The sequence below is a fragment of the Brachybacterium sp. genome (assembly GCF_036379615.1).
Taxonomy (GTDB): Bacteria; Actinomycetota; Actinomycetes; order Actinomycetales; family Dermabacteraceae; genus Brachybacterium.
Genome location: NZ_DASVGJ010000009.1, coordinates 1 through 111,631, shown reverse-complemented (window position 1 = coordinate 111,631; position 111,631 = coordinate 1). Strand labels below are relative to the sequence as shown.

Below are 111,631 nucleotides of genomic sequence, written 5' to 3'. Positions count from 1 at the left end.
AGCACCTCGAGCGTCCGGGCATCCGACGGTCCGAGGGGACGCACGGAGTCGTAGCCGGCGCGCAGCGCCGCGCGGGCCGGGGGCGGGGTGGGTCCCCAGTCGCGGAAAAGGGTGGCGAGGTAGGTGCCGGCCTGGGCGAGGTCCGCCATCGGGTGGTCGCGGCGGACCTCGTCGAAATCCAGGATCGCGGCGATCGACCCGTCTCGGACCAGCAGGTTCGCGGCCCGGTAGTCGCCGTGGATCAGTTGCGCGGGGCGAGTGGTCGGAGGCAGGTCCGCGACCAGCGCGGCCAGCCGCGCGGAGGCTGCGGGCACCCGGCCCGCATCGCGGTGGTCGAGCCACTGCCGCAGGCGGTCCTCCAGCGGTGCCGGTGGGTCCGGTGCGAGGTCTCTGACTCCGGGGCCGCCAGGTCGATCGAGCTCACCGAGTGCGTCATGGAGCTCGGCGAGACGGGCTCCCGCAGCATGGACGGCAGCCAGATCCGTGACATCGAGCCAGTTCCCCATGATCTCGGGGAGCACGGCGAGGGAGAGGGGACCGGCGGGACCGGTCGTCTCCACGCGGAGCTCCCCGTCATGTGACGGCAGCGGTGCGGCGACGGGAAGGCCGCGCTGGGCGAGATGCCCGAGCAGCCGTGTCGAGGCGGCGAGACGGGGGAACAGCGGCGCGGCGCGGGACCACTTCGCGATCAGGGGGCCGGTGGAGGTGGTGACCCAGGCGATGGCGTTGTGGTCGCTGAGCGTCACGCGGGGCACCGCGAGAACGGTGAGGTCCCAGCGGCTCTCGAGCACGCCGGTGAGCCATCGCGCGACCCCGTCGATCCCGGTGAGGCCGAAACGCTCGCGCAGGGCCTGGCCGGCCTCGGCCGATTCCCACAGCATGGACAGTCCGGGGCTCAGCACGGCATCAGACCTCTCCCTGACGCAGTTGGTGCAGCCACTCCGCGCTTAGGCGCTCCCCGTCCGGCAGGGTGTCCTCTCGATCCCAGCGCCAGGTGGTCGCGAGCGCGAGGGAGAGGGCCCGGCAGTCCGCGAGGAGCGCGGTGTCGACCCCCGGGTAGTGGTTCGCCACCTGCGCCGGGGCGTGGGCGAGATCGAATTCGACCGGGCCGCTCACCACGGTCTCCAGGTCGATGAACAGCGGCCCGCCCGGGGTGTCCAGGAGGTTGCCGGGGTGGGGTTCGCCGTGCAGGGGCTGCGGGGCGCCGCGCCGGCTGATCGACGCGCCGAGATCGTGCAGGCTCGAGCGCAGGAGCTCACGGTCGGGGCCGCTGAGGCGCGGCGTGCGGGCGGGATCCTCGACGAGGGCGAGCGCGGAGCCGACGCGATCGGAGAGGGGCGGGGCCTGGAGATGTGCCGAGCGCATCACCGCGTGAAGGCGCATGAGCGCCTCCGCGTACTCAGCCGGGGGCAGCTCGGGCCGCGGCATGGGCGGGCAGTAGGTCCACAGGGTGATCTCCATGTCCTCCCGCACGTGCACCTGCGGCGGGATGCGGGGATCGAGCGGGCCGACGGGAGCTCCGGCCTCCAGGAGTCGCAGCGCCCGGTCGACCTCGGCCTGCGCGCCGCCCAGCTCGATCGGACCGATGCGGGCCACCAGGTCACAGGGCAGGAGGCGCACGGTGAGCCGGTTGGAGTCGTGGAGATCGAGGACCTCGTGGGCCTCGAGCCCGAGGGACCGCGCCACGTCGAGGGCGGCGAGTCGGGCGCGGGCGGCGAGATCGGGGTGCACGGCTCGACAGTAGGGCCGGCCGGGATGACGGGCAACCGAGTTGCCCGGAAGCGATCCTGGGCCGACGGCGGCACCGCCACCGGGTGCGGGCCGGAGCCTGCACAACGGATTCCTCGCCGTCGGATCGAACTCCCCGCCGGATACGATGCCTCATCGAGGTGGCGAACAGCGGAGGCGCGATGACGACCTGGTGGCCCTACCTGAGGTTGCTCGCGGCGGCGCTCGCGCTCGTCGCGATCCTCCGTCAGCTCACTCTCGCGATCGGCTCTGCCCGTGCCGCCGAGACCCCCTGGGGCTCCCACGTGCCGACCGTGATCGCGAACTTCTTCAGCTACTTCACGATCCTGTCGAACCTGAGCTGCGTCGTCGCGCTCGTGCTGGGCGGCATCTGGCTGCTGCGCGCCCGCCGGGACGACTCGGTCGAGCCGGTCTGGCTCGCGACCCTCTTCGCCTGTGCGAGCACGTACATCATCGTCACCGGGATCGTCTACAACGTGCTGCTGCGATCGATTCCGATCGCCGGCATCTCCGATGTGTGGACGAACGAGACGCTCCACGTGGTCATCCCCCTGGTGCTGCTGGCGGATGTGTTCCTCGCCCCGCGGCGCCGGTTCCCGCCGTGGCGCACGATCGGCGTGGTGGTCATGTTCCCGATCCTCTGGGCGGTGTACACGATGTTCCGCGCGAACCTCGTCACCGGACCGGCGACGGGTGACCCCTGGTGGTATCCGTATCCGTTCCTGGATCCGCACCTCGTGGCCGGTGGCTATGCGGGCGTGGCCGGGTACATCGTCGCCATCGCGCTCGTGATCACTGCGGTCGCGGCGGGCGTGGTGTGGATCGGCAGACGCCGCTCCCGTGACGACTCGCAGCGCCGGTCATCCTGGCAGGCAGGATGAGCCTCGCTGGTCAGCCGCTCGCGGAGGCATTCAGGTGAAATTCCTGACGGCCCGAGGCGACCCCGTTGATCTGGAGGGAGATCGCATGCGGTCCGTCGTGGTATCGGCGGGTGGTGAGCGGGCGGAAGGAGTGGGACTTCCGCACGGCGAGCTCCTGCCCGGGCTCGAGGGAGGCGGTGGTGAGCTTGAACGTCTTCGTGCTCTGCGTGCCCTTCGCGGTGGCGTGGTGGACGACGTAGTCGATCATCAGCCGCACCGGCTCCGCACCGGTGTTGCGCACGCTCGCGCGCAGCTCGATCGACTCGCCCACCTCGAGCCGTGCGCGGTCCAGGTGCGGGCCGTCCACCTCCAGGGCATCGGCGGGATCCGGGAACCCGAGCAGGGCGAGAGCGGCGGGGTCGCCGCGCTTCAGGAGCGTGCGCAGCCCGTGGCGGACGAGCTTCTGCGTCGACTGCACCGTCAGGGCAGTCTGTGCTGTCCGTGCCTCAGAGTCGCCCGACGCCTCGAGCCAGCGAGCGGCGGTGGTGACCACCAGCGCCGGATCGTCACGGCTGAGGTCGTTGAGATGGTTCGCAACGGATCGGCGCACGTACTCCGACGGGTCGCGGTGCAGCGCCTCGAGGATCGGGATCGTCAGGCCGGGAGCTGCGGTCAGCTGCGGGACGCGCACCGCCCACGGCAGGTACGGCCGGGTGCCCTCGGAGGCGAGGCGCCGCACGTGCTCGTCCGGCGAGCCCGTCCACTCCAGAGCCTGGTCGAGGGCCTGCTCGAGGTCGTGACGCAGCAGAGTCCGCACCGCGAACTCCGAGGTGAGCAGGCCGGTGAGCTCCGCGAGCAGTGCGAGGGCGTCCGCTGTCGCTTCCCGGCTGCCGTCGGCCGCCGCCGCCTCCGCCACCGCGGTCGAGACCGGCCAGATCATCCAGCCGCGGAATCCGGGCACCTCGCGGATCGCGCGCCGGACCACCTGGGCGAGATCGGGGTAGGTGCCGCCGAAGTCCTGGAGCATCGCCGCGCGCAGGGCGTCGACGCGCTCACGAAGACCCAGCTCGGACAGCGACTCTGCGGCCTTGCGCAGAGCGGCGGTCGAGGCGCCGGGGGCGACTGTCCCCAGCGCGTCGGCGAGGTCGAGTGCGGTGCCCCGATCGATCATCTCGTCAGCGAACGGCACGGGGTGCTCCTCGGGTGTCGTCGAGCTGGGTGCCGACCAGTTCCAGGAGTGCGGCGAGCTGCGTCAGCTGCTCTTCGGAGAGGGTGCCGAGGAGGTGATCCCGGGCGAGCTCGATGTGCGGGGGAGTGGCGCGCAGCCAGGTGAGGCGGCCCTCCCGCGTGACCCGGACGTCGACCGCACGGCCGTCACCGGCACCGGCGACCTTCTCGACGAGGCCGCGCGTCTGCATCCGCGTCACGGCCTTGGAGACCCGCGGCGTGGAGGCGAGCGCCGCCTCTGCGAGGCGGCCTATGCGCAGGGTGTGCTCCGGCGCAGACATCAGCGCCTGCAGGATCGCGTACTCGACGTTGATGATCCCGGCGTCCGCGGTGAGCTGCTCGTCGAGCCGGGCGGGAAGCTTCTGGCCGATCGTGACGAGAGCCCGCCAGGCCCGCGCCTGGGCGGGGTCCATGCGGGGGACGACGGGTTCCATGGCGCCCACCTTAGCGGGTTGTTGCCCGAGCAAGTACGTGCTGCTGTCGTCCCGGAACGGGCAACTGCATGTGGCCCGCCGACCTCTCACCACGGAGCAGAGCCATGAGCACCACCGTCACCGTCATCGGGTCCGGCAACGTCGGATCGGGCGTCGACGGTCAGGCCGCGCCGAGGGACTGCACGCGCACCAGCACCTGCGGACGTCCGGCCGCGGTCTCGCCCACGGCGTGCTGGACCGCGCGCTGCACCTCCTCGACCACCGCGCGCACGGGGAGCGGGCCGCCCACGCTGATCTCGACGGTCACGGCGCCCGTCCCGGGGTCGATCACGAGCCCGTAGCGGGCGGCCGACGGGTCCGAGCGGCGCAGCCGCGCATCGAGCGTGCGCAGCGTGGTCGCGATCCCGGGCTCGAGGCCGAGCACGCCCGGGACAGCCGTGACCACGTCGATCAGGGCGCGGGCTCCCGTCGCGGGGGTCGGGGCGGGCTCAGTGCTCATGGTGCTCTGGGGCGTCATGGAGGTCCTCGATGTGGAGGTCGACGGTGAGGTCGGTCAGGCCCAGCTCCGTCTCGCAGGCGAGGAGCACCGCGGCGCGGACCTCGTCGGCCAGGGTGGGGAGATCCGGGGCGCCGAGGCGTGCCGAGATGCGGCACGAGGCTCGCGTCGGGAGCCCGCGCGAGCGCACGGAGGACCCGTCGCTTCCGTACTCGAAGCTGGTGCGCAGCGCCCGGGCGTCGGGGACTGCGTCGATCGTGCGGCGCACCAGGGTGCGCAGCGTCAGCTCGGACACGCTGAACGGTCCGGCGGGGGTGGGCGGCATCTGCACGTGCGCCCCGTGGCGGGCATCGGCGCGCACCGACTCCTTGATGGTCGACAGCGCTCCGGCGGAGAGCTGCACCGAGCGGTCGCCGGCGCTCTCCAGCTCGTCCCATTCGTCGTGCACTGCGCGGATCAGGGCGAGGTAGCGCGCGGTGGCGGCCTGCTCGGGCTCGTCGGGCTCAGGAGCCCTCTGGTCGGGATCGGGCATGGGGTTCACCTCCATTCCTCCATCTCTCGGACGATCTGGGTGCGGGCGCGGGCGATCCGCCCGCGCACCGTGGGCTCCGGCGCGTCGACGACGCGGCAGATCTCCCGGTAGGACATCCCGTCGATCTCCCGCAGCACCCAGCAGGTGCGCAGGGCGGGGTCGAGTGCGCCGAGGATTCCGGCGAGGGCACTCATCTGTGCGTTGACCAGGGCGCTCTCCGCCGGGTCGGCGGCGGTCGCGCGACTGGGCGAGACCGAGGAGGCGTTCGCAGGTGCTTCGGCGCCCGCCTCGAGGTCCTCGTCGGCCGCGGCGGAGGTGCCGCGCCGGGCGAGCCGCCGCACCACGTCGGTCGCCCGGCGGGTGCAGATCTGGGCGACCCAGCCGCGGAAGGCGGCCGGGTCCTCGAGCAGGTCCAGTCGCCGCCAGGCGAGGACCAGGGACTCCTGGACCACGTCCTCGGCGTCCTGTCGATCGCCGACCACCATGAACGCGATCCTGAACAGCCGCCCCTGGTGGAGGTCGACGAGCTGCTCGAAGGCGGCGGACTCGCCGTCCTGCGCCCGCAGGACGAGGGCCCGCTCCTCCGGCGTGGTCTCCGGGGTCATGCGGTGGCCGCCCCGCGATCACGGGACCCGACGACGGCCTTCGACGGCGCGGCGGAGGAGCGCAGGCGGATCAGCAGATCCACCTGCCGGGCCGGGGTGCCCAGCACGGTGCGGACGTCCTCGGCGAGCAGCTCGCGGACGGACTGCGCCGCCCAGCCGGTCTCGGCGTCCTCGGCGATCGTCACCGAGGCCTGCACCCAGGGGGAGGTGGTCGATCCGCTGAGCTGCACCGAGGCGTCGAGCACGCCGGAGATCTCCTCGACGTGCTCGGACAGGGCGCGCTGGAGCACGGCCGGCTCGAGGGTGCCGAGGGCGGCGCGGGACTCCTCGTCGGAGAACCGCAGGGGAGCGGTCGCGGGGCGGGAGGGGATCTGGGCCAGGAGCAGCCAGAGGCCGGCCACCACGGCGAGCACGGTCAGCACCACGGCGACCGGGAGCACCCACGAGCCGTGGGCCGTCAGCAGGGTGGCGGGGGTCGAGTCCCCGTGGGGGAGCACGGCCTCGGCGCCGGGCCAGCGGTCCGCCAGGCCGAACGGGGCGGCGGCGAGCCAGAAGGCCGCCGCGAGCGCGACGAGGGCGGACAGTACGAGGATCAGGCGATTGCGGGATCCGGAGACGGTGCGCATGATCTCTCCTCTCAGGTCATCCGCCGGATCCGCACACGGGTGCGGAACTCTGCGGCGGGGCGGAGCTCGGCGACGGACTCCTCGACGGCGGTGCGGGCGGCCCGCAGCACGGTCTCGGGGTCGTCGACGACGGTGCGGACGAGCACGTCGAGGCGGCGTCCGGAGATGTCAGCCCGGGCGCTGTGCACGCCGTCGACCCGCTCCGTGCGCAGCGCCACCCGGCGGGCCAGGTCGCGATGGGAGACCGCGGTCTGCCCGGGGATCTCGTCGACCAGCACCCGGCTGCGCGAGGCGCGGCCCGGCAGCAGAGCGGCCAGGAGCAGGGCCAGGCCCAGCGCGGCGAGCACGCCGGCCGTGACGAGCACCGGGGTGGAATCCAGGCGCAGGTCGCCGATCGTCTGCAGGCGGGGCTGCGCCCAGGCGGGCCAAGCACCGTCGATCAGGAGGGAGCCGAGCAGCCAGGCCGCGAGCAGACCGGCCGCCAGGACGACCAGGCCCAGCAGCCCGACGGGCACGCTCCGGGTGGGGCGCCGATCCAGTCGGCGCGGGGTGGTGGTGCTCATCGCAGGGTCCTCCTCGCCTGGGTCGCCGGGTTCAGCCAGGAGATCGTGACGTCGAGACGCCCCACCTCCAGGCCGGTCAGGTGCTCGACCCTCTCGCGCACGTGCTCACGCAGCGCGCTGAGAGCGGGCGCGAGCGGCGAGGGGAAGTCGACGCCGACGTCGAGCGTGAGGACGGCGGTGCGGCCGTAGAGGTCACAGCGGGCCGATGGGCGGGAGGCGAAGTCGCGCCTCGCGCCGACACCGAGCACGCCGCCCGCAGCGGACCCGATGTGCGGGACCTCCGAGGCGACCTGCTCCGCGATTCGGGCGATGACCTGCGCCGGGACGGTGGTGGTGCCGCGGTCCTCCAGCGGGGTGGCCGGGGCCGTGGTGCCGTGGACGGCGGGCATGGTCACCGCCTCCAGCGATCGGTCAGGCCCCGGATCTCGATGCGGCCGTCGATCGTCATGCCGACGGCGAGGCCGATCGCGGCGAAGATCAGGACCAGGAAGAACTGACCGAACGTGCCGAACGCCAGAACGGCGCCCAGCAGCAGCCCCACCAGCAGGGCGAATTGCGATGTTTTCATGGCGACTCCTCGAGCGGGGGGCGGGGCGGGTCACTTCAGGTCGGCGTTGCGCTGCTCGGTGGCCGGATCGGCCTCCTCGCCGGGCAGGTGCACGTCGACGACGTTCACGTTGACCTCGATGACCTCGAGGCCCGTGGTGCCCTCGACCTGGTCGATGACGTTGCGGCGGATGGCGTTGCCGACCTCGACGATCGAGGCGCCGTACTCCACGACCACGGTGACGTCCACCGCGGCCTGGGTCTCGCCCTTCTCGACGCCGATGCCGCCGGTGACGTTGGTCTGCCCGTTGGGGATGCGATCGGTGACGGCGGAGAACGCGCGACGCACCGCATTGCCCATGTCGTACACGCCGGGGACCTCGCGGGCGGCCATGCCGGCGATCTTCGCGACCACCGTCTCGTCCAGCGTGGTCACGCCGCGGTCGGTCTGCAGGGGGCCGCGCGGGGTCCGCTCCTGCGCGGCCGTCTGCTGCTGCTCGCGCTGCTTCTTCTGCTCGGCCTCGCGCTGCGCCGCCTCGCGCTCCTGCTGCTGACCGGTCTGGGGGATGGATGCGTTGGACATGTGTGCTCCTTCGGGACGCCCCGTTCGGACGGGGTCGACGGATGCGGACACCAGGAAGACGCCATGGGGAGCGGAATCCTCACGCCCCAGTATCTGTGACCTCGGTCACCGGGTGTGGGCGTTCGTGCCCGCAGGATCGCTGCGCTCCGCCTCCAGCAGGCGCGAGAGAGTGGAACGGCCGAGCGCCGCCATCGTCCGATTCGAACGGTCGTAGTACCAGACCAGACCGATGGCCTGCGCGAACGCCCAGGCGGCACCGCGCTCCCACTCGAGCGACGAACATCCCATCCGCGCCCGCAGCCGTGTGCGGCGTGAGGCGTCGAGCAGGTGCCAGGCGGCCACGAGATCCAGCGCGGGATCGGCCGGGCCGGAGCCGCCGGCATCCAGCACCCCGGTGAGCCGCCCGCCCGCGACGAGCAGGTTCGCGGGGATGAGGTCGCGATGGCTCATCACGTCCGCGCCGGCGCGCTCCAGATCCCGTCGGCGCGACCAGAGCTCACCGAGCTCCCGCACGGGCAGTAGGTCGCGGCTGCGTCGGAGGCACTCCTGGACCCAGTCGTCGTGGGTCGCGAGGTCGCCCCCGCGCCCGGTGCCGGAGAAGCTGCGGCCCTGCGTCCGGGCGCTGCGCAGCGCGGTCAGGAGAGCGGCGAGGTCCTCGGCGAAGGCGTCCGAGGCCGCGACGGTGACCGGCCCGGCGACGGTGCCGGGGATCCAGGTCTGCAGCGAGAAGGGCATCGGGAACTCGGGGGAGGGATCTCCGATCGCGAGCGGCTCGGGCGTGGGGAACGGGCTGATCCGGGCGAACTCCGCCATTGCCCGGTGCTCGGCCTCGAGCGCCGCCCGGGCCGTCGTGGGGTCGGAGGCCACGATCGGGAACCGCGCCGCGAGATCCGGGCCGACGCGGAGGACGTGGCTCGTGGTCGCCGCGCTCTGGACCCGTCGGACGTCCGCAGGGACGAGGTCGGGCAGGAGCGGGGAGAGCAGGCGCACGGCGACCTCGAGGGGGAGGTCGAGCTGGTCCTCGTGCATCGCCATCGGGCGAGCCTATGACGGGCCCGGGCGCGCGACACGGGCTTTTCGCGAGGTCCCCGCCGCCGCCGATGACGAGCGCCGTGTCTGTATCGTCTGCCCACGATCAAGGGACGAGCGGGAGGCGGCATGATGACGGACGAGATCCCGGGGACCTCCGTGAACCTCGGCCAGCTGGAGGCGATGGTCGCGGTGATCGACCACGGCTCCTTCACCGCGGCCGCCGACGTCCTGCAGATCTCCCAGCCCTCCCTCTCCCGCCGCATCCACACGCTCGAGGCGACGCTCGGGATCCGCCTGTTCCTCCCCGTCGGCCGGGGGCGGGAGCTCACCGCGGAGGGCCGCGGGGTGGTCGCGGCCGCGCGCCGCACCCTGGTGGAGCTGGCCGCGGTCGAGGCGATGTCCCGTTCGGCGCGGGCGCTGACCACCGGGATGCTGCGCGTGACCGGGCTCCCCTCGCTCGTCGCGACCGAGCTGCCGGCGCACCTGGGCCGCTTCCACCGCGCACATCCCGGGGTCCGGGTGGAGGTGACCACGGTCGATGACGCCGAGGAGCTGCTGGAGGCGCTCCGGGTGGGACGGGCGGATGCCGCCATCGGAGTGATCGACCGGGCGCCCGACGACCTCGCCGTGATCCCGCTGCCGGCCCAGGGGTTCGCCGCCGTGCTTCCCGCGAGCGCTCGCGAGGTCGGGGACGAGGAGCCGCTGACCGCCGGCGACCTGGCCGGGCGGACCCTGGTCACGGTGCCGCGCGGCACCTCGATCCGCCAGCTCACCGAGGAGGTCCTGCGCGGCCTCGAGGCGGATCCGCCGCGCAGGATCACCACCACGCAGCGCGACAGCCTGGTGCCGCTCGCCGTCGCGACCGATGGGGTGACCGTCGTGCCCGAGGTGCTGGCCCTGACCGCGCCCGCCTTCGGCGGCCGCTCCGTGCCGCTGCGCACCCCGGTGCGGCGCAGCCTCGGCATCCTCCATCGGCCCGACGAGCTCCCGAACCCGGCGCTGCACGGATTCCTCGACCTCGTCCGCGGCTCGGCGCTCGAGTGACCTGCCTGGATGCTCATCCATAGATCCACTGCATGGATCCGGCCCTGTGCGCTATTGGAGTTCGGGGCGCGGCCCGTGCTCCCCTGGACGGCGGACCAGTGCCGAGGACCAGGGGAGGACTCACGCAGATGGAGCACGCTCCGAGCAGTCGCCGTCCCGCGCGCCGAGCACCCACCCATGCCCGCCCGCGCACCCGTCGGCCGCTGGCGTACCGGTGGGGCCGGATCACCGCCGTGCTCGCCGTCGTGGGCGCGCTCGCGCTCGCCGTCGGGCTCGCCGGGACCATGACCCATCTGCGAGGCAACCTCACCACCGCCCCGCTGCGCGCCGGGGCGGACCATGCGCCGCGCGAGGAGCACGGCGCGGTGAACATCCTGCTGCTGGGCTCGGACAGTCGTGACCTCGTCGAGCAGTCCTACGGCGAGGGCGACGGCTCCCGCCGCAGCGACGCGATGGTGCTCGCGCATCTCTCCGCCGGCGACGACCGGATCGACGCGGTGCAGCTGCCCCGCGACACGCTCATGGACCTGCCGACCTGCGACGATACCGGCCGGGGTACCTTCTCCGGCGGGCCAGGGATGCTGAACTCCGCGCTGAACTTCGGCCCCGCCTGCTCGGTCGCGGCGGTCGAGGAGCTGACAGGGGTCCGGGTGGACCACTTCGTGGAGCTGGACTTCGAGGGCTTCATCGCGATCATCGATGCGCTGGACGGCGTGAGCGTCTGCCTGCCCGAGGCCCTCGAGGACCCGTACGCGGAACTGGACCTGCCGGCCGGCGAGCAGGTCGTCGACGGCAGGGACGCCCTCGCCCTGGCCCGCACCCGGCACGCGGTCGGCGACGGCAGCGACATCGCCCGGCTCGGGCATCAGCAGATGGTGATGTCCGCGCTGGTGCAGGAGGCGACCAGCTCACGTACCATGTCCCGCCCGGATCGGCTCTACTCCTTCCTGGACGCCACCACCTCCTCGCTCACCGTCGATCCGGACCTGAGCCGGATCTCGGACCTGGCGGCTCTCGGGCAGCGGGTCTCCGCCGTCGGGCCGGAGCGCGTCACCTTCATGACGATGCCGTGGGAGCCGGCTCCCGGGGATCCCAATCGGGTCGTGCCGTCCGCGGAGGCGACAGGGGTGTTCGAGAACATCGCCGCTGACGCACCGATCGCGGCCGAGGAGGACCCGGCCGAGGAGGGCCCGGCCGACGAGACGCCGTCCACCGCGGTGCCCTCTGCTGCGGAGCCGTCCTCGGCCGCGAGCAGCTCCTCAGCACCGGCGGAGCCGTCGGCGTCGGCGTCGGCGAAGGCGACGGTGCGGACGGCGGATACGGACCTCTGCGCCGGCTGAACCGGTGGAGGTGCCCCAGGCCGCGGTCGTCCTCGAGGAGGGCTTCTGCTCGAGGGCCCCGCGCGGCATACTTCAGCGCGAAGACGTCGCCGATGGCGCCCGATGAGAGGAACCCTCATGTCCTTCCAGGCTTATCTGGACACGATCGAGGACCGGACCGGGCTCACGCCCCGCGCGCTGCTCGACCTCGCGAAGGAGCGCGGCTACGACGATCCCTCGGTCAAGGCCGGGGTGATCCTCGAGTGGCTGAAGACCGACTACGGCCTGGGGCGCGGCCACGGCATGGCCCTCGTGCACGTGATCAAGAAGGGGCCGACGATCGACGCGAAGCATGTCGGCACCGACGGCTCCCACCGCGACGAGAGCGACACCCTCTGGCTCGACGGGAAGGCGACGAAGCCCGCCTGAGCGGACTCAGCGCTTTTCCGCCCGGGGGCGGATGACCGCAACGTAGAGCAGGGACATCACGGCGAGGAAGCCGAGACCCACCAGCAGTGCCGTGTGGTACGCGGGCTGCCAGACCATGATGCCGAAGGTGAAGGCGATGAACGCGATCGCGAAGAACTGCCCGTAGGGCCACAGCGGCACCGGGAACTCGAGCGCCGCGCGCTCCTCGCGGCCCATGCCGCGACGCGAGGCGACCTGCGCGAGCAGGATCATCAGCCACACGAAGATCGTCGCGAAGGTCGCGAGCGACGCGACGATCGTGAACACCGCCTCGGGCAGCGCGGCGTTCAGCACCACGCCGACGATGAGGACCCCCAGCATCGCCACGGTGGTGACGACGGGGACGCCCTTGATCGTGCGGGAGAAGGCGTGCGGGGCCAGGCGCTGTCGCGCCATCCCCGAGACCACCCGGCCGGCCCCGAACAGGTCCGCGTTGATCGCGGAGAGCGCCGCGGTGATCACCACGATGTTCAACAGCGCCGCCGCCCAGTTCACGCCGAGGGTGTCGAAGATCTGCACGAAGGGCGACTGCTCGCCGGTGATCTCCCGCCAGGGGTTGATCAGCAGGATCACGCCGATCGCGAGCACGTAGAACAGCAGGATCCGCACCGGGACCGTGTTCACCGCCTTCGGGATCGCGGTGCTCGGATCCTCCGCCTCGGTGCCGGCCACGCCGATGATCTCGGTGCCACCGAAGGCGAACAGCACCAGGATGAAGGCGCTGATCATGCCGCCCGCGCCGTGCGGGAAGAAGCCGCCGTCGGCCGTGAGGTTCGCCAGCGGGTTCCCGCCGCCGGCCTCGCCGAGGCCGAACACCAGGATCGCCGAGCCGCCGAGGATCATCGCGATCACCGCGGCGACCTTCACGATCGTGAAGACGAACTCCAGCTCGCCGAACCACCGCACGCTGGCGAGGTTCGCGGCGCCCACGATCAGCAGGGTGAGCGCCACCCAGATCCACTGCGAGGTGTCCGGGAACCAGAAGCGCATGTAGATCGCGATCGCGGTGAGGTCCGCGAGGCACACGATCAGCATCTCGAAGGCGAACATCCAGCCGGTGATGTACCCGGCCCAGGGGCCCAGGAAGCGGCGCGTGTACTCGGCGAAGGAGCCGGAGATCGGCATCCGCACCGCCATCTCGCCGAGCGCGCGGAGCATGAAGTACACGACCGCGCCGCCGAGCAGGTACACCAGCAGCACCGACGGTCCCGCGGCTTGGATCGCGCCGGCGGAGCCATAGAACAGGCCCGTTCCGATCGCGGAGCCCAGGGCGATGAAATGGAGGTGTCGCGCCTTCAGGCCGGGCCGGCGACGCGTGGTCGCGGTGTCGGTCGAGGGCTGCGTGGTCGTGCTCATCGTGGGGAATGCTCCGGAACGCTGTGACGGCGGCACTTCTTGTGCCTCTGACACGGTACGGCCGGCGAGCCCGGAGTGGCGACGTGTGAACCGCCACGTCGGGGCGGAGAGGGTCAGGAGGTGCTGCCCGCCATGCTCGAGCGAGGCAGCGGCACCATTCTCTGCACGACCGGCGGGACCTCCCGGGATCCGCTCTCCGGCCCGCCGAGTTCACCACGACCACCATCGGCAGCGGCGCGCTGCGCGGCTACGCGCTCACGCTGCACCAGGGGGCCGCGGGCGCCGGCGTGCACGTCGCACACATCCCGCTGTTCGCCGGGATCGGGAATGGAGGGCCCGCTGCCGAGCCCGACGCCATCGCCCAGCGCCTCTGGCTCGAGCACACCGAGCGCGACGGGGCCGAGCGCGTCGACGACGCCCTGTGATCGGGCATCAGGGCTGCGGCCTCGGGGAGCTGGTCGGTCGCTGACACCTTCTGAGACTCTCCGTCGTGGGTGGGAGCCTCCGGCGCGGGTCAGGTGGTGGCGCCGTCATCCTCGGAGGCGGCGGCCGCCCAGAAGACGTCGTAGCGGTAGACGGGCTCCCCGGCCTCGGTCTCCTCCTCGCCGCGCTCCGCCCGCCCGGCACCGGCCTCCTCGAGGCGCCCGATCATCGCGCTGATCTCGGAATACAGCGCTTTCGACTCGGTGCGGGTCATCCTCACCCGGCGGTGGCCGAAGTTCGCGGGCCACGGTCGAGGATCGCCTTCGGGCGGTGCGGGGATCGCGAGGGCGCGGCTGATGTCTGCTGCGAAGTTCTGCATCATCGTCCCGCCCAGCGCGGCGTCCGGCTGACCGGTCATCTGCAGCCCGTCGGTGCTGGCGCGCCACGGGCGCTGACGGCCATCGGCCGATGGAGCCTGCTCCACCAGGCCCAGAGCCGCGAGGCGACGCAGGTGGTAGCTCATCGCCGACGGGGTCAGGCCCACCAGTGCGGCGGCGTCCGTGCTGGTCAGGGTGTTCCCGTTCCAGAGCTCCTGCAGCACTCGCCAGCGGGCCGGATGGCTGACCGCGCGCATGCGGTCGTGGTCGTCCAGCAGAGGTGGGGGATCGAGGGGCATGCGGGCCATCGTAGGCCGAGGGCGGAACTTGTCGCCGAGGATCTGAAGCATTACCTTCACAACTGTGAAAGGAATACTTCAGAGATCGAGGTGGGCATGGGCCCGATGACTCCGCCGCTGCGGCGCAATGCCCGCTTCCAGTTCCTGTGGGCCGGCGCCGCCTGCACCACGCTCGGCACCGAGATCAACCGTGTCGCGCTGCCGCTGACGCTTCTCGCGCTGACCGGCAGTGCCGCGCGCGCCGGGCTGGTCGCCGCGACCCTCACCGCCGCGATGCTGCTCGCGCAGATGCCCGCGGGGATCTGGGTGGACCGCCACGACCGTCGGCGCATTCTCCTGATCGCCCAGGCCGTCCAGGTGCTCAACGCCCTGGTGCTGCTCGCAGGACTGCTCGCCGGCTGCGCGGGCCTGGCCGGATTCCTGGTGTTCGCCGCCGTCGACGGGCTCTGCCAGGCCTTCCTCGGACCGGCCCGACAGGTCTCGATCCGCGCCGTGGTCCCGACCTCCCAGCTGCGCGGCGCCTTCGCCCAGGAGGAGGCCCGCTCCCACGCCGGGCGCGTGGCGGGTCCCGCGATCGGAGGCGTGCTCTCCGGGGTGGGGCTGCTCGCGCCCTATCTCGTGATGGCCGTGAGCGTGGCGGCGGCGTGGGTGTTCGCGGTGCTCGCCAAGGTGCCGAGGCGTCCGGAAGAGGGCGAGGGAGCAGATGGTGAGGGCACTCCCGCCGCCTCGAAGGAGCCGGAGACCTCCGAGGCAGATGAGGTCAGCTCGCCCCGCCCCGGCATGCTCGCCGAGGCCCGGGACGCCCTGCAGTGGCTGCTGGCCCGACGTGGGCTGCGGGAGATGACGCTGGTGCTCATGGCGATGAATCTCTGCGGTGGCGCCGTCACGCTGTCGCTGATCGTGCACATCCGCGCGCTGGGAGGGACAGCGACGCTCACCGGCTTCGTGCTCACCGGGATCGGTATCGGTGGCCTCCTCGGCGCTCTGGCCTCGGGATGGCTGACGGGGAAGGTGGCGGTCGGGCGCCTGGCCGTCGGGGTGCCGGCCGTGCTCGGCCTCTGCCTGATCCTCGCCGCTCTGCCGTGGGAGCCCTGGTGGCCGTTCTTCCCGATCCTGGCCTTCAGCCTGGTCACCCCGGCCCTGAACGTCGCCGCCGGGGCGGTGATCTCGGAGCTGGTGCCCGCCGGAATGCTCGGTCGCATCGGCGCGCTCCTGGGGGTGGCGAGCATGGCCTTGTCCCCGCTCGGGCCGCTGATCGGGGGCCTGCTCGCGGGGCGCTTCGGCGGCGGGTGGGCGCTGGTCGTGGCGGGCGCCGGATTCCTGCTGACCGCTCTCGCCGGCGCGCTGAGCCCCATCCTGCGCCGGTTCACGGCGTCGCCGTGACCTGGCGACCGGCGCCGTCGTCCCAGCCTGCCTCTAGGATTCCTCTCGCCGCACAGGGCTGCTGATCGGAGGAGCAGATCGTGACCAGGACCGATCGTCTGCAGCTGGACCCGCCGAGCGCGGTGGACCTCGCCGACCTCCACCGCCTCTACTCCGATCCCCGCACCTGGACGCATCTGCCCAGCGGGCGCTTCGCCGACCTCGGCACGACCCGCGACGCGCTCGAGAACTGGCTCGACGACTGGCGCGAGCAGGGCCTCGGCGCCTGGATGGTGCGCGAGGACGGGGAGGTCGTCGGGCACGGCGGCTGCGCGGTACGGCAGGACGCCTTCTGGAACCTCGGCTACCGCTTCGCGCCCGAGGCGCAGGGGCGGGGGCTCGCGACCGAGGTCGCCCGGGCGGCGGTGGCCGCGGCGCGGGAGGCGCGGCCGGAGCTGCCGGTGGTCGCCTACCTGCTCGAGCACAACCGGGCCTCCGCCGCCGTGGCCGAGAGGGTGGGGCTCTCACTGCGCCACCGGGGCCCGGACGCCGGGAACCCCGACCCGTCGGCCGTGCGCCTCGTGCTCGCGGACCGGGCGCTCGGCGACCAGGAGCTCGCCGCGACGATGCGGTGAGCGGCGGGCCGTCAGGACGCCGCGACGGCGGCGATCTCCGGCTCGACGAGCTCCTCCTCGGGCGCCTCGTCGGGTGCGGCCTCCGCCGGCCGGGGGAGCGGGCGGCGCAGCCCCCAGGCGACCACCGTCAGGCACAGCACGCACACCGCCGCGACGGCCGCGAGCCCGCCCGGGTACGGCAGCACCGGCGTGAGCGCGGCCAGCAGCGTCGGCAGCAGGAAGCCGAGATAGGCGAGGGAGTAGTAGACGCCCGTGATCCCCGCGAGCTCGCGCGGTGAGGCGAGGGACTGCGCGATGACCAGGCCCGCCACCACGCACACCCCGTAGGACGCGCCGAGCAGCGCGGCGACTCCCACCACGAGGACGGGGTGACGGAGGTCGGCGGCGACCGCCGCGAGGATCATCCCGGCGCTCATTCCGGCCATGCCCACGACGAGCGCGCGACCACGGGTGAGTCGGTCGATGAGGCCCACCGTCCCCTGCGCGAGCGCGCCGATGCCGAGGGTGAGCACGGTCAGACCGGTCGCGTAGATCGTCGCGGCCTCGCCGATCTGCGCCTCGACGGTCTTGGGCAGGATCGCGTAGGCGACCCCGGCGGCGGCGAACACCCACGGCCCGGCCGGCAGCACGAGCCTCACGAAGAGGGGATGCCCGACCGACGGGACCCGCAGGTCCTCCCGCAGCGCCCCGCGGGCCCGCAGCTCCCGCGGCAGGCTCTCCGGCGCTCGGAGCAGCGCGATCCCGGCGAGCAGGCACAGCCCGAGATGGACGAGGAAGGGCAGCCGGCCGGGCAGCGGCGCCCACTGGGCGAGGCTGCCGGTCACGCCCGCGCCGATCGCGAAGCCGAGGGTGAGGGTCATCGAGGAGCGGCGCGCCCCGGCCGTCGGCGCCGCGCGCGGGTCGTGCGGGGCGGAGGAGAGCTCCTTGATCCAGGTCGAGCCGACCGACATGCCCACCCCCACCCCGATGCCCGCGAGCACGCGACCGGCGCAGAGCAGCACGAAGCTCGTCATGCTCGCCGCGAGCAGCATGCTGCCGAGCGCCGCGGCGAGGAGGCCGACGATCGCGAGCGGGCGGCGGCCGTGGCGGTCCGAGAGCCCCGCGGCCAGCAGCATCCCGGGTATCAGGCCCACCACGTACATCCCCAGCAGCAGGTTCGCTTGCCACGGGGCATAGCCCCCGACGGTCTCGTACACGTGCAGCAGCGGCGTGAAGTGGTTGCCGCCCCAGGCGAGGACGAAGCCGGTTGGAGCGACGGCCAGCCAGGCGGGGATGCGGGAGCGGCTCGCTGCGTCCCTCACTCCGCCACCACCGCGTAGCTGTCGTGCCCGGTGCGCAGGTGGCGGTCGATCATCTCGCGGAAGCCGGCGACGTCGCCGCTCGCGACGGCGCCCGTGAGCTCGACGTGCTCACGGTGCAGGGCGGGCAGATCCGCGGCGGGGGAGAGGACCGCGAGGTGCGTGAGACGGAACAGGCGCGGCCCGAGGGAGCGCAGCACCTCCTCGACCACGCGGTTGTCGTCGTGGGATGCGAGGGTGAGGTGGAAGGTGTAGTCGTGGACCGCGAACTCTGCAGGGCTGTCTGCGGTGGCCTGCTGGGCCGCGAGCACCGGGGCGAGGGCCGCGAGCAGTCCCTGCCGCCGGGCCGGGTCCGGGGCGATGCGGGAGACGGCGTGCCCCTCGAGCATCGCGCGGACGGACAGCAGCTCGTCCCGCTCGCGCGCCGTGGGCGTGGTGACCAGGGCGCCCTTCTTCGGGATCAGCCGCACCAGCCCCCAGGCCTCCAGCTGCAGCATCGCCTCGCGGGCCGGAGTGCGGCTCGCGCCGTGCTCGGCGGCGAGGTCGACCTCGCGCAGCAGCTCGCCCGGCTCGATCGCACCCTCGGTGATGCGCCGGGCCGTCGCGGCAGCGATCTGCACCGCGAGCGGCCGGTTCTCGCGGGTCTCGAGCCAGGGGAGGGTCGGGGTGCGCATGGCGGAGACTCTAATGCATGCATCAATGGATGCAAGTCGGCGTCCGGTAGGTGGTGCGTCCGGCCGCGCGGTGCGACCGGCGCCGGCTCGCGGTCGTTCCACCGCGCTCCTGCCCGAGGTGCGGTTCACTGGAGGCATGAGGGACTGGACCGCCACCGCCGAGGCCTACGACCGCTCCTTCGCGACCCTCTGCGACGGCACCGCCGCACGGATCCTCGCCGATCTGCCGGACGGGGACCTGGTCGACATCGGCTGCGGCACCGGTCTCCTCGCGGCGCAGGCGGAGCGGGAGGGGCGCTCGGTGACGGCGCTGGACGCCGACGCCTCCATGGTCGAGGCCGCTCGCGGACGCCTGCACGGACGGGTGCGGCGAGCGGCGCTGCCCGAGCTGCCGCTCGAGGACGCGGGTGCCGACGCGATCGCGGCGAACTTCGTGATCAACCACGTCGGCCGCCCCCGTGCCGCGCTCGCCGAGCTGCACCGCGTGCTGCGCCCCGGCGGACGTCTCGCGATGACTATCTGGCCTGCCGGCGGCGCGAGCTGGAGCATGCTGCTCGGCGAGATCTTCGACGACTCCGATGCAGTGCTCCCTCCTCCCGAGAGGCTGCCGGCCGACGAGGACTTCCTCCGCTCCGCCGACGGGCTCGCCGCTCTCACCCGAGAGGGCGGGCTCGACATCGAGCAGGCCTGCGACCTGACCTGGGAGTGGCGGATCCGCCCCGAGGATCTCTGGGCCGGGCTCGCCGCAGGGATCGCGACCCCGGGAGCGGTCCTCCGCGCACAGACGCCGCAGATCCGCGCGCGGATCCGCGAGGTCTTCACCGCGCGCACCGAGGAGCTCACGGACGCCGACGGCGTTCTGCTCTTCGCCGTGCGCGCCGCCTACGTGCTCGCCGTACGACCCCCGGGCGAGGAGGTCTGAGTGATGGCCGCGGCGTTCATGCGGGATCCTCCATCCGGTCGCGCAGCACGTCGAACTCGCAGCCCGGCGCGTCGGGGTCGAAGCCGTGCTCTAGCAGCCAGCGCGCGGCCGTGAGGCTCCGCAGCGACCACCACGCGCGGAGTATCCCGCGGTCCACGTCCCCGCCGTAGCCGGCCAGCAGATCCTCCAGCCGCTCCTCGTGCCCGAGGGTGAGGATCGCGAGGTCGAACAGTGCGTCCCCGGGCGCCCCCTCGGACCAGTCGATGATCCCGGTGACCTCGTCCCCCTCGACGAAGACGTGCGTGATCTGCAGATCGCCGTGGATGAACACCGGATCCCAGGGCCGCAGCGCGGCACGGGCGATGTCACGGTTGCGGTGGATGACCTCGGCGGGCAGGGGTGAATGGGCGAGCAGCCAGGCGCACTCGCGCTCGAGCTCCTCACCGACCTCGGCGACCGTCCGGCCGCGCGCGGGCGGGGGAGGGGCGTCGTGGAGTCTGCGCAGCGCCCGGCCGGTCGCGGCCCAGGCGGCGGGCGTCGCCTCCGAGGGCGCGCCCAGCACGCCGAGCGCCGTCCCGGGAACGGCGGCGAGGGCGAGCACCGGCCCCTGATGCCACAGGACCTCCGGTGTGGGGACCGGGGCCAGCGCCATCGCCGCCTGCTCAGCCCTCGCGTGGGTGGGATCGCCATCGACCTTCAGGAACACCTCGCCCACGCGCAGCGTGGCGCGCTGGCTGTGCGCGACGACCACCTCGACCTCGTCCATGGCGACCATCCTCCCTGTTCGGGGAGCGGGCGTCATCGGAATTTCCTCCGGGAGGCCGGCGGTCGGGATCCGGTGCGGGACTGACGGCGAGCCCCATGCCCCGGGCCGTTGTGCCGTGCACGCTGATCCAGGGGGCCGACGGACCGACGTCGGCCCCCTCGAATCGCTCGCGGGCCCGGCGCTCAGCCGGGACGCCGGGGCAGCTCAGAGTGCGTAGGCGTACTGCTCGAGGAACCGCGGGGCGGCGCCGAGAGCGCGGGAGGCGTGATTGGCCCAGGAGGGGTCGCGCAGCATCTCGCGACCCACGAGCACGGCGTCCGCCTCACCGGAGGTGAGCAGCTCCTCCGCCCGCCGGGCATCCTTCACGCGGCCGACGGCGCCGACGGCGACCGAGGTGTCCCGGCGCAGTCGCGCCGCGTACCTGGTCTGATAGTCCTCGTCGTGGGGGATCGGCACCACGTCGTTCCCGCCGGAGGAGGCGTCGACCAGGTCCACGCCGTGCTCTCCCGCCCAGGCGACCAGCTGGGCGGACTGCTCGTAGGTCCAGCTCTCGCGGGAATCCTCGGGGTTCTCCTGGACCCAATCGGTGGTCGAGATGCGCATCAGCACCGGCAGCTCCTGCGGCCACACCGCACGGACCGCGTCGATCACCTCGAGCACCAGGCGGGCGCGGCCGGCGAGGTCGCCGCCGTACTCATCGGTGCGGTGGTTGGTCAGCGGGGAGAGGAAGGAGTGCAGGAGGTAGCCGTGCGCGGCGTGGATCTCCGCGACCTGGAAGCCGGCCTCGAGCGCGCGGAGGGCGGCGTCGGCGAAGGCGCGGACGACCGCGGCGATGTCCTCACGGGTCAGCTCGTGCGGAACCGGACCGCCGGGGAAGGCGACGGGGCTCGCGCCGTAGGGCATCCAGCCGTGCTCGTCGGTGCCCAGCCAGTCGCCGCCCTCCCAGGGGCGGCCGGTGGAGGCCTTCCGGCCGGCGTGGGCGAGCTGGATGCCCGCGACAGCCCCCTGGGCGCGGATCGCGGAGGCGATCCGGGAGAAGTCCGGGATCTGCGCGTCCTCCCACAGCCCGAGGTCGAAGGGCGAGATCCGGCCCTCGGGTGCCACGCCCGTCGCCTCGAGGACCACCATGCCCGCCCCGCCGGCCGCCCGGGCCGAGTAGTGGGCGAGGTGGAAATCGGTGGGCCGACCGGCCGTCGCGGGCTCTGCCGCTGCGCTGTAGGTGCACATGGGCGACATCCACGCGCGGTTCGGGATCTCGAGGCCGCGGAGCTGGAGCGGGGTGAACAGGGTCGTCACGGGAGGTGCCTCCGGAGGGATCGACGGTAAGTACGAAGGGTGCCGTACTACGCTGACGATAGTACTCTCGAGGTCACCCCAGGGAACGTCATCGCGTGGAACCAGGAGGAGACGGTGCGCACACTGCCCCACCCCGATGCCCAGGAGATCGCCCTGGACCAGGTGCTCTCCGCGCTCGCGGACCCGATCCGTCGGCGGATCGTCACCCAGCTCGCCGGCGGGCACGACGATCAGGCCTGCATCGCCTTCGACCTCCCGGTCACCAAGTCGACCTCCACTCACCACTTCCGGGTGCTGCGTGAGGCGGGGGTCATCACGCAGCGCTATCGCGGCACCGCCATCCTCAACTGCCTGCGCGACGAGGACCTCGATGCCCGCTTCCCCGGCCTGCTGGGGGCGGTGCTCGCCGCTGAGACGGAGCCTTCCGGAGCACCTGCGGGCGATTCCTGAGGCACCACGCGCCGCGCGCCGGTGAGGGACGGACGCGGTGCGCGGATCCGGGCGAGGGCGCCCAGCAGCAGGACGAGAGCGGCCAGGCCGCTGAGCGGTGACGCGCCCGCCAGGAGCAGCACTCCAAGACCGGCCAGCCCCAGCCCGATCGCCTGCGCGGTGCGGCGGGTCTCTCGCGTCGGCCGCACCGGGCGCTGGCTCTCGAGCGGGCCGAAGAGCCAGGCCGCGGTCGCGGTGAGCGCGATCGAGGCGATCAGCCACTGCGGCCGGTCCAGCCACCACTCGACGCTCGAGAGCTCCGGCAGGTCGAGCACGCCCCAGTGCGCCATCAGCAGCGCCCCGCCCGCCAGCAGCAGCAGCGCGGAGAGGTTCCATAGGTAGAACGTCATCGTGCGGGCGGTGACGAAGCCGGTCACGGCCGCGATGCGCGGGCGCTCGGCGAGGGCGCGGAGCTGGGGCCTGACCAGAGTGAGTGCGAGGGTCTGGGCAGTGCCGAGCACCAGCAGGGCGGTGGTGGGCGGATTGAGGTGCGCGATGAGGTCGGGATTCCACAGCCCGCTCGCGAAGGCGGTGAGCAGGGCGGCGGCTGCCGCGATGGCGCCCAGCAGTCGGGTGCGGCGGGAGAGGGCCTCGAGATGCCCGTCGGCCAGCAGGAAGCCCGCCTGCTGCAGCGCCAGCCAGACGAAGGCGAGGTTCGCGTGGCCGATCGCGTCGATCCCGGTCTGCGCGCGCAGCACGTCCACCACCACCGCGCCGCCGACGAGAGCGAGCAGGGAGGTCCATGGTGCCCGCGCATGGGCGCGCAGCAGCAGGGGAAGCAGCGCCTGCGCGCCAAGGAACACCGCCAGGAACCACAGCGGTTCGCGCCAGCGCAGCCCGATCTCGGCCAGCAGCTCCCCCGGGGCGCCTGCGGCGCCCACCGCGGCCAGCGCCACCACGACCGCGGCGACCGGCGCGAGCACCGGCACCAACAGGCGATGCACGCGGGCCGTGACGAAGTCCGTCGCGGAGCCGCCGCGCTCCCGCAGCCGGCGGTGCGCGATCGCGCCCGCGAAGCCGCTGACCACGAAGAACAGCGGCATCACCTGCAGCAGCCAGGTCAGCGGCGGATACCAGGCCGCGCCGCGCGTGGCGTACTCGAGCAGCGGGCCGGCGACGTCGAGGGTGACCGCGACCTGGAGTCCGTGGACGAGCATCACCGCCAGCACGCATAGCGCGCGGACCAGGTCGATGCCACGATCGCGGTGCGAACGCGCAGGTGACGCAGGGGTGGGGGACGGTCTCTGGGGTGCGAGAGCGATGACGGCCATGGGGCTCCTCCTCGGGTGATGCCGAGGAGGTTATGGACGAGGTGCCTCAGGTCGCGTCGCGCGCAGGTGCCGTTCCGCAGTAGCTCCCGGGAGCCAGGCGAGTGGTCCCTTCGGGTGATCCGAGCTGCTGTCCTGAGGTGCTGGTCCGAGCTGCTGTGCCGAGCTGCGGGTCCAGGCCGCGGGTCCGGGCGGTCAGCCCAGCGGCGAGACCAGGCCGTTGTCGTACGCGAAGATCACCAGCTGCACCCGGTCGCGCGCGCCGAGCTTCGTGAGCAGGCGACCCACATGGGTCTTCACGGTGTGGTCCGAGATGAACAGCTCCGCCCCCACCTCCCGGTTCGAGCGACCCTGCGCGACCAGCATCAGCACCTCCCGCTCGCGGTCGGTGAGCTGGGCGAGCACCCCGGCGTCACGCTGAGGGCGCGGCCTGCGCGCCGCGAACTGCTCGATCATCCGCCGCGTGATCCCGGGGGAGAGCAGCGCGTCGCCGGCGGCGATCACGCGCACCGCATGGACCAGCTCCTCGGGCGAGGCGTCCTTGAGCAGGAAGCCGCTGGCGCCGGCCTGCAGGGCGTCGTGGACGTAGTCGTCGATGTCGAAGGTGGTGAGCATCAGGATCCGTGGCCGGGGCGAGGCCGGGTAGCTCGGTGCCCCGATGCGGCGCGTCGCCTCGATCCCGTCCATCTCCGGCATGCGCACATCCATCAGGATCACGTCCGGGCGCAGCCGCGCCGCCTGGGCGACGGCCTCCGTGCCGGTCGTGGCCTGGCCGATCACGCGCACATCCTCCTGTGCGTCGAGCAGGGCCGCGAACCCGGCGCGCACCATGGCGGCGTCGTCGGCGAGGAGAACGGTGATCGTCATGAGGGCTCCTGGGGGTGGTCGGTGAGCGGGAGGACCGCGGTGACGGTCCAGCCCCCGTCCGGCTCGGGCCCATGCCGGAGGGTCCCTGCCAGCTGCGAGACGCGCTCCTGCATTCCGCGCAGACCGTTGCCGGAGCCCGGCGTCGCGGGCGCCGTCGAGGCGGTCACCCTCTCATTGTGCACGCGCAGCATCACGGCGCCCGGCTCGAAGACCACCTGCACGTCGATCGGGGCCCCCGGGGCGTGTCGCACCGCGTTGCTCAGCGCCTCCTGCGTCACGCGATACGCGGCCAGATCCACGGAGGCGCGCACGTGCCCGGGCGCCTCGTCCACGTGCAGCTCCAGCTCCGCGCCCGCGCGGCGGAAGCCCTCGACCAGCTCGGGGATCTCCGCGATGCCCTGCTGTGGTGCGAGCGGAGGGGCGTGGTCCTCGGTGCGCAGCACCCCCAGCAGGCGGCGCATCTCCTCGAGGGAGCCGCGGGCGCTGCGCGCGATGTCGTCGAACTCCGCCGCGGCCTCGGGGGAGAGATCGGGGATCCGGTAGCGGGCGGTGGAGGCCTGCACCTGGGTGAGGGCCGTGCTGTGCGCGACCACGTCATGCAGCTCGCGGGCGATCCGGGTGCGCTCCTCGACCAGCAGGCGGCGCGAGTGCTCCGCGGCGGAGACCTCCCGCTCGCGGTGCAGCTCCTCGCCCACGCGCAACCGGCTGCCCAGCAGCACTGCCACCAGGTACGCTCCCGCGCTGAGGGAGGCGGCGACGATCAGATCCGTGCCGGCCACCTCCCCCCGCCCCAGCAGCGGCGCGCTCAGCAGCGGGCCCAGGTGCCCGATCACGAGCGGTGCCGCCCCCGCCTTCCAGCCGTGCAGCGTGGTGATGACCAGCACGAACAGCGTGAACGCGATCATCGCGGGCACCGACCACGGCCACGGCCAGGACGAAGGCCCCTCGCCGAGCGACACCAGCGGCAGGATCCAGACGGCGAGGCAGGCGAGGACGCTCGCGATGCGCGGGCGGGGGATGGCCAGCAGGGGCGCGGCGACCAGCGCCGCACCGAGCGGCAGGGCGAGCACGACGGGCGTGCCGTACCCGTTGGCGTGGATCGGCACCAGCACGCAGAACAGCGCCAGCGCGGCGATCCCCAGCGCGACCTGCACGGCGGTGGATCGCCGGCGGAGGCCGCCGGACGTCGGGTCGCCGGAGGCCCCGCCGACGGGGGCCGGGCCGACGGGGGCCGGGTCGACGGGGATGGGGCCGACAGGGTCGATCCCGGCGGGGCCGGTGCTGTCGGCGACCGCGGGCGGAGCTGTCGTTGAGCGTTTCACGGCTCGATGCTAGGACGGCGGTGCGCCGGGCACATCGCTCGGAAGTACCGTTTCCCGGGGTGCGGCCGCGACCTTCGGACGGAGCCGGAGAGGGGCGGGGGCGAGGCCGACGGCGTGCCCGCCACCAGTGGCCCGGTGCGTGCCCCGAGGCGGGGCGTGCCCCGTGGAGCCCGCGTCAGCCCTCCGTCGAGCGGGATGCCGAGGCGAGCAGGTGCGGGGAGAGGTTCGCGGTGAGCGCGGCCCGCCGACCGTCCGGATCCAGCGCCCGCATGCGCGCGAGCATCGCCTCGCCGAGGGCGAGCAGCTCGTCGTCAGCCGGATAGAGCTCCCAGGCGACCGACGGCAGCTCGATGCCGGTCACCTGCGCCTGCGGGAAGCCGGCCTCCGTGAGTTCCTCGCGCAGCTCCTGCGCGGTGTGGAAATGGCCGCCGGGGAAGCCCTCGCCCGGGTTCGTCCAGTCGCCGCCGCGCAGCACCGCGATCTCCTCCTCCGAGAGGCCCGCGCCGCCGTGCTGCAGAGAGCTGTCCTGGAAGCTGGACAGCCGGGAGATCGCCGAGGCCAGCAGCAGGCCGCCGGGGCGCAGCACGCGGCGCGCCTCGGCGAGGGCGGTGACGCGCTCCGAGCGGGTGGCGAGATGGTAGAGAGGTCCGCACATCAGGACCAGGTCGAACGAGGCATCCGTCTGCGTGAGCGCGCGGGCGTCGCCCAGCTCGGCGGCGAACGTCCCTTCGCGCGCAGCGATCTCGACCTGCTCCGGGACCGGATCCAGCATGGTCACGTCGTGGCCCTGTGCGGCCAGCCAGGAGGCGTGGATGCCGGTGCCGCCGCCCACGTCGAGGATGCGCGAGCCGGCGGGCAGGGAGGCGAGCTCTCTGCGCAGGCGTGCGGCCTCGATCTGGCCGCCGGCGGAACGGGTGGTCAGGCGTGCCGCCTCGTCGCCTCCGGCGTAGTAGCTCTGGATCTTGGCGTCGAGGGAGTCTGCGATGGGCACGGCGCGGTCGGTCATCGGCCCACTGTAGAGGCGCCCGGGGCGTCCTCATCATCGAGTATTCGGCGGCGCCCCGCCTGACGCGGCGGTCGTCCGCGGGGCGAGGGCGTCAGGGTGTCGCGAGGTCGAGCAGCGAGATCTCCAGCTGCTCACGATCGCGGTCGTCGAGGATCGCGCCCCACAGCGGGGCGCGCATGCTCCCGTCGGATGCCGCGATCACCAGGCGCACCACGGCCGGATCGAGCCCGTCGGCGTGGAGCTCCTCGCGCCACTGGGTCGCATCCTGCTGGGCGAGCTCGGCGAGTCCCGGCTCGAACATGAGGTGGGAGGCCAGGGCGATGGAGTCCCGCAGGCGGTGGAAATCGCCGGCGTCGGTGAAGCTCACGCGGACATAGGCACGGGTGAGCCGGCCGGGGGAGGGGGGCTCCGCCGCCGCGCTCGCGTGGACCTGGTCCCGGAACTGGGCCATGAGGTCGCTCGCCAGGGCGTGGAGGAGCACCTCCTTGCTGGGGAAGTGGTAGAGCAGGCCGCCCTTGGAGATACCCGCCTCGGTGGCGATCTCGGAGACCGGCACCGCCGTGCCTTTCCGGCCCACCAGGCGGATGGCGGTGTCGAGGATCAGACGCCGGGTGTCCTCTGCGCTGCGCCCTGCTGTGCGTGACATGGCCCCAGTCTCCCTGATCCTCGCCGCGCTCAGCGGGCAGAGGGCTCGGCAGCCCGGGTGTCGGGAGCGGGCGGTGTGGCCCGGGGGTCGGCGGCGGGTGCGGCGGTCCGGGTGTCGGGGATGAGGGTGAAGGCGATGACCGCCGCGATCACCATGACCCCGGCGGCGATCAGCGTGGTCACCTGCATCGCGGAGACGAAGGCGTGCTCGGCGGCGGCGAGAGCGTCGGCGTGGTCGGCGAGGACGGCCGACGCGGAGGAGAGCGAGTCCTGCGCGCGCGCCGCCACGGCGCCCGTGACATCCGCCGGGAGGGAGAGCCCGGAGCGGTAGAGCACGGTCATGACGGATCCCAGCACCGCGATGCCGAGGGCCACGCCCAGCTCGTAGGCCGTCTCTGCCACCGAGGCGGCGGCGCCCGCCTTGGCCGGTCGTACCGCGGAGACGACGGCGTCCACGCTGAGCGTCTCGGCGATGCCGATGCCCAGCCCGAGCGGGACGAGCGCGAGCAGCACCCAGCCGAGCTGTTCGCTGCTCTCGAGAGCCGCGAGCAGTCCGAGCCCCGCCGCCCCGATCAGCAGCGCGAGGGCGATCGCGCGTCCGCGTCCCAGCCGTGCGAGCAGGAACCCGACCAGCAGCACGGCCGCCATGGACGCGAGCGCGACGGGCAGCTGCGCGATGCCGGCCTGGAGCGGGCTGAGGTGGCGCGCCAGCTGCAGGTACTGCGAGAAGAAGAACAGCACGCCGCTGAGCGCGAAGACGGACGTGAAGTTGACCAGCACCGCGCCGCTGAAGGCGGGGTTGCGGAACAGGTCCACCTCGATCATGGGCGACTCCACGCGGCGCTGCCGGCGCACGAAGAGCACGCCTCCGAGGATCCCTGCGGCGATCGCGAGGACGGTGCCGAGGCCGGCGCTCCCGCCGGCGATCTGCTTGACGGTGAGGACGAAGGGGACCAGTGCGAGCATCGACAACGCGCTGGAGAGGAGGTCGAAGCGACCCGGAGCAGGGTTGCGGGATTCCGGCAGCAGCCACGCCCCGCCGATCAGCACCACCGCGATGACGGGGAGGTTGATGAGGAACACCGAGCCCCACCAGAAGCTCTCCAGCAGCGCTCCGCCCACCACGGGGCCGAGCGCGATCCCGCTGGCCGCCGCGGCGGACCACAGCGCGATCGCCCGGGTCCGCTCGGCGGGGTCGGTGAAGATGCTGCGGATCAGCGACAGCGTCGAGGGCATGATCGTGGCCCCGGCGATCCCCAGCAGCAGCCGCGCCACGATGAGCACCTCGGCCGACGGGGCGAACGCCGCGAGGGCAGAGGCCGCCCCGAAAGCGGTCGCGCCGAGCAGCAGCAGCCGCTTGCGCCCGATGCGGTCCGCGAGGTTGCCCATGGTGACCAGCAGCCCTGCCAGGGCGAGGGAGTAGATGTCCCCGATCCACAGCACCTGGGTGGCCGTGGGGGAGAGATCCGCCGTCAGCGCGGGCACGGCGAGATAGAGCACCGTGGCGTCGATGGCGAGCAGCAGCACCGCTCCCACCAGCACGGCCAGGGCTGCCCAGCGGCGCAGGGTGCTCATCGTGCTGCTCGTCGTGGTGCTCATCGTGCCGGTCATCGGAACTCCTCAGAACTAAACCGTCGTGCCGGTACAGTTTCGAAGTCATCGTGCCGAGGGTCAAGTCAGTGCGGCCGGTGCCACACTCGGTCCTGCCGTGGCGCGGACGAGGAGCGTCCGTCCGAGGAGCGCGCCTCACCCCCGTCGGGCCACTACTCCGTGAGCGGTCCTGTGCGGACCGACTCTGTGAGTGATCGCCAGCCTCTCGGCAGCGGTGTGGGTCCTAGGTCGCGCGGAGGAACCCAGCGACCCCAGTCCTCGTCGGCAGCCTCCCCGCCGCGCGCCAGGGAGTCCACGAGAGCCAGCCCGACCTCACGGATGCCCTCGGCCTCCTCGGCCGAGTAGACCCCCTGATCGGTGAACCATTCCAGTTCGTCCTCGTCCTTGAGGCCGACTGTCCAGCCCGCCGTTCCCGGCAGTCCCTCTGCGACGACATCGAGCGTCCAGTCCTGCGTGTCGTAGCCGATCGCGGTGCGTGTCCACGGCGCCTCGAGGTTGCCGTACCAGGACAGATTCCACTCGTGACCATCATGGAAGCGCCATATCGACCAGCACTGGCCTCGTCTGTGGACTCTCACCACCGTCTCCCCGTCCCAGACTCCGAGGTCGTACGAGCCATCCCACTCGGAATCAAGGACGTTGCGCCCTCGGGGGCCTCCTCGCGCTCCGGTGCGGGCGGCCTTTCCCGATCCTGATATCGATGCGACCACGATGGCTTCGTCATCGTCCCGGAGGACCACGCCCGACACGGCGAATCCCACCCTCGGGCCGTGGCCTTCCACGGGACGAATGCTCCGGAGCACCACTGAGCTGCCCACGCGGTGCGGCAGGGCCTCGGGTCCACGGTGGAGTGCGCGTACTGCGTCGGGCAGGGGGGTCTGATCGACGTCGTTGTGGGTCATCCGGCAAAGCTACGCGATCGGTCTGGGCCGTGCACGGATCCCGACTGCCGACCTCTGGACACGCGCGGGCTCCTCCCACGGCACAGGGGTCACGGTCCCCGTCTCCCAGTCGCGGCGGAGGATCGCGTAGGCGACCGAGACGAGCGGGGCCCCGCCCGCGATGGGCCAGGACTCGCGGTAGTGCGCCTCCTTCACCCAGCCGCAGCGCAGGAAGGTGCGGCGCATCGCGAGGTTGTCCTCGCGGGTCTGGCCCTCGAAGCGGGTCACCTCGGTGAAGTACTCGAAGACGTGGCGCGTGGCTGCGCCGAGGGCCTCGGAGCCCAGGCCCCGGCCGCGGAACTCCTCGGCCAGGCGCAGGTCGAGCATCGGGGTGGGGTCCTCGAGGTCCTCGAGCCGCAGCAGGCCGATGCGCCCCAGCTCCGCGTGCTCGAGCCAGAAGGTCTGCGTCTCGTCATTCTCGTAGGCGCCGTCGTCGATCGCTGCGGCCACCTCCTCGCGGCTGCGCCGCACCATGACGTGGAACGGGAAGGAGTGCGAGGCGAGGAAGGCGAGCAGCTCCTCGCGATCCGCACCGCGAGGAGCGAGCCTGCGCAGGGAGACTGCCGGGGCGGCGAAGGCGGAGGACATCGGGCCACCCTAGGGTGACCCGATCGCCCGCGCCCCTGAATAGTCGTGCCTCAGCTCGACGGCGACGGCCGGGGGTGGGGCACCTCCTCCGGCGCCGGTCGTTCCACGGCGAACTGGAAACAGCCGTGCTCGAGAGCGCGGATGTGCACGAGCGCGACGGCGGGGTCGGCGAAGGCCTCATCGATCGCACTGTCGAACCCGGCGGTGGCGTCTGCCGGGATCTCCAGCAGGGCGCCGCCGAGGAGTTGGCCTCGATCGTCGTAGCGACGCAGGGTGCGCAGCGCACCAGTCCGGGCGTGGGGATACTCCGCCATTGCTCCGGACAGCTCGGGGCCGGGGCACGGTTCCGCATGGACGAACACCGGTCCGACCTCGTCGTAGGCGCCCGGATCGACCTTGTGGGCCGCCGCCCAGCGCCGAAGCGGCGCGTAGCTGACCAGGGCGATGCGCTCGCCGGCCCGGGCGGAGCGGAGGCAGCAGCGCAGCGGGCTCCCCTCCGCATCGAGCGGAGCTGAGGGGTCGGCGACCACGAAGGGACGCAGGGCATTACCTGCATCGTCGCGGTCTCGGAGCTCCGAGAGGGCTGCAGGCGGGATCGCTCGAGGAAGGTACCTGGGCGGGGTCGGGCGAGGGGACGGCGTGGCGGCAGGGGCGGGGTCGGTGCGATCTCCGGTGTGCATCATGGGTCGAGCCTGGCGGTCATGGCCCGCGGCTGCCAGAAGAAATCGGACGACGTGGTCCCTCACGCCCTCCGTGGGGGTGCTCGAGCGGAGACCCGACGTCCCGGCTCCGCTGGCAACAGCCGGGTCGTCCTTGTCCTGGTCAGGCCCGACGGCGCATAGTGGTGCGATGAGCCAGACGCAGACGCAGAGTTCGGGCCCGACGATCGCTCCGATCCCCGAGGGACTGGCCGAACGCGCCGCCCTCCTCGGCGGCCCCGAGGGCGTGCTCACCGACGAGCAGATCACCGGCTTCGTCACCGCGCAGCTCGCCGACCGGGATCTCGACGGCAAGAAAGTGTGCCTGATCATCCCCGACGGCACCCGCTCCGTCCCGCTGCCCAAGGTGCTGCCCGCGATCCACGACGCGCTCGCCGGCCGGGCCGCCTCGGTCACGGTGCTGATCGCGCTCGGCACTCATGCCGCGATGGGCGAGAGTGCCATCGATGCGCTGCTGGGCGCGACCGAGCGCGGTGCGCAGGCCACCTATCCCGAATGGACCGTCGTCAACCACGCCTGGGACGACCCGGAGCAGATCGCGGACCTCGGTGAGATCTCCGCCGAGCAGATCGCCGAGCTCACCGGCGGGCTCCTCACCGACGTGCCCATGCGCGTGCAGATCAACCGCCTGTGCGTCGAGTCGGACGTCAACCTCATCGTCGGCCCCGTCTTCCCCCACGAGGTGGTCGGCTTCTCCGGCGGCAACAAGTACTTCTTCCCCGGCTGCTCGGTGCACGACGTCATCGACATCTCCCACTGGGTGGGCGCGCTCATCACCGCCAGCCGCATCATCGGCACCCTCGGCATCACCCCGGTGCGCCAGCTGGTCGACGCCGCCAGCGACCTCATCGGCGCGGAGAAGCTCGCCTTCACCATGGACGTGATCTCCGGCGGCCAGGACCTCAACGCCATCGCCTTCGGTGACCCGCAGGCCGCCTGGGCCGCGATGGCGAGGATCTCCGCCCAGACCCACATCACCTACGTCGACAAGCCCTACCAGCGGATCGTCGCGCTGGTGCCGGAGATGTACGACGACATGTGGACCGGCGCCAAGGGCTTCTACAAGTCCGAGCCCGTCTGCGCCGACGGCGGCGACGTGATCATCTACGCCCCGCACATCACCGAGGTCGCCGCGATGCACCCCGGCCTGCGCGAGATCGGCTATCACAACATCGAGTACTTCACGAAGCAGTGGGACCGCTTCAAGGACCACCCCTGGGGCGAGCTCGCCCACTCCACGCACGTGACGGGCCTGGGCACGTACGACCCGGAGACCGGGGAGGAGGAGCAGCGGGTGAACCGCTACTTCGCCACCTCCATCTCGCAGGAGGAGTGCGAGGCGTACAACGTCCACTACATGGACCCCGCCTCCCTCGATCTCGAGGCCCTGCGGAACGATCCCGACACCCTGGTCATCGACCACGCCGGCGAGGTGCTCTTCCGCCTGGCCTCCGAGCGTGCAGGAGCGGCGGGGGAGGGCGAGTGACCGCCACCCGGACCGCCCCGTCGGCCCCCGCCTCGCTGTTCTCGCCCGGCCATCCGGGCTTCGAGGTCACCGCGATGACGCCCGAGGCGCTGACCGGCGAGACCCTCGAGCTCGCCGATGCCGTCTCCGCCGAGCTCGCCGGGGTGCGACGCCTCGGCGTCGCCTACTCCGGGGGAGTGGATTCCGCGACCCTGCTGGCGCTCGCCGTACGGGCTCTGGGCGCCGAGAACGTCGTCGCCCTGCTCGGGGTCTCCCCGTCCCTCGCCCGCCGTGAGCGGCGGCTCGCGCACCAGGTCGCGCGCGTGATCGGGGCGGAGGTGGTCGAGGTCCACACCCACGAGGGCGAGAACCCCGACTACCAGAAGAACGACGGCACCCGGTGCTTCCACTGCAAGAACGAGCTGTTCACCCGCATCGGTGACGACGTGGTCGGCGCGCAGCGGCTGGACGCGGTCGCCTACGGCGAGAACGCGGATGACGCCACTCGCCACGACCGGCCCGGTGCCGGTGCCGCCACCCGCCACCAGGTGCTGCGGCCGCTCTCCGTCGTCGGACTGACCAAGCAGCAGGTCAGGGAGGTCGCCGGCGCGATGTCCCTGCCCGTCGCGGACAAGCCCGCCGCACCCTGCCTCGCCTCCCGCATCCCCTTCGGGGAGAGCGTCACCCCCGAGAAGCTGCGCCAGATCGACGACCTCGAGGACGCCGTCTACGAGCAGGGCTTCAGCGACTGCCGGGTGCGACACCACGGCGCCGTCGGCCGGATCGAGCTGCCCACGGGGGAGCTCGCCCGCGCCATGGAGCCCGAGATCCGTGCGGCGCTCGTCGCCGCCGGCAAGGAGACCGGGTTCCAGCACGTCACGATCGATCTGGACGGCATCCGCTCAGGGCTCTTCTCGCTGCAGATCGTGGGCAAGGGCGCCGGGTCGCATGGCTGAGGCCGCTGAGGGCTCGAGCGACCTCGCGCCGGGTGATCTCGCGCCGGACGATCGCGCACCGGCCGACGGGAGGATCGACGGCTTCCTCGACCTGGACCTCGACCGCGCCCGTCGCCGCGGAGCCCCCGAGGCGGTGCTCTGCGACGCCAAGAGCGTGGAGCAGGTCGGGGCGATCGCGGCGGAGTACGCCCGGCTGCACTCCGAGGGCCGGGATGGCCTCGGCCCGGTGCTGTTCACCCGCGCCGATGCCGCCCGCGCCGAGGCGGTGCTCGCCGCCCTGCCGGACGCCCTGCACGATCCCGAGGCACGCCTGCTCGCCTGGCCCGCAACGCCCCCGGAACCGGCCGGAGGCCTGGTCATCGTCGCCTGTGCCGGCACCAGCGACCTGCCCGCGGCCCGCGAGGCCGAGCTCACCGCCCGCTACCTCGGCCGCCCCACGACGCTCATCGCGGATATCGGGATCGCCGGGCTGCACCGGCTCCAGTCGCGCCTGCCCGAGCTGCGCCAGGCGGCCTGCGTGGTGGTCGCCGCCGGCATGGACGGAGCGCTGCCCACCGTGGTCGCCGGCCAGATCGCCGCCCCGGTGGTCGCCCTGCCCACCTCCGTCGGCTACGGCGTGGCCGAAGGGGGCCGCACCGCGATGCTCACGATGCTCTCCGCCTGCGCGCCCGGGATCGGCGTGGTCAACATCGACAACGGCTACGGCGCCGGCCACCTCGCCGCCCAGATCGCGCGGTGGGCGCCAGCGGGCGAGGACTCCGCAGTGCAGCAGTGCTCCGCTGTGCGGTAGTGCAGTGCAGCGGCACCACGACGCAATGCCGAGGTGTCGCCCGCGAGCCGGGGCCGGCTCGTGTTCCCTCGACCGTCGCAGGCCGTTCACTCCCGCCACGCTGAGACGTTCGAGCCGTCTCGTAGCGTTCCGTGCGCACATGTCGCACAGACCGCTCTCCGAGAGGCACCCTCCTGATGCATCGTGATCCCGCCGTCCCGTCGGCCCCGACGCCCCCCGAACCCTCCACGGATGCCACCGAGCTGCCCGCGCGGCGCGGCTTCCTGCGCGGAGCGGGACTGGCCGGTGCCGGCGCCCTCGGGGCCGCGGCCCTCGGCGCAACCTCCGCCGTGCACGCGGACTCGGGAAACGGCAGGAGGCCGGGGAAGGAGTCCGGCAGGAGGCCCGGCAAGGACGGCTACGTCTGGCTCTCCGGCGACCACCACCTGCACAGCCAGTACAGCAACGATGCGATGTTCCGGATCGAGGACCAGGCCAGGCGCGCCGTGGCCGGTGGTCTGGACTGGATCGTCATCACCGATCACGGCAACGAGCCGTTCTCCGCGCACAGCATCGCGCCCCAGCGCGAGGACATGCTCGCCGCTCGCGATCGCTTCGGCGACGAGCTGCTGATCTTCAACGGCCTCGAATGGAACATCCCCGCCGGCGAGCACACCACGCTGATGATGGCGCCCGGCGAGCAGGAGGCGGAGGTGCTGCAGGAGTTCGTGGACCGCTTCGACGCCAACGTGGTCGATGCCCGTCCCGGCACTCCCGAGAACGAGGCTCTCGCCCTCGAGGCGCTCGACTTCCTCGATCGGACCCGCACCAAGGGCCGCCTCGAGGACGTCCTGGTGCTGCCCAACCATCCCGCCCGCAAGGGCATCGACTCCCCGGCCGAGCTGCGTGCCTGGCAGGACGCCGCTCCCGACGTGGTGATCGGCTTCGAAGGAGCCCCCGGGCATCAGGCCGCCTCTCTGCCCGCAGGCATGGCCCGCGGTCGCGGCCTCTACGACGGCGGCGCGAGCGAGCACTCCTTCCCGGGCTATCCCGAGGAGAGCTACCGGACCTGGGGCGGCTTCGACTGGATGACCGCGACCGTCGGCGGCATGTGGGACAGCCTGCTCGCGGAGGGCCGGCGCTGGTGGATCACCACCACCTCCGACGGCCATCAGGGCTGCGGCGACTGGGTGAAGAACCCCGTGGACGCACTGCAGCAGACCGGCTACGCCGACATTCCCTACAACGAGGCCGGCGACACCTTCGAGACCACCGGCGTGTTCCCGCCCCCGGTCAACGCCGGGCGTCCGGTGGTGGAGTACAGCTCCTTCGCCCCCGGGGCCTACAACAGGACCTGGGTCGCCGCCGAGGACCGCAGCCACCGCGCGGTCATGGAGGCGATGCGGGCCGGGCGCATGTGGGTGTGCTTCGGCGATCTGATCGCCTCTCTCGAGATGAGCCTGCAGGTGAAGGGCAAGGAGGGGAAGCGCCACCGCGCCGGTCTCGGCGAGACCCTCAAGGTCGCGGAGCCCACGGAGGTCGAGCTGACCCTCAGCATCGAGACCGCCTCCCAGGTCAACTACGCGGGCCTGCTCCCGCAGCTGGCCCGGGTGGATCTCATCCTCGGCGCGGTCACCGGGCCCGCCGCGGACAGCAGCACGACGGTCGCGCCCGACACCCGGGTCGTGCACTCCTGGGACACCACCGATCAGGACGGCATCCTCGAGCTCCGGTACGCCTTCACGCTCGAGCAGGACAGCTACCTCCGCGTGCGCGGCACGGACGGCAAGCGCAGCCAGCCCGGCTTCCTCGGGGCGGGCATCGACCCCCAGGGCCCTGCCATCGATGTGCCCGGCGAGGTCGACGCCTGGGAGGACCTCTGGTTCTACACGAACCCGATCTTCGCCCGCCGGCTCCGGAAGAAGCGGTGAACCCGACGGGCCTCTGGTCCCCGACAGGAGGCCTTCTCGAGGGCAGCTGAGCTTCGCCGTGTGCCGGACGTGACACCCGCGGGCGTGCTTACTTGACCAACTGACAGGTAAAGTAACTCTGGACGATCTGTCCGGATCCCGTCCGGACGTCCGGATCCGCTCAGGAGGAGTGCCATGGCCCTGCAGTCGCCCCGCCCCGCGCACCGCCCCTCGGCTCGCGAGGCGATGCTCGAGGCCGCCGAGGCTCATCTCGGGGCCGATGGCACGCTGAGCCTGGACTCCGCCGCGCGCGCGGCCGGGGTCACCAAGCCCGGGCTGATGTACCACTTCTCCACCAAGGAGGAGCTCCTCATCGCCGTCCTCGAGCGCCTCACCAGCCGCTACGAGCGGGAGATGGCGGAGTCCGTGGCGCGGCTGGTCGCGGCGGAAGCAGGCGCATCCCTCGACGGTCCCGCCGTCGGCGTCGCCACTGGCCTCGCCGCCGCCGCCCCTGGCCTCGTCGATGCCACCGCTCCTGACCTCGCCGACGCCACCGCTTCCCAGCGCGCCCTGGCCTACCTCGACTGGGCCTGCCGCGCTCCGCTCAGCCCTGCCGATCTGGTGATCTTCGCGGACCCGAAGCTCCGCGTCGCACTCACCGAGCGCTGGCGCGAGCAGGTGGACCGCTGGCTCGCCGTCCCTGCGGGAGAGTCTGTCGACCGTCGCCGACGGCTGCTCGGCGTGCGCCTGATGGCCGACGGTCTCTGGTTCGACCGGGCGAGCGGCCTGCTCGAGACGACCACCGAGGACGCCCAGTCGCTCCGCGCCCTCGCCCTGGACCTGCTGGAGGAGGAGGACTCGTGACCGTCTGGCTGCTGCTGTTCGGGGCGATCCTCAGCGAGGTCACCGCGACCCTCTCCCTGCGCGGCGCCCTCGACCGCCCTGCGCTGTACGGCGTGGTCGTGGTCGGGTACGCCCTCTCCTTCGCCTTCCTCGCGCTGGTGCTGCGACGAGGGATGGGCCTGGGGGTCGCCTACGGGATCTGGGCCGCCAGCGGCGTGGTACTCACCGCCCTGCTCTCGGCCCTGCTGTTCGGCGAGGCGTTCACGCTGATGAAGGCCAGCGGGATCGTGCTGATCGCCGCCGGGGTCGCGGTCGTCGAGCTCGGCTCCCACCGGGCTGGCCGGGCCACCGAGGCGGGGGCGGAGGTGCGGGCATGAGCTGGCTGCTGCTGGGAGGCGCCGTGGTGAGCGAGGTCGCCTCGACGCTCGCGCTGCGGGTCGCCGCGGGCGGCCGACGCTCCTGGTACGCCCTGGTGGTCCTCGGATACGTCATCGCCTTCGGGCTGCTGTCCGGAGCGCTGCAGGCGGGCATGCCGCTCGGGGTGGCCTACGGCGTCTGGGCCGCAGGCGGCATCGTGCTGACCGCGCTGTTCTCCCGGCTGCTGTTCCGGGAGGCCCTGACCCCGGTGATGATGGCCGGGATGGGCTTGATCGTGGCCGGGGTGCTGCTGATCGAGCTCGGCGGGGCGCACTGAGCTCGGATCCTGACTCCGGGACCACGGCGGAGGCGATCTGCCGAACCCTGGACGGTTGCCGCCGGTTGCCTCGAAGCGCGGTAGGGTGTCGCCACGAAGAACGGGTGCTCCCGGCCGTCCACGGCCGGGCGGCGGCCCCTGAGGCAGCGCCGGGATCGGCGAGGACGGAGCCGCATGATGGCGGAGAAGCGTGTGACGATCTACGACGTCGCCAAGGTCGCCGAAGTCGCGCCCTCCACCGTATCTCGTGCCTTCTCCCGTCCCGGCAGGGTCAGTGCCGCGACGCACGCCAAGGTGATGGATGCCGCCAAGCAGCTGGACTATCGCACCGAGTCCCCTGCCTCGCAGGAGCGCGGGGAGCGTCACCACCGCCTCGGCATCGAGGTCCCCGATCTCACCAACCCCTACTTCGCCGAGCTCGTCTCCGGGATGCAGGAGGCCGCCCACGAGCAGGACTTCCTGCTGCTCCTGCTGGACACCGTCGAGGACGAGATCCGCGAGCGCTCGAGCCTGGAGAGCGCGATCAACGTGGTCGACGGGATCGTGCTGGCCGGCACCCGCCTCTCGGACGCGACCCTGAACCACCTCACCAAGCGCATCCCGGTGGTGGTCCTGAACCGTCGCGTCGCCGGTCTCGACTCGGTCACCCCTGACTTCGAGCACGGGATGGGGCAGGCGCTCGCCCATCTCGCCGAGAACGGGATCCGCACCGTCACCTACGTCGCCGGCCCGGTCAACTCCTGGTCCGACGGGGAGCGCTGGCGCGCGGCCCGCGTCTCCGCCCGCCAGTACGGGCTGCAGATCCAGCGCCACGGACCCTTCGCCCCCACCACGACGGGCGGCGAGCAGGCCTTCGAGGAGCTGCGCGACTCCCTCCCGCACGCCGTGGTCTGCTACAACGACCTGGTCGCCTTCGGCTTCCTGATCTCCGCGCTGCGCGCCGGGATCCGGGTGCCCGGCGAGCTGTCCGTGATGGGGCACGACGACATCCAGCTCTCGCGGTTGGTCGGCGGCGGGCTCACCACCGTGGTCAGCCCCAAGCGGGCCCAGGGCCGGGCGGCCGTGGAGCGCCTGGTGCGACGGATCGAGAACCCCTCCGCCCATCGCAGCCCGGTCGAGGGCACGCTGCCGGTGCGGCTGGTCCCGCGCGGCACCACCGGGCCCCGCGAGCCCGGCCTCTGAGGCACCGCTCGCCGGTCGAGGCGCCGCTCGCCGGTCGGGACCCGGCAACCCGTGACAACGTCCAGCGCGTCCGGCGAGGCCTTGCGAGGATGGCGACATGAGCAACGACGCCTTCGTGCCGCACCCCGACCGTCTCCTTCCCGCGGACCCGGCCGTCCGCGAGATCGCCCGCAGCCTGTACGAGCTGGAGAAGGACCAGCCGATCGTCTCGCCCCACGGGCACGTCGACCCCCGTCTGCTGCTCGACGACGAGCCGTTCCGCGACCCGACCTCGCTGTTCATCACGCCCGACCACTACGTCAACCGCCTCATGCACTCCCGCGGCGTGGACCTCGCCGATCTCGGCGTGGGCCAGGGCCCGCTGGACGAGGCGGCCTCCCGCAAGGCCTGGGCGCTGCTGGCCGAGCACTGGCACGCCTACGCCGGCACCCCGTCCCGCTACTGGATGGAGCACGAGTTCTACGAGGTCTTCGGCCTCGAGACGGTGCTGAACCCGCGCACGGCCGATGCGATGTACGACGCGCTCGCCGAGAAGCTCGCACGTCCCGAGTTCCGCCCCCGCGCGCTGTTCGACCAGTTCAAGATCGAGGTCATGGCCACGACCGACGATCCGGTCGACGATCTCGCCCCGCACGATGCGCTCGCCGCCGACGACTCCTTCACCGGTCGGGTCATCCCGACCTTCCGCCCGGACAAGTACCTCGAGGCCGGCCGCCCCGACTTCTCGATGCTCACCGACGCCCTCGGCGAGGCCGCCGGCGTCGACGTCGGCACCTACGAGGGCTACCACGAGGCAATGCGCGTCCGTCGCCAGTACTTCCGCGACCACGGCGCCGTCTCCTCCGACCACGCCCACATCGATCCGGGCACCGAGCGGCTGAGCGACGAGGACGCGCGCCGTCTCTACTCCGCCGCCCGCGACGGCGCGATCGGCGCCGACGAGGCCGTGGCCCTGCGTCGCCACCTGCTCGCCGACCAGGCCCGCCTGGCGACCGAGGACGGTCTGGTCATGACCCTCCACCCGGCCGTCTCCCGCAACCACTCCGATGCGATGTTCACGAAGTTCGGTGCGGACGTCGGCTTCGACATCCCCGTCGCCGTGGACTACGTCCACCACATCCGCCCGATGCTCAACGACGTGGGCCACCACCCGAGCTTCCGCACCGTGCTGTTCACGATCGACGAGACCGTGTTCTCCCGCGAGATCGCCCCGCTGGCCGGCGTGTACCCCTCGGTGTTCGCCGGGGCGCCCTGGTGGTTCATCGACGCTCCCGACGCGATCCTGCGCTACCGCCGCGCCGTCTCCGAGACCATCGGCTACAGCCGTACCAGCGGCTTCATCGACGACACCCGCGCCTTCTGCTCGATCCCGGCGCGGCACGACATGTCCCGCCGACTCGACGCGACCCACCTCGCAGGCCTGGTCGCCGAGCACCGGATGCGTCTCGAGGACGCCCAGGAGCTCGTGGCCACCCTGCCCGACCAGCAGCCGCGCGAGGTCTTCCGCCTCGGTGCGGCAGGACAGAAGAACTGATGAGCACCCCCAGCCCCTCGGACGTCGGCCGCCTGATCCACCTCGGCATCGGCAACTTCGCCCGCGCGCACACCCTGCACAGCACCGACGTCGCCGGCGGCTGGTCCGTCGTGGCCTTCACCGGCCGCTCCGCCGCGATGGCGGACGCGCTGAACGCCCAGGGCGGCAGGTACGGCCTGATCGTCCGCGGCGCCGAGGGTGACGAGGTCAGCCTCGTCGACGTGATCGACGAGGTGTTCCCCGCCTCCGACGTCGACGCCCTGGTGCGCCTGCTCGCCGATCCCTTCACCGCGGTGGTCACCCTGACCATCACCGAGAAGGGCTACGCCGCAGGCAGCGACCCGGCGACCTCCGCCCCCGCCCGCATCGCGCTGGGCCTGAAGGCCCGCCGCGAGGCCGGGGTCACCGAGCCGATCGCCCTGATCTCCTGCGACAACCTCACCGGCAACGGCGAGATGCTGGCCGAGGCGGTCCTCGCCGAGCTCGATGAGGAGACCAGGGCCTGGTTCCCCGATCACGTCGACGTCATCTCCTCGATGGTCGACCGCATCACCCCCGCGGCCGACGAGAAGGCCGGGGACGCGGTGCTCGCACAGACCGGTCTCGCCGACACCGTCCCCGTGGTCACCGAGCCCTTCTCCGAGTGGGTGATCGAGGACCGCTTCCGCGGCCGTCGCCCCGAGTGGGAGAAGGACGGCGTGCAGTTCACGGACGACATCGAGGTGCATGAGCGGCGCAAGCTGCGCCTGCTCAACGGCGCCCACACCCTCATGGCCTACGCCGGTCAGGTCGCCGGCGTCGAGCGGGTCGACGAGGCCATCGCGCACCGAGAGGTGCGGGCCCTGGTCGAGCAGCTGTGGGCCGAGGCCCGCGCCACCCTGTCCCTGCCCGCCGCGGAGCTCGACGCGTACACCGCCGCCCTCGAGGAGCGGTTCCGCAACCCGCGCCTCGCGGACCAGCTGGTGCGCATCGCCGCCGACGGCTCCGTGAAGCTGCCCGTGCGCGCCCTGCCCGTGATCGCCGAGCTCGGCGGGCCGGACAAGGCACCCGGCGAGGTCGCGGCCGTCGCCGCCTGGACCGCCTGGGTCACCGATCGAGTGCGCGCAGGGGGCGAGGTCAAGGACCCGAAGGCCGAGCAGATCGCTGCGGCCACCGCCCTCCAGGACGACACCGAGCGCGTGAGCTCCCTGCTCGCCCTGCTCGACGTCCCCGCGATCGATCCGCTGGTGGACGCGGTCCTCGCCGAGGAGCGGCGCCTGCCCCGCCCCTGACCGGCACCGGACCCACCGACGACGCCCTCGCGAGCAGCAGCTCGCGGGGGCGTCGTCCCGCTCCGCGCTCGCGTCTCCGGGCCCGCCCGCTCCGTGCGGCCCGTCGGGCATGCTCGCGTGTCAGGGCCCGTCCGGGACCTGCACGATGCGGTTCTGGTACGCCCACACCACGGCCTGCAGGCGCGAGCGCACCCCGAGCTTCGGCAGCATGCGGGCGAGATGCGACTTCACGGTCGCGATCTCCACGACCAGCTCCCGGGCGATCTCCTCGTTGGACATGCCCCGGGCGAGCAGGCCGAGGATCTCGAGCTCGCGCGCGGTGAGCAGCCCGTCGGCGGCCCGCGCGGTGACCGGTGCGAGGGCGCGACGCTGCACGAACTCGGCGAGGATCCGCCGGGTGAGGGATTGGTCCAGGGTGCCCTGCCCGGCGGCGACCTGCCGCACCGCCGCGACGATCTCCTCGGGTTCGGCATCCTTGAGCAGGAACCCGGCCGCGCCGGCCTCGAGGGCGCCGAACACGTAGTCGTCGAGGTCGAAGGTGGTGAGGATCAGCACCGGCACCGCAGGCTCCAGAGAGGTCAGCGCCCGCGTGGCCTCGATCCCGTCGAGCACGGGCATGCGGATGTCGAGGCACGCGACATCGGGCCGCAGCTCAGCGGCCAGTTCGACGGCCTCCTGCCCATCCCTCGCCGCGGCGACCACCGAGAGATCGGATTCGGCCCCGAGGAGCCCGGTGAGACCGGAGCGGACCAGCGGCTGGTCATCGGCGAGGAGGATACGGATCGTCACGGGGCCTTCCCGGGCGGAGCGGACGTGGTGGGCGCGCCGGTGAGGTCACGGGGAAGTCGCAGGTGCACGCGCCAACCGCCACCGGCCGTCGGGCCGTGCTCGAGCTGCCCGCCCATCAGCTCCGCGCGCTCACGCATGCCGACGAGGCCGAAACCGCCGGCGCCGGACCTGTCGCCGGATCCGACGGCGGTCGGGTCACCGGATCTCTCGCCGGGCCCGGTGCCGGGCTCCGAGCTCGAGGTCACGGGCATCGTGCCGGGGCCGTCGTCGACCACGGTGAGAGTCCACCGGGCGGGGTGCGAGTCGTCGATCGTGACCAGGCAGGACGCGCCCGGGGCGTGGACGGCGACGTTCGAGAGCGATTCCTGGACCATCCGATAGGCGACCAGCTGGGCGAGCGGGCCGAGCCCGGCGCCGGGGGCGCGACCGGGCGGCGGAGCCGACTGCTCGAGGCGCACGTCCACGCCGGCCTCGGCCCGGGTGCGGAGCAGCTCGGGCAGGGTCTCGAGGGTCTCGACGCCGCGCTCGGCCGGACCGGTGCCGCGCAACAGGCCCACCACGCGGCGGATGTCGTCGAGCACGGAGCGGGTCTGGGTGCGCACCTGGCGCACCGAGTCGTGCGCGGCCTGCGGGTCCGTGTCGATCTGGCGATCTGCGGCGGCGGCGACCAGGGCGATGCCGGAGAGGTGATGGGCGGCGATGTCGTGCAGCTCGCGGGCCATCGCGGCCCGCTCCTCGGAGGCCGCCGCCCGGTGCAGCGCTTCCCGCTCCCGGGTGAGGGCCTCGAGCGCCCGTCGCTGCGCCTCGCGAGCGATCCGGAGCGACGCCAGGGAGAGGGCGATCAGGGCGGTGAATCCGACGACGCCGACACCCTGCAGCACGCCCTCGCCGAGCACGCCGGGCATCGTGCCCGCCCCGCTGCGCAGTCCGTTCAGGACCACGCCCGTCGCGACCGCGAGCGCCGATCCCGCGAGCGCCGGCCAGGTGGAGGACCAGGGCCGTCGCGGCGCCGCGAGCAGCACGGCGAGAAGGACGGGAAGGTGGGAGAGGGTGTAGGCGGCACCTGGTCCGATCGCGCCGAGCAGGAGCGCCAGCGCGGCGATGACCAGCAGCGTCACGCGTGGGGCGGGGTGTGCCCGCAGAAGTGCGACGGACTGCGCGGTGAGCACCAGGGCCGTGGCCCACCAGGCAGCGGAGCCGGCCCGGGCCGGGACCAGCTCGCCGGTGCCCTCCGCCGCGGCGAGCAGCGGGAGCAGCAGCAGCAGGGCGATCACGACCACCCAGCAGCCCAGGGCGATCGCGATCGCCCTGGGTGCGGGGGTGGTGGTCATGGGCGTGAGCCTAGTTCGCCCTCGGCTCCTCGGAACCCGAGCCGCCCGCGGGTGGTGATCAGCAGCGCGGTGGCGGCGATCACCGCGGCCACCGTCATGGACAGCAGCGACCGTTCCGCATCCAGGCCGGGGAACATCTCCACGGCGAGGGTCGAGGCGAAGGTGTTCAGACCCGCGTGCATCAGCATCGACAGAGGGAGGGACTCACCGGTGCGGTTGAACACCCAGCTCATGACCACGTTGAACGCGACGCAGAAGATCAGGAACACCACTGGCCGGGACCAGTCGGCCTCGGGCCAGCCGCCCCATTCGGTGAGGAACAGCGGCAGGTGCCACGCTCCCCACAGCGGGCCGAGCACGAACGCGGAGCGCAGCGGCCCGTACCGGTGCTGCATCCGGGACAGGGCGAAGTCCCTCCAGCCGGGTTCCTCCGCGAGACCCGTGGTGAGCACCTGGAGGATCAGCACCGGGACGTAGGCGATCAGCACCGTGGCCGACGGGGCCTGGATCTCGCCGCCCGAGAAGACCAGGCCGGCCAGCAGCAGCGCGGCCGGCACGGTCAGCAGGGAGACGGCGTACCAGCGCCAGCTGACGTTCCACCGCAGCAGGCGCCCCGCCCAGCTGCGCAGTCCGGCGCGGCCGTCGACGATCGCGGTGACCAGCAGGGCCGAGCCGATCGGTCCGAGATAGGCGCCGGGCAGCACGCCGAGCAGCTGGGTGGTGCCGAGCAGGGCGGGGAACTCGAGATCCCACACCCCGAGCCCGCTGGTGGAGAGGATGTACGGGATCCAGGCCAGCCACGAGAGCGCGTTGGCGAGGACGAAGAAGCTCAGCAGCGGATGGCGACGGACGAGGCCCAGCGGGCCGCTGCCGGTGGGGGCGGCGGAGCGGGAGCGAGGGGTCGGTCGCGGGCCCGGGGCCGGGGGCCGGTCGATGACGGTCACGGGGATGCCTTTCGTGCGATGGCCGCCCGGGGATCGGGCGTGCCACCAAACTAGGCATTCCTGCAGGTCACGTCTGGATCCGGAGGATTGGACCCGCCAGGTTGCATCCAAAGATGCAGGGGAGGGGCTCCGCGCGCTCACCCCAGCCGCGGCACCCAGCTGCGCACGCGCGCCCGGTAGCGGGAGTAGTCCTCACCGAAGCGCGCTGCGAGATCCCGTTCCTCCTCGGGGCGCACCAGCAGGTGCCACAGCACTCCGCCCGCGAGCGAGTAGAGGATCACCAGCCAGGACGCTCCCAGCAGTCCCACCGCCACACCCTGCGTGATCCCGGCGACCGCCATCGGATTGCGCACCCGACGGTAGGGACCCGCGATCACCAGGTCGTTCGCCATCGCACCGGGCAGCGGGGTGCCCCGGCCGCGCCGAGCCATCGTCACCGCCGAGATGACCCCGAGTGCGCTTGCGCCGAGCAGCAGCATGACACCGGCGACCACCGTGGCCAGGCGAGCGCCCTCAGGGAGCACCATGGCCACCTGCCACCGCCGCTCCAGCCAGATCATCGGCAGCGGCAGCACCACCAGGAACCCCGTCCAGAAAACGGTCATCTGCAGCAGGGTCGCGACCAGCGGGGCGTTGCCCTCGAGCCGTCGGGCGGGCCGGAAGGCGAACGGTCCCACCAGGAGGGCTCTCATCGGCACCCGGTCCTGGAGCACCAGCACCCCGGCGAGCACCGATCCGGCGGAAGCGGCGATCATCACCACCGCACCCCACCCGGCCTGACCGGTGAGCGTCGCGTAGAGCACCATCCCCGCGGTGACCAGGAGGGTCCACGGCGCAGCGATCCAGGTCGCCCAGCGGACCCCGAGCGCGACGAGAGCGGAGGGGATCACGAACAGCGGAATGTCCAGCGCCCCGACCAGCAGCGGGTCCAGGTTGCCCAAGGTGGCGGTGCGCACCGCGGGAACCGTGGGGACGAGCACCCACCAGGCGGCGCCCGCGAGTGCCTGCAGGGCGAAGTAGGCGCGGCCCATCGGGCGGCTGAGGAGGGTCATGACCGGACCAGGGTAGCCGGGCCGGCACGGTGCGCCGTGCCGCGCCCCGCACGCCGTGCCGCGCGCCCGTGCCGTGCTGGGGTCAGGCCAGGTCGGCGAGCTTCTCGAAGCGCTCGAGGCGCTCGCGGTAGTACTCGGCGTGCTCCGCGACAGGCTCGACGCGGGTCAGCACCGGCACCTCTGCCACGGGCACGCCCGGGGCGGCCTGCTCGAGCGCCATCACGGCGGCGCCGCGCATGGTCGAGCGGGAGACGGCGACATGGTCGATGGGGGCGCCGAGCGCGTCCGAGAGCAGGTGCAGCCAGCCGGGGATCGCGCCGGTCATACCGCCGGAGAGCACGATCCGCTCGGGCTCGCCGCCCGCCTCGCGCATCTGGTCGGCGATGCGCAGGAAGGACAGGGCCACGCCCTCCATCGCGCCGCGCAGCATGTCCTCCCACGTGGTGGAGGCACCCACGTTCGCGAACATCGCCCGCGAGCTGCCGCGCCACTTGGTGCCGCGCTCCCCGGAGAAGAAGGGGACGACCAGCGGGGTGCCGGCGGAGACCGGGGCGGAGAAGAGGGAGGTGGTGTCCGTCTCGGCCACGTCGAAGGGCATCGCCAGCTCGTTGCGGCACCAGTCCAGCACGCGCCCGCAGTCGCTCATGGCGGAGCCGACGAGGGTGCGCTGCTGGTCCACGCGGTAGGCCCACAGCCCGCTGGGCAGGGTCGGGATCTCGGTGGAGAGCAGCTGGCGGATCGCACCGGAGGTCGCGGTGGAGATGCCCCAGGTGCCCTCGCCGAGCGCGCCGATGCCGAGGTTCGCGGCGAGGCCGTCGCCGATCACCGGCAGCCAGACGGCATCCTTCAGCTGCGGGAACTCCTCCGCGAGCGGGGTGCCGCCCACGGGCAGGGCGTCCGAGGGATCCAGCGAGGGACCCATCATCGAGAGGTCCACGCCCACGGCCTCGAGCAGCTCGGGGACGTACTCGCCGGTGCGGCGATCGATCATCCCGGACCAGGCCGCGGAGGCGGTGCCGAGCGCCGGGGTGCCCAGCAGCTTGAAGGCCACGTACTCGCCGAGGGCCATGAAGCGCTCGGTGCGGGCGAAGACGTCCGGCTGGGTCTCGCGCAGCCAGGCCAGGCGCGGCGCGGTGTACGAGGAGTGCAGCCGCGCGCCGGTGCGCTCGTGCAGCCCCTCCACGTCCAGCCGCGCGGCGAGCTCGTCGACCTGCGTGTGGCAGCGGGTGTCCGCGTAGGTGATGCAGGGGGTCAGGGCGTTGCCGGCCGCGTCGACCGCGACCAGCGAGGAGGCGAAGGTGTCGAACCCGATCGCGCGCACCTCGCCCGGCAGCGGCGTGGCGGTGAGGACGGCGCGCAGCGAGGTGCGGATCTCCTCGACGATCTGGTCGGCATCGATCGTGCTGGTGCCGTCGTCGCCCACAGTGAACTCGTGGGACTCCTTGTGGTTCAGCTTGCCGACCTCGCGGCCGGAGACGTCGTAGACCGCTGTGCGGGTGCCGCCGGAGCCGATGTCGATCCCGACCACGAGCGGGCCCTGGGCGTCCTCGGCCGGGATGTGGAATCGGGGCATGGGAGTCTCCTGCGCTGGTCGGGGCGGTCCGCGCTCGCTCGGCATCGATGCGGCGACGCGGGCGTCGTCGGCACAGCATACGAGGCGGTGAGCGGCTCGGCAGGCGCTGCGCCACGGGTTGCCACGGGCTGTGGCGAGGGTCGGTCCCGGAACCGTCCAGCCGTCGCGGGGCGCCGTCCCACGGCGGAGCGTGCGCTCCACCGCGGGACGGCGCCGGCCCGGCGGGGTCCGGGTCCCAGCGGGGCCGGTTCGGCGCGGGCCGGGTCCCGGCGTCGGGCTCAGTCCTTCCCGGGTCTCACCGCAGCACCGCCTCTCCGAGGAACTCGCCCTCGGCGCAGCCGGGCGGGATCGCGAACACCGCCGAGCCGATCGGGGTGGTCCACTGGTTCAGCAGGTCCAGGGTGTCCAGCCGCTGCTGGATCGGCAGGAACTGGCCGAGCACGTCGGCCTGGAAGGACACGAAGATCTGCCCGGCCTCGGAGATCGCGTCGGAGCCCGGTGGCGGGGCGATGTCGTAGTTGTACGGCCGACGGTAGATCTCCTGGTGCTGCCCGTCGTCGACGCCGTTCGCGCGCCGCATGTGGGAGAACTCCCCGATCACGGGGAACCCGTTGACGGAGACCTGCTCGAAATCCGCCCGGGAGGTCTCCGTGCCCCCGCTGAGCGGGGCGCCGGAGTCCAGGCGGGTGCCGGTGGACTGCTCCCGGGCGGTGCGGTCCACCTCGTCCCAGCCGTCCAGATCCATCCGGATCCGGCGGATCACCATGGAGGTGCCTCCCGCGAACGGGCCCTCCGGGATCCACACCACCTTCGAGAAGTGCTCGGAGCCGGGAGCGGCGTTCGCGCTGCCGTCCAGCTGCCCGAACAGGTTCCGCATCGTGGTGCCGGGGGCCTGCGTCCCCGGGGAGCGGCGGAAGCCCCGCTGCACCCAGCGCAGGTGGGTGAAGGCGCGGGAGTCCTTGAGCAGCATGCGCGCGGCATGGGCGACCGTCAGCGGATCCTCCGCGGCGATCTGCAGCATCAGGTCCCCGCCGGTGAAGTGCTCCTCGAGCTCGTCGATCCCGAAGGCCGGCAGCGGGGCCAGCCACTCCGGGGCGGGCCGCTCGGCGCGCTCCATGAGTCCCGGCCCGACGCCGACGGTGACGGTGAGCGCCGCCGGTTCCGCCGCCATCTCCGGTTCCGTGTCCGCGAGCGCCGGCTCGCCGCGGGTGAGGCGGGCGGCATCGTCGGTGAGCAGCCGCAGCAGTCGCAGCACCCCGTCCCGATCCACCTCCGGGCGCAGGTCCAGGCCCAGGAAGGTCGCCGACCCCGGGGCGGGGGTCTCGATCCCCGCCTGGTGCGCGCCGTGGAAGGGCACGGTCTCCCCGCCGTGCAGGGGAGGCGCGGCGGCCGCCGTCTCGGCCGACGGGTCCCGCAGCGAGCGGTCCAGGCCGACGGAGGCCGCGCCGACGCCGAGCGCTCCGACCCCGAGCGTGCCGGCGCGCAGCAGGTGGCGACGGCCGAGCCGAGAGCCCGGCCGCTCCTGCGACGTCACTCCTCACCTCCGTGCGCGCCATCGTGGCTGTCGTGCTCGCCGCCGCCGTCCGAGGCCCCGGAGCCGGAGGAGCCCTCGGGCTCGTAATGCTCCTGGGCGCCGGTGAAGTCCTTCACCGTGGCGGTGAACGGGAGCTCGGTGCCGTCGCCGAACTCCAGGGTCACCTCCACCTCGTCCCCCGGCTGCAGGGGAGCGGTGAGCTCCATGAGCATGAGGTGGTTGCCGCCGGGCTCGAGGAGCAGCTCCGAGCCGGCGGGCAGCGGGAAGCCGCCCTCCTTCTCCTGCATGCTCATCCCGCCGGAGCCGTCACCGGTGGTCTCGTGGAGCTCCACGTGGGTGCTGGCGGAGGTGCGCGCTCCGACGAGGACGAGCTCCTGGTCGGTGCCGTTGACGAGGATGCCGAAGCCCGAGGTCATGCCCTCCTCGGCGGCCTTGACCCAGGGGTCGGTGACGGTGAGCGCGTCCGGGGTCGCCGCGTCCTCGCTGCCTCCGTCCCCGCTCGCCCCGTCCTCCGCCGCTCCGTTCTCGGCGGCGGTGGGGTCGTCGGCGCCCCCGGGGTCGGCCGCGCAGGCGGCCAGCGGCAGCAGCAGAGCGGTGAGGGCCGCGCGCCGGGAGACGGGCGAGGAGAGCGAGGAGAGCAGGGAGGTGGTCGGGACGGTCGCGACGTGCGACGTGGTGGTGCGGGACATGCGGGGTCCTTTCGGAGACGCTTCGCCGGCCGCAGGCGGGATCCGCGAGCGGCAGGGGGCGTGAGGGAGGTCCGCACGGCAGGCGCCGTGCGGGGTGTTCCGAAGGGCTGCCTGAGCAGGCAGGAGCACTGCACCGGCGACGCGGGGCGTCGACGGCGCTCAGGCGGCCAGGACCAGCGGCGGACCGCGACGCCGTTGCGGGGTGAGCACCGCCCGGCGGAGATGGAGCAGGGGTGCGCCCTCGGGCACCGGCCGGGACGGGCCGGGCAGCACCAGGCGCGGAAGTGCGACCGTGCGCGGCGGCCTCCGGAGCACGTCCAGGACGGAGACGACCAGCCCGGCGCAGCGCAGCAGGAAGCTCTCTCCCCGCTGGAGCAGCACCGTGGTCACCAGCGCGGCGACGAGGTGCCACAGGAGCATCTGCAGATCGGCGTGGTTGCCGTGCAGCGCATGCTCGGCGGTGGGGACCACCCCCTCGGCACCGTGCCCTGAGTGCACTGCGGAATCCGGGAGCGCTCCGGACCCCGAGAGGGCTCCGGCGCCGGAGACGCCATGCGCGCCGTGGCCCAGGTGGGAGCCCGGCGGGGCGACCAGCGTGATGCTCGGATCCCCGGGGGTGCCCGCGGTGAACAGGCCGTGGAACAGCGCCTGGCTGCTGAGCACCGCCGCGCCCATCCGCGGCAGCGAGAACCGGGATCCGGCCAGCACGGTGCAGACGGTCACCGCGAGCCACCAGGGGACGGCCACCCCGAGCCAGGACGGCATCTCCGCGCCGCCCACCAGGTGCCCGCCGAGGGCGACGAGGGTGGCGAGGGAAGCCGCCATGCCGCCGCGCAGCAGGCGCAGCGGGGAGCGGCTCGAGGTCATGCCTCCCATTCTGCCCTGTCCCCTCTCCTCGCCCGGTCAGCCGGGCTGGCGGGCAGTCGGTCGACCGTTCAGCCGTCTCAGCCGTCTCAGCCGTCTCAGCCGGTCACCCGGTCAGTCGGGCTGCTGCGCGCGGGGTGCGGGGAACTCGGCCACCAAGGGCGGAACCACCATCACCGGCCCCTCGGCACGCTGCAGCACCGACTGGGAGACCGAGCCCAGCAGGGTGCTGGCCACCCGGCCGTGTCCTCGCGTGCCGAGCACCGTGAGCTGGGAGGTCGAGGTGTGCTCGAGCAGTGCCGCGACCGGTTCGGCGATCACCGCCTCGCAGGTGACCGTGAGGTCAGGGTGCTCCGTCCGCAGCACGGCGGCGTCGGCCTCGAGCTGCGACTCGAGGTCCCGCCGATGCCGTTCCAGCAGCTCGGGGTCGGGGAGCCAGGCCATGGAGGAGCCGCCCCAGTCCTCGATCGGGGACATCACCATCAGCAGGTGCAGCGGTGCGCTGCGGGTGAGGGCCGCCACCACGGCGTGCCGCACCGTGCGGCGGCTGTGCGGGGAGCCGTCCACCCCGGCCACCACCGGGGTGCTCTCATCGCGCGGGGAGAAGCGCGCGGCGCCGCTCTCCGTGCCCACCTCGTACTGGCGGGGCACCACGATCGTCGGGCAGTGCGCATGGGCGGGCAGCGCGGAGGAGACCGAGCCGAGCAGCCGGCCGAAGAATCCGCCGCGCCCCCGGGCGCCGACCACGGCGATCTGCGCGGAGGTGGACAGCCTCACGAGCACCCCCGCTGCATCGCCGTGCTCGGTGCGCAGATCGACCTCGCCGGGATAGCCCTGCAGGTGCTCTCGCGCCTGGTCGAGCAGCCCCTGCGCTGCGGCGAGACGTGCGACCTCCGCCGGGATCACCGGGGTCAGCGAGGCCTCGGCGTAGGCGAGTGAGGGCACCGTGTACGCGGTGACGACCGTGAGCGGGCTGCCGAGGCGTCGCGCCGCGCGCGCGGCGTAGAACAGGGCGCGGACGGACTGGTCGGAGCCGTCGAAGCCGAGGAGCACCCCGAGGGGGTGGGAGCCCGGGTCCGCGGGGACCGGGGACGAAGAGGTGGCGCCGTCGTCGTGCATCTCGACCTCCTGCATCGGGGGCTCACCGGGGCCGACGACGCTGCCCCCGGAAGACTCCGCCGCCGGTGCCCCCATCGTAGGCCCGGTGCCCGCGCCGTGCCCGCGCGAAGGTCCCGATCCCGCACCGGCCGGTCGCCGCGGGCCCTCGCGGGAGCTGCGGGACCGCGCGGGAGCTGCGGGATCGCGAGGGAGCTGCGGGACCGGGCGGGAGCACGGTGCAGCGCGGGGCCACGCAGCCACCGTGTGACTACGCTGGAGGCGTGGAACTCCGCTTCAGCGCCGTCACCGTCGAATGGCGCGGCCCCGCCCCCTTCGTCTTCGCGCCCGTCCCCGCGGAGGAGGCCGACGCGATCGCGGCGATTGCGCGCGAGGTCACCTATGGCTGGGGCGCGATCCCCGCCCGCGGCCGGATCGGCGCCACGGACTTCACCACCTCGCTGTTCCCCCGCGACGGCGGCTACCTGGTGCCGGTCAAGGTCGCCGTGCAGCGCGCCGAGCAGGTCGAGGTGGGTGACGAGGTCGACGTGGCGCTGTGGATCGGCGAGGGCTGAGCGGCGCGCCCCGGGACCTCCGCCCGCCGGGACCAGGGGGTCACACCTCGGGCTGATCGGGCAGGTCCAGCTCCTGCGCATAGCGATCGCGCAGGGCGTGCCAGCCGTGGTCGAGGGCGTCGTGGCCCACGATCCGCTCCTGGTCGACGCCGTCGAGGCGGGCGTCGAGCACGCCGAGGCACACCTGCCATCCGGCGAGATGGGTGGGCGCGTACTGCGGTGCGGCGAGCTTCATCAGGAGCGTCAGCCGGGCCTCGTCGATCAGCCATTCCAGGGTGTCGTCCCCCCAGCGATGGGTCAGGGCGTGGTTCCCGGCGGTGGCGAGCACGTCCGCCGCGACCGGGTCGTCCTCCGGGTTCTCCCGGGCCAGCACCGGGCCCACCGCGATCAGCGCTCGCTCGGGCACGATCGGGGACCAGGTCGCCAGCAGCGCGGGGTCGGTGAGGTGCTCCCAGATCTGCTCTCCGCTCCCGGAGAGGTCCACCTCGAGGATCACGGCGTCCTCGGTGAGGTCCACGGCGACGGGGAGTTCGGCGATGCGGCGGTCGATGGTTTGATCGTTCCCGGACACGTTCATGAGGGCTCCTTCCGCGCGCCGCCCGATGCGGCGCCGACGACTCCTGCCATTGTCCGCTCGCACCCGAGGTCGGTGCTCCCGGGGTGGTTGCTCGCGAGTCCGGTGACTGCGGGCCCGGTGGTCGCGGGGGCGGAGGCCCCCAGATCGACGAGGCCCGGGATCTGCTCGGCGTGCTTGGCGGCCAGGGCGTGGATGCTGTCGACGATGAACCGCGTCGCCGGATTGCGACTGATCGCGCGCCGCATCTGCACTCGCAGCCGACGTCGCGGGGCGGGTGGTTCGAGCGGGATCGCGACCACGTCGGGCCGCAGGTCCAGGGCGATCACGGAGGGCTGGACGGTGACGTAGTCACCGGTGGCGACGAATCCGAGCACGGTGGGGAAGTCGCTGGGGTTGACCTCGATCCGAGGCGTGAACCCGGCCGCCCGGCAGAAGGCCCCGATGCGGTCGAACCAGTAGCTCTCGAGCGGGTCGTCGGTCACCCATGCCTCGTCGGCGATCTCCTGCAGACGGACCGTCGGGCGACCCGCCAGCGGGTGATCGAGGCCGACGATCGCGACGTACCCCTCCTCGAGGACGTCGTGGCTCTCCCACTCCGCGGCCGTCGGTGCCGACGCCCCTTCGCCCACCACGATGTCCATGCCCGCCTCGATCAGGTCCTCGCTGGTGCAGTCCCGCAGCACCAGCTCGAGTCGCAGGTCGGGGAAGGAGCGGCGCACCTGCTGGGAGAGCTCGGGCACCCAGCTGGCCGCGATCGAGGTGGCGTATCCCAGGCGCAGCGTCCCGGTGCGTCCGGAGCGGAGGTCCTCCACCGCCCGGTCCAGGGCGTCCAGGGCGTCCAGCGCGGGACCCGCCTCCGCGGCGAGGGCGCGGGCATGCGCGGTCACGGTGATCCCGCGGCCCGAGCGCTCCACCAGCTCCAGTCCTGTCTCCCGGCGCAGGCTCGTGAGGTGCTGGGACACGGCCGAGGGGGTGTAGCCGAGCGCCTCGGCGCTCGCTCGGATGCTGCCGGTCTCGACGACCGAGCGCAGGACGCGGAGCTTCACGGGATCGAGCATGCGCCCACCCTACGTCCGTTCAGATCTGCTGAACAGAGGGGTGGAAATCATCGCTTGTGCTGAACGGATGCTGGGCGCAGGATCGAGCCATGACCTCCGCACTGCTCGGCCTCGCGCTCATCCTCCTCATCGCCCTCTCCGCCGTCGTGCTCGGAGCGCTCTCCCGCCTGCTCGCCGCGCGGATCCTCCGCCGCTCGCCGCAGGCGCACCGCGACCTCACCGTCCTGGACCGCATCGCGCTCGGCAACGAGCTGATCGCCCGCGACCTCCAGCCCGACTCCACCCATCCGGTGGCGCGCACCGCCCCGCGCGATGCCGGCGCCGACTGGGTCGACGGCCCCCTGCAGCGTCAGGATCTCGCGCTGCGCCACCCGGAGATCGCCTCCCACGCGCTGCGGTGATGCCGGTGCGGGTGGGAGGCGACCTCGGGGAGGTGCCCGGTCGATTCAGCCCTTCGCCGGGCCGAAGCGCGGTGCCGGCAGCGGGGGAGCGACCGCGGCGGGCTTCTCCTCCAGCAGCGCGAGAGCCTCGGTGACGCCGCGCGCGAGCTGCGGGTCCTCGCCCGCGACCCAGGCGTTCGGCGGCAGCGGCACCTCGATGTCCGGCTCCACGCCGTAGTTCTCGATCGCCCAGTCCTCGCCCTCGAACCAGCTGGCGTACTTCGGCTGGGTCACGCCCGTGCCGTCGACCAGGTCGTAGCGGCCGTCGATCCCGATCACGCCGCCCCAGGTGCGGGTGCCGATGATCGGCCCGACCTCCAGGGCGCGGGAGACGGCGTTCACGATGTCGCCGTCGGAGCCCGCCTCCTGGTTCGTCACCAGCACCACCGCGCCGCGCGGGGCGAACGACGGGTAGGTGCCAGGACGCTCATGGCGCGGGTAGTCCCAGGACAGCACGCGCCGGGCGATCCGGTCGGTGACCAGCTGCGAGGTATGGCCGCCGCTGTTGTAGCGCACATCCACCACGAGGCCCTCCTTGGTGGTGGCCTCCCGCAGGTCACGGTGCATCTGCGCCCAGCCGGAGGAGACCATGTCCGGGATGTGCAGGTAGCCGAGGCGGCCTCCCGAGAGCTCCTCGACCAGGGCACGGCGGGCGGCGACCCAGTCCTGGTAGCGCAGCGCGGAGTCGTCGGGGAGCGGGGTGACCGCGACCCGGTGCTCGGCGCCATCGCGCAGCAGCACCAGCTCGGTGGGCGTGTCCGCCGCGCCGATCAGTGCGGCCTCGATGCCCTCGCGGTGCACGGGCCGGCCGTCGACCCTGATCACCGCATCGCCCACCTGCGCCCCCACTCCGGGAGCGAGCAGCGGGGAGCGGGCGTCGGGGTCCGAGGAGTCGCCGGGCAGGATCCGGGTGATCACCCACTGTCCGTCGCGCAGCTCTGCATCCGCCCCCAGATGGGCGGGGAGCATCGGCGGGTCGGCGTGGTAGACCTTGCCCTGCACGTAGGCGTGGGAGGTGCCGAGCTCGCCCTGGACCTCCCACATCATGTCCTGGAAGTCGTCGTCGGTGACCAGTCGCTCGATGACCGGGTCGTACCAGGAGGTCATGGCGTGCCAGTCCATGCCGTCCATGTCCGCGCGCCAGTACTGCTGGGCCATGATCCGGTAGTTGTCCCAGAGCATGCCGCGGCGCTCCGTGACCGGGTCGACGTTCAGCCGCATCCGGGAGGTGTCGATGACGATCCGGGCGGGGTCCTCGTCCTCGGCCTTGCGGTTCGCGGGCACCTGCACCCACTGCTCGCCCTGCCTGATCACCAGTGCCTGCCCGTCCCCGGAGGCGGTGACCTCGGTGACGCCCTCGGCGAGCACGGTGAGCTTGCGGTCCGCGAGGCTCCAGTGCTCGAGGGTCGGCGTGGGCGCCTCGCCCTTGACCCCGGCGCGAGCGCTGCCCAGCACTCCCTGCTGGGGGTGGCGCAGCCACACGAAGCCGCCCTCGACGGCGGTGAGGTGCGAGTAGTAGCCCGAGACCACCGGGAAGGGCACCAGCCGCGATTCCACGGCCTCCAGGTCGATGCGGGTGGCGGGCGGTCGCTCGGCGTCGTCGGCGCCGGCCGCGCTGTGGGAGGTGGCCGGCCGGGTGTCGGCGGCCGCCGTCGCGGCGTTCGCCGCACCGCTGGCCGCGCCCGTCGCTCCGTGGGTCGCAGCGCTGCTCGCACCGCCGGAGGTCCCCCCGGTGCTGGCGGTGTCCTTCCCGCCTGCGGCGCCGTCCGTGGCCTCCTTGCCGGCCTCCGCGGCGCCCCAGCCGTCCGGATGGGGGCCGAAGGGGTCCGGAGTGGTGCGCTCCAACGGCAGGAGGAAGGGACGCTCGGCGTTGACGAAGCCCAGGTCGAAGACCATGTCGTCGTACACCGTCTCGAAGGTGCGCAGGCTCAGCAGCGCCAGGTGCTTGCCGTCGGCGCTGAAGGCCGGGGCCGAGTCCTGGAACTTGCCGGAGGTGAGCGCGCGGCCGGTGGGCTCATGATCGTCGGTGTCCGAGAGCATCAGGCGGCTGAGCTGCCAGGAGTTGGGCTCGGCCCACACCAGCCAGCGGCCGTCCGGCGACCAGGCCAGGTCCCGCACCTCGCCGCCGGAAGAGCGGCCGATCTCCCGCACATGGTCCAGTCGCGGGGCGATGACCGCATGCTCCGCATCCTGCTCCCAGGCGGAGGCGGCCGTCGCGGCCGCTGCCGCGGCAGTCCTCTCCGGTCCGCCCGCGGCGGATCGTGAGGACTTCGCCGGGTCCTCGAGCCCGCGCAGGGTCACCAGGCGCACCACGTTGTCGTGGCTGGTGATCGCGATCTTCGAACCGTCGGGGGAGGGGATGGCGTGCAGGATCCGGCCCACCTCGCCGAGGTCGAGCCGCACCTCCTCGCCGCCGCCGTCGAGGCGGGCCAGGGCCAGCACATCGGAGCCCACGCCACCGGTCTCCCGGTCCGCGAGGGCCTCCGCATCGGAGACGAACAGGGCGAAGTCGGAGCGGCCCAGCGGGCGCACCTCCCGCAGCCGCAGTCCGCAGGTGCCCGCCAGCAGTCGCGAGGGGCCGCCGCGATGGGTGAGGGCGTGGGCGCTGCCCCGCCACTCCACCACGCTGGCGCGGGCGTCGTGCAGCGGGCGCATGGCCAGCACGTTCTCGGTCGGTGATGCGGGGCGTGGCAGCCGCGAGGCGCCGACCCCGGAGGCGAGGATCTCGACCTCCCGCGGCGTCGCGTCCAGGGAGTCCATCGCGAACAGCTGCCCGCGGGAGCTGAACACGATGGTCGCGCCGTCGGTCGCGGGCTCGCGCAGGTAACCCTGCTCGGAGGTGAGGGTGGTGTGGGCGCGCAGGTCGGTGCCGTCCATCGCGACCGACCAGAGGTTCGCGCTCGCGCGGTCGGTGAGCGCGGCGCCAGGGCCGGGGGTGTCGGAGGCGAACAGCAGTCGGTCCCCGTACCAGGCGATGCGGAGCTTCGAGGCGAGGACCTCGTCCAGCAGCGGCTCCCAGGAGCGTGCCGCATGAGCCTCGGCATGATTGTCGGCAGAGCCATCCAGCGGGACGTCCTCGCGCGAGAGCCAGAGCTTCACCGCGGTGCCGCCCTGGTAATGCTTCCAAGAGGCCTGATCACGGCGCCACGGGGTGGAGACGACTGTGGTCCCCGAGGGATGGATCGCGACCTCGCCGCTGCGACCCAGCGGCAGCAGCTCGGCACCGCCCTCGAGATCGATCGCCCACAGCTGCGCGTCACGGGCGATCGGTGCGCCGTAACTGGTGGTGGCCACGATGCGGCCATCCGGCAGCCAACCGACGACCTTCGTGGAGGGCCGGCCCCAGGCGGTGAGCCGGCGCGGCGCGGTGTCGCCCTCGGTGGAGATGACCCAGACCTCCGGGCCCCCGGAGGTGCGGGAGGTGTACGCGATGTGATCGCCGTCGGGCGAGAAGCGCGGATAGGCGACGGGGGCGCCCTCGTCGGTCAGCCGCCACGCGCGGCCGCCGGCCAGCGGGGCGAGCCACACGTCGTTCGCGGCGGTGAAGGTGATCGTGTCCCCGCGGACATCGGGGTGGCGGAGATAAGCAGCATGGGCAGGCGTCGTCGGCATGCCTCCCACCTTATGCGCGCACCAGGACGATCGACACGGCAATACTCGGCCGTCCGTAGGCCGTACGCCGTGGGCAGTACGCCGCGGGCCCGGGGGCGGTGGCCGGCCCGGAGCCGGTGAGTGGCCGGTGGGTGGCCGAGTATGACCGGAGCGTCGCAGGTGCTCAGCCGAGCGCCAGGGTGACCACCGCGTTCGCCCGGTGCAGGGAGACGGCGAGGTCCGCTCGCGTCACTTCTGCCGCCCCGTCCCGATCCGCGGAGTCCTGCCCGGAGGTCGCCATTCCGGAGGCCTTGAGCCAGGCGAGGTCCGTCAGGGCGGAGGCCGTGCCGTCGGCTCCCGCGCCGTCGACCTCCGGCAGCGACGCCTCGGCGGAGGCGTCCCAGGTGACGCCGACCCCGGCGAGGGCCGGCCGCATCAGCGCGGCGAGCATCATCGCCGCGCAGTCCCGCGTGGCGGGCTCCGTGGGCCGGACCCGCATCTCGGCATCGCCCCAGAGCGCCCCGCGGCCGTGCATCCACAGCAGGGCGGTGACCTGGGCGGGCTCCGCGCCGAGGTCCGTGAACAGGGTGGGGACCGCGTCGAGGTCGACGGCCGGGGCGCCCGCCAGGCGGTGCAGAGCCATCGCCACGTCCCCGCGGGTCACAGGGGTCTGCGGAGCGTAGTCGGCCGGGGTGCGTGCGGGCTGCACACCGGTCTCGTGCGCCCAGCGCATCGCCTCCGCGCCGGGGTCGCCGGCGGGGACGTCCGCGAACGCCCGGGTGGAGCCGTCGTCGCCGGGGGCTGCTCCCTGGGAGGAGGCGGCCGACGGGTCGGCGCCGCCCTCCTCGCGGAGCAGCGCGGCGGTGCCCATCACCCCGCCGACGGCCGCCGCGGCACCGACCAGCAGCACCGCCCGACGGCGGGTGCGGCCGGCATGCCCGGTGCGGCCGCGGCCGGAGGCGGTCGGAGCCGGTGCCGGTGCGGACTGCGGAGTGGACGGCTGCGCGGTGGTCCGCAGCGGGGCCTGAGGGGCCGGAGGCGTCTGCGGAGTCGGGGCTCCGGGGCGGCCGGGGCGCAGATGCGGAGCGGCGGGTCGCCTCACAGCCACCTCAGCTCCCGCATCCGACCCACGATCGCCCAGCTCACGGCCAGGTTTCCCCAGCCATTGAGGTGGATGTCGTCCGGGGCGCGCAGGCCGGAGGGCACGATCTGCTTCTCCAGGGCTCGCTGGGTGGTGGCCTGCTCGAGCAGGCGCAGCGGCGCGAGCGGCGGGCAGGAGAGCCCCTCCTCGGAGGTGAGCAGGCCGCCGAGGTCCAGGAAGTGCTCGCCGTACCGGCGCTGCTGCTCCTCGTTCACGGCGGCGACGGCGTCCGCGGTCTCGGAGCCGATCGGGTCACGGGGAGTGGGCCACTGGCCCAGCACCAGCGTGTCCTGGGACGGGTCCGCGGCGGCGTCCCACATGCGCTGGGTGTCCTCGAGCACCCCCTCCACGTCACGGATGTTGTTCTTGCCCATCCACAGCACCTGCCGGGACCCCTCGGCGATCGCCGCGAGAGCGGAGCGGAAGATGCCCTCGGAGACCGTGGCAGAGGGATCGTCGGGGACGAACAGCCAGGTCCCCTCGCTGCCGTCGAGGATGCCGGGCACCCCGGCGACGTCCCCCGGGATCCGGAGACGACCGGAGGGGGTGAGGCCGGAGCCCAGGGAGACCGGGATCCGGCCGGGCTCCGTGACGGGGTCGTCGGTGCGGTGCAGGTGCGGGGTGTCCAGTCCGCGCATCAGCAGGGTGTGCGGGGAGCGCGTGGCCCCGACGCCGTAGCCGTGCACCACGGCAGGCGCCGCGGCGAGGGCCAGGTGCTCGTGGATCCGCACCGCCAGCGGGGTCGCGGACGCCCCTCCCTCGGAGCTCATCGAGGAGGAGCCCCACAGGGTCAGCGGGCGGGCATCGCGCTCGGGAGCGAGCAGTCGTCGCGAGGCCTCGGTGCCGGAGAGGGACGGGGTCCCGCCCGCAGGACGGGGTGCGGCAGGCGCGGCCGGGGCGGCTGGCTGCGGCGAGGGCATCGAGGTCCTTCACAGAGGTGCGGAACGAGCGCACCGTCCGGCGCTCACAGAAGCCCAGAGTACGGGAAGGAACCCCTCGCGCACCAGGTCACGAGGCGGATCACGGTCGTGATGCGTTCCGGTGGCACGGGCAGGGCATTGACCGCTCAAGCAGACGGTGGAATGCTCGGCCGCGGCCGCGATCGAGCCTGCTGCGACCAGTGCCTGCGACCGTTCCCATGAACGGCGCCCCCCTTCCGCACTCACCCCGCCCCCACCCCTGATCCGGAGCCCATCGATGACGATGACCCGCCGTACTCTCGCCGCACTCTCCGCCGCCGCCGTCCCCGCGCTCGGTCTCGCCTCCTCCGCGCAGGCCGCACCACCCCGCCCGCGCGGCGGGGCCCCGCAGGCGCTCTCCCGCGCCCGCGCCGCCGCGGACGTGCTGATGACGGACTACGACCCGGACAAGGCCTGGTTCCCCTCGAGCTGGTGGAACTCCGCCGTCGCGCTCCAGACCATCGGCGACTACATGCTGCGCAGCGGTGATCTGCGCTATCTCCAGCAGCTGGACCGCACCTTCGAGCGGAACAAGGGCCCCTTCCCCGCCGGAGAGCTCTCCGGGGACGAGATCTACGGGAACTTCTGCAGCCGCGCCATCGACGACTCCGGCTGGTGGGCGCTGACCTGGATGTGCGCGTACGACCTCACCGGCGAGCAGAAGTACCTCGACATGGCCGTGATCATCGGCGAGTTCATGAACGACTTCTGGGACCCCAGCACCTGCGGCGGCGGCATCTGGTGGGACGAGGAGCGCACCTACAAGAACGCCGTCACCAACGGGCAGTGGATCCGTCTCACCGCCCAGCTTCACACCCGGATCCCCGGGGACCAGCTGTGGCTCGAGCGCGCACTGGTGGCCTGGGACTGGTACGTGAACGGCCCGATGATCAACGAGAACGGCCTGCTCAACGACGGGCTGACCGACGCCTGCGAGAACAACGGCGACCACGTCTACACCTACAACCAGGGCCTGGCCATCGGAGCGGCGCTCGAGCTGTGGCGCGCCACCGGCGAGGACGCGATGCTCGAGAAGGCGCGATACTTCGCCGACTCCGCGCTGACGGAGGGCGCGCTGGTCGAGGACGGCATCCTCGTGGAGTGGACCGACGCGCTGGGGGAGACCACCAACGACAACCACAAGCAGTTCAAGGGCATCTTCCTGCGCTACCTCATGGATCTCGCCGACAGCACCGGAGATGCTCGCTACCGCGAGGCCGTCGCCCGTCAGGCCGCATCGATCTGGGAGCACGACCGGACGCTCGAGGACCGGCTGGGGGTCCGCTGGAGCGGGGAGGAGACCGAGCAGTCCCCGAACGTGGCCGACTGGCGCACCCAGGCCAGCGCCCTCAGCGCCCTGATCGCGGAGGTCCCGACGGGCGGCGCGGACCGCTCCCTGACCGCCTCCCTCTCCCAGCCGCCGGTCGTGGTCCCCGACGGCTCCGCCACCCAGCGGGAGCTGCAGCTGGAGGTCACCGCGACCGCGGGCTCGTCACGACGGGCCGTGGTCCACCTCGAGGCGCAGGCCCCGGAGGGCTGGGAGGTGGAGCTCCCGCACCGCGTGCACCTCGACATCCCCGCGGGGGACGGCGCCGTCGCCGCCGCTGACCTGCCCGTGACGGTCACGATCCCGCCGGACGCCGCCGACGGCGAGCACGAGATCGAGATCCGCGCCCGCACCTCCGGCCGCCAGGAGTTCACCGCCCGCGCCCGGGTGGTGGTGGCCCGCACGATCGATTTCGCCGGCGGCACCGAGGACATCCCCTGGCTGTACGAGGACCGCGGCTCCGGGGTGACGGACGAGCCCGGTCGCTTCGCCGACGGCACCAGCTCCTTCACCTACCGCTTCCCCTTCCCGCCGAGCACCACGACCGCGCAGGTCACGGTGACGATCTCGAACCAGTTCGTGGTCGAGCTGAGCGCCGACGGCACGGACTGGACGCTCGCCCTGAGCGAGGACGAGCAGATCCGCGACGCCTCCAACCGGGCGGGCCGCACCCTCGACCTCGCTCCCTATCTGGAGGGGGAGGACAAGGACGTGTACCTGCGGGTCTCCGACGCGTTCGTCGAGGACGGCTGGGGCGGGCAGGTGCATCGCGTGAGCGCGGAGTACAGCGCGAGCTGACTCGGACCGCCGGGCGGCGCCGCCAGGTCCCCACCTGTGCGGCGCCGCCCTGGCGGCGTGCTCGCCCGTCGGCCCGGGCCGACGACGAGCACGCCGCCCGGGCCGCCGGTTCACGCCTGGTGCAGGCCGGGCTCCCCCGCCGGGACGATGTACGTCCGGTCCACGGAGACCGGTGCGTCAGGGATCGTGACGGCGGGGATCGTCGTGAACTCCGCCCGCAGCTCCTCGGTGGAGAGCTCCGAGAGGACGTACCCGCGACGGCCGCGGATGTACTTGATGTGCGGGTTCTCGGCGAGCACCTCCTCCTCGCCGCGGACCACGTCGCTGCCGTCGCCTCCCGAGGTGATCGCGGTGGTGACCAGCTCGACGCCGACGGTGGGGGAGTCCGGCTCCCAGAAATCCGCCGTCAGCTCATTGGCGAAGTGCACGTGCACGTCCCCGGTGAGCACCACCGGGTTCGTCACGCCGCGCTCGGCCCACGTCCTCACGATCTCGTCGCGATCGGCACGGTAGCCGTCCCAGCCGTCGGAGCCGAGCGAGGTGTCGGGGCCCGCGGCGTTGTCACGTTTGGCGAAGAAGACGCTCTGGGCCAGGAGCTGCCAGGTCGCGGTCGACTCCGCCATCCCGTCGAGCAGCCACTGCTTCTGGTCCGCGCCGAGCATCGTGCGGTCCGGGGAGGTCTGCTCCTCGCAGTCGACGAACCACCAGTTCTTCCCTCCGTCGTGGCAGGCCTGCAGATCGCGGTACTGGCGGGTGTCCAGGACATGGAACGTGGCGAGGTCCCCCCAGCTGAGCCTGCGGAACAGCTGCATCGAGGCGCCCACCGGTGCGCTGGACCGGCGCAGCGGCATGTTCTCGTAGTAGGCCTGCTGCGCCGCGATCCGCCGCGCCATCCAGGCGTCGGTGGGCACGCCGTCCTTCGGGTGCTCGCCGGCCCAGTTGTCCTGGACCTCGTGGTCGTCCCAGGTCACGATCCAGGGTGCGGTCTCATGGAGGAGCTGCAGGTCCGGGTCCGTCTTGTAGGTCGCGTAGCGCAGCCGGTAGTCCTCGAGCGTGGTGCACAGCTTGTGCGGATGAGTCCGGATCTTGCCGGTCCCCGGCCCGCCCTCGTAGATGTAGTCGCCCAGGCCGAACACCAGATCCGGCCGGTCCTCGGCGGCGCGCCGGTAGGCCGTGAACCACCCGCCCTCCCAGTGCGCGCACGACAGGTGCACCATCCGCAGGTTCCGGGTGTCGCCGTGCGGCGGGGTGGTGAGAGTGCGGCCGACGGGGGAGACATGGCGCCCGACGCGGAAGCGGTAGAAGAACTCGGCACCGGCCGGGAGGTCCTCGAGCTCCACGTGGATGCTGTGCGCCTCCTCGGGGCGGGCCGTCTCCGTGCCCCGGCGCAGGATCGAGCGGAAGCTCTCGTCGTTCGCGAGCTCCCATCTCACCTCGATGGTGGTGCTGGGCATGCCGCCGCGGCCATCGAGGGCGTGCGGGTCCACCGCCAGGCGGGTCCACAGGACCACCGAGCTGCTGGTCGGGTCACCCGAGGCGATGCCGAGGGTGAAGGGGTCCTGGACCCGCCAGCTGCCGTCCGCTCGGGCCGGCTGCATGCCGAGCACCCCGGCGGCGGTGAGCGTGGTGAGCGAGGCCGCGGTGAAGATCCGCCGGCTCATACGGCGCTGTCGGGTGAGGTTCGCGCGACGGTCAGGAGCGATGAAGCGGGTGGGCTGGGAGGGTTCGATGGGGTGCAGGCCTGCGGAAAGATCCATCATGATCCTTGCGTGGAGGAAAAATTCTTTTCAGGAATATCACGCGGGATCCCGTGCCCCCTCCGGTCTGCGAAGACCTGCGGAAGACGTCATCGGCCGCTCATCGAGCCGGCGGGTGGAGTTCACCAAGGCGACATGGTCGCCCCTGCGTCAGGGTCGTCCGACGCGCCGCCCTCCACGGGGGAGCGCCGCCGGAGATCCGGTCAGGCCAGGTCGTAGTCCACGACGACGGGGGAGTGATCCGAGAGGCGCTGCCCCCGGAACTCCCGGTCCACCTCGGCCCGCAGCGCGCTGCGGGCGAGGCGGGGCGAGGCGAGGTGGTAGTCGATCCGCCACCCTGCGTCCTTCGCGAAGGACTGCCCCAGCCACGACCACCACGAGTACGGGCCCTCCTTCTCGGGGTGCAGACTGCGCACCACGTCCACGAGCGTGCGCGGCGAGAGCTGCTGCCCGAACCACTCGCGCTCCTCGGGGAGGAACCCGTCGTTGCCCTGGTTGCGCCGCCAGGCGGCGAGGTCCTGACGCGTGTGCGCGATGTTCAGGTCGCCCATCAGCAGGAACTCGCGACCGTTCGCCGCGGCGGCACGCCGGGTGCGGACCAGGTGGCGGGAGAACGCCGCCATGAACCCCATCTTCCGGGTGTATCGCGCCCCGCCGTCAGGTGCCTCGCGCATCCTCTCGGGGCGCTGCAGGTGGGCCGGCAGGCCGCCCTTCGGCAGGTAGAGGCAGGCGATGGTGAGAGGGGCGTCCGCGAGATCGACCTCGAGGTACCGGCCCTCGTGCGCGAAGCGGCCGAGGCCCCGCGCGAGCGGGACGTGGTCGGGGGCGGGGACCTCCGTGAGCTCGGACGCCGAGCATGCCGGGACGCCCACCAGCGCGGTTCCGCTCCAGGTGCGGATCGCCGCCGGCGCCCGACGGGTGAGCACGGCGACCCCGTTGCGTCCCGGCAGCGTGCCGGTGTCGAGTGCGACGTGATAGTCGCCGAAGGCGTCGTCGGGCAGCTTGTCCTGCTGCGCGCGGACCTCCTGCAGCGCGACGACATCGGCACCGCGCCCGGCCAGCCAGTCCCCGAACCCTCGGCGATGAGTGGCGCGGATCCCGTTGATGTTGGCGGTCGCGATGCGGAGCATCCCCCGAGGCTACGTGGCCGGCGCCCGCCCCTCGGCCCACCGTTCCGCCCGTCGGCCGCCCTGCGCATCGGCCTCTCGGGACGGCGGCCCACCGCCCCGCCGAGCACCGCGAGGTCAGGCCACCGGCTCGCCCTGGACGGGGCCCTCCGTGTTCGGCGTCCAGCCGAGCGCCGGCGCGACGTGGGCCGCGAAGGACTCGAGGATGTGGAGGTTCAGGTCCACCCCGGCCTGCGACGGGATGGTCAGCAGCAGGGTGTCCGCGGACTGCACCGCGGCGTCGGCCTTCAGCTGCTCGATCAGCTGATCCGGCTCGCCCGTGTAGGAGCGGCCGAAGGTGGAGCGGGTGCCGTCGATGATGCCGATCTGGTCGGAGTCCCCGCCGGGCCGCATGCCGAACATCAGGCGGTCCTGCTCGGTGACGATCGGGAACACGCTGCGGGAGACGGACACGCGCGGGGTGTGCTCATGGCCGGCCTCCCGGAACGCCTCGCGGTAGACGTCGATCTGCTCGGCCTGCAGATCGCCGAAGGCCGCGCCGGTGGCCTCGGTGAGCAGGGTCGAGCTCATGAGGTTCAGGCCCTGTGCGCCGGTGCGCTCGGCCGTCTCCCGCGAGCCCGCACCCCACCAGATGTGGCGGAGCAGGTCCTCGGACTGCGGCTCGATCCGCAGCGGGGCGTGCGGTGCGGCGTCGGACATATAGGGCTGCGCGGCGGCCCGCGTCATCGGAGCGCCCTGGATGGCCTGCAGGAACACCTCGAACTTCGAGTGGGCGATGTCCGCGCCGCGCGGATCCGTGGAGCCGGTGTAGCCGAAGGACTCCCAGCCGCGGTCCGCCGCCTCGGGGGCGCCGCGGGAGATGCCCAGCGCCACCCGGCCGTCGGCGATCAGGTCCAGCGCCGCGGCCTCCTCCGCGAGGTGGAGGGGGTTCTCGTAGCGCATGTCGATCACGCCGGTGCCCACCTCGATCCGCTGGGTGCGGGCGGCGACGGCGGCGAGCAGCGGCATCGGCGCGGCGGACTGCTTGGCGTAATGGTGGACGCGGAAGTAGGCGCCGTTCACGCCCATCTGGTCCGCGCCGACGGAGATGTCGATCGCGTCATGGAGCATCTGGCGGGCACTGAGACCGCCCTGGGCGGGGCTGCCGCCGTAGTGGCCGAAGCTGAGGAATCCGAAAGCACGCATGAGGCCACCCTACCTGGTAGTTGAGCATTGAACTAGAGGCCGGTCTGCGAGGCGGCTGTCGAGCCGCTCCACCCGCTGTGCGAATGCCGGCGCCGGTCCGTGTGCGCAGGCACCTGGCTGTGAATGACGGGGCACCGCCCCATGGGTGACGAAGCGTCGGCGCGAGATCTGCGCCCCATATCTCGTCGCGATGGCGCGATCCGGGACGGTGGCCGCGTACCGTGGAGCGCTCTGCGCGCGGATCCTCGCCCCGCAGCCGCTGCCTCCCCGTCGTGACGCCGCCCGGCGCCGCCTTCCCACGCCGAGGCCGCCCCCTCCATCCCCGCCCCGATGAACGGACCGTGCCATCACGCAGGAATCCGCCGCCCCGCCGCGCCCAGAGGCCACCCACGACAGTCCCGAGGCACGTCGCGCCCGCCGTGAGGCTGATCGCTTCCCGGAGGCGCCGCATCTGCCCGGACGCTCCCTGAACAGCGTCTTCCTGATCTCCGTGGCGCTGATCCTCGCCCTCCTCGCCGTCGCCGGGTTCTTCCCTGCGCAGTTGAGCGCCGCAGCCGGGGCGTCGATGCGCTGGGTCACCGCCACCAGCGGGTGGTCCCTGATGCTGATCCCGCTGGGCCTCATCGGCCTGCTGCTCGTGCTGGCCCTCACCCGGGTGGGGGAGATCCGTCTGGGGCCCGACGATTCGCGGCCCGAGTACCCCACCCTCGCCTGGCTCGCGATGCTGCTGGGAGCAGTGATGGGCATCGGGATGATCACCTACGGCGTCGCTGAACCGGTCTCGCACCTGGTGACCCCGCCGCATGATCTCGCCGAGCCCGGCAGTCAGGAGGCGGTCGTCGACGCACTGCGCTTCACCTTCCTGGACTGGGGCCTGCATGCCTGGGCCGTGTTCGCCACCTTCGGCCTCGCCATCGGGTACTCGACCCACCGCCTCGGGAACAAGGGTCTGGTCTCGCCGATCCTGCGCCCGTTGATCGGGCGCCACGCCGACGGCGCCCTGGGCAAGGCGATCGATGTCCTGGTCATCCTCTCCACGCTCTTCGGCACCACCACCTCCCTCGGTCTCGGTGCCGCTCAGATCAGTCAGGGCCTCAGCCTGGTGACCGGTCTCGAGCTCACCTCCACCGGGGTGCAGATCGTCGTGATCGCGCTGGTCACCGTGGTGTTCACCGCGTCCGCGATGAGCGGGATCGGCCGGGGAATCCGCTACCTGAGCCAGGCCACGATGGTGATCGCCGCAGCGCTGCTGCTGTTCGTGCTGATCACCGGCCCCACCAGCTGGCTGATCTCGCTCTTCCTGCGCGCGCTGGGCGGGTACGTCGGTGACTTCGTCGAGATCAGCCTGCTGCTTCCCACGGACGGTGAGGAGCTGGCCTGGATGCAGGGGTGGACCTACTTCATGATGGCCTGGTGGATCTCCTGGGGCGCCTTCGTCGGGATCTTCCTGGCCCGCATCTCCCGTGGACGCACCATCCGTCAGTTCGTGCTGGTCGTGCTCGGGGTGCCGACCCTGATCTTCTCCGCCTGGTTCACCGTGTTCGGCGGGGCGGCGATGTGGATGGACCTTGAGCGGGACGCCGGGATCGGTGCGGCCGCGGCGGCGGACGTCAACACCGCGTTCTTCGGCCTGCTGGACCAGCTGCCGCTGACCGCGCTCACCTCCGTGGTCGCGATCGCCCTGGTGGTGCTCTACTTCGTCACCGGTGCGGACTCGAACACCTATGTGCTCTCGGTGATCTCCTCGGACGGCCGCATGGACCCGTCCCGCTCGATGATGTGCATGTGGGGTCTGCTCACCGGGGCGACGGCCGCAGTGCTGCTCTACGCCGGCGGGCTGGAAGCCCTGCAGGCCGCCGTGATGCTCTCGGCCGCGCCGTTCATCCTGGTCATCCTCGCGCTGGCGGTCTCACTGGTGATGCTGCTGCGCCGGGACCCGTGGCTGAACCGGGACCCGTGGCTGCGACGCGCACCGCAGGAGCGAACCGACTCGCAGCAGGGCTGAGACCCGCGGCAGCGCTGGGGCCCGTGGCAGAGCGGAGACCTCCGCGCACAGCGCGGCGCCCTGAGCATTCCTGCTCAGGGCGCCGCGAGGGGCGAGGAGGGGTCAGCCCTCGGTGGTCTCCGTCGGGCGAGCGCCCAGTTCGCTATCGAGGCGCAGCAGGCCCGAGCCGTCGTCGCCGATCAGCCTGACGCGACCGATGATCTCCGAGGCCGTAGCCTCTTCCTCGATCTGCTCGTCGACGAACCAGTTCAGCAGCGGGCGGGAGTCGTAGTCGCCCTCCTTGTCCGCGCTGCGGTAGAGCTCGCGGATCGCCTCGGAGACCTTCTGCTCGTGGGCGAGCGCGGCCTCGAAGATCTCCAGCACGGACAGCCCGGGCTTCACGCCGGGGGCCTTGATGGCGCCGATCGCGGCGTGGTTGTCGCGGTCCGAGAGGTGCTGGATGAACTTGTTGGCGTGGACGATCTCCTCGTCCGCCTGGTGGCGCAGCCACGCGGCGATGCCGGGGAGGTCCTGCTCATCGGCCTCGATGGCCAGCTGGCGGTAGGTGATCGAGGCCTCGAACTCGAGGGTGATCTGTTCCTGGAACTTCTTCTCAAGGTCATTGCTCATCTTCATGACCCCGACCCTAGACCTCTCGGGCGGGCTTGTCACGCATGGAAAGGCTGTCCTGACCTGCGGAGATGCGGTTCGGGCAGGCTAACCTGACCTGGGCCGGCCGGGGCATGGTCAGCTCGCGTTCTCGATCTCGACCTCCAGGCCGGCGTCCGCCGGGCCGACGGTGACGAGCCAGAGGTGCTCGACGCCCTCGTCGGCGTACGCGATGCACTCCGCGGTGTCGTCCCCGGCGTCCGTGTCCACCCCGTCGCCGCACTCGACCTCGAGGCTCATCTCCTCCGGGCCGCGGGCCTCCGCCTCCTCCTCGATCACGTCAGCGAGCTCCTCCGCGTCGAGCACCTTGGCGTCGTGGCCGAAGCCCCAGGTCCCCTCGAAGAGGTGCTCGCCCGCGGAGCCTCCGCCCGTGGTGTCGCCGTCGCCCTCGGAGTCCTCTGGGTCGTCAGAGGGGGCGCCGTCGGCCCCCGCGGGAGCGCAGGGTGCGCTGCCGGGGCGCCCGGTTCCGGGTGCGGACGTCGGTCGGTGTGCTGTGCTGCTCGCTGTGCTTCATCGGATTCCCCTTCCCGGGCGAGCCGCCCGGACCGGCCCACCGCCAGGCGGGCAGCGCCCCGGCCCGGCGCGACGGACTCCGGCGTGAGGCAGGTCATGCGCGAGGTCCAGCGGATCGTCGCGGCCGCGGCCGGAATCCGTGGTGCGGTGGACCTGTCGTCGTCGGCGCCTCACCGACCGTCCCGTCCCGTTCAGGAGAGTCATGACCTCGCAGTCCGTCCCGCCCGCACAGTCCGTCGATCATGCCGCCCGGTCCCACTCGCCCGATCCGTCGGTCCTGGTCGATCAGCCGGTCCCGGCCGAGCGGTCGCGGCCCGCGATCGTCGGCCACCGCGGCGCCTCGGCCCACGCCCCCGAGAACACGCTCGGCGCCTTCCGGCGAGCGATCGAGGACGGAGCGCAGCTGCTGGAGTGCGACGTGCACCTGAGCGCCGACGGGGAGGTGGTCGTCATGCACGACGAGACGATCGACCGCACCGCCGCCGAGGACTCGCCGCTTGCCACCGGAGCGATCGGTGAGCTCACGAGGGCGCAGCTGGACACCGTGCTGCTGGAGGCGGGGGAGCGCATCCCCTCCCTCGCCGAACTGCTGGAGATGACCACGGTTCCCGTCTTCATCGAGGTCAAGGTCGCTGCCGCCGCGCGAGCCGTCGCCGAGATCCTCTCCGCACTGCCGGAAGGATCCCCGGCCGCCGCCTCCACGGTCATCTCCTTCCATGCCGACGCGCTCGCCGAGATCCGTCGTGCTGCCGGGACGCCCGTCTCCTATCTGGTCTTCCAGGTCGACGAGCAGGCGATCGTGACCGCCCGCGAGCTCGGCGCGGCCGGGATCGGCCCCTCGATCGGCGGGCTCAGCCTGCGCGCGGCCGAGGCCGTGCACGTGGCGGGGTTCGCCGTGAACCCCTGGACGGTCAACTCCGTCGCACAGCTCGAGGTCGCTCTCGCCTGCGACGTCGACACGATCACCACGGACGACCCCGCCTGGCTGCAGCGGGAGCTGGACGTGCGCCTGGGGTGAGCGAGCGGGCTCCGCCCGGCGCGATGCGCACCCGGCGTGTCGGGCGACCTTGACGTCTGCAGTAAAGGGACCGTGACATCACGGTCAAGCACGCTTTACTTTCGAGGGACGGCGATGCCGAGGCTCCGGCCAGGGCGTCGCACTCGCATCGAACCCCATCGAGGGAAGGAGTCGCCATGACCGCCACCGCCCGCACCCGCGCCAACCGGGTCTTCGCCGTCCGGTTCGTCGGAGGTGTCGTCCTGTACGTCGCCAGCCTGGCGCTGACCCAGGTGGCGGAGGCCATCGGCTTCCCGGCCTGGCTCCCCGCACTGCTCGTGCTCCCCGGCGTCGCCCTGATGGCCTGGGCGAACATCGACATGTATCGCAGCGGCGACGAGTTCGAGCGCCGAAAGATCGCCGAGGCGATCCTGCTCGCCTTCGTCGTCTCCACGGCGCTGATCCTCGCCGTGGGCGTGCTGCAGTTCTCCCTGCTGCCGGCGATGAACTGGATCTTCGCCTTCTCGATCCTCATGCTCTCGTGGATCGTGGGGGCCGTCGTCTCCGCCGTCCGGTACCGCTGAGAGGGGCTCGCGATGCGCAACGACCTCAGGGCCCGCCGCGCCGAGCGCCGCTGGTCCCAGGCGGAGCTCGGCACGGCGCTCGGCGTCTCCCGCCAGACGGTGATCGCTCTCGAGAACGACAAGTACGACCCGTCCCTCCCGCTCGCCTTCCGGATCGCGGCCCTCTTCGAATGCACCATCGAGGAGATCTTCACCCCGGACGAGGGCGACCACGCCTGACCCGTTCCTGCGGAGCGTGCCCCGGGAGGTCGCCGTCCATGCATCGTCGAGCACGATCCGGGGGAGGTTCGCGAGGCGGTGCGGCGAACGCTGCGGCGTGACCTGCGCAACAGCCCCGGATCCGCAAAATGCCTGTGCATGCGCGCGACACGGTCCTGCATGTTCACTCGCTGAACGCGCGATGACGTCCCGTCGGCCCTCCGCGTACCCTGGGCGCGCTGTGATCACCGCTTCCGCGGCGACCCCCTCACCTCGGGGGCCCCGGCCCCCTGAAAGGACCGCGATGCTCGACTCGACGCTCCAGGCAACCTACGACCAGGTGCTCCGCCGCAATGCCGGCGAGCCTGAGTTCCACCAGGCAGTCCGGGAGGTGTTCGAGTCGCTGGAGGTCATCCAGGACCGTCATCCGGAGTACCAGGACCACGGGATCCTCATGCGGCTGTGCGAGCCGGAGCGCCAGATCATCTTCCGGGTCCCCTGGGTCGACGACGACGGCATCGTGCAGGTCAACCGCGGCTTCCGCGTCGAGTACAACTCCGCGCTCGGTCCCTACAAGGGCGGGCTGCGCTTCCATCCGAGTGTGAACCTCGGCATCGTGAAGTTCCTCGGTTTCGAGCAGATCTTCAAGAACTCCCTGACCGGCCTTCCCATCGGCGGCGGCAAGGGCGGCTCCGACTTCGATCCGCACGGCCGCAGCGACGGCGAGGTCATGCGCTTCTGCCAGTCCTTCATGACCGAGCTGCACCGCCACATGGGCGAGTACACCGACGTCCCTGCCGGGGACATCGGCGTGGGCGCCCGCGAGATCGGCTACCTCTTCGGCCAGTACAAGCGCCTGACCAACCGCTACGAGGCCGGCACCCTGACGGGCAAGGGCCTGGACTGGGGCGGCTCGCTCGTGCGCAAGGAGGCCACCGGCTACGGCGCGGCGATCTTCGCCGACGAGATGCTCAAGGCCCGGGGCTCCTCCGTGGACGGCCGCCGCGTCGCCGTCTCCGGCTCCGGCAACGTCGCCCTCTACGCGATCGAGAAGATCCGCCAGCTCGGCGGCATCGCCATCACCGCCTCGGACTCCTCCGGCTATGTCGTGGACGAGAACGGGATCGACCTCGAGCTGCTGCAGCAGGTCAAGGAGGTCGAGCGCGGCCGCATCGTCGACTACGCCGAGCGCCGCGGCGACGGTGCCCGCTTCGTCAAGGGCGGCAGCGTCTGGGATGTCCCGGCGGATATCGCGGTGCCCAGTGCGACCCAGAACGAGCTCGACGCCGACGCCGCGCGCACCCTTGTCAAGAACGGCGTCAAGGCCGTCTCCGAGGGCGCGAACATGCCCTGCACCCCGGACGCGGTCGCCGTGCTCCGCGAGGCCGGCGTCGCCTTCGGTCCCGGCAAGGCCGCGAACGCCGGCGGCGTCGCGACCAGCGCGCTCGAGATGCAGCAGAACGCCAGCCGTGACGCGTGGAGCTTCGAGCACACCGAGAACCGCCTGACCGAGATCATGAAGAACATCCACAACACCTGCCTCGAGACCGCCGAGGAGGTGGGTCGCCCCGGCGACTACGCGGTGGGCGCGAACGTGGCCGGCTTCCGCAAGGTGGCCGACGCGATGATCGCCTTCGGCGTCATCTGAGCCGACCCCGATCGGCGTCCCCGCCGGGTGCCGGGTGCCCTGGTGGGTGCCGGGAGGTCCGACAGCCGCCGGAACGACCGAGCCGCCGCCTGCCCGTCACGGGGCGGGCGGCGGCTCGGTCGTTCCGGCCTCGGGGGGCGGCCCGGGGAGCTGCCTGCGCGCCCCGGTGTCCGCACTCCGGCGTCCCATCCCGACGCACTCACTCCACCGTCACGTCGATCTCGAGCGGCGCGACCCGGTCCTCGTGCGGCCGCTGCTCGCAGTCCTCGGTGATGGCGGTGCGATAGCAGTACTGGATCCGCACCGTCGAGGTGCCGGGCGCGAGGCCGGTCAGCTCGACGGCATAGGGGAGCTCGCCGCCGGCCTCCGGTCTGTCACGGCGCTCCCTGACTCCGAACACCTCGCTGTTCATGACCACGCGCGCCTCGAGCGTGCCCTCCTGCGCCTGCGGGAGCACTCCCCAGTCGTCGCCGACCCCTGGGGACCAGGAGCCGAGGTCCACCTGGACGGTCTCCCCGGCCTCGATCGTCACGTCCTCGGTGCCTCGGGGGAGCGGATCCGGCTCCAGCAGGTAGCAGCCGCTCAGCGCGAGCAGCGCGCCGAGGGCCGCGAGCGGGCGAGCCGGCCGGCGCCTTGGTTCCCGAGACGTGTCCTGCCTCGTCATGTCGACCCCCTCGGCCCCTGCATCGGCGACCCCTCGCCGTGTGCGCTCGAGGCATCCTGGCGGCGGCAGGTGTGATCCAGTGCACCTCTGCGGGGTCGAGAATGATTCTCGACAACTGCTAGTCTTCCTCGCATGATGCAGATGAGAACCCTTATCGTAAAGCGGCGCGCCGTCGCCCTCCTCGGCGCGGGCGTGCTCGCGCTCACCGCCTGCGGCGGCTCGAGCAGCGGGGACGCCGACGCCTCCTCCGACGGCGGGGGTGCGGAGGCGGCTCCGGCCTCCGACCGCACCGAGGTCGGGGCGCTCAGCCCCCGGATCGTCCTCGCGCACGAGGGCGGGGTGACCACCCTCGACTCGGCCGACGGCGCCACGCTCGGTGCCGCCGAGCTCGAGGGCTATGTGCGCCTGAACCCGGCCGGCGACGGCCGGCACGTCGCCGTCAGCGCTTCCGACGCGATCACCATGTACGACACGGGCCTGCTCGCCCAGGGCCACGGCGACCACTTCCACTACTACGTGCAGGAGCCCGCCCTCACCGACCTCTCCGTCGAGGCCCCGCATCCGGGCCATGTGGTGCCCCACGGCGACCGCACCGCACTGTTCGCCGACGGCACCGGGGCGATCACCCTGATCGACCCCACAGCCCTGGCGGAGGGAGACCTCGGGGTGCTCGAGGAGACCGCGACCGAGGACCCCCACCACGGGGTGGCGGTGCCGCTGTCCGACGGCGGACTGCTGACCACCCAGGGCACCGAGGACGCCCGCAGCACCGTCCAGGTCCTCGACGCCGACGGGAACGTCACTGCCGAGACAGATGACTGCCCCGGTGTGCACGGCGAGGCCGCCGCGCAGTCGACGGAGAGCGGGGACGTGATCAGCCTGGGCTGCGAGAACGGCTCCGTGGTCTACCGCGACGGCGAGTTCCACAAGGTCGAGATCGAGGGCGATTACCAGCGCTCCGGCAACCAGAAGGGCCACGAGGACTCCCCGATCGTGCTCGCGGACCACAAGGTTGAGGCGGAGCCCGCCGGCGGCATCGAGCGGCCCACGGAGATCGCGCTGATCGACACCCGCGATGCCTCCCAGCAGATCGTCGACCTGGGGTCGGAGTACTGGTTCCGCTCCCTGGACCGCGGCCCCGACGGCGAGGCCCTGGTCCTCACCACCGACGGCGAGCTGAACATCCTGGATCCCGAGACCGGCGAGATGCTCCACGAGGTCCCCGTGACCGAGGAATGGACCGAGCCCGACCAGTGGCAGCAGGCCGCGCCGATGATGGCCGTCGCCGACGGCACCGCCTTCGTCGTGGATCCGCAGGCGCAGAAGCTCGTCATGGTCGATGTCGCCAGCGGCGAGACCTACCGCGAGCTCGAGCTGCCCGTCGTCCCGCACGAGATCCAGGTGACCACCGGCACCGCCTCGGGGGAGTACGAGGTCGCCCCCGGGGCGGACAGCTCCGACTCGGACAGCTCCGACGAGGGTGACGACCACGAGGGCCATGACCATGAGGGTGATGACCACGAGGGCGAGGGCCACGACCACGACGCCGAGCCCTCCGACGGGGGCGGCGACCACGAGGGCCACGACCACTGACCCACGCGGCTCAGCCTGCTGAGTCCTGATCGGCCTCCCACGGGCCCACCTCGACCCCGGCCCCGCCCTCGACGCCTGACTTCAGGCCGAAGAGGGCGGGGCCGGGGTCGTCCCGGCTCGGCGGCGGTCCGCACGAGTCCGGAAGCGGCTCCCGCGCGTCGCCGTCGGCCCCGTGAGCCCGGCGGGGTCAGAACCCCAGCTGATCCGCCCGGTCGATGATCGCCGCCGCAGCGGCGATGGTCTGGTCCACATAGGCCTCGCCGAACACGCGCACGTGCCCGAGCAGGCCGAAGATCTGATGGGCGGGCAGGTCCTGCTCCCAGTCGCCGGGCAGCGGGTGCTCGGCCTCGTAGCCCTCGAAGATCTCCTCGAGGAAGGGCGCCCCGAACAGGGAGAGCATCGCGAGGTCCTCGAGCCGGTGCCCGCCGTGGGCGGCCGGGTCGATCAGCGTCGCGCCATCTGCGGTCCACAGCAGGTTGCCGGACCACAGGTCGCCGTGGACGCGGGCCGGCGCCTCCTCGCCCTGGCCGCTGACCCCGTCGAAGGCGCCGTCGGCGATGAGGTCGATCGCCTCGTCCACGGTGTCGTGGCCATCGGCGCCGAGGGTGCGGGTGACGTGGTCGGCCAGCGGTCGCAGGCGGTCCTCGGCCCAGTAGTGGGCGAAGTCCTCGCGCGGGCTGCTCGCGACCGCGAAGGGGCTCTCGAGCGGACCGAACCAGGCGGTGTCGGCCGGGGTCCATCCGAAGCCCGCTGCGCCGGCGTCGTGCAGCCGGGCCAGACCCTGCCCCAGCGCGCGGGCGGCGGCCGCCGTCGGCTCCACCGCCTCCAGTCGCGCCAGGTGCAGCGCGTCCTTCTCCTCGTCGAGCACCTCGACCACGGGCACGACCTGCGGTTCGGCGAGCCAGCGCAGGCCGGCCGCCTCCGCGGCGATGTGTCCCTTGGGGGCGTTCTCGGCGTTCTTCACGTAGTCACTCATGGGCCCACCGTACGCAGAGACCGTGCCGGCGGCGCCACCTGCCGTGGTGCGCGGCACGATCCCCGGGGGATCCCGGGGGCTCGGCCTCCGCACCAGAGGGCTCGGCCCCTGTCGTCGCGAGAGTCAGTCCGGGACGCCGAGCGTAGCGGCGAGGGTGCCGCGCAGCCTCGGAAGCACCCTCCGGTGCGAGGCCCGGGTGGCGGCGCGCGAGGCGATGTGGACCAGCATCGCGGAGCGCTCGTAGGCGGTCCAGGCCCGCATGCGCTCCCGCAGCGAGGGCAGGTCCGCGACCGAGGCGGGCACCTCGCCGTGCTCCCCGCGGGCCTGCACGTAGGCGCCGACGAAGGCGGACACCCCGTCCTCGTCCAGCGGCACGTACCAGGGCCCGCCGTGGACGGCGCCTCCGAGGATTGCGAGGTCCCGGGCAGGATCGTCGCCCTGGGCCCATTCGAAGTCGATGTACTGCACCCGCGGCAGGCCGGTCTCGTCGTCCCGGCCGTTCCAGAGGATGTTCGTCGCGCACAGGTCCCCGTGGGCGAGCACGAAGCCGTCCAGCTGGACCATCTGCTCCTCGATCCCTGCGACCAGGTCGACAGCGGCCTCGAGCAGCGGCGAGAGCCCGTGCTCGTCGATCACGGCGCCGTGCGCCGCCCGCCAGGAGGCCACCTCCTCGTCGACCTCGGGCAGCAGGTGCTGCGGGCCGGGGGCGACGGCTGCCCAGGGATCCGCTCCGAGCGTCACCGGCCCCCGCCCGGGCGCGGCCACGGCATGCAGGCGGGCGAGGTGCTGGGCATGAGCGCGCAGGTGCGCGCCGGTCCAGGTCGCCGGGGCGGCGGCGGTGCCGGGGATCTCGCTGGTCACCACATACGGGTGACCGAGGGGGCTGTTCTCGGGGTCGTCGTGGACGGCGATCGGCTCCGGGCCCACCTCGGCGGGCAGCAGCGTGAGAGCCGCGATCTCGTGGGCGAGGTCCTGGTGCAGCTCCTCGGCGGTGACGTGAGGGATCCGCACGATCACCGGGGAGTTCTCCTGCGGGGTCACCCGCCAGGCGGCGAAGCGCTCGCCGACGCCGGCCAGCGCCACCCGGGCCCGACCGGAGAGGGAGGCGGGCAGCACGGACCGGTGCAGGCCGGGAAGCCGCACGGGCGAGGCGTCCTCGCGCAGCGGCAGCACCAGGGTGCCGGTGCGCCAGGCCTCGACCAGCAGCTCCCCCATCGCGGGGGAGGCGGGATCCGGCGGGGCGGCACGGTCCAGCAGCGCGGCATCGTCCCGCGGCGCGGCGGTATCCCGGAGCGCGGCAGGATCCGGGTGCCCGCCAGGATCCGGGAGCGCCGGGGAGTGCTCGTTCTGAGGGGGAGGCATCGTCGCTCCTGTCCGTGGGGTCTCCGATGCTATCGGGGGTGCGGTCGCTACGATGGGGCGGCGCCCCTCGACGCCCTGCCCCGCCGCACCTCCCGCCACGAAAGCCGCCGCCCATGGAGATGATCCTGATCGCCGTCGTCGTCGGGCTCGGTGTGGGGATCGTGGTCGGTGCGCTCGGTGCCGGCGGCGGCATCCTCGCGGTGCCGGTGCTGGTGTTCCTGCTGGGCATGCCCGCCCATTCCGCGACCGCCTCCAGCCTGATCATCGTGCTGATCACGGCGCTGGCCAGCCTGCCCCACCACGCCCGCCAGAGGAACGTGGAGTGGAAGAACGGCATCGTCTTCGCCGGGGTCTCCGTGGTCGGGGCCGTGATCGGCTCCCGACTCTCCGCGGTGGTCCCCGCCCCCGTGCTGCTCACCCTCTTCGGCGCGCTGCTGGTCGCCGTCGCGATCGCGATGCTGCGCCGCGCACTGCGCACCCGTGCCGAGGAGCGGGCCGAGGCCGCCGCCCACGGCAGCGCCGCCGAGGCCTCCTCGTCGGAGCCGATCGGGATGCACGACGACCCGGTGCTGGACCAGCCCGGTCCCGACACCGTCGAATCGGCCGACGGGATCCGGCGCCATCACGGCGAAGCCGAGCTTCCCACCACCCCGGCGCGCGCTCCCTCCCCACGCCTTCCGCTGGTGATCGCCGCAGCGACCCTCACCGGCTTCCTCACCGGCTTCTTCGGCGTGGGCGGAGGGTTCATCGTGGTGCCGATGCTGGTGATCGCGCTGGGTCTGGCGATGCGCCGCGCCTCCGGCACGAGCCTGCTGGTCATGGTCATCGCCACCTCCGCCAGCCTGCTCGCCCGCCTCGGCACCGACGTGCAGATCGACTGGGCGACCACGCTGATCTTCGCCGCCGGCTCCGCGGTGGGCGGCGTGCTCGGCGGCCCCCTCTCGGGCAGGGCACGGCCGTCCACGCTCACCCTCATCTTCAGCGTGCTGCTGGGGGGCGTGGCGGCTGTGACACTGGTCCAGACGCTGCTGCTCTGACCCTGAGCGGCAGGGCAGGTATGCATCGGTGCGGCGGCGGCCTCTGCCAGGATGAGCCTCATGCCGACGACCGCGCGAGACGCCGCCCCCTCCGGCGGGCCGGTGCGCCCCGACCAGGTCACGCTCACCCTGCTCGCTGCAGAGGATGCGCTCGCGCTGCTCGAGCTCGAGATCCGCAACCGTGAACAGCTGCTGGTCGGCGCCCCGGCCAGAGAGGACGACTGGTTCACCGAGGCAGGACAGCGCGCCGCGATCGCCGCCGCCGTCGCCGACCGGGAGGACGGTCGCAGCCTGCCGCTCACCATCCGGCTCGAGGAGCGGGGCACGACCCGGATCGTCGGCCGGCTGAACCTCTCCGGCATCACCCGAGGCGCGTTCCAGTCGACATCCCTCGGCTACTGGGTCGACCACGCCGCCACCGGTCGCGGCGTGGCGACGCATGCGGTGCGCACCGCGATCGCAGCGGCCTTCGGCGGTCTGGGCCTGCACCGGATCCAGGCGGAGGTGCAGGTCGACAATGACGCCTCGGTGCACGTGCTCCAGAAGTGCGGGTTCGCCGAGTACGGCCTCGCCCCGTCGTACCTGCGCCTCGGCGGGGACTGGGCGGACTGCCGCCTGTTCCAGCTGGTCGATTCCCGCTGGCAGCCGGAGCAGGGCGCCTGACGGGCAGCTCGGCGTCGTCCCGTCCCTGGCGGGAGGGCTCAGACGCCGCCGTCGGCGACCGCGCGCACCGCATCGTGGATGAGGCGGGCGGCGGCGCGGGCCGTGCGGCCGTCGATGTCCAGGGAGGGGTTCAGCTCGACCACGTCCAGCAGGGTGAGCTTCCCGCTGGCGGCCGCCGCGCGCACGGCCGCGGCGATCAGGGGCAGCGGCACGCCGTAGGCGGCCGGGGCCGAGACGCCGGGGGCGGTCGCGGCGGGCAGCACGTCGAGGTCGATGGTCAGGTAGAGGATGTCCAGCTCCGCGGTGAACTCCTCGACGAAGCGTGTGATCCCCTCGGTGCCCGCGGTGAGGCACTGCTCGTCGGTCCACCACCGCACCCCGAGCCGCTCGGCCGCTGCGAAGAGCGCCCCGGTGTTCGAGGGCTCCGCGATGCCGAGCACCGCGTAGCGCAGCTCGCGCCCCACTTTCTGCTCGGCCGCGGCCATCTGGGCGAACGGGGTCCCGGAGGTGGGGCGCGGCTCCTCGCGCAGATCGAAGTGCGCGTCGAGGTTCAGCACCCCCCAGCGCTGCCCGGCCCGCGGTCCCAGCCCCGAGCCGAGCAGGCCGAGGTACGACGACCAGGCGGTCTCGTGCCCGCCGCCGAGCACCACCGCCATCCGTGACCCGGCCCGGTCCAGGGCGGCGGAGGTGAGGGCCGCGGCCGCGGCCTGCCCGCCCTCGAGGTCCTCCCCGACGGTCTCCGCATCCCCCAGATCGTGCAGACCCACCGCGCCCTCGGCGAGCGGTCCGTGCAGGGCGAGAGGTGCGAGGGCGCGGCGCAGCGCCGCTGGCCCGTCGGCCGCCCCGATCCGGCCGCGATTGCGGCGCACGCCCTCCTCGGAGCGGAAGCCGAGCAGGCTCACGTGGTCGGAGGCGGGATCCACCGCGACATCCCCGGGGCCTTCGGCCGGCTGGACCGACTGGACCGGCTGGACCACCTGGTGCCAGCGTGCGTGCTCGGGCCCGTCGCCGTCGTGCCGCCCGGTCCAGGCGGAGCGGCTGTCGGGGGAGTGCGGCATCGGAGTCTCCTCGTCGGGGCGCCCAAGGGGTAGGTTCGCCCATCATGGCACTCGGTCCTGCCGGTCGATTCCGGCAGGGGCGAGCATGAGTCCGGTGCACCGGACGCCAGCGGCCCGACAGCCCTGTGCACCAGCCCTGCGCCACCGATCGAGGGAGACCCGATGACCCAGCGACAGCCGCAGCGACGGCAGCAGCGGCAGCAGGAACGGCACCAGCAGCGGAACGGCCAGGCGCAGGAGCGCAGGCAGCTCGGCAGCAGCGATGAGCCCGTCGAGGACGCCCTGGTGGGGGAGTTCGAGAACACGGTCACCGAGGGCGCGAACCGTTTGAACCGCACCTGGCGTGCCCTGATCATCACCGGGCTGTTCGGCGGGATCGACGTGGGTCTGGGCCTGCTGGCGATGCTCGCGGTGCTGGATGCGACGGGGTCGAAGCTGCTCGGCGGTCTCGCCTTCGGCATCGGCCTGTATGCGCTGCGGCTCGCCCACTCGGAGCTGTTCACGGAGGACTTCCTGGTCCCGATCAACGCGATCGTCGCCGGGCACGGGACCTGGTGGCAGCTGCTGCGGCTGTGGGGGACGACCCTGGTCACCAACCTCGCCGGAGGCTGGGCGTTCACCTGGGTGGTGGTGGCGGCCTTCCCCCAGTTCGACGACGAGCTGTTCGAGGCCTCCACGAGCTACATGGAGAAGGGGCTGACCCTCGAGACGGCGGCCCTCGCGATCCTCGCCGGGTTCACGATCACCCTGGTCACCCGCATGAACCAGGGCTCGAAAGAAGGGATCGCCACACTGGCGAACGCCCTCATCTCGGGCCTGCTGGTGGTGGGCCTGGGGATGCTCCACGGGGCGCTGAGCTCGGCGGTGATCTTCGGGGCGATGCATGCCGGCGCCGAGGCCACGTACCTCGAATGGCTGATCTGGTTCGCCTGGGTGATCCCGCTGAACATGGCCGGCGGCCTGGTGATGCTCACCCTCCCGCGCCTGGTCCGCACCTGGGAGCTGGTCACCGAGGAGCGTGACGCTCAGCGCGAGCGGCGTCGCTCGTCGGCCGAGGACGAGCCCGCCGCCGGCTGAGGCGCCGCCGCGCAGCCCGTCGGCCGCCGCAGCCCACCGCCGGCTGAGCCGCCGCCGCATCACCCGCGGGCCGGGCGCGCCGCGATGGCATCCTTGGTCCTCATGACCACCCCGAAGGTTCCGGCGGCCGATGCGACGCTGCGTCTGCTGACCCTGCTCGCCTCGCGACGCTCCCCGGTGCCCGCCGCACGGCTCGCCGAGGAGCTGGGTCTGCCCCGCTCGCGCACCTACGATCTGCTCTCCACCCTCGTCGAGCACGGCTACGTCATGCACCTGGAGCAGGAGCGGCTGTACGGGCTGGGTCCTGCCGCGCACGAGCTCTCCGGCGCCTACCTGCGCCAGGAGCCGCTGGCCCGGATCGGCCGGCGCGTCATCGAGGCGATGGTCGACGAGGTGGGGGAGTCCGGACATCTCGCCGTGCTCCACGGCCGCGACGTGCTCTACGTGATCGAGGAGCGTGCCCGGAACCGGCCGAGCCTGGTCACCGACGTGGGCGTGCGCATCCCCTCGCATCTCACCGCGAGCGGCCGGGCGATCCTCGCCGAGCTGCCGCCTGCCCAGCTGCGTGCGCTCTATGGCCACGCCGCGGACTTCACCGCCCGCACCGAGGCCACCGGCCCCTCCCGCCCCAAGGAGCTGCGCGAGCTGCTGGTGGGGGTGCGCGCCGAGGGGATCGCCCGCGAGCAGGGCGAGGTCACCGAGGAGCTCGCCTCCGTGGCGGCCGTGGTGAGGGACCACGCGGGCTGGCCCACGGCGGCGGTGGCGCTGACCTTCGTGGAACGGGACGTGGACCAGGAGCGCCGGGAGCGCTGCGCGCAGGCCGTGCGGCGAGCGGCCGACGAGATCACCCGCCGCCTGCGCGGGCGGCCGGCGGAGGAGCGCGCAGGGGAACGGCGATGACGGAGCAGCCGCTCGGGGACTTCGTGACGAGGGAGGGTGGGGCCCGCCGTCCGGCCCACCGACACCGCCCGTCCGACAGCCCGGCCCGCCGCTCGGCTCGCCGCTCGGCACCCCGCGACCGGCCGTCGGGGGCTGTCGCCCGTGGCTCCGCTCTGGAAGGATCGCAGCATGAACCCCACCGTCGTCTCGGTCCACGTCAGCGCTGAGCACAGCTTCAGCAAGTCCCCGGCGGACTCGATCGAGCTCCTGGAGGGGATCGGCGTGCGCGGGGACGCGCATGCCGGGGTCACGGTCAAGCACCGCAGCCGTGTGGCGCGGGATCCCGATCAGCCCAACCTCCGCCAGGTGCACCTGATCCACCAGGAGCTCTTCACGCACCTGGCCGAGCAGGGACACGAGGTCGCTCCGGGGGAGCTGGGGGAGAACATCACCACCGCCGGCGTGGACCTGCTCGACCTGCCCGTCGGGGCCCGGCTGCGGATCGGGGAGGCGGTGGTCGTGGTGACGGGGCTGCGCAACCCCTGCCAGCAGATCGAGGCCTTCCAGCCGGGCCTGCTGCGCCGGGTCCTGCCGAAGGATGACTCGGGCGAGGTCCACCGCCTCACAGGGGTGATGGGGATCGTCGCCCGGGGCGGGGTGGTCCGACCGTCGGACCCGATCTCGCTCGAGCTGCCGCCGCCGCCGCGCCACCCGCTCACCCGGGTGTAGCCGCCGGCCCCTCGGTGCGGACCGCGGACTCCCCGAGTCCGGGATACCGGACAGCTTGGGCTGCGACCCCCTCGACCCGCGGTCGCGCCGGTGGTGTCCTGTCAAGAGCCCCCGCAGCCCCCGACCCCAGGAGCCAGAGATGTCCCTCCCCGGAGCCCGCCCCGTCCGCGCCGCCCGCGGCACCACCCTCAGCGCCAAGTCCTGGCAGACCGAGGCGCCGCTGCGCATGCTCATGAACAACCTCGACCCCGAGGTCGCCGAGCGCCCCGATGACCTCGTGGTCTACGGCGGCACCGGCCGCGCCGCCCGTTCCTGGGAGGCCTTTGACGCGATCGTCGAGACCCTCGAGGACCTCGAGGACGACGAGACCCTGCTGGTCCAGTCCGGCAAGCCCGTCGGCGTGCTGCGCACCCACGAATGGGCCCCGCGCGTGCTGCTGGCCAACTCCAACCTCGTCGGCGACTGGGCCACCTGGCCCGAGTTCCGCAGGCTCGAGGCCGAGGGCCTGATGATGTACGGCCAGATGACCGCCGGATCCTGGATCTACATCGCGACCCAGGGCATCCTCCAGGGCACCTACGAGACCTTCGCGGCCGTGGCCCAGAAGCGCTTCGGCGGCACGCTGGCCGGCACGATCACCCTCACCGGAGGCTGCGGCGGCATGGGCGGCGCGCAGCCGCTCGCCGTCACCCTCAACGACGGCGTGTGCCTGATCGTGGACGTGGACCGCACCCGCCTCGAGCGCCGCGTCGCCAAGCGCTACTGCCACGAGATCGCCGAGGACCTCGACGACGCGATCGCCCGCGCGAACGCCGCGAAGGCCGAGAAGCGCGGCCTGTCGATCGGCATCGTCGGCAACGCGGCCGACGTCTTCCCCGCGCTGCTCGAGCGGCACAGGGCCGGTGACCTGCACATCGACGTGGTCACCGACCAGACCTCCGCCCATGACCCGCTGAGCTACCTCCCCTCGGAGATCACCGTCGAGGACTGGCAGCGCGAGGCCGCGGCCGACGAGGAGGGCTTCACCAAGAAGTCCCGCGAGTCCATGGCCCGCCAGGTCCAGGCCATGGTCGAGTTCCAGGACGCGGGCGCCGAGGTGTTCGACTACGGCAACTCGATCCGCGACGAGGCCCGCCACGCCGGCTACGACCGCGCCTTCGAGTTCCCCGGCTTCGTCCCCGCCTATATCCGGCCCCTCTTCTGCGAGGGCCTCGGGCCCTTCCGCTGGGTCGCGCTCTCCGGTGACCCCGAGGACATCGCGGTCACCGATGCGGCGCTCAAGGGGCTCTTCCCCGAGAACGAGCACCTGCACCGCTGGCTCGACGCGGCGGACGAGTTCGTCGAGTTCGAGGGCCTGCCTGCACGCATCTGCTGGCTCGGCTACGGCGAGCGCCACAAGGCCGGCATGCTCTTCAACGACCTGGTGCGCGACGGGAAGGTCAAGGCTCCGATCGTCATCGGCCGCGACCACCTCGACTCCGGCTCCGTCGCCTCCCCGTACCGCGAGACCGAGTCCATGCTCGACGGCTCCGACGCGATCGCCGACTGGCCGCTGCTGAACGCGCTGACCTCCACCTCCTCGGGCGCCACCTGGGTCTCGATCCACCACGGCGGCGGCGTGGGCATCGGCCGCTCGATCCATGCCGGCCAGGTGGGGGTCGCCGACGGCACCGAGCTCGCCCGGCAGAAGCTCGAGCGCCTGCTCACCAACGACCCCGCCATGGGCGTGCTCCGCCACGTCGACGCCGGCTACTCCCGGGCCGACGAGGTCGCCCACGAGCGCGGCGTGCGCGTGCCGATGACGCCGGTGCGGCGGGACTGATCCAGTTCGCCCGGAGCCGGCTCGGGCGTCGGACCGGCTCCGGGCATGCTCCCCCTGCCTTCACCCCTCGCTCCACCCTCACCCTCTCGCCCCACCCTCACACCCCGCCCTCACCCCCTCGCTCCACCCTCACACCCCGCCCACTCTCATTCCTCGCCCGCAGGAGGCCCCGGCATGACGAGCACTGTGTTCACCGGCATCAGCGAGCTGTGGACCCTCGATCCCTCCCTGGACGACCCCGCTCGTCCGGGCGCGACGACCGACGAGCAGATGCGCCGCGACGCCGCCCTGGTCATCGAGGACGGACACATCGCCTGGACCGGCCCCGCCGCCGAGGCGCCGTCGGCCGACGAAGCCGTCGACCTGGGCGGCCGGGCCGTGCTGCCCGGCTGGGTCGACTCCCACTCCCATCTCGTCTTCGATGGCGACCGCGCCGCCGAGTTCGAGGCCCGCATGGCCGGTGAGTCCTACAGCGCGGGCGGCATCGGGGTCACCACCGACGCCACCCGCGCCGCCTCCGACGAGCACCTGGACTTCCTGGTGCGCGGCCGGATCGCGGAGGCCGTCGCCGGGGGCACCACCACGCTCGAGACCAAGACCGGCTACGGCCTCACGCTCGAGCACGAAATGCAGGCCGCCGAGCTGCTGTCCGCACTGATCGCTGACGGCGATCTCGACGAGGCGACCTTCCTCGGCGCCCACCTCGTTCCGCGCGAGTTCGACGGGAAGGACGGTCGCCCCTGCGCCGGCGACTACGTGGACCTGGTCAGCGGAGAGATGCTCGCCTCCGTCGCTCCGTACGTGCGCTGGATCGACGTCTTCTGCGAAGAGGGCGCCTTCGATGCCGAGCAGTCGGAGCAGGTGCTGCGCGCCGGCGCCGCCGCAGGTCTCGGGCTGCGGGTGCACGGCAACCAGCTGGGCCGCTCCGGCGGGGTCGCGCTCGCCGTGAAGCTCGGCGCCGCGAGCGTCGACCACGTCAACCACCTGGGCGCCTCCGACGTCGAAGCGCTCGCCGCGACCGCCTCCCGCGCGACCGCCCCCGGGGACGGGCCCGGCCGGCTCGCCGTGGATGCCGGGCCGACGGTCGCCACCGTGCTGCCGGCCTGCGACCTCTCCACCCGTGCCCCGCTGGCCCCGGCCCGGGAGCTGCTCGATGCCGGAGCCACCCTCGCGATCGCCTCCAACTGCAACCCCGGCACCAGCTACACCAGCGCCATGAGCTTCTGCGTCACCACCGCGGTGCTGCAGATGCACCTCTCGCTCGCCGAGGCGATCCGCGCCGCGACCCGTGGCGGGGCGCTCGCCCTGCGCCGCACCGACGTGGGCCACCTCGGGATCGGCGCCCGCGCCGACCTCCACGTGCTCGACGCCCCCGCCGCCATCCACCTCGCCTACCGGCCCGGCATGCCGCTCACCCACCAGGTGTGGCGGACCGGGACCCGTCGGGCCTGAGCCCTGCCGGCCCGCCCCGGGATCCCCGCCCCGACCTCACCTCCGCCTCGACTCCCGCCCCGACCCTCGCCTCCATCCCACTCTGATCCCGGCCCCCGCCCTCACCTCCACTCCGGCCCCGGCCCCCGCCTCCACCCCCACGATTGCGCCGTTCTCCACCAGTTCTGAGCCCGAAGTGGCTGAGAATCAAGCAATCCCGGCACCGCCGGGCCCGGTCCGGGCCGGCGCGGTCTGGCCCGACCCGCGGACCCCGCCTCCGATCCGCAGCCCCCGCCTCCGACTTGAAAGGACGATCTCGATGATGACGACGTCCGACGCCGTGCACGACCCTGACCGTGAAGGCTCCCGCACGCGCTCCGAGCGGCAGCTCTTCGAGAGCTCCGCCGCCGGTCGCGCCGGCTCCGTGATCGGAGTCGACGGCACCGAGCGCGCTGTCCCGCCCCACCGCTGGCGCTTCTTCGTCTACAGCGCCATCGGCCTCGCGATGTTCTTCGTGTCCCTCGAGATCGGCGGCACGTCCACGATCCTCGTGGACCACGCGCTGAGCTTCGTGATGTGGGTGCTCGGCGCCGCGGTGCCCTGGGTGGTGGTGGCCCTGGTCGCCTTCGGCACGCTGCGCCCCTTCCTCACCGGCAGCTGGAGGAACGGCGCGCTGCGCACCGTCTTCGCCTTCGCGAACATCGTGGGCCTCGCCGTCGCGGTGTGCGCGGCGGCCGGGTACTACCCGGGGCCTCTCGCGAACCCCGACATCGGGCCCTTCCTGTGGGAGAAGCTCGGGATCCCCGTCGGCCTCATCGTCCCCGTCGGCGCCGTGTTCCTCGCCTTGCTGATCAACTACGGGCTGATGGAGTTCATCGGCGTGCTGGTCCAGCCGATCATGCGCCCCGTGTGGAAGGTGCCCGGCCGCGCCGCGGTCGATGCCGTCGCCTCCTTCGTCGGCTCCTACTCCCTCGCGCTGCTGATCACCGACCGGGTCTACCGCGAGGGCCGGTACACGGGCAAGGAGGCCGCGATCATCGCCACCGGCTTCTCCACCGTCTCGGCGACCTTCATGGTCATCGTGGCCAGCACCCTGGACCTCATGGAGCACTGGACGCTCTACTTCTTCCTCACCTTCGCGATCACCTTCGCGGTCACCGCGATCACGGTGCGGATCCCCCCGCTCAGCCGCGTGCCCGACGAGCCCTTCGAGGGCGCGGAGCACACTCCCGAGCCGGCCTCGTCGGGCAACCGCTTCGCCCAGGCCTGGGACGAGGCGATGCGCGCGCTCGCGATCGCCCCGGGCGTGGTCAAGGGCAGCTGGGCGACCTTCAAGGACGGCGTGCTGATGGCCGCCGCGATCGTCCCGTCGATCCTCTCGATCGGCCTGGCCGGGCTGCTGCTGGCCACCTACACGCCCGTGTTCGACCTGCTCGGCTGGCTGTTCGTGCCCATCGCGTGGCTGGTCCAGCTGCCGGATCCGGCCCTCGCCGGCAAGGCGGTCGCGGTGGGCATCGCCGAGATGTTCCTGCCGGCCACGGTGGTCGCCGGCCACGAGTCCGTGGTGCTGCGCTTCACCGTGGGCGTCACCGCCGTCTCCCAGATCGTGTTCTTCTCCGCCCTGGTCCCCTCGATCCTGGCCACGAAGATCCCCGTGAACGTGGGCCAGCTGGTGGTGCTCTGGTTCATCCGGGTGGTGCTGACCATCGCGATCACCGCCCCGCTCGCGCACCTGCTGCTGTAGCCCGCCTGCCCTGCCTGCTCGCCGGCCGCTCGTACCCCGACGATTGCTTGGTTCTGAGCCAGAACCGGGCCCGGAGTGGTTCAGATCCACGCAATAGCCGGGAGCGGTGGCCTCGTCCCCGCACGTCTCCCCGAAAGGACCCCCATGACCAGCTCACCCACCGGCCCCGCCGGCACCGCCGGCCCCGCGAGCCCCGTCACTCTCGCGAGCTCCGGCCTCACTGCCGCCGAGGTCCTCGCCGTGGCCCGCCACCGCGCCCGCATCGAGCTCGATCCCGCCGCCCGGGAGCAGGTCGCCGCGGTGCGGGACCACATCGACGCACTTGCGGCCCCCGGCCATGCCCCGGTGTACGGGGTCTCCACCGGGTTCGGCGCGCTCGCCGACACCGCGATCCCGCCGTCCATGCGCCACGCCCTGCAGCGCTCCCTGATCCGCTCCCACGCCGCCGGCGCCGGTCCCGAGGTGGAGACCGAGGTGGTGCGCGCCCTGATGCTGCTGCGCGCCCGCACCCTCGCCTCCGGCCGCACCGGCGTGCGCCCCGTCGTGGTCGAGACGATCCTCGCCCTGCTGAACGCACAGATCACCCCGATCGTCCACGAGTACGGCTCGCTGGGCTGCTCGGGCGACCTCGCCCCGCTCTCCCACTGCGCGATCGTGCTGATGGGGGAGGGGCGCGCCCGCGACCGCGACGGCGTGGAGCGCCCCGTGCCCGAGCTGCTCGCCGACGCGGGCATCGAGCCGGTGCTGCTCGAGGAGAAGGAGGGTCTGGCGCTGATCAACGGCACCGACGGCATGCTCGGCATGCTGCTGATGGCCATCGCCGACCTCGATGACCTGGTGCGCACCGCGGACCTCACCACCGCCCTGTCCGTGCAGGGCCTGCGCGGACGCGACTCCGTGTTCCGGCCCGAGCTGCACGCCCCGCTGCGACCGCACCCCGGCCAGGAGGCCTCGGCCGCGAACATCTTCGCCCTGCTCGCGGACTCGCCGATCATCGCCGACGTCGCCGCCGAGGGCTCCCGCGTGCAGGACGCCTACTCGCTGCGCTGCGCCCCGCAGGTCGCCGGCGGTGTGCGCGACACCATCGAGCACGCTCGCACCGTCGCCGAGCGCGAGCTCGCCGCCGCGATCGACAACCCCGTCGTGCTCGAGGACGGCACCGTCACCTCCAACGGCAACTTCCACGGCGCCCCGGTCGCCTACGTGCTGGACTTCCTCGCCGTGGTCGGCGCTGACCTCGCCTCGATCGCCGAGCGCCGCACCGACCGGATGCTCGACAAGTCCCGCTCCCACGGGCTGCCGCCCTTCCTGGCCGACGACCCCGGCGTGGACTCCGGCTTCATGATCGCCCAGTACACCCAGGCCGGGCTGGTCTCGGAGATGAAGCGTCTCGCGGTGCCCGCGAGCGTGGACTCGATCCCCTCCTCCGCGATGCAGGAGGACCACGTCTCGATGGGCTGGCATGCCGCCCGCAAGCTGCGCACGAGCGTGGAGAACCTGCGCCGGGTGCTCGCGATCGAGCTGCTCACCGCCGCCCGCGCGATCGACCTGCGGGCACCGCTGGCCCCGTCGGCCGCGAGCGCCGCCGCGATCGCCGTGCTGCGCGAGAGCGTCGAAGGTCCTGGCCCGGACCGCTTCCTGGCCCCGGACATCGCCGAGGCCGAGGCGCGGCTGCTGGACGGGACCGTGCTGGCGGCGGTCGAGGAGGTCGCCGGGCGCCTGCGGTGAGCGGGACCTCACCGCACGCGGTCGGGTGCGGAGGCGGGGCGGCGGAGTAACCTGACAGGCGCAGTCCGCTGGGGCCCGGTCGTCGGGCCCGGTTCCGGATCCCCGGGCGCCGACACAGCGGGCGGCCATCCCCACCCCCGCCCTCCGCCCGGGAGCTCCTCCTCCCGGCGCCCGCTGAAAGTAGTCCCATGGGAGAACTCCACCTCGGCTTCGAGATCGCGGCTCTCGTCGTGCTCTGCGCCATCCTCGTGGCAGACCTGCTGATCGTCCTCAAGCGCCCGCACCTGCCCTCCATGAAGGAGTGCGCGGCGTGGATCGGCTTCTACGTGGGCCTCGCGCTGGTCTTCGCGGTGGTGCTGTTCTTCGTGGGCGGCATGAAGCCCGCCTCCGAGTTCGTCACCGGCTGGATGCTCGAGTACTCCCTGAGCATCGACAACCTCTTCGTCTTCATCATCATCATGGCGAAGTTCGGCGTGCCCCGGAAGTACCAGCAGGAAGCGCTGATGGTGGGCATCATCATCGCGCTCATCGCGCGCGGGCTGTTCATCCTCGCGGGTTCGGTGATCATCGAGAACTTCACCGCCGTCTTCTACGTCTTCGGCATCTTCCTGCTGTGGACGGCGTGGAAGCAGGCCTTCGAGGAGGAGGACGACGGCTCCGACTCGTTCATCATGCGCACGGTGCGGAAGGTCTTCCCGGTCTCCGAGCAGTACGACGGCAACAAGCTCCGCACCGTCGTGGACGGCAGGAAGGTCTTCACCCCGATGCTGCTGGTGTTCATCACCCTCGGCATCACGGACGTCATGTTCGCCCTGGACTCGATCCCGGCGATCTTCGGCGTGACCCGCAACCCGTTCCTCGTCTTCACCGCGAACATCTTCGCCCTGATGGGCCTGCGCCAGCTGTACTTCCTGCTCGGCGGACTGCTGGAGCGGCTGGCCTACCTGCACTACGGCATCGCCGCGATCCTCGGCTTCATCGGCGTGAAGCTGCTGATCCACGCGATCCACGAGGCGCCGCTGGGCTTCATCCCCGGCTTCGACGTGCTGCAACGGATCCCCGAGGTGCCGATCTGGCTCTCGCTGGCGTTCATCGTGGTCGCGATGGGCACCGCGGTGCTGGCCTCGATCATCGCCGCGAACCGGGGGGAGATGCGCGAGTCCGAGGAGCGCACGCCCAGCGGGCGCTGACAGGGCGCAACCGGAGCGGCAGGCGCGCCGCACGTCCTGACTGCTCCCCAGGGCCCGACGCGCCGCTCCCTCCCGGGGCCGCGCTAGGGCCCCGTCCGACGCGCCGCTCCCTCCGGGGGTCGGTGCTGGGGCTCCCGCCCGACGGGGGCTCCCGCTCGAGGGGTTTCTCGCCCGTCGGCCCCCGGGTCCATAGTGGAGCCATGGACACCGGACGAGACCCCCGTCACACCCGCTCCCGCGGCGGCCCCTGCGGGATCATCCCCCCGCACCTCCTGCAGCAGATCGCCCGCGCGGAAGCCAGCCCCCAGGCCGACGCCGCGGCGCGCACCCTCGCCGTCGGCCACCGGGTGGCACGCGCCCGGGAGGTCCGGGCGGAGCGCACCAGCCGCACGGGGATCCCCGGGCAGGTCACGGGACTGATCCCGCCCCACCTGCAGCAGAGGCTGCGCGGCCCGGCTCCCGCGAGCGAGTCCCTCCGGGGCGAGGCGGCCCAGGTGGCCCAGGCGGCCTCCGTGCAGCGCAGCATCCACGACGCCCAGCAGGGCACCGAGCTGCCGGGCGTGCTGGTGCGGCAGGAGGGTCAGGGGCCCTCCGGGGACGAGTCCGTGGATGAGGCCTACGACGGTCTCGGCGCCACCTGGGAGCTCTACCACCAGGCCTTTTCCCGTGATTCCCTGGACGATGCCGGCATGGGCCTGATCGCCACGGTGCACTACGGGCAGGACTTCCAGAACGCCTTCTGGGATGGCGAGCAGATGATCTTCGGCGACGGCGACGGGGTGTACTTCCAGTCCTTCACCAATGCCGTGGACGTCATCGGCCACGAGCTCACCCACGGGGTCGTCCAGTTCACCGCCGGGCTGATCTACCTCGCCCAGCCCGGGGCGCTGCACGAGTCGATCGCGGACTGCTTCGGGGCGATGGTGAAGCAGCGCCTGCTGGGCCAGAGCGCCGACGAGGCCGACTGGCTGATCGGAGCGGGCCTGTTCACCGATCGCGTCCAGGGCGTCGCACTGAGATCGATGAAAGCCCCCGGCACCGCCTACGACGACCCGGTCCTGGGAAAGGATCCCCAGCCGGCGTCGATGGACGAGTACGCGGACCTCCCGCACGACGAGCAGAACGACAACGGCGGCGTGCACATCAACTCCGGGATCCCCAATCGTGCCTTCCAGCTGGCCGCCACCGGGATCGGCGGCGCCTCCTGGGAGGGTGCCGGACCGCTCTGGTACGAGGCGCTCACCCGCCCCGACCTGACCAAGGACGCCGACTTCGCGACCTTCGCTGCAGCGACCCTGGAGGCCGCGGCCACCCGCCACGGTGAGGGCTCCGCCCAGCAGGAATCCGTCGCGGCGGCCTGGCGGACGGTCGGGGTGCTCGGCGACGGCGTCACCGCGACGGGGTGACCCGGGTGGACGTGAGTCCTCTCGCAGCTTCTTCTCATCAGCCGGGGACGCCTCTGTACACTGATCCACGGCAACGGGGGAGTATCCGCCGCGCTGTGCACGTCATCACGGGGACCGTCATCGGTCCCCCGGGCGCAGCGGCCCGTCGGAGCGAGCGACGGGTGGAGAGACCCGGGTCCTCTTCGCGACCCAGGAAAGCAGGAACATGACCGTCTCTCCCCTCATCTGGATTCTCACCATCGTGGGTGTCCTCGGCCTTCTGGCCTTCGACTACTTCTTCCACGTGCGCAAGGCGCACATCCCCACGATCCGCGAGGCGGCCATCTGGTCCGCCATCTACGTCGGCATCGCACTCCTGTTCGGCGTCGGCGTGCTCATCTTCGGCGGCAGCACGATGGGCACCGAGTACTTCGCCGGCTATGTCACCGAGAAGGCGCTCTCGGTGGACAACCTCTTCGTCTTCCTCGTGATCATCGGTGCCTTCGCGGTGCCCCGCGAGGACCAGCAGAAGGTGCTGCTGTTCGGCATCACCTTCGCGATCATCGCCCGCTCGGGCATGATCGCGATCGGCGCCGCCGCGATCGACGCCTTCGCCGCGGTCTTCTACCTCTTCGGTGCGATCCTGCTGATCACGGCGGCGAAGATGATCTTCGACGAGCTGAAGGGCGAGGACGACGGCGAGGAGGAGAAGGAGGGCTTCTTCGTCCGCGTCGTCAAGCGGTACCTGCCCGCGACCGACGAGTACGACGGCGACAAGTTCTTCACCATCGAGAACGGCAAGCGCGTCCTCACCCCGATGCTGCTGGTCATGATCGCGATCGGCGCGACCGACATCCTGTTCGCGCTCGACTCGATCCCCGCCATCTTCGGCCTCACCCAGAACACCTACATCGTGTTCACCGCGACGGTGTTCTCGCTGCTGGGCCTGCGTCAGCTGTACTTCCTCATCGACGGCCTGCTGGACCGCCTGGTGTACCTCTCCTACGGGCTCTCGATCATCCTCGCCTTCATCGGCGTGAAGCTCGTCGTCCACGCCCTGCACGAGAACGAGGTGGGCTTCATCAACGGCGGCGAGCCGGTGCACGCGATCCCGGAGATCACCACCTCCCTGTCGCTCAGCGTCATCATCGGCGTCCTGACCGTCACGATCCTCGCCTCCCTGCTCTCCCCCAAGGGTCGGGCCCAGGCCGCTGTGAACAACGCGCATCAGGAGGCGCAGGCCTACATCGAGATGACCTACTCCTCCTTCGAGAAGAAGCGCGATGCGATGTACGACCGCATGATCGCGCACGAGAAGATCATCGACGGCCTCCCGGCGAAGTACGAGGACATGGTCGTCGCGGAGAAGAACGTGCGCGAGCTCCTCACGGACGCGCACAGGCTCCACGATCAGCGCATCGCGTTCAACGACCGCGGCGAGCGCTCCGATGAGCAGCCCGAGGGGCTCACGGTCACTCGCGCGGACGGCACGGTGGCGACCGACCCGAGCGGCAACGTCGTCACGGTCGCCGCGGAGGAGGAGCTGCTCGCGAAGAAGGAAGCCAAGCGGCGCGAGCGCGAGCAGGCCCGGGCGGACCACGCCGCGGCTCGCAGCAGCTGACCTGACCGGACCTGTCGTCCGACGGCGCCCCCTGCTACGGCGGGGGGCGCCGTCGTGCTGGCTCGGCTTGCTGTGCCCCGAGTGCGGGGCGATGCCCGACGAGGAGGGCTCCGGGGACCCGGAGCGACCGTGCTGGCGCTGCGGCGCCGCCCCTCCACGGGGCTCCGGGGGCGCCGCTGCCGGTGCCGGGCGCGACTGACCGTCGGGCGGGCCCGGACCGCGGGCTCGGGCCGTTCCCCGACCCGACGGGGGCCTCCGCGACGATCCCTCGGCAGCCGGTGACAGCGCACCGTCGCGGGCGCACGCTCGGGCCATGAGAACATCTCACGCCCCCGCCCCCATGGCCCCCATGGCCCCCGCCCCCGCCCCTATAGCCTCCGCCTCCGCCTCCGCCCTGCCGGTCCTCCCCGACACCCCCGTCGACCGCACCGACCGCCGCCGCGGGCTCCAGCTCGTGCTCGGGATCGCCCTGTTCCTCGGCGCCCAGCTCGTGATGGCGGGCGTGGCCGGCCTCGCCACCGCGGCCTCCGGCGCCCCGGCCGACGCCGACCCCGCCCCGTGGGCGCTGCTGCTCAGCGCCGTCGTCGGCGCCGCGCTCGCCCTCGGCGGATATCTCCTCATCGTGGGCCGGATCGGTGGCCGACCTGGCCTCGCGCTGCGGGGGCGCGGCAGACTCGCCGAGCTCGTGGTGGGCCTCGCGCTCGGCGTGGGCCTGATCGCGCTCAGCGTGGGTCTCATCGCCCTGCTGGGCGGCTACCGGGTCACCGGATTCGCCCCGTCGCCGCAGCTGCTGGTGCCGCTCGCGATCGGCCTCGGAGCCGGTGTGGTCGAGGAGATCGCGTTCCGCGGAGTCGTGATGCGCGTGCTCGATGCCTGGCTGGGCAGCTGGGCGGCGCTGACGATCACCTCCCTGCTCTTCGGCCTGGTCCACCTGATGAACCCCGGCGCCTCCCTGGTGAGCGCACTCGGCCTCGTGATCGAGGCGGGGGTGCTGCTGGGCGCCGCGTACCTGCTGACCCGTCGGCTGTGGCTCGCGTTCGGGCTGCACATCGCCTGGAACACGGTGCAGGCGGGGGTCTTCTCCTCGGCGGTCTCCGGGACCGGGCGGCAGAGCGGGCTGCTGATCGCCGAGACCTCCGGCCCCACGTGGCTCACCGGCGGCGCGATGGGCATCGAGGGGTCGCTGGTCAGCGTGCTGCTGGGGCTCGCGGTGGGCATCGTGATGCTGGTCCTCGCCGCCCGGCGCGGCCACCTGCTGCCCTCGGTGCGGGCGGAGCGCGCCGAGGGCTGAGTCCTCGTCCGAGGGCCGCCGCCGAGCGCCCGCCGGTCGTGCGGGGCCCGGTGGCCCCACGGCTCGGGGGTCAGCTCGTCGGCGTGCTGAGCCCGAGGTCGTGATCGGCGCTGCCGACGCCGCGGAGAAGGGTCTGCAGGACGAGGTTCGCCCGGTGCGCGGAGTCCTCGCCCTCAGGTCGTGCGGTGGCCGCCTCGTGGAGCAGGGCCATGTACACGTCGCGCGTCCACCGCAGGTCGGTCCCGGGGCGCAGGAGTCCGGCCTCGAGGGAGCGCTGCAGGAGGGAGTCCAGTGCGGCGATGCTGTCGGGGTCGACCCCTCGGGCTCCTTCGCCGCCCTGGTCGACGAGCTGCCAGGACGCTCGCCAGTCGACCTTGAGATCGAGCGTGGCGACGGTGAGCTGGTACAGGGCGACGAGCGGCGGTGCCGTCTCGGCGTTCGCCCCTGCGATGGCCTCGCGCAGCTTCGCATTCACCACCTCGACGAGGGCGTCTCGCAGCTCCTCCCTCGAGGAGAAGCGGCGATGCACCGTCGTGCGCGCGACGCCGGCCGCCGCGGCCACAGCGGCGAGGCTCGCCGTGGGGTCGGCGGCGAACACGCGCTCTGCGGCCTCGAGGATGCGGGCGATCGAGTTCTCCGCGTCGGCGCGGAGGGGTCGTGGTGAGCTCTGAGGATTCTCCGACATAGAGGGGATTGTACAGTCCTACCTGTTGACCTAAGTGCGTCATCTGTGTTGCAGTTAGGTGGTCGGCGTCCGGCCGACCTCACGGAAGGAAGACATCATGGATCTCCAGCTCTCGGGCAGGACCGCCCTCGTCACCGGTGCGAGCAGAGGAATGGGACTGGAGGTCGTGCGCGTCCTCCAGGAGGAAGGCGTCACCGTCGTGACCGCCTCGCGCTCCGTCACACCGGAGCTTGCCGCGACAGGGGCGGTGCCTCTGCTCGGTGACCTGTCCCGACCCGATGTCCCGGGCCGGATCGTGGCCGAGGCTCTCGACGTCACCGGGACGTTGGACATCCTCGTCAACAACGTCGGCGGCGGCGACCCGGGCGACCCTGGAGCAGGCTTCCTCGACGTCTCCGATCAGGCGTGGGCCTCCGCCTTCGAGCTGAACCTCTTCGCGGCCGTGAGGGCGACGCGGGCGGCTCTGCCCGCCCTGCTGGCGTCGCACGGAGCCGTCGTGAACGTCTCGTCCGACAGCGCGCGCCGGCCGCACACCGCACCGCTGCCGTACGGCGCGGCGAAGGCGGCGCTCAACGCGGTGACGAAGGGGCTGTCCGAGGAGTTCGGTCCGCAGGGGGTGCGGTTCAACACCGTGTCACCGTCGTCGACCCGCACCGCTCTGTGGGAGGGGGAGCAGAGCTTCGGTGCTGACCTCGCGCAGTCGATGGGTCTCACGCAGGAGGAGCTGATCGCTGCTCTCCCGGCGGAGATGGGGATGCTGACCGGTCGATTCATCGAGCCGCGGGAGATCGCGACGACGATCGCCTACCTGGTCTCGCCGCTCGCGGCCAGCGTGCACGGCGCCACCTGGGTCGTCGATGCCGGGGTCTCGAAGACCGTCGCGTAGCCAGCGGCGCGAGAGCCCGCACCGGGGGCTGCCCGGGCCGGGGCGTCGGCCCCGGTCCGCGCCGCCGGGTGCCGCTGTCAGAGCGCCGGCGTCGCGAACCCGCCGTTGGAGTGCAGCAGCTGGCCGCGGATCCAGGCGCCCTGCTCGGAGACGAGGAAGCGCACCAGGTCCGCGACGGTGTCCGTGCCTCCGAGGTGTCCGGCGGGAGTCGCCGCCGCCCCGGAGGCGCGGATCTCGTCGTCCATCCACCCGGTGTCGATCGGCCCGGGGTTGATGACGTTGGTGCGCAGATCGCGGTCGGCGAGCTCGTGCGTGCCGGCGAGGACCAGGCGGTCCAGTGCGCCCTTGGTCGCCCCGTAGGGGAGGTTGTGCACGGTGTGGTCGCTGGTCAGGGCGATCATGGCGCCACCGGGGGTGTCGCGGCCGGGCTGGACCTGCTCGGCGAAGGCCTTCAGCAGCAGCCAGGTGGCGCGCACGTTGACCGCGTAGTGGCGGTCGAAGCTCTCCACCGTCGTGTCCAGGATCGAGGAGTCCACCGACTCGCAGTGGCAGGTCACCAGCACCCCGAGCGTGCCCAGCGCGTCCCGGGCGGCGGACACGAGGGCGGAGGGGGCGGCGGGGTCCTCGAGATCGCCGGGCAGCAGCTCGACCCGGATCCCATCGGCCCGCAGCTCCTCGGCGAGCAGCTGGACGTCGGAGTCCTCGCCGAGCACCCGGCGATCGTAGGGAGCGTGGTAGTTCAGGGCCAGGTCGTAGCCGTCGGCCGCGAGCCCCCGGGCGATCGCGGCGGCGATCCCGCGCCGACGGCCCACGCCGGTCAGCAGGGCGGTGCGGGGCTGGGCGGCAGCGGGCTGCGCCGCGGGCTCGGGCTGCGCGGAGACATCGGGGAGGGGGGAGGAGGAGTGCATGCGGCCGACGGTAGGGCCGGGCCGCCGCAGGGGCAATCCGTTATCGCCCGCCGCCGCGGGTCAGGACTCGTCGGCGCGGTCCCAGACGACGTGCCCGTCCGTGTCGAGGCGGGCACCCTCGCTCGGTTCGTGCGGCCGCTGCTGTCCCGTATGCATGAGGTCGAGGACCTCGGCCGCGTGCTCGAGCAGCATCACATCGGCGATCAGACGGCGATGGCAGCGCCACCACACGGCCTCCGAGCACAGGACGGCGGTGCGGCCGCGGGAGAGGTCCTCCCGCAGCTCGGCGAGCCCGGCGCGGAACTCCTCGCTGCGGGTCCAGCCGGCGTAGGCGCGGAACTGCGCCACGCGCCACCAGGGGTCGGGGGAGGCGGCGTCCTCCTCCTTGCTCAGCCGACGCCGCCCTCCCAGCCGCTCGTCCCAGCGGTAGCCGATGCCGGCGTCGGTGCAGATCTCCTCGATCGCGCCGCGGGCGGCGGCGTCGTTCGAGCGGGAGCCGGGGAAGCGGCGCACGTCCACCAGCTGCCGGATCCCGGCCCCGGTGAGCAGGTCGGCGAGCTCGTCCCGCTCCAGCCGCCCGTGGCCCACCGTGAGCAGGGTGCCGCCCGTCCCGGGCAGAGCTGTCCCGGACGCAGGCGTCCCGGACGCAGCCGTGCCGGGGGTCACGAGGCGGTGGGAGACGGGCGCTGGGCGGCCGGCTCGAGCAGCTCCGTGCTCGTGGCCAGTTCGACCTGCGGAGGGAACAGGCCCAGGGTGTGCAGGGCCGCAGCCCCGTTCTCCGCGCTCGAGGCCGCACAGGCATCGGTGACCACCGTGAGGTGGGCTCCGGCGTCGGCCGCGGCGAGCACGGTGGTGAGCACGCAGCAGTCGGTCGAGACCCCGGCGACCAGCAGGTGTGGGGCCGGGCCGACGATCCCGCGCAGCTGCGGTCCCCATTTGCCGAAGGTGGGCTGGTCCACCGTGGGGTGGGCGGTGAGGGCGGCGGCACCGTCGACCAGCTGGTAGAGCGGGTCGGTCGCGGGGACGTCCGCGAAGGGCCAGGCGGCGAAGTACTCGCCCCAGGCGGTGGTGCGATCGGCGGTGGGCAGCCAGCGACTGATCACCGTGCGCTCGGGGCCCACCTGGGCGGCGAGCTGCTGGATGCGCGGCCAGGCCTGCTCCCAGAACGGGGAGGCCCAGTCGGAGTCCGGGGCGGCGAAGATCCGCTGCGGGTCGACGATCAGCAGCCAGGGTGCGGGGCGCGGCTCAGGCGCAGGGGGCATGGATGGGGTCCTCTCCGGTCCGGGCCTCGACGCTCGGCTCTCTCGCTGTGGAGCCAGGGTAGTCCGCCCGGCGCCCCGGCCGCAGGGCGCGCAGCACCGCGGGAGCGATCGCGAACGCCGCTCCGGCCAGGCACAGCACTCCGCCGACGGCCGCCAGCGGCGGCGGCACCTCGCGCAGCAGCAGCCAGGCCAGCCCCAGGGTCAGCGCGGGCACCAGCAGGGAGGAGGAGCTGAGCAGTCCGGCGCCGGTGTGGGTCAGCGCGTAGCCCCACAGCAGGAAGGCGAGCGCGGTGGGGAACACCCCTAGGTAGACCACGCCCAGCAGGGAGCCCAGGGGTGCCGCGCCCGCCTCCGAGATCAGGGCCGGGGCGAAGGGCAGGCAGGCCAGGGTGCCGGCGACCACACCGATCACCGTCATCGAGGTCGAGCCGACGTGGGCCAGCAGCAGCTTCTGGGCGAGCACGCTGCCGGCGTAGAGCAGCGCCGCGGCGAGCCCCAGCACCACGCCGAGGCCGGAGAGCCCGCCGGTGGAGGCGCCCACGGAGATCAGCACGATCCCGCTGAAGGCCACCAGCACCCCGGCCAGCAGCCGCACGGACAGCGCCTCGCCGAGCAGCAGGCCCGAGGCGACCGCGACGATCAGCGGGGCGAGGTTCACCAGCATGGCCGCAGTGGCCGCGTCGAGAAACAGCTCGGCGGCGTTGAGCACCACGAGGTACAGCGCGAACCAGGCAACGCCCCAGCCCAGCACCGCCGCCCACAGCCGGGCGGTGCGCGGCGGGCGCACCCGGCCCAGGAGCAGCAGGGGCAGCAGCACCACCGAGGCGGCGCTCACCCGCAGCAGCGTCATCGCCCCGGGGGAGAAGTCGTGGCCCGCCACCCGGATCACCAGGAAGGACGAGGCCCACATGAGCATCACCCCGCTCGCGGCGAGCCACGGCAGGGCAGGGTGGGAGGGGAAGGGGTGCATGGAGCCATCGTGGACCCTGCGGGCCGCGGTGGCCAGGGACTGCTCACGCCCCGCGACGGCGAGCCCGGTCCAGCACTGGCGAGCCCACCCCGCCGAGCGGGCCTGCCGAGCGGGCAGACCCGGCGCGGCCATCGGCCGGGCGATCAGGCCGGCGCAGCTCAGCGCCGCTCCTGCGCCCGGATCCTCCCGCGACGCGCGAACCAGGTCACCCCGAAGCCGAGCACCAGGGCCAGCAGCACGCCGATGTTGGAATAGGCCCAGTTCCCGTCCCAGTAGGAGCCGGCCGGATCATCCACGAAGGTGCCCAGGCCCAGCGGCTCCAGCAGGTAGCCCTGCCAGTTGTTCCAGGGGGCGTCCTCGGTGAAGGAGTTGACCACCAGGCCCCAGCCCAGGATCGAGGCGACGACCATCGTGAGGATCGAGGTCCAGTCGACGGCGCCGTAGCGTCCGGCGGGGTCGAACAGGGCCTTCTCGTCGTAGTCCGCGCGGCGGGAGACGATGTCGGCGATGAGGATGCCCGCCCAGGCGGCGATCGGCACGCCGAGGGTGATCAGGAAGCTCTGGAACGGGCCGATGAAGCTGGTCGCGAAGAACGCCACCCAGATGGTGCCGGCGGTGAGGATCAGCCCGTCGACGGCCGCGGCGGCCGGGCGGGGGATGCGGATCCCGAGGCTGATCAGGGTCAGCCCCGAGGAGTAGATGCCCAGCACCGCGCCGGAGACCAGGGTCAGCACGGCGACGATCCAGAAGGGGATCAGCGCCCACAGCGGCAGGATCGTCACCAGCGCACCGATGGGGTCGCCCTCGATCGCGCCGCGCAGCCCCTCGTCGGAGCCCGCCAGCAGCAGGCCGAAGATCACCAGCACCACCGGGGCGGCGGCGCCGCCCACGGTGTTCCACAGCACGATCGACCCGTCGGACGCCGTGCGCTTCTGGTACCGCGACCAGTCGGCGGCGATGTTGATCCAGCCCAGCCCGAAGCCCGTCATCACCATCACCAGCGCGCCGATCATCGCCTGCGGGGAGCCGGAGGGGGCTGCGAGCACGGCGGCGAGGTCGATGTGGGGGATGGTGAGGATCATGAACAGGATCGTCATCGCGCCGGTCGCCCAGGTGAGGATCGACTGGAGCTTCATGATGGTGTGATAGCCGAGCACGCTCGCGCCCACGATCAGGGCGGCGATGAGGATCGCGGCGATCACGGTGACCGCCTGCCCGGAGGCGAGGCCCAGCACGTCGAAGACGGTGGCGGTGGCGAGCACGGCGGAGATCGCCAGCGAGGTCTCCCAGCCGATCGAGGTCAGCCAGGAGACGATGCCCGGCACCTTCTGCCCGTGCACCCCGAAGGCCGCCCGCGAGAGCACCATCGTCGGCGCGCTGCCGCGCTTGCCCGCGATCGCGACCAGCCCGCACAGCAGGAAGCTGATGATGATGCCGATGACCGCCACGATGGTGGCCTGCACGAAGCTGATGCCGAAGCCGAGCAGGTAGGAGCCGTAGCTCATCCCGAACACGGAGACGTTCGCGGCGAACCAGGGCCAGACGAGATCTCGGGGCCGCGCGGTCCTCTCCGTCTCCGCGATGATCTCGATGCCGGCGGTCTCGATGACCCCGGCGCCGCCGACAGGCGCGGGAACGGGAGCGGTGGGTGTCTCAGGGGGTGTCATGGACGGCTCCGGGGAGGCTGGGCCGGTGGTTCCGGCCGACGGGGATGCTGCGCGACTGATCTCGGGATTCTCCCATGGGGTGTGACCGGATCAGGGGATGACCAGAGGCGACTGCCGCCATACAGTGGCAGGTGCGCCCCGTGCGCACCTCCTCCGGACGCCCCGTCGGCCCCATCGCACGAGTCCCTGCGATCCCGCCGCCGGCCCGTCCGCTCCCACCGTCACCACCGCAGGGTCGGCCCGCGGCTCGGCCGTCGCGCCGTCCCGGAAGGAGCCCCGTGCCCTCAGCATCCTCCCGGATCCGGGCGTCGGCGACGCGACTGCTGAGCCTCGGGCCCAGCCGCGTGGACCACATCCCGGCCTTCCGCATCGCGCTGGGCCTGGCGATCCCGCTGTCGGTGCTGCTGGTGACGGGACGCGTCGAGTGGGCGATGTACGTGGGCTTCGGTGCGTTCACCGGCATCTACTCGAGGTACGAGCCGACGCGGATGCGCTTCCGCCGCCAGTCGATGGCGGGGGTGCTGCTCACCGTGTGCGTGACCCTCGGCGCGAGCCTCGCCCAGGTCGGGGAGTCCATGGGCGGGACGGCGGAGTCCTGGACGACCCTGGGGGTCGGTTCGCTCGTGGCCGGACTGGCCGCCGCGGTGGTGCTGAAGCTCGGCCTGAAGCCGGGCGGTGCGGTGTTCCCGCTGTTCGCGGTCGCGGCCATCGCCTCGGCTCCGCCGGCTGCTCCGATCTGGGCCGCCTTCCTCATCGCCGGCGGCTGCGCGGCGCTGTGCGTGGTGCTGGGCCTGCTCGGGCACTGGGCGGGGGAGCGCCACCCGGGAGCGGAGGTGCGCGCCGCGACGGAGACCTGGTCGCGCGCGCAATTGGGCTCGGAGTTCGGCCGCTTCGCGGTCGCCTCCGCGATCGCCGGGGCGCTGGGGATCGCCTCCGGGCTGCCGTTCCCGTACTGGGCGCAGATCGCGGCGATCGCGCCGCTGTCGGCACCGGGCCGCACCCTGCAGGTCGAACGAGGGCTGCACCGCATCATCGGCACCACCCTGGGGATCATCACCACCGCCTTCCTGCTCTCCTTCCCCGCCGAGCCGTGGCAGCTGGTGGTGTGGGTGGTGGTGCTGCAGTTCCTCGCCGAGATGTACGTGATGCGCAACTACTCCTTCGCTCTGCTGTTCGTCACCCCGCTGGCGCTGCTCATGGTGCAGCTCGCCCACCCGCAGCCGATCGGGGCGATGCTCGAGGCGCGTGTGCTCGAGACCGTCATCGGCGCCGTGGTGGGGATCGCCGTGGTGATCGCGGCGGCCGTGTGGGATCGACGGGCGGCGCTGCGGAGGCCCGCGGCCGGCGGCACGGAGGGCGAGGGCCGCGGCTGAGCGGTACGGCCGGCCACGGAGTGGTCGTCCCTGGCCGGAGGGCCGTGCACGTCCTAGCGTCGGGCCATGCCGGACAACGCAGACGCCCCCGCAGCCCCACCCGCCCCCGCCTACACCCACGGCTACGGCGCCGCCGTGCTCGACAGCCACCGCACCCGCACCGCCGAGAACTCCGCCGCGCACCTGCTCCCGCATCTGCGTCCCGGGATGCGGTTGCTGGACGTGGGCAGCGGGGCGGGCACGATCACCGCCGACCTGGCCCGGATCGTCGGCCCCGAGAGCGTCACCGCGCTCGAGGTCTCCGAGCAGTCCGCCGAGCTCACCCGCACCGAGCTCGCCCGGCAGGGGCTCGATGCCGTGCAGGTGCTGGTCGGCGACGCGCAGGCGCTGCCGCTTCCGGACGGCAGCGTCGATGTGGTCCATGCCCACCAGGTGCTCCAGCACCTGCCGCGCCCGGTGGCCGCGCTCGCCGAGTTCCGACGGGTCACCCGGCCTGGTGGGATCGTGTCGGTGCGCGACAGCGACTACGAGGGCTTCCGCTGGTGGCCGGAACGGCCGTCCCTGGATCGATGGCTCGAGCTCTACCTGCGCGCCGCCCGCGCCAACGGCGGCACCCCGGACGCCGGGCGCCGGTTGCTGGCATGGGCCCATGAGGCCGGCTTCGAGGACGTCACCCCCGGCGCCTCGACCTGGCTGCACGCCACGCCCGAGACGCGTCGGGCCTGGGCCGAGACCTGTGCTGGCCGTCTCGTCGACGGGCCCTTCGCCGAACAGCTCGGGCGAGAGGCCTGGGCGGGTGCCGAGGAGCGCACAGTCCTCGCCGAGGGGTTTCGAACCTGGGCCGACCATCCCGACGGCTGGTTCAGCGTCCTGCACGGCGAGATCATCGCGCGGGCCTGAGTCGCGCGGGGAGAGCCTCCCGCGAGCCCCGCCTCCGCAGCAGCACCCGGTTCAGAGTCGACAACCGATCTGCCGTACCGTATCGTTGAAAACGAAAACACTTCTACTCGGGAGGTCCCATGTCCCTCAGCACCGCCGTCCTCCGCGCCGTCCCCGGCGCGTTCATCCTCAACTCCGGCATCGGCAAGCTCGGCATGCCCGCCGAGATGGCCGCAGGTCTGCAGGGCATGGCCGCGCAGGGCGTGCCGCCCCTGGGCAAGCTCACCCCCGAGCAGTTCGCGAAGTTCCTCAGCTACGGCGAGATCGCCGTCGGCGCTTCCCTGCTCCTGCCCTTCGTGCCCACCAAGGTGGCGGGCCTGGGCCTGGCCGCGTTCTCCGGCTCGATGGTGTCGATGTACCTGCGCACCCCGGGGATGACCGAGTCCGACGGCGTGCGGCCCACCCAGGACGGCACCGCCGTGGCGAAGGACAGCTGGCTGCTCGCGATCGCCGCGGCGCTGCTGCTCTCCGGGGGCAAGTCCGAGAAGAACTGATCCCGGCCTGCCCGGTTCAGCCGGGCCCCGCCGAGGAGCGGCCGGCCTCCGGCGCGGCGCCGCTCTCCAGGCCCGCGTCGCTCTCGAGCGCCGCCGCGGCCTCGTGCGCCCGCGCCCGTCGACGCTCCAGGAACCGGCGCTCGCCGGCGTTCTCCGCCAGGTCGAGCGCACTGTCCCACGCGGTGACGGCGGCCCGGGGCTGACCCGCCTCCTCGTGCAGCAGGGCGAGGGCCGCGTGGAAGGGATGGTGGCGGGCGAGCTCGGGCTCCTCCGCGAGCTCCTGGAGCCGCCGCAGGCCTTCGCGCGGAGACTGCGCCCGGCCCGCCGCGATCGCGCGGTTCATCCGGACCACCGGGTCCTCGCCATGCTGCAGCAGCAGCGAGTACAGCGAGACGATCTGCGCCCAGTCCGTTGCGGCGAAGCTCTCCGCCTCGGCGTGGACCGCAGCGATCGCGGCCTGGATGGTCAGCCGCCCGGCGTCCTCCCGGCCCGCCGCTTCCTCCGCGAGCGCCAGCCCTTCCGTCCGGAGCGCCTGGTCCCAGCGGGAGCGGTCCTGCTCCTCGAGGGGGATCGGGGTGCCGTCGGCCTCCTGCCGTGCGGGGGAGCGGGCATCGGTGAGCAGCAGCAGCGCGAGCAGGCCCTGCGGCTCGGCCGCCGTGGGCAGGAGCTGGTGGAGGAGGCGGGCGAGACGGATCGCCTCCGCGGTGAGCTCTCGCCGGATCGGGGTATCACCGCTGGTCGCGGCGTACCCCTCGGTGAAGATCAGGGAGATCGCGGTGAGCACCAGCGGCAGTCGACGCTCCCGCTCGGCGGGGTCGGGCGGGACGGTCAGCGGGATGCTGTTGCTCGCGATCCGCTTCTTGGCCCGGGTGATCCGCGCCTGCAGGGTGGGGACCGGCAGCAGCAGGGCCTGCGCGACCTCCGAGGTGGACAGCGAGCCCACGAAACGCAGCATCAGCGCGATCCGATCCGCCGGGGCGATCGCCGGGTGGCAGCAGCCCATCAGCATGGCCAGGCGGTCGTCCGGGAGCTCGCCCTCTTCGAGGGCGCGATGATCGGCCGACGAGGCCGCGGGAGACCCCTCCAGCAGGTGCAGCTCGGCGAGCCGGCGCGCGCTGGTGGCGTCCCGGCGCACCCTGTCGAGGGCGGCCCGCTTCGCCGTGGTGGTCAGCCAGGCCAGCGGACTGCGGGGGACGCCCTGCGCCGGCCAGCTGCGCAGCGCGGACTCCATCGCCTCGGAGGCGGCGTCCTCGGCGAGATCGAGATCGCCGAAACGGCGCACGAGCGTGGCCAGCAGGCGGCTGTGCTCCTCCCGGTGGAACCGGGCCAGCACATCGTCCGACGGGAGCCCCTCGTGCGCCGGTTCCGGGTCCGTGTCGTTCAGAGCTCGAGCATCGGCCGCACTTCGACGCGGCCACCGATCGCGCCCGGGCACTTCGCGGCCCAGGCCAGGGCCTCGTCGAGAGTGTCGACCTCGAGGACGATGGTGCCACCGACGAACTCACGGCTCTCCGCGTACGGACCCGCGGTGATCACCGGTTCCGCGTCGCGGGAGGCCTTGGAGAGGCTGGTGCCCTCCTCGGGGTCGGTGAGGCCGAAACCGCCGGCCAGCACCCCGGCCTGCTCGAGCTCGGCGTCGAAGGCGACGAACTCCTCGACGCCGGGGCCCTCCTCGCTCTCCCCGCAGCGCTCATCGGCGATGTTCCCCATCAGCAGCAGGACGTACTTCATGGTGACTCCTTCGTGGGTGCCTCGACCGAGCCGTGCGGCCCGGACACCACTATGACGAACGAGCCGGGCGCAGATCGACACCTGGGGCGGAACCCGTCGGGATCCGGTGCTCGCACGCCGAGGTCCGTGGGGTCGGTCTCCGCGCGGGGTCAGAGCACCTGCAGGTTCTCGATCATCGACTCCAGCCCTGCGACCTGCTGATCGTGGCCGACCGCCGCGCCGCCGTCGAAGACGGCGGGTCCGTCCGGGGTGTCCACGACGATCACCGTCAGGCGCCAGGCGTCGGTCGTGTGGAAGAGGGCGAGCTCGGAGATCTGCACGTCGGCGCTGACGATCCAGGCCGGGTGCCCGTCGACGGTGAACTCCTCATCGCGGTAGTTCTTCAGCTCCGCCGGGTCGTCGTAGATCTCCTGGACCTCGTCGCGGCTGATCCCGCACTGGAAGATCGCGCGCGCGGTGTCCTCCGCGCCGGGGTAGCCGCCCTCCTCCTCGGGGAAATCGACGGCGGCGACCGAGGCGATGGTGTACCAGCCGTTCTCCACCGCCTGGTGCGCGAAGCTCTGATCCACCTGGTAGGCGCTGCCGCCGCTCCAGTCCTGGCCGACCTCCCAGCCCTCCGGGACCGGGAACTCGAGGCCGCCGCCACGGACCGCTCCCTCGACCTGCTCGGTCTCGACCACGTTGTCGCGGATCGTGCAGTCGACGGTGGGCTGCTCGGCGACGGTGACCTCGCCGTCCGCCTCGTCCGTCTGCTCCTCCGTGGGGACGAACTCGGAGGGCTCGGTCTCCTCGGGCTCGGTCTCCTCCGGCCCCTCCGCGGTGGTGCCGGTCTCCTCGCCGGAGGTGGGATCCTCCGGAGTGGCCTTGAAGACCGTCTGGGAGAGCACCAGGGCCACGATCGCGAGGACGACCACGAGGCATCCGACGCCGCCCAGCAGGAACGCGAGCAGCGGGCCCTTCCCGCCACCGGAGCCCTGCGGCCCGCCGGAGCCGCCTGCGGCGCCGTGCTCGCCGCCTCGCCCGTCGGCGCCGCCGGAGTGGTCCGGCAGTCGGGGCGCGCCGCCGGAGCCGCTCGCGCCGCCGCTTCCGCCGCCGGAGAAGTCCGGCAGCTGCGGCCCTGATGCGCCGGTGCGCTCGTCCACGCTGATCCCCCTCGAAGTGCTGTGCTGCTCGACCGACTGCCCTGCTCGACCTGCCGAACTGTGCGGCCGGCTGTGCTGCTCGGCGCGCACCCACCAGCGGCGCCGCGGCCCACCCTAGCGGGAGGCGATGGCGCCGCGGGAACGGTGGGGGATCCGGTGCCCTGTGACCAGATGCACAGCCCAGAACCCCCCAGGATCGCCAATAAAGCAACGCTCGGGTGGCGAAAACCGGCCAGGTGAGGCTAACCTCAGTACGTCCCTGCGGGGCGTCCCGCTCGGCGGCGCCCGGAGTCCTCCAGAGAGAGCCTTGCCATGACGACCTTCCCCCGCCGCCACTTCGGCGCGCTGTCCGCCGCCGGTGCCCTCGGGCTGATCCTCTCGGCCTGCGGTGCCTCAGCCGGCGAGAGCGGCGCCGGCTCCGGCGACAGCGCCGAGGCCGGGGCCGCCGGCACCGTCGAGATCGAGGACAACCACGGCGCCCAGAGCATCCAAACCCCTCCGAGCTCCGTGGTCGCGACCGACAACTCCACCTTCGAGACCCTCGACACCTGGGGCGTCACCCTCACCGCCGCCGCGCGCGCCCTGATGCCGCCGACGATCGGCTACCGCGACGACGAATCCGTCATCGACCTCGGCAACCACCGTGAGCCCGACCTCGAGGCCGTCGTCGCCGCCGAGCCCACCCTGATCATCAACGGCGGTCGCTTCGCCCAGTACCGCGAGGACTTCCTGAAGTACGCGCCGGACGCCGCGATCGTCGAGGTCGACCCTCGCGATGACCAGCCCTACGCCGAGGAGCTCAAGCGCGGCGTGACCGTCCTCGGGCAGATCTTCGCCAAGGAGACCGAGGCCGAGCAGCTGGTCAGCGACTTCGACGCCGCGATCGAGCGCGTCCAGGCCGCCTACAACGGCACCGACACCATCATGGCGGTGAACACCTCCGGCGGCGAGATCGGCTACATCGCCCCCGGCAACGGCCGCACCCTGGGCTGGACCTTCGAGCAGTTCGGCTTCGCCCCGGCGCTCGAGGTCGAGGGTGCCAGCGACGACCACGAGGGTGACGACATCTCCGTCGAGGCGATCGCGGACTCGAACCCGACCTGGATCCTGGTGATGGACCGCGATGCGGCCGTCGCCGCCGACGACCCCGAGTACTCCCCGGCCAACGAGCTGCTGGACTCCTCCGACGCCCTCGCAGGCGTCACCGCCGTGGCCGAGGGCAACATCGTCTACATGCCCACGGACACCTACACCAACGAGTCCATCCAGACCTTCACGGAGTACTTCCAGAGCCTGGCGGACGCCTTCGAGGCCAAGGCCTGAGCCACGGGCACCGCCGACGACCTCCGCGCGGCGGGCAGGACCACCCCGGTCCTGCCCGCCGTTCGGCGCGTCCGGCGGCGATCCGTCGGCGCTGAGCACTTCCCCCAGGAGACCTGATGTCCAGTCCTTCCCATGCCAGGGAGGCCCACGCCCGAGAGGCCCACGACCGGGAGGCCCATGACCGGGAGCGCAGGGGCCGCGAGCGCCTGATCGACGGCAAGCTCGTGATCGGCATCGTGGTGGTCGCCCTGCTTCTGGTCGCCTCCCTGTTCACCGGGGTGTACGACATCTTCGGGGCGGACGACGGGGCCGAGATGTTCGCGATCACCCGCATCCCGCGCACGGTGGCTCTGGTCCTGGCCGGGGCCGCGATGGCGATGTCCGGGCTGATCATGCAGCTGATGACCCAAAACCGCTTCGTGGAGCCGACGACCACCGGCACCACGGAGTGGGCGGGCCTGGGCCTGATCCTGGTGATGGTGCTGGTGCCCGGCGCCGGACTGCTGACACGCATGACCGTCGCGATCATCTTCTCCTTCGTCGGCACCATGGTGTTCTTCCTGTTCCTGCGGAAGGTCACCCTGCGCAGCTCGCTGATCGTGCCGATCATCGGCATCATGCTCGGCGCGGTCGTCGGCTCGGTCTCCACCTTCGTGGCCCTCCAGTTCGACGCCCTGCAGAACCTCGGCGTCTGGTTCGCCGGCTCCTTCACCTCGGTGCTGCGCGGCAGCTACGAGGTGCTGTGGATCGTGCTGCTGGTGGGGATCGCGGTGTTCCTGGTCGCGGACCGCCTCACCGTGATCGGCCTGGGGGAGGACGTCGCCACCAATGTGGGCGTGAACTACCAGCAGGTGCTGCTGCTGGGCACCGGACTGGTCGCGGTCGCCACCGGCGTGGTGACCGTGGTGGTCGGCAACCTGCCCTTCCTGGGCCTGATCGTGCCGAACGTGGTCTCGATGATCCGCGGTGACGACCTGCGCTCGAACCTGCCCTGGGTGTGCCTGCTGGGCATCGCGATCGTGACCGTCTGCGACCTCATCGGGCGGATCATCATCATGCCCTTCGAGGTGCCGGTCTCCCTGATCCTCGGGATCGTCGGCGCCGTCGTGTTCATCGGCCTGCTGATGAGGCAGCGCCGTCATGGCTGAGCGCACGCCCACCGCCCCGGCCCACAGGCAGCTCCCGGATCGCCGGCTCGGCGCCGCCCGCAAGGAGCCGATCAGCCCCGCCATCAGCACCTCTCCCGCCGATCTGGTCGGCGACCTGGAGGTGATCGGGGCACCGCGCCGTCCCCGCAGCAGCGCCGGGGCCTTCCCCGACGCCCGCTCGCGTCGGCGCTACTGGATCGTGCTCGTCGCGCTCGCGGTGCTGGCGGCGGGGTTCGGCGCGGGGCTGCTCGCCGTCGGCAACCCGATGCCGCCGGGCTCGCGCGGCTTCTGGCTGATCGCCGAGATGCGGGCGACCTCGCTGGTGGTGATGGTGGTGGTCGCGTTCTGCCAGGCGGTCGCGACGATCACCTTCATGACCGTCACCAACAACCGCATCATCACGCCCTCCATCATGGGCTTCGAGTCGCTGTACACGGTGATCCAGACCAGCGCGGTCTACCTGCTCGGCGCCACCGGCGTGATGGTCCTGCAGGGCACCGGCCAGTTCCTGCTGCAGATCCTGGCGATGGTGGGGCTCGCGGTGCTGCTCTACGGCTGGCTGCTGCGGGGGAAGTACGCGAACATCCAGGTGATGCTGCTGGTGGGCATCATCCTGGGCGGCGGCATGGGGGCGGTCTCGACCTTCATGCAGCGGCTGCTCTCGCCGAGCGAGTTCGACGTGCTCTCCGCCCGCCTGTTCGGCTCGGTCAACAACGCCAGCGCCGAGTACCTGCCGGTCGCGATCCCGCTGGTCCTCGTCGCGGGTGCTCTGATCTGGGCGAACGCCCACCGGCTCAACGTCATCTCGCTGGGACGGGATGTGTGCATCAACGTCGGCGTCGACCACGGCCGCCAGACCATCTACATGCTGGTGCTGGTCTCGATCCTGATGGCGGTCTCCACCGCCCTCGTCGGCCCCATGACCTTCTTCGGCTTCCTGGTCGCGACGCTGACCTTCCAGCTCGCCGGCACCCACGACCACCGCCGACTGCTCCCGATCGGCGTGCTCACCGGCTTCGTGGTGCTCGCCGGCGCGTACTTCGTCATGAACCACGTGTTCTATGCCCAGGGCGTGGTCTCCATCATCATCGAACTCGTCGGAGGCTCCGTGTTCCTCCTCGTCATCCTGCGGAAGGGGCGCCTGTGATCTCCATCGATGCAGTGCGGAAGCAGTACACCTCCTCGTCGGGGAGCGTCGTGATCGGCCCGGTCACCGTCGACATCCCCTCCGGAGGCGTGACCGCGCTGGTGGGTCCCAACGGCGCCGGGAAGTCCACCCTGCTGACCATGGCGGGCCGCCTGCTGGGCATCGACGAGGGCGCGATCGAGGTGGCCGGCTACGACATCTCCTCGACCGCGTCGAAGGACCTCGCCAAGATCCTCTCGGTGCTGCGCCAGGAGAACCACTTCATCACCCGCCTCACCGTGCGCCAGCTGGTGGGCTTCGGTCGCTTCCCCTACTCCAAGGGTCGCCTGACCCGGCTGGACGAGCACAAGATCTCCGAGGCGATCGACTTCCTGAACCTCGACGAGCTCGAGGACCGCTATCTCGACCAGCTCTCCGGCGGTCAGCGTCAGCGCGCCTATGTCGCGATGGTGCTGGCGCAGGACACCGAGTACGTGCTGCTGGACGAGCCGCTGAACAACCTCGACATGCGCCACAGCGTGCAGATGATGGGGCGGCTGCGCGATGCTGCGCGCGAACTGGACCGCACCATCGTCGTGGTGCTGCACGACATCAACTTCGCCGCCCACTACGCGGACCACATCATCGCCATGAAGGACGGCGGCGTGGTCGAGTCCGGACCTGTCGACGCGATCATGGACGGTGAGGTGCTCACCCGGGTCTTCGACACCCCGGTGCAGGTCATCGAGGGGCCGACGGGTCCGCTCGCGGTCTACTACTGATCCGGCGGGCGTGCCCCCGGCCCCCCGCCCGGCATCCCGCGGCGGCGGCGCCCGCCCAACGCCCCTGCCCGGCCCCGCCCCGCCCAGCGCCCCTGCCCGGCCTCGCCCAGCGCGCCTGCCCGGCGTCCCGGGGAGGTGGCGCCGAGGAATGCTTCTTTCTGAACCACTTCAGGGACCATTCCGGCTGAGAACGGCGCATTCGTCGGGTGTCCCTGGCGTTTCCGTCAAGGGGGGCGGGTCAGGCAGCGAGGGTGAGTTCGGAAGGGGGCGCCGCCGCTGCGCCAGCCCACAGGCTCGCCGGCGCTCGGGCCCGCCAGCCCGCAGGCCCGCCACCCGCAGGCCCGGCGCCCGCAGGCCCGGCGGCGCGCAGGCCC

At 72.6% G+C, this 111,631-nt stretch carries 108 protein-coding genes and 1 pseudogene (1 of these 109 cut by a window edge); 49 read left to right on the top strand and 60 right to left on the bottom strand.

Translation table 11 applies throughout. The features are described from left to right. Positions 1 to 902: the 5' portion of a phosphotransferase gene (locus VF289_RS02485; protein WP_330880749.1), read on the bottom strand. It extends 82 nt beyond the left edge of the window; only the first 902 of its 984 coding nucleotides appear in the window; its start codon is at positions 900 to 902; its stop codon lies beyond the left edge, outside the window. 4 nt (positions 903 to 906) lie between these two features. Beyond that, entirely contained in the window at positions 907 to 1,731 is an 825-nt protein-coding gene (locus VF289_RS02480) for a phosphotransferase (RefSeq protein ID WP_330880747.1), read from the bottom strand. 179 nt (positions 1,732 to 1,910) lie between these two features. On the opposite strand from VF289_RS02480, the gene VF289_RS02475 reads away from it, so the two are divergent. Continuing rightward, positions 1,911 to 2,630: a Pr6Pr family membrane protein gene (locus tag VF289_RS02475; RefSeq protein ID WP_330880745.1), complete on the top strand. Its 720-nt coding sequence runs from the start codon at positions 1,911 to 1,913 to the stop codon at positions 2,628 to 2,630. A 10-nt stretch (positions 2,631 to 2,640) separates the two neighbouring features. Here VF289_RS02475 and VF289_RS02470 read toward each other — a convergent pair whose 3' ends face one another. The 11 genes from VF289_RS02470 to VF289_RS02420 form a co-directional block, all read right to left on the bottom strand. Further along, complete coding sequence (locus tag VF289_RS02470; protein WP_330880743.1) at positions 2,641 to 3,798, bottom strand: DNA alkylation repair protein; 1,158 nt, start codon at positions 3,796 to 3,798, stop codon at positions 2,641 to 2,643. After that, entirely contained in the window at positions 3,785 to 4,270 is a 486-nt protein-coding gene (locus VF289_RS02465; RefSeq protein ID WP_330880741.1) for a MarR family winged helix-turn-helix transcriptional regulator, read from the bottom strand. Before VF289_RS02465 ends, VF289_RS02470 begins: the two co-directional genes overlap by 14 nt. A 160-nt stretch (positions 4,271 to 4,430) precedes the next feature. After that, a complete protein-coding gene (locus VF289_RS02460; RefSeq protein WP_330880740.1) occupies positions 4,431 to 4,769 on the bottom strand; it encodes a hypothetical protein in 339 nt (112 codons plus the stop codon). After that, entirely contained in the window at positions 4,759 to 5,298 is a 540-nt protein-coding gene (locus VF289_RS02455; RefSeq protein ID WP_330880738.1) for a hypothetical protein, read from the bottom strand. Before VF289_RS02455 ends, VF289_RS02460 begins: the two co-directional genes overlap by 11 nt. A gap of 5 nt (positions 5,299 to 5,303) precedes the next feature. Next, entirely contained in the window at positions 5,304 to 5,903 is a 600-nt protein-coding gene (locus VF289_RS02450; RefSeq protein WP_330880737.1) for an RNA polymerase sigma factor, read from the bottom strand. Next, positions 5,900 to 6,529 carry a hypothetical protein gene (locus tag VF289_RS02445; RefSeq protein ID WP_330880736.1) on the bottom strand — a complete coding sequence of 210 codons (630 nt, stop codon included), beginning with the start codon at positions 6,527 to 6,529 and terminating at the stop codon, positions 5,900 to 5,902. The genes VF289_RS02450 and VF289_RS02445 overlap by 4 nt, the downstream gene beginning before the upstream one ends. Positions 6,530 to 6,540: 11 nt before the next feature. Then, complete coding sequence (locus tag VF289_RS02440; protein ID WP_330880734.1) at positions 6,541 to 7,092, bottom strand: DUF6286 domain-containing protein; 552 nt, start codon at positions 7,090 to 7,092, stop codon at positions 6,541 to 6,543. After that, positions 7,089 to 7,481 (bottom strand): Asp23/Gls24 family envelope stress response protein, encoded by a 393-nt coding sequence (locus VF289_RS02435; protein ID WP_330880814.1) that lies wholly within the window; start codon positions 7,479 to 7,481, stop codon positions 7,089 to 7,091. The genes VF289_RS02440 and VF289_RS02435 overlap by 4 nt, the downstream gene beginning before the upstream one ends. 2 nt (positions 7,482 to 7,483) lie before the next feature. Then, on the bottom strand, positions 7,484 to 7,660 hold the full coding sequence (locus VF289_RS02430) for a hypothetical protein (protein ID WP_330880732.1): 177 nt from the start codon (positions 7,658 to 7,660) through the stop codon (positions 7,484 to 7,486). 30 nt (positions 7,661 to 7,690) lie between these two features. Then, positions 7,691 to 8,221 (bottom strand): Asp23/Gls24 family envelope stress response protein, encoded by a 531-nt coding sequence (locus VF289_RS02425; RefSeq protein WP_330880730.1) that lies wholly within the window; start codon positions 8,219 to 8,221, stop codon positions 7,691 to 7,693. A gap of 105 nt (positions 8,222 to 8,326) precedes the next feature. After that, a complete protein-coding gene (locus VF289_RS02420) occupies positions 8,327 to 9,256 on the bottom strand; it encodes a phosphotransferase (protein WP_330880728.1) in 930 nt (309 codons plus the stop codon). 123 nt (positions 9,257 to 9,379) lie between these two features. Between VF289_RS02420 and VF289_RS02415 the strand changes: the two genes are divergently transcribed. From VF289_RS02415 to VF289_RS02405, 3 genes are all read left to right on the top strand, one after another. Continuing rightward, complete coding sequence (locus VF289_RS02415; RefSeq protein WP_330880726.1) at positions 9,380 to 10,297, top strand: LysR family transcriptional regulator; 918 nt, start codon at positions 9,380 to 9,382, stop codon at positions 10,295 to 10,297. Positions 10,298 to 10,425: 128 nt separating this feature from the next. Next, the gene (locus VF289_RS02410) at positions 10,426 to 11,637 is read left to right on the top strand and encodes an LCP family protein (RefSeq protein WP_330880724.1); all 1,212 of its coding nucleotides are present in this window, start codon (positions 10,426 to 10,428) and stop codon (positions 11,635 to 11,637) included. A gap of 117 nt (positions 11,638 to 11,754) precedes the next feature. Beyond that, positions 11,755 to 12,045: a DUF4287 domain-containing protein gene (locus VF289_RS02405; RefSeq protein ID WP_330880722.1), complete on the top strand. Its 291-nt coding sequence runs from the start codon at positions 11,755 to 11,757 to the stop codon at positions 12,043 to 12,045. A gap of 6 nt (positions 12,046 to 12,051) precedes the next feature. Here VF289_RS02405 and VF289_RS02400 read toward each other — a convergent pair whose 3' ends face one another. Continuing rightward, positions 12,052 to 13,440: an amino acid permease gene (locus VF289_RS02400; RefSeq protein WP_330880720.1), complete on the bottom strand. Its 1,389-nt coding sequence runs from the start codon at positions 13,438 to 13,440 to the stop codon at positions 12,052 to 12,054. A gap of 287 nt (positions 13,441 to 13,727) precedes the next feature. Here VF289_RS02400 and VF289_RS02395 point away from each other — a divergent pair, with 287 nt between their 5' ends. Next, positions 13,728 to 13,865, top strand: a complete 138-nt coding sequence (locus VF289_RS02395; RefSeq protein WP_330880718.1) for a hypothetical protein — start codon at positions 13,728 to 13,730, stop codon at positions 13,863 to 13,865. Positions 13,866 to 13,954: 89 nt separating this feature from the next. Here VF289_RS02395 and VF289_RS02390 read toward each other — a convergent pair whose 3' ends face one another. Then, positions 13,955 to 14,539, bottom strand: coding sequence for a winged helix-turn-helix domain-containing protein (locus tag VF289_RS02390; RefSeq protein ID WP_330880717.1), 585 nt, complete (start codon positions 14,537 to 14,539; stop codon positions 13,955 to 13,957). 96 nt (positions 14,540 to 14,635) lie between these two features. Between VF289_RS02390 and VF289_RS02385 the strand changes: the two genes are divergently transcribed. Continuing rightward, the gene (locus tag VF289_RS02385; RefSeq protein WP_330880715.1) at positions 14,636 to 15,922 is read left to right on the top strand and encodes an MFS transporter; all 1,287 of its coding nucleotides are present in this window, start codon (positions 14,636 to 14,638) and stop codon (positions 15,920 to 15,922) included. Between the two features lie 80 nt (positions 15,923 to 16,002). Continuing rightward, positions 16,003 to 16,536 (top strand): GNAT family N-acetyltransferase, encoded by a 534-nt coding sequence (locus tag VF289_RS02380; RefSeq protein WP_330880713.1) that lies wholly within the window; start codon positions 16,003 to 16,005, stop codon positions 16,534 to 16,536. Positions 16,537 to 16,547: 11 nt separating this feature from the next. Here the strand turns inward: VF289_RS02380 and VF289_RS02375 are convergent, their stop codons facing one another. Together VF289_RS02375 and VF289_RS02370 are read right to left on the bottom strand one after the other, a co-directional pair. After that, complete coding sequence (locus tag VF289_RS02375; protein WP_330880711.1) at positions 16,548 to 17,837, bottom strand: MFS transporter; 1,290 nt, start codon at positions 17,835 to 17,837, stop codon at positions 16,548 to 16,550. Next, on the bottom strand, positions 17,834 to 18,508 hold the full coding sequence (locus tag VF289_RS02370) for a GntR family transcriptional regulator (RefSeq protein ID WP_330880709.1): 675 nt from the start codon (positions 18,506 to 18,508) through the stop codon (positions 17,834 to 17,836). Before VF289_RS02370 ends, VF289_RS02375 begins: the two co-directional genes overlap by 4 nt. A gap of 136 nt (positions 18,509 to 18,644) precedes the next feature. On the opposite strand from VF289_RS02370, the gene VF289_RS02365 reads away from it, so the two are divergent. Further along, positions 18,645 to 19,430, top strand: a complete 786-nt coding sequence (locus VF289_RS02365) for a class I SAM-dependent methyltransferase (protein WP_330880708.1) — start codon at positions 18,645 to 18,647, stop codon at positions 19,428 to 19,430. 16 nt (positions 19,431 to 19,446) lie between these two features. Here VF289_RS02365 and VF289_RS02360 read toward each other — a convergent pair whose 3' ends face one another. Then, positions 19,447 to 20,232, bottom strand: a complete 786-nt coding sequence (locus VF289_RS02360; protein WP_330880706.1) for an aminoglycoside phosphotransferase family protein — start codon at positions 20,230 to 20,232, stop codon at positions 19,447 to 19,449. Positions 20,233 to 20,400: 168 nt separating this feature from the next. Next, entirely contained in the window at positions 20,401 to 21,492 is a 1,092-nt protein-coding gene (locus VF289_RS02355; protein WP_330880704.1) for an NADH:flavin oxidoreductase/NADH oxidase, read from the bottom strand. Between the two features lie 39 nt (positions 21,493 to 21,531). On the opposite strand from VF289_RS02355, the gene VF289_RS02350 reads away from it, so the two are divergent. Continuing rightward, a complete protein-coding gene (locus VF289_RS02350) occupies positions 21,532 to 21,942 on the top strand; it encodes a helix-turn-helix transcriptional regulator (RefSeq protein ID WP_330880702.1) in 411 nt (136 codons plus the stop codon). 227 nt (positions 21,943 to 22,169) lie between these two features. Here the strand turns inward: VF289_RS02350 and VF289_RS02345 are convergent. The 9 genes and pseudogenes from VF289_RS02345 to VF289_RS02305 all read right to left on the bottom strand — a co-directional run. Further along, positions 22,170 to 23,252, bottom strand: a pseudogene (locus tag VF289_RS02345) (acyltransferase family protein); the annotation flags it as partial. A 192-nt stretch (positions 23,253 to 23,444) separates the two neighbouring features. Beyond that, entirely contained in the window at positions 23,445 to 24,116 is a 672-nt protein-coding gene (locus tag VF289_RS02340) for a response regulator transcription factor (protein WP_330880699.1), read from the bottom strand. Continuing rightward, the gene (locus VF289_RS02335; protein WP_330880697.1) at positions 24,113 to 25,438 is read right to left on the bottom strand and encodes a sensor histidine kinase; all 1,326 of its coding nucleotides are present in this window, start codon (positions 25,436 to 25,438) and stop codon (positions 24,113 to 24,115) included. Before VF289_RS02335 ends, VF289_RS02340 begins: the two co-directional genes overlap by 4 nt. A 175-nt stretch (positions 25,439 to 25,613) precedes the next feature. Beyond that, positions 25,614 to 26,444, bottom strand: a complete 831-nt coding sequence (locus VF289_RS02330) for a class I SAM-dependent methyltransferase (RefSeq protein WP_330880695.1) — start codon at positions 26,442 to 26,444, stop codon at positions 25,614 to 25,616. Positions 26,445 to 26,535: 91 nt separating this feature from the next. Beyond that, the gene (locus tag VF289_RS02325) at positions 26,536 to 27,090 is read right to left on the bottom strand and encodes a TetR/AcrR family transcriptional regulator (protein WP_330880693.1); all 555 of its coding nucleotides are present in this window, start codon (positions 27,088 to 27,090) and stop codon (positions 26,536 to 26,538) included. A gap of 29 nt (positions 27,091 to 27,119) precedes the next feature. Further along, on the bottom strand, positions 27,120 to 28,700 hold the full coding sequence (locus VF289_RS02320; RefSeq protein ID WP_330880691.1) for an MFS transporter: 1,581 nt from the start codon (positions 28,698 to 28,700) through the stop codon (positions 27,120 to 27,122). A gap of 152 nt (positions 28,701 to 28,852) precedes the next feature. After that, positions 28,853 to 29,278 (bottom strand): DUF402 domain-containing protein, encoded by a 426-nt coding sequence (locus tag VF289_RS02315; protein ID WP_330880689.1) that lies wholly within the window; start codon positions 29,276 to 29,278, stop codon positions 28,853 to 28,855. Positions 29,279 to 29,611: 333 nt separating this feature from the next. Then, positions 29,612 to 30,229, bottom strand: coding sequence for a GNAT family protein (locus VF289_RS02310; protein ID WP_330880687.1), 618 nt, complete (start codon positions 30,227 to 30,229; stop codon positions 29,612 to 29,614). Positions 30,230 to 30,279: 50 nt separating this feature from the next. Beyond that, positions 30,280 to 30,912, bottom strand: coding sequence for a DUF1203 domain-containing protein (locus VF289_RS02305; RefSeq protein WP_330880685.1), 633 nt, complete (start codon positions 30,910 to 30,912; stop codon positions 30,280 to 30,282). Between the two features lie 166 nt (positions 30,913 to 31,078). On the opposite strand from VF289_RS02305, the gene VF289_RS02300 reads away from it, so the two are divergent. The 10 genes from VF289_RS02300 (at position 31,079) to VF289_RS02255 (ending at position 41,572) form a co-directional block, all read left to right on the top strand. Then, positions 31,079 to 32,434, top strand: coding sequence for a lactate racemase domain-containing protein (locus tag VF289_RS02300; protein ID WP_330880683.1), 1,356 nt, complete (start codon positions 31,079 to 31,081; stop codon positions 32,432 to 32,434). After that, entirely contained in the window at positions 32,431 to 33,369 is a 939-nt protein-coding gene (gene larE / locus VF289_RS02295; protein WP_330880681.1) for an ATP-dependent sacrificial sulfur transferase LarE, read from the top strand. The genes VF289_RS02300 and larE overlap by 4 nt, the downstream gene beginning before the upstream one ends. Continuing rightward, entirely contained in the window at positions 33,362 to 34,159 is a 798-nt protein-coding gene (gene larB / locus VF289_RS02290) for a nickel pincer cofactor biosynthesis protein LarB (RefSeq protein WP_330880679.1), read from the top strand. Before larE ends, larB begins: the two co-directional genes overlap by 8 nt. A gap of 176 nt (positions 34,160 to 34,335) precedes the next feature. Continuing rightward, positions 34,336 to 36,069 (top strand): PHP domain-containing protein, encoded by a 1,734-nt coding sequence (locus VF289_RS02285; protein WP_330880677.1) that lies wholly within the window; start codon positions 34,336 to 34,338, stop codon positions 36,067 to 36,069. 174 nt (positions 36,070 to 36,243) lie between these two features. Next, the gene (locus VF289_RS02280; protein ID WP_330880675.1) at positions 36,244 to 36,912 is read left to right on the top strand and encodes a TetR/AcrR family transcriptional regulator; all 669 of its coding nucleotides are present in this window, start codon (positions 36,244 to 36,246) and stop codon (positions 36,910 to 36,912) included. Beyond that, the gene (locus tag VF289_RS02275) at positions 36,909 to 37,268 is read left to right on the top strand and encodes a DMT family transporter (RefSeq protein WP_330880673.1); all 360 of its coding nucleotides are present in this window, start codon (positions 36,909 to 36,911) and stop codon (positions 37,266 to 37,268) included. The genes VF289_RS02280 and VF289_RS02275 overlap by 4 nt, the downstream gene beginning before the upstream one ends. Next, entirely contained in the window at positions 37,265 to 37,585 is a 321-nt protein-coding gene (locus VF289_RS02270) for a DMT family transporter (protein WP_330880671.1), read from the top strand. Before VF289_RS02275 ends, VF289_RS02270 begins: the two co-directional genes overlap by 4 nt. Positions 37,586 to 37,759: 174 nt before the next feature. After that, positions 37,760 to 38,767 carry a LacI family DNA-binding transcriptional regulator gene (locus VF289_RS02265; RefSeq protein ID WP_330880669.1) on the top strand — a complete coding sequence of 336 codons (1,008 nt, stop codon included), beginning with the start codon at positions 37,760 to 37,762 and terminating at the stop codon, positions 38,765 to 38,767. A 97-nt stretch (positions 38,768 to 38,864) separates the two neighbouring features. Further along, entirely contained in the window at positions 38,865 to 40,301 is a 1,437-nt protein-coding gene (uxaC, locus tag VF289_RS02260) for a glucuronate isomerase (protein WP_330880667.1), read from the top strand. Beyond that, entirely contained in the window at positions 40,301 to 41,572 is a 1,272-nt protein-coding gene (locus tag VF289_RS02255; RefSeq protein WP_330880666.1) for a mannitol dehydrogenase family protein, read from the top strand. The genes uxaC and VF289_RS02255 overlap by 1 nt, the downstream gene beginning before the upstream one ends. A gap of 120 nt (positions 41,573 to 41,692) precedes the next feature. Here the strand turns inward: VF289_RS02255 and VF289_RS02250 are convergent, their stop codons facing one another. The 9 genes from VF289_RS02250 to VF289_RS02210 all read right to left on the bottom strand — a co-directional run bounded on the left by VF289_RS02250 (position 41,693) and on the right by VF289_RS02210 (position 51,467). After that, complete coding sequence (locus VF289_RS02250; protein WP_330880664.1) at positions 41,693 to 42,361, bottom strand: response regulator transcription factor; 669 nt, start codon at positions 42,359 to 42,361, stop codon at positions 41,693 to 41,695. Further along, positions 42,358 to 43,692, bottom strand: a complete 1,335-nt coding sequence (locus VF289_RS02245) for a sensor histidine kinase (RefSeq protein WP_330880662.1) — start codon at positions 43,690 to 43,692, stop codon at positions 42,358 to 42,360. The genes VF289_RS02250 and VF289_RS02245 overlap by 4 nt, the downstream gene beginning before the upstream one ends. Further along, a complete protein-coding gene (locus VF289_RS02240) occupies positions 43,689 to 44,636 on the bottom strand; it encodes a CPBP family intramembrane glutamic endopeptidase (protein WP_330880660.1) in 948 nt (315 codons plus the stop codon). The genes VF289_RS02245 and VF289_RS02240 overlap by 4 nt, the downstream gene beginning before the upstream one ends. Before the next feature lie 137 nt (positions 44,637 to 44,773). Next, positions 44,774 to 45,688 carry an isoprenylcysteine carboxylmethyltransferase family protein gene (locus tag VF289_RS02235; RefSeq protein WP_330880658.1) on the bottom strand — a complete coding sequence of 305 codons (915 nt, stop codon included), beginning with the start codon at positions 45,686 to 45,688 and terminating at the stop codon, positions 44,774 to 44,776. An 82-nt stretch (positions 45,689 to 45,770) separates the two neighbouring features. Beyond that, positions 45,771 to 47,261, bottom strand: a complete 1,491-nt coding sequence (locus VF289_RS02230) for a gluconokinase (RefSeq protein WP_330880656.1) — start codon at positions 47,259 to 47,261, stop codon at positions 45,771 to 45,773. A 295-nt stretch (positions 47,262 to 47,556) separates the two neighbouring features. Continuing rightward, the gene (locus VF289_RS02225; RefSeq protein WP_330880654.1) at positions 47,557 to 48,795 is read right to left on the bottom strand and encodes a Dyp-type peroxidase; all 1,239 of its coding nucleotides are present in this window, start codon (positions 48,793 to 48,795) and stop codon (positions 47,557 to 47,559) included. Beyond that, on the bottom strand, positions 48,792 to 49,484 hold the full coding sequence (locus VF289_RS02220; RefSeq protein WP_330880652.1) for a copper chaperone PCu(A)C: 693 nt from the start codon (positions 49,482 to 49,484) through the stop codon (positions 48,792 to 48,794). The genes VF289_RS02225 and VF289_RS02220 overlap by 4 nt, the downstream gene beginning before the upstream one ends. Before the next feature lie 159 nt (positions 49,485 to 49,643). Further along, complete coding sequence (locus VF289_RS02215; protein ID WP_330880650.1) at positions 49,644 to 50,351, bottom strand: hypothetical protein; 708 nt, start codon at positions 50,349 to 50,351, stop codon at positions 49,644 to 49,646. 111 nt (positions 50,352 to 50,462) lie between these two features. Then, positions 50,463 to 51,467, bottom strand: a complete 1,005-nt coding sequence (locus tag VF289_RS02210; protein ID WP_330880648.1) for a universal stress protein — start codon at positions 51,465 to 51,467, stop codon at positions 50,463 to 50,465. Between the two features lie 260 nt (positions 51,468 to 51,727). Here VF289_RS02210 and VF289_RS02205 point away from each other — a divergent pair, with 260 nt between their 5' ends. Continuing rightward, entirely contained in the window at positions 51,728 to 52,018 is a 291-nt protein-coding gene (locus tag VF289_RS02205) for a DUF1905 domain-containing protein (RefSeq protein ID WP_330880646.1), read from the top strand. Between the two features lie 40 nt (positions 52,019 to 52,058). Here VF289_RS02205 and VF289_RS02200 read toward each other — a convergent pair whose 3' ends face one another. Continuing rightward, positions 52,059 to 52,595, bottom strand: a complete 537-nt coding sequence (locus VF289_RS02200; RefSeq protein WP_330880645.1) for a hypothetical protein — start codon at positions 52,593 to 52,595, stop codon at positions 52,059 to 52,061. Next, positions 52,592 to 53,653, bottom strand: a complete 1,062-nt coding sequence (locus VF289_RS02195) for a LysR family transcriptional regulator (protein ID WP_330880643.1) — start codon at positions 53,651 to 53,653, stop codon at positions 52,592 to 52,594. Before VF289_RS02195 ends, VF289_RS02200 begins: the two co-directional genes overlap by 4 nt. 89 nt (positions 53,654 to 53,742) lie before the next feature. On the opposite strand from VF289_RS02195, the gene VF289_RS02190 reads away from it, so the two are divergent. Next, positions 53,743 to 54,054 carry a hypothetical protein gene (locus tag VF289_RS02190; protein ID WP_330880641.1) on the top strand — a complete coding sequence of 104 codons (312 nt, stop codon included), beginning with the start codon at positions 53,743 to 53,745 and terminating at the stop codon, positions 54,052 to 54,054. Positions 54,055 to 54,099: 45 nt separating this feature from the next. Here the strand turns inward: VF289_RS02190 and VF289_RS02185 are convergent, their stop codons facing one another. The 3 genes from VF289_RS02185 to VF289_RS02175 all read right to left on the bottom strand — a co-directional run bounded on the left by VF289_RS02185 (position 54,100) and on the right by VF289_RS02175 (position 59,745). Continuing rightward, positions 54,100 to 57,705 carry a S41 family peptidase gene (locus VF289_RS02185; RefSeq protein WP_330880639.1) on the bottom strand — a complete coding sequence of 1,202 codons (3,606 nt, stop codon included), beginning with the start codon at positions 57,703 to 57,705 and terminating at the stop codon, positions 54,100 to 54,102. A 163-nt stretch (positions 57,706 to 57,868) separates the two neighbouring features. Continuing rightward, positions 57,869 to 58,792, bottom strand: a complete 924-nt coding sequence (locus VF289_RS02180) for a hypothetical protein (RefSeq protein ID WP_330880637.1) — start codon at positions 58,790 to 58,792, stop codon at positions 57,869 to 57,871. Continuing rightward, positions 58,783 to 59,745: a hypothetical protein gene (locus tag VF289_RS02175; RefSeq protein WP_330880635.1), complete on the bottom strand. Its 963-nt coding sequence runs from the start codon at positions 59,743 to 59,745 to the stop codon at positions 58,783 to 58,785. Before VF289_RS02175 ends, VF289_RS02180 begins: the two co-directional genes overlap by 10 nt. Positions 59,746 to 60,022: 277 nt before the next feature. Here VF289_RS02175 and VF289_RS02170 point away from each other — a divergent pair, with 277 nt between their 5' ends. Then, positions 60,023 to 61,909, top strand: a complete 1,887-nt coding sequence (locus tag VF289_RS02170; RefSeq protein WP_330880633.1) for a glycoside hydrolase family 76 protein — start codon at positions 60,023 to 60,025, stop codon at positions 61,907 to 61,909. A 110-nt stretch (positions 61,910 to 62,019) separates the two neighbouring features. Here VF289_RS02170 and VF289_RS02165 read toward each other — a convergent pair whose 3' ends face one another. The 3 genes from VF289_RS02165 to VF289_RS02155 all read right to left on the bottom strand — a co-directional run bounded on the left by VF289_RS02165 (position 62,020) and on the right by VF289_RS02155 (position 65,978). Then, positions 62,020 to 63,669 (bottom strand): alkaline phosphatase D family protein, encoded by a 1,650-nt coding sequence (locus VF289_RS02165; protein WP_330880631.1) that lies wholly within the window; start codon positions 63,667 to 63,669, stop codon positions 62,020 to 62,022. A 200-nt stretch (positions 63,670 to 63,869) separates the two neighbouring features. Further along, the gene (locus tag VF289_RS02160; RefSeq protein ID WP_330880629.1) at positions 63,870 to 64,796 is read right to left on the bottom strand and encodes an exodeoxyribonuclease III; all 927 of its coding nucleotides are present in this window, start codon (positions 64,794 to 64,796) and stop codon (positions 63,870 to 63,872) included. Positions 64,797 to 64,910: 114 nt separating this feature from the next. Next, entirely contained in the window at positions 64,911 to 65,978 is a 1,068-nt protein-coding gene (locus tag VF289_RS02155; RefSeq protein ID WP_330880627.1) for an LLM class flavin-dependent oxidoreductase, read from the bottom strand. Positions 65,979 to 66,324: 346 nt separating this feature from the next. Here VF289_RS02155 and VF289_RS02150 point away from each other — a divergent pair, with 346 nt between their 5' ends. Then, on the top strand, positions 66,325 to 67,983 hold the full coding sequence (locus VF289_RS02150; protein ID WP_330880812.1) for a BCCT family transporter: 1,659 nt from the start codon (positions 66,325 to 66,327) through the stop codon (positions 67,981 to 67,983). Positions 67,984 to 68,085: 102 nt separating this feature from the next. Here VF289_RS02150 and VF289_RS02145 read toward each other — a convergent pair whose 3' ends face one another. Beyond that, entirely contained in the window at positions 68,086 to 68,598 is a 513-nt protein-coding gene (locus tag VF289_RS02145) for a ferritin (RefSeq protein ID WP_330880625.1), read from the bottom strand. A gap of 111 nt (positions 68,599 to 68,709) precedes the next feature. Next, positions 68,710 to 68,937 carry a hypothetical protein gene (locus VF289_RS02140; RefSeq protein ID WP_330880623.1) on the bottom strand — a complete coding sequence of 76 codons (228 nt, stop codon included), beginning with the start codon at positions 68,935 to 68,937 and terminating at the stop codon, positions 68,710 to 68,712. Between the two features lie 409 nt (positions 68,938 to 69,346). Here VF289_RS02140 and VF289_RS02135 point away from each other — a divergent pair, with 409 nt between their 5' ends. From VF289_RS02135 to gdhA, 4 genes are all read left to right on the top strand, one after another. Beyond that, on the top strand, positions 69,347 to 70,162 hold the full coding sequence (locus VF289_RS02135; protein ID WP_330880621.1) for a glycerophosphodiester phosphodiesterase: 816 nt from the start codon (positions 69,347 to 69,349) through the stop codon (positions 70,160 to 70,162). Between the two features lie 176 nt (positions 70,163 to 70,338). Then, complete coding sequence (locus tag VF289_RS02130; RefSeq protein ID WP_330880619.1) at positions 70,339 to 70,725, top strand: hypothetical protein; 387 nt, start codon at positions 70,339 to 70,341, stop codon at positions 70,723 to 70,725. A 12-nt stretch (positions 70,726 to 70,737) separates the two neighbouring features. Then, positions 70,738 to 70,944 carry a helix-turn-helix transcriptional regulator gene (locus VF289_RS02125; RefSeq protein WP_330880618.1) on the top strand — a complete coding sequence of 69 codons (207 nt, stop codon included), beginning with the start codon at positions 70,738 to 70,740 and terminating at the stop codon, positions 70,942 to 70,944. A 283-nt stretch (positions 70,945 to 71,227) separates the two neighbouring features. Beyond that, on the top strand, positions 71,228 to 72,571 hold the full coding sequence (gdhA, locus tag VF289_RS02120; protein WP_330880616.1) for an NADP-specific glutamate dehydrogenase: 1,344 nt from the start codon (positions 71,228 to 71,230) through the stop codon (positions 72,569 to 72,571). Between the two features lie 199 nt (positions 72,572 to 72,770). On the opposite strand, the gene VF289_RS02115 is transcribed toward gdhA, so the two are convergent. Next, positions 72,771 to 73,235, bottom strand: coding sequence for a hypothetical protein (locus VF289_RS02115; RefSeq protein ID WP_330880614.1), 465 nt, complete (start codon positions 73,233 to 73,235; stop codon positions 72,771 to 72,773). Between the two features lie 141 nt (positions 73,236 to 73,376). Between VF289_RS02115 and VF289_RS02110 the strand changes: the two genes are divergently transcribed. Beyond that, entirely contained in the window at positions 73,377 to 74,828 is a 1,452-nt protein-coding gene (locus VF289_RS02110) for a hypothetical protein (protein WP_330880612.1), read from the top strand. A 187-nt stretch (positions 74,829 to 75,015) separates the two neighbouring features. Here the strand turns inward: VF289_RS02110 and VF289_RS02105 are convergent, their stop codons facing one another. After that, positions 75,016 to 75,804, bottom strand: a complete 789-nt coding sequence (locus VF289_RS02105) for a fructosamine kinase family protein (RefSeq protein WP_330880610.1) — start codon at positions 75,802 to 75,804, stop codon at positions 75,016 to 75,018. Between the two features lie 123 nt (positions 75,805 to 75,927). Further along, the gene (locus VF289_RS02100) at positions 75,928 to 77,166 is read right to left on the bottom strand and encodes an aminoglycoside phosphotransferase family protein (protein ID WP_330880609.1); all 1,239 of its coding nucleotides are present in this window, start codon (positions 77,164 to 77,166) and stop codon (positions 75,928 to 75,930) included. A 113-nt stretch (positions 77,167 to 77,279) separates the two neighbouring features. On the opposite strand from VF289_RS02100, the gene VF289_RS02095 reads away from it, so the two are divergent. Together VF289_RS02095 and VF289_RS02090 are read left to right on the top strand one after the other, a co-directional pair. After that, a complete protein-coding gene (locus VF289_RS02095; RefSeq protein ID WP_330880608.1) occupies positions 77,280 to 78,203 on the top strand; it encodes a sulfite exporter TauE/SafE family protein in 924 nt (307 codons plus the stop codon). A gap of 60 nt (positions 78,204 to 78,263) precedes the next feature. Beyond that, positions 78,264 to 78,866 carry a GNAT family protein gene (locus VF289_RS02090; protein WP_330880606.1) on the top strand — a complete coding sequence of 201 codons (603 nt, stop codon included), beginning with the start codon at positions 78,264 to 78,266 and terminating at the stop codon, positions 78,864 to 78,866. Positions 78,867 to 78,904: 38 nt separating this feature from the next. On the opposite strand, the gene hutG is transcribed toward VF289_RS02090, so the two are convergent. Then, positions 78,905 to 79,924: a formimidoylglutamase gene (gene hutG, locus VF289_RS02085; RefSeq protein WP_330880604.1), complete on the bottom strand. Its 1,020-nt coding sequence runs from the start codon at positions 79,922 to 79,924 to the stop codon at positions 78,905 to 78,907. 162 nt (positions 79,925 to 80,086) lie between these two features. On the opposite strand from hutG, the gene VF289_RS02080 reads away from it, so the two are divergent. From VF289_RS02080 to VF289_RS02030, 11 genes are all read left to right on the top strand, one after another. Further along, positions 80,087 to 81,001 (top strand): formate/nitrite transporter family protein, encoded by a 915-nt coding sequence (locus VF289_RS02080; RefSeq protein WP_330880602.1) that lies wholly within the window; start codon positions 80,087 to 80,089, stop codon positions 80,999 to 81,001. 102 nt (positions 81,002 to 81,103) lie between these two features. Then, positions 81,104 to 81,901, top strand: a complete 798-nt coding sequence (locus VF289_RS02075) for an IclR family transcriptional regulator (RefSeq protein ID WP_330880600.1) — start codon at positions 81,104 to 81,106, stop codon at positions 81,899 to 81,901. Positions 81,902 to 82,069: 168 nt separating this feature from the next. Then, the gene (locus VF289_RS02070; protein WP_330880598.1) at positions 82,070 to 82,609 is read left to right on the top strand and encodes an MOSC domain-containing protein; all 540 of its coding nucleotides are present in this window, start codon (positions 82,070 to 82,072) and stop codon (positions 82,607 to 82,609) included. 139 nt (positions 82,610 to 82,748) lie between these two features. Continuing rightward, positions 82,749 to 84,431, top strand: coding sequence for a urocanate hydratase (hutU, locus tag VF289_RS02065; protein WP_330880597.1), 1,683 nt, complete (start codon positions 82,749 to 82,751; stop codon positions 84,429 to 84,431). A gap of 174 nt (positions 84,432 to 84,605) precedes the next feature. After that, complete coding sequence (locus VF289_RS02060; protein ID WP_330880595.1) at positions 84,606 to 85,883, top strand: amidohydrolase family protein; 1,278 nt, start codon at positions 84,606 to 84,608, stop codon at positions 85,881 to 85,883. A gap of 298 nt (positions 85,884 to 86,181) precedes the next feature. Continuing rightward, positions 86,182 to 87,606 carry a YjiH family protein gene (locus VF289_RS02055; protein WP_330880593.1) on the top strand — a complete coding sequence of 475 codons (1,425 nt, stop codon included), beginning with the start codon at positions 86,182 to 86,184 and terminating at the stop codon, positions 87,604 to 87,606. A gap of 144 nt (positions 87,607 to 87,750) precedes the next feature. Beyond that, a complete protein-coding gene (gene hutH / locus VF289_RS02050; RefSeq protein WP_330880591.1) occupies positions 87,751 to 89,334 on the top strand; it encodes a histidine ammonia-lyase in 1,584 nt (527 codons plus the stop codon). Positions 89,335 to 89,522: 188 nt separating this feature from the next. After that, on the top strand, positions 89,523 to 90,524 hold the full coding sequence (locus VF289_RS02045) for a TerC family protein (RefSeq protein ID WP_330880589.1): 1,002 nt from the start codon (positions 89,523 to 89,525) through the stop codon (positions 90,522 to 90,524). Between the two features lie 200 nt (positions 90,525 to 90,724). Further along, a complete protein-coding gene (locus VF289_RS02040; RefSeq protein ID WP_330880587.1) occupies positions 90,725 to 91,930 on the top strand; it encodes a M4 family metallopeptidase in 1,206 nt (401 codons plus the stop codon). Between the two features lie 205 nt (positions 91,931 to 92,135). Beyond that, the gene (locus tag VF289_RS02035; protein WP_330880585.1) at positions 92,136 to 93,530 is read left to right on the top strand and encodes a TerC family protein; all 1,395 of its coding nucleotides are present in this window, start codon (positions 92,136 to 92,138) and stop codon (positions 93,528 to 93,530) included. A gap of 313 nt (positions 93,531 to 93,843) precedes the next feature. After that, complete coding sequence (locus VF289_RS02030) at positions 93,844 to 94,821, top strand: type II CAAX endopeptidase family protein (protein ID WP_330880583.1); 978 nt, start codon at positions 93,844 to 93,846, stop codon at positions 94,819 to 94,821. Positions 94,822 to 94,891: 70 nt separating this feature from the next. Here the strand turns inward: VF289_RS02030 and VF289_RS02025 are convergent, their stop codons facing one another. Beyond that, positions 94,892 to 95,506: a TetR/AcrR family transcriptional regulator gene (locus tag VF289_RS02025; RefSeq protein WP_330880581.1), complete on the bottom strand. Its 615-nt coding sequence runs from the start codon at positions 95,504 to 95,506 to the stop codon at positions 94,892 to 94,894. Between the two features lie 97 nt (positions 95,507 to 95,603). Between VF289_RS02025 and VF289_RS02020 the strand changes: the two genes are divergently transcribed. Next, positions 95,604 to 96,392: an SDR family oxidoreductase gene (locus VF289_RS02020; RefSeq protein ID WP_330880579.1), complete on the top strand. Its 789-nt coding sequence runs from the start codon at positions 95,604 to 95,606 to the stop codon at positions 96,390 to 96,392. Between the two features lie 77 nt (positions 96,393 to 96,469). Here the strand turns inward: VF289_RS02020 and VF289_RS02015 are convergent, their stop codons facing one another. The 5 genes from VF289_RS02015 to VF289_RS01995 form a co-directional block, all read right to left on the bottom strand. Next, entirely contained in the window at positions 96,470 to 97,300 is an 831-nt protein-coding gene (locus VF289_RS02015; RefSeq protein ID WP_330880577.1) for an SDR family oxidoreductase, read from the bottom strand. A gap of 60 nt (positions 97,301 to 97,360) precedes the next feature. Further along, entirely contained in the window at positions 97,361 to 97,966 is a 606-nt protein-coding gene (locus VF289_RS02010) for a DUF488 domain-containing protein (protein ID WP_330880575.1), read from the bottom strand. Continuing rightward, complete coding sequence (locus tag VF289_RS02005; RefSeq protein WP_330880573.1) at positions 97,963 to 98,562, bottom strand: cysteine hydrolase family protein; 600 nt, start codon at positions 98,560 to 98,562, stop codon at positions 97,963 to 97,965. The genes VF289_RS02010 and VF289_RS02005 overlap by 4 nt, the downstream gene beginning before the upstream one ends. After that, on the bottom strand, positions 98,546 to 99,532 hold the full coding sequence (locus tag VF289_RS02000; RefSeq protein WP_330880571.1) for a DMT family transporter: 987 nt from the start codon (positions 99,530 to 99,532) through the stop codon (positions 98,546 to 98,548). Before VF289_RS02000 ends, VF289_RS02005 begins: the two co-directional genes overlap by 17 nt. A gap of 158 nt (positions 99,533 to 99,690) precedes the next feature. Then, on the bottom strand, positions 99,691 to 101,199 hold the full coding sequence (locus VF289_RS01995; RefSeq protein WP_330880569.1) for a purine-cytosine permease family protein: 1,509 nt from the start codon (positions 101,197 to 101,199) through the stop codon (positions 99,691 to 99,693). Positions 101,200 to 101,477: 278 nt separating this feature from the next. On the opposite strand from VF289_RS01995, the gene VF289_RS01990 reads away from it, so the two are divergent. The 3 genes from VF289_RS01990 (at position 101,478) to VF289_RS01980 (ending at position 104,005) form a co-directional block, all read left to right on the top strand. Next, positions 101,478 to 102,572 carry an FUSC family protein gene (locus VF289_RS01990; protein WP_330880567.1) on the top strand — a complete coding sequence of 365 codons (1,095 nt, stop codon included), beginning with the start codon at positions 101,478 to 101,480 and terminating at the stop codon, positions 102,570 to 102,572. A gap of 66 nt (positions 102,573 to 102,638) precedes the next feature. Next, positions 102,639 to 103,472 (top strand): methyltransferase domain-containing protein, encoded by an 834-nt coding sequence (locus VF289_RS01985; RefSeq protein ID WP_330880565.1) that lies wholly within the window; start codon positions 102,639 to 102,641, stop codon positions 103,470 to 103,472. A gap of 119 nt (positions 103,473 to 103,591) precedes the next feature. After that, positions 103,592 to 104,005 carry a hypothetical protein gene (locus tag VF289_RS01980; RefSeq protein ID WP_330880563.1) on the top strand — a complete coding sequence of 138 codons (414 nt, stop codon included), beginning with the start codon at positions 103,592 to 103,594 and terminating at the stop codon, positions 104,003 to 104,005. 16 nt (positions 104,006 to 104,021) lie between these two features. Here VF289_RS01980 and VF289_RS01975 read toward each other — a convergent pair whose 3' ends face one another. From VF289_RS01975 to VF289_RS01965, 3 genes are all read right to left on the bottom strand, one after another. Continuing rightward, on the bottom strand, positions 104,022 to 105,338 hold the full coding sequence (locus VF289_RS01975; RefSeq protein ID WP_330880561.1) for an RNA polymerase sigma factor: 1,317 nt from the start codon (positions 105,336 to 105,338) through the stop codon (positions 104,022 to 104,024). A 47-nt stretch (positions 105,339 to 105,385) separates the two neighbouring features. Continuing rightward, on the bottom strand, positions 105,386 to 105,736 hold the full coding sequence (locus VF289_RS01970; protein ID WP_330880559.1) for a YciI family protein: 351 nt from the start codon (positions 105,734 to 105,736) through the stop codon (positions 105,386 to 105,388). A 149-nt stretch (positions 105,737 to 105,885) separates the two neighbouring features. Continuing rightward, positions 105,886 to 106,878 (bottom strand): hypothetical protein, encoded by a 993-nt coding sequence (locus VF289_RS01965; protein ID WP_330880557.1) that lies wholly within the window; start codon positions 106,876 to 106,878, stop codon positions 105,886 to 105,888. Between the two features lie 312 nt (positions 106,879 to 107,190). Between VF289_RS01965 and VF289_RS01960 the strand changes: the two genes are divergently transcribed. The 4 genes from VF289_RS01960 to VF289_RS01945 all read left to right on the top strand — a co-directional run bounded on the left by VF289_RS01960 (position 107,191) and on the right by VF289_RS01945 (position 111,257). Then, positions 107,191 to 108,201 carry a siderophore ABC transporter substrate-binding protein gene (locus VF289_RS01960; protein ID WP_330880555.1) on the top strand — a complete coding sequence of 337 codons (1,011 nt, stop codon included), beginning with the start codon at positions 107,191 to 107,193 and terminating at the stop codon, positions 108,199 to 108,201. 116 nt (positions 108,202 to 108,317) lie between these two features. Beyond that, on the top strand, positions 108,318 to 109,349 hold the full coding sequence (locus VF289_RS01955; protein WP_330880553.1) for an ABC transporter permease: 1,032 nt from the start codon (positions 108,318 to 108,320) through the stop codon (positions 109,347 to 109,349). Then, a complete protein-coding gene (locus VF289_RS01950; RefSeq protein WP_330880551.1) occupies positions 109,342 to 110,496 on the top strand; it encodes an iron chelate uptake ABC transporter family permease subunit in 1,155 nt (384 codons plus the stop codon). The genes VF289_RS01955 and VF289_RS01950 overlap by 8 nt, the downstream gene beginning before the upstream one ends. Then, positions 110,493 to 111,257, top strand: coding sequence for an ABC transporter ATP-binding protein (locus tag VF289_RS01945; RefSeq protein WP_330880549.1), 765 nt, complete (start codon positions 110,493 to 110,495; stop codon positions 111,255 to 111,257). Before VF289_RS01950 ends, VF289_RS01945 begins: the two co-directional genes overlap by 4 nt. Positions 111,258 to 111,631: the final 374 nt, after the last annotated feature.

Coding starts and splice junctions, on each gene's coding strand:
- VF289_RS02270 (WP_330880671.1), top strand. CDS start 37,265: ATGAGCTGGCTGCTGCTGGGAGGCGCCGTGGTGAGCGAGGTCGCCTCG.
- VF289_RS02465 (WP_330880741.1), bottom strand. CDS start 4,270: ATGGAACCCGTCGTCCCCCGCATGGACCCCGCCCAGGCGCGGGCCTGG.
- VF289_RS02020 (WP_330880579.1), top strand. CDS start 95,604: ATGGATCTCCAGCTCTCGGGCAGGACCGCCCTCGTCACCGGTGCGAGC.
- VF289_RS02265 (WP_330880669.1), top strand. CDS start 37,760: ATGATGGCGGAGAAGCGTGTGACGATCTACGACGTCGCCAAGGTCGCC.
- VF289_RS02370 (WP_330880709.1), bottom strand. CDS start 18,508: ATGCGCACCCCGACCCTCCCCTGGCTCGAGACCCGCGAGAACCGGCCG.
- VF289_RS02125 (WP_330880618.1), top strand. CDS start 70,738: ATGCGCAACGACCTCAGGGCCCGCCGCGCCGAGCGCCGCTGGTCCCAG.
- VF289_RS02215 (WP_330880650.1), bottom strand. CDS start 50,351: ATGACCTCGAGCCGCTCCCCGCTGCGCCTGCTGCGCGGCGGCATGGCG.
- VF289_RS02170 (WP_330880633.1), top strand. CDS start 60,023: ATGACGATGACCCGCCGTACTCTCGCCGCACTCTCCGCCGCCGCCGTC.
- VF289_RS02440 (WP_330880734.1), bottom strand. CDS start 7,092: ATGAGCACCACCACCCCGCGCCGACTGGATCGGCGCCCCACCCGGAGC.
- VF289_RS02040 (WP_330880587.1), top strand. CDS start 90,725: ATGGACACCGGACGAGACCCCCGTCACACCCGCTCCCGCGGCGGCCCC.
- VF289_RS02000 (WP_330880571.1), bottom strand. CDS start 99,532: ATGCACCCCTTCCCCTCCCACCCTGCCCTGCCGTGGCTCGCCGCGAGC.
- VF289_RS02255 (WP_330880666.1), top strand. CDS start 40,301: ATGAGCACCCCCAGCCCCTCGGACGTCGGCCGCCTGATCCACCTCGGC.
- VF289_RS02095 (WP_330880608.1), top strand. CDS start 77,280: ATGGAGATGATCCTGATCGCCGTCGTCGTCGGGCTCGGTGTGGGGATC.
- VF289_RS02200 (WP_330880645.1), bottom strand. CDS start 52,595: ATGAACGTGTCCGGGAACGATCAAACCATCGACCGCCGCATCGCCGAA.
- VF289_RS02365 (WP_330880708.1), top strand. CDS start 18,645: ATGAGGGACTGGACCGCCACCGCCGAGGCCTACGACCGCTCCTTCGCG.
- VF289_RS02075 (WP_330880600.1), top strand. CDS start 81,104: ATGACCACCCCGAAGGTTCCGGCGGCCGATGCGACGCTGCGTCTGCTG.
- larB (WP_330880679.1), top strand. CDS start 33,362: ATGGCTGAGGCCGCTGAGGGCTCGAGCGACCTCGCGCCGGGTGATCTC.
- VF289_RS02160 (WP_330880629.1), bottom strand. CDS start 64,796: ATGCTCCGCATCGCGACCGCCAACATCAACGGGATCCGCGCCACTCAT.
- VF289_RS02110 (WP_330880612.1), top strand. CDS start 73,377: ATGAGAACCCTTATCGTAAAGCGGCGCGCCGTCGCCCTCCTCGGCGCG.
- VF289_RS02210 (WP_330880648.1), bottom strand. CDS start 51,467: ATGCACGACGACGGCGCCACCTCTTCGTCCCCGGTCCCCGCGGACCCG.
- VF289_RS01995 (WP_330880569.1), bottom strand. CDS start 101,199: ATGACACCCCCTGAGACACCCACCGCTCCCGTTCCCGCGCCTGTCGGC.
- VF289_RS02450 (WP_330880737.1), bottom strand. CDS start 5,903: ATGACCCCGGAGACCACGCCGGAGGAGCGGGCCCTCGTCCTGCGGGCG.
- VF289_RS01970 (WP_330880559.1), bottom strand. CDS start 105,736: ATGAAGTACGTCCTGCTGCTGATGGGGAACATCGCCGATGAGCGCTGC.
- VF289_RS02175 (WP_330880635.1), bottom strand. CDS start 59,745: ATGCCCTCGCCGCAGCCAGCCGCCCCGGCCGCGCCTGCCGCACCCCGT.
- VF289_RS02280 (WP_330880675.1), top strand. CDS start 36,244: ATGGCCCTGCAGTCGCCCCGCCCCGCGCACCGCCCCTCGGCTCGCGAG.
- VF289_RS02285 (WP_330880677.1), top strand. CDS start 34,336: ATGCATCGTGATCCCGCCGTCCCGTCGGCCCCGACGCCCCCCGAACCC.
- uxaC (WP_330880667.1), top strand. CDS start 38,865: ATGAGCAACGACGCCTTCGTGCCGCACCCCGACCGTCTCCTTCCCGCG.
- VF289_RS02130 (WP_330880619.1), top strand. CDS start 70,339: ATGACCGCCACCGCCCGCACCCGCGCCAACCGGGTCTTCGCCGTCCGG.
- VF289_RS02015 (WP_330880577.1), bottom strand. CDS start 97,300: ATGCACTCCTCCTCCCCCCTCCCCGATGTCTCCGCGCAGCCCGAGCCC.
- VF289_RS02300 (WP_330880683.1), top strand. CDS start 31,079: ATGAGCCAGACGCAGACGCAGAGTTCGGGCCCGACGATCGCTCCGATC.
- VF289_RS02190 (WP_330880641.1), top strand. CDS start 53,743: ATGACCTCCGCACTGCTCGGCCTCGCGCTCATCCTCCTCATCGCCCTC.
- VF289_RS02155 (WP_330880627.1), bottom strand. CDS start 65,978: ATGCGTGCTTTCGGATTCCTCAGCTTCGGCCACTACGGCGGCAGCCCC.
- VF289_RS01980 (WP_330880563.1), top strand. CDS start 103,592: ATGTCCCTCAGCACCGCCGTCCTCCGCGCCGTCCCCGGCGCGTTCATC.
- VF289_RS02220 (WP_330880652.1), bottom strand. CDS start 49,484: ATGTCCCGCACCACCACGTCGCACGTCGCGACCGTCCCGACCACCTCC.
- VF289_RS02035 (WP_330880585.1), top strand. CDS start 92,136: ATGACCGTCTCTCCCCTCATCTGGATTCTCACCATCGTGGGTGTCCTC.
- VF289_RS02325 (WP_330880693.1), bottom strand. CDS start 27,090: ATGTCACGCACAGCAGGGCGCAGCGCAGAGGACACCCGGCGTCTGATC.
- VF289_RS02090 (WP_330880606.1), top strand. CDS start 78,264: ATGCCGACGACCGCGCGAGACGCCGCCCCCTCCGGCGGGCCGGTGCGC.
- VF289_RS01960 (WP_330880555.1), top strand. CDS start 107,191: ATGACGACCTTCCCCCGCCGCCACTTCGGCGCGCTGTCCGCCGCCGGT.
- VF289_RS02405 (WP_330880722.1), top strand. CDS start 11,755: ATGTCCTTCCAGGCTTATCTGGACACGATCGAGGACCGGACCGGGCTC.
- VF289_RS02330 (WP_330880695.1), bottom strand. CDS start 26,444: ATGACCGACCGCGCCGTGCCCATCGCAGACTCCCTCGACGCCAAGATC.
- VF289_RS02475 (WP_330880745.1), top strand. CDS start 1,911: ATGACGACCTGGTGGCCCTACCTGAGGTTGCTCGCGGCGGCGCTCGCG.
- VF289_RS02455 (WP_330880738.1), bottom strand. CDS start 5,298: ATGCCCGATCCCGACCAGAGGGCTCCTGAGCCCGACGAGCCCGAGCAG.
- VF289_RS02430 (WP_330880732.1), bottom strand. CDS start 7,660: ATGAAAACATCGCAATTCGCCCTGCTGGTGGGGCTGCTGCTGGGCGCC.
- VF289_RS02135 (WP_330880621.1), top strand. CDS start 69,347: ATGACCTCGCAGTCCGTCCCGCCCGCACAGTCCGTCGATCATGCCGCC.
- VF289_RS02235 (WP_330880658.1), bottom strand. CDS start 45,688: ATGACCCTCCTCAGCCGCCCGATGGGCCGCGCCTACTTCGCCCTGCAG.
- hutU (WP_330880597.1), top strand. CDS start 82,749: ATGTCCCTCCCCGGAGCCCGCCCCGTCCGCGCCGCCCGCGGCACCACC.
- VF289_RS02425 (WP_330880730.1), bottom strand. CDS start 8,221: ATGTCCAACGCATCCATCCCCCAGACCGGTCAGCAGCAGGAGCGCGAG.
- VF289_RS02005 (WP_330880573.1), bottom strand. CDS start 98,562: ATGCCCCCTGCGCCTGAGCCGCGCCCCGCACCCTGGCTGCTGATCGTC.
- gdhA (WP_330880616.1), top strand. CDS start 71,228: ATGCTCGACTCGACGCTCCAGGCAACCTACGACCAGGTGCTCCGCCGC.
- VF289_RS02460 (WP_330880740.1), bottom strand. CDS start 4,769: ATGAGCACTGAGCCCGCCCCGACCCCCGCGACGGGAGCCCGCGCCCTG.
- VF289_RS02145 (WP_330880625.1), bottom strand. CDS start 68,598: ATGAAGATGAGCAATGACCTTGAGAAGAAGTTCCAGGAACAGATCACC.
- VF289_RS02025 (WP_330880581.1), bottom strand. CDS start 95,506: ATGTCGGAGAATCCTCAGAGCTCACCACGACCCCTCCGCGCCGACGCG.
- VF289_RS02030 (WP_330880583.1), top strand. CDS start 93,844: ATGAGAACATCTCACGCCCCCGCCCCCATGGCCCCCATGGCCCCCGCC.
- VF289_RS02245 (WP_330880662.1), bottom strand. CDS start 43,692: ATGACCACCACCCCCGCACCCAGGGCGATCGCGATCGCCCTGGGCTGC.
- VF289_RS02385 (WP_330880715.1), top strand. CDS start 14,636: ATGGGCCCGATGACTCCGCCGCTGCGGCGCAATGCCCGCTTCCAGTTC.
- VF289_RS02420 (WP_330880728.1), bottom strand. CDS start 9,256: ATGGCGATGCACGAGGACCAGCTCGACCTCCCCCTCGAGGTCGCCGTG.
- VF289_RS02445 (WP_330880736.1), bottom strand. CDS start 6,529: ATGCGCACCGTCTCCGGATCCCGCAATCGCCTGATCCTCGTACTGTCC.
- VF289_RS02435 (WP_330880814.1), bottom strand. CDS start 7,481: ATGCCCGCCGTCCACGGCACCACGGCCCCGGCCACCCCGCTGGAGGAC.
- VF289_RS02360 (WP_330880706.1), bottom strand. CDS start 20,232: ATGACGCCCGCTCCCCGAACAGGGAGGATGGTCGCCATGGACGAGGTC.
- VF289_RS02185 (WP_330880639.1), bottom strand. CDS start 57,705: ATGCCGACGACGCCTGCCCATGCTGCTTATCTCCGCCACCCCGATGTC.
- VF289_RS01955 (WP_330880553.1), top strand. CDS start 108,318: ATGTCCAGTCCTTCCCATGCCAGGGAGGCCCACGCCCGAGAGGCCCAC.
- VF289_RS02410 (WP_330880724.1), top strand. CDS start 10,426: ATGGAGCACGCTCCGAGCAGTCGCCGTCCCGCGCGCCGAGCACCCACC.
- VF289_RS02195 (WP_330880643.1), bottom strand. CDS start 53,653: ATGCTCGATCCCGTGAAGCTCCGCGTCCTGCGCTCGGTCGTCGAGACC.
- VF289_RS02415 (WP_330880726.1), top strand. CDS start 9,380: ATGATGACGGACGAGATCCCGGGGACCTCCGTGAACCTCGGCCAGCTG.
- VF289_RS02400 (WP_330880720.1), bottom strand. CDS start 13,440: ATGAGCACGACCACGCAGCCCTCGACCGACACCGCGACCACGCGTCGC.
- VF289_RS02105 (WP_330880610.1), bottom strand. CDS start 75,804: ATGAGTGACTACGTGAAGAACGCCGAGAACGCCCCCAAGGGACACATC.
- VF289_RS02310 (WP_330880687.1), bottom strand. CDS start 30,229: ATGTCCTCCGCCTTCGCCGCCCCGGCAGTCTCCCTGCGCAGGCTCGCT.
- VF289_RS02060 (WP_330880595.1), top strand. CDS start 84,606: ATGACGAGCACTGTGTTCACCGGCATCAGCGAGCTGTGGACCCTCGAT.
- VF289_RS02070 (WP_330880598.1), top strand. CDS start 82,070: ATGAACCCCACCGTCGTCTCGGTCCACGTCAGCGCTGAGCACAGCTTC.
- VF289_RS01985 (WP_330880565.1), top strand. CDS start 102,639: ATGCCGGACAACGCAGACGCCCCCGCAGCCCCACCCGCCCCCGCCTAC.
- VF289_RS02390 (WP_330880717.1), bottom strand. CDS start 14,539: ATGCCCCTCGATCCCCCACCTCTGCTGGACGACCACGACCGCATGCGC.
- hutG (WP_330880604.1), bottom strand. CDS start 79,924: ATGCCGCACTCCCCCGACAGCCGCTCCGCCTGGACCGGGCGGCACGAC.
- VF289_RS02340 (WP_330880699.1), bottom strand. CDS start 24,116: ATGACGATCACCGTTCTCCTCGCCGACGACGCCGCCATGGTGCGCGCC.
- VF289_RS02100 (WP_330880609.1), bottom strand. CDS start 77,166: ATGCCTCCCCCTCAGAACGAGCACTCCCCGGCGCTCCCGGATCCTGGC.
- VF289_RS02165 (WP_330880631.1), bottom strand. CDS start 63,669: ATGATGGATCTTTCCGCAGGCCTGCACCCCATCGAACCCTCCCAGCCC.
- VF289_RS02045 (WP_330880589.1), top strand. CDS start 89,523: ATGGGAGAACTCCACCTCGGCTTCGAGATCGCGGCTCTCGTCGTGCTC.
- VF289_RS02115 (WP_330880614.1), bottom strand. CDS start 73,235: ATGACGAGGCAGGACACGTCTCGGGAACCAAGGCGCCGGCCGGCTCGC.
- VF289_RS02305 (WP_330880685.1), bottom strand. CDS start 30,912: ATGATGCACACCGGAGATCGCACCGACCCCGCCCCTGCCGCCACGCCG.
- VF289_RS01950 (WP_330880551.1), top strand. CDS start 109,342: ATGGCTGAGCGCACGCCCACCGCCCCGGCCCACAGGCAGCTCCCGGAT.
- VF289_RS02320 (WP_330880691.1), bottom strand. CDS start 28,700: ATGACCGGCACGATGAGCACCACGACGAGCAGCACGATGAGCACCCTG.
- VF289_RS02055 (WP_330880593.1), top strand. CDS start 86,182: ATGATGACGACGTCCGACGCCGTGCACGACCCTGACCGTGAAGGCTCC.
- hutH (WP_330880591.1), top strand. CDS start 87,751: ATGACCAGCTCACCCACCGGCCCCGCCGGCACCGCCGGCCCCGCGAGC.
- VF289_RS02080 (WP_330880602.1), top strand. CDS start 80,087: ATGACCCAGCGACAGCCGCAGCGACGGCAGCAGCGGCAGCAGGAACGG.
- VF289_RS02230 (WP_330880656.1), bottom strand. CDS start 47,261: ATGCCCCGATTCCACATCCCGGCCGAGGACGCCCAGGGCCCGCTCGTG.